This is a genomic window from Pseudaminobacter soli (ex Zhang et al. 2022) (assembly GCF_014595955.1).
In the GTDB taxonomy this organism is placed as follows: domain Bacteria; phylum Pseudomonadota; class Alphaproteobacteria; order Rhizobiales; family Rhizobiaceae; genus Kumtagia; species Kumtagia pseudosoli.
Genome location: NZ_JABVCF010000004.1, coordinates 1 through 112,291 on the forward strand (window position 1 = coordinate 1; position 112,291 = coordinate 112,291).

General features: G+C 63.9%; 108 protein-coding genes, 1 tRNA gene and 1 pseudogene (1 of these 110 cut by a window edge). 42 read left to right on the forward strand and 68 right to left on the reverse strand.

Translation table 11 applies throughout. The features are described 5' to 3' along the window. Positions 1–354: 354 nt before the first annotated feature. The 6 genes from HUI96_RS08260 (at position 355) to HUI96_RS08285 (ending at position 6,618) form a co-directional block, all read left to right on the forward strand. Complete coding sequence (locus HUI96_RS08260; protein ID WP_188254193.1) at positions 355–804, forward strand: RrF2 family transcriptional regulator; 450 nt, start codon at positions 355–357, stop codon at positions 802–804. 98 nt (positions 805–902) lie between these two features. Then, complete coding sequence (locus HUI96_RS08265) at positions 903–1,937, forward strand: sulfate ABC transporter substrate-binding protein (protein WP_188254194.1); 1,035 nt, start codon at positions 903–905, stop codon at positions 1,935–1,937. A gap of 8 nt (positions 1,938–1,945) precedes the next feature. Continuing rightward, positions 1,946–2,803, forward strand: a complete 858-nt coding sequence (cysT, locus tag HUI96_RS08270; protein ID WP_425299209.1) for a sulfate ABC transporter permease subunit CysT — start codon at positions 1,946–1,948, stop codon at positions 2,801–2,803. Further along, positions 2,793–3,701, forward strand: a complete 909-nt coding sequence (gene cysW / locus HUI96_RS08275) for a sulfate ABC transporter permease subunit CysW (RefSeq protein WP_188254196.1) — start codon at positions 2,793–2,795, stop codon at positions 3,699–3,701. Before cysT ends, cysW begins: the two co-directional genes overlap by 11 nt. 12 nt (positions 3,702–3,713) lie before the next feature. Next, positions 3,714–4,766: a sulfate/molybdate ABC transporter ATP-binding protein gene (locus tag HUI96_RS08280; protein WP_188254197.1), complete on the forward strand. Its 1,053-nt coding sequence runs from the start codon at positions 3,714–3,716 to the stop codon at positions 4,764–4,766. 136 nt (positions 4,767–4,902) lie between these two features. After that, complete coding sequence (locus HUI96_RS08285; RefSeq protein ID WP_188254198.1) at positions 4,903–6,618, forward strand: SLC13 family permease; 1,716 nt, start codon at positions 4,903–4,905, stop codon at positions 6,616–6,618. 76 nt (positions 6,619–6,694) lie between these two features. On the opposite strand, the gene HUI96_RS08290 is transcribed toward HUI96_RS08285, so the two are convergent. Continuing rightward, complete coding sequence (locus HUI96_RS08290) at positions 6,695–7,639, reverse strand: nucleoside hydrolase (RefSeq protein WP_188254199.1); 945 nt, start codon at positions 7,637–7,639, stop codon at positions 6,695–6,697. A gap of 149 nt (positions 7,640–7,788) precedes the next feature. Here HUI96_RS08290 and HUI96_RS08295 point away from each other — a divergent pair, with 149 nt between their 5' ends. Together HUI96_RS08295 and HUI96_RS08300 are read left to right on the forward strand one after the other, a co-directional pair. Next, positions 7,789–8,214: an Hsp20 family protein gene (locus HUI96_RS08295; protein WP_188254200.1), complete on the forward strand. Its 426-nt coding sequence runs from the start codon at positions 7,789–7,791 to the stop codon at positions 8,212–8,214. A 73-nt stretch (positions 8,215–8,287) separates the two neighbouring features. Then, a complete protein-coding gene (locus HUI96_RS08300; RefSeq protein ID WP_188254201.1) occupies positions 8,288–8,545 on the forward strand; it encodes a DUF1150 family protein in 258 nt (85 codons plus the stop codon). Between the two features lie 59 nt (positions 8,546–8,604). Here the strand turns inward: HUI96_RS08300 and ptsN are convergent, their stop codons facing one another. The 7 genes from ptsN to def form a co-directional block, all read right to left on the reverse strand. After that, complete coding sequence (gene ptsN, locus HUI96_RS08305) at positions 8,605–9,069, reverse strand: PTS IIA-like nitrogen regulatory protein PtsN (RefSeq protein WP_188254202.1); 465 nt, start codon at positions 9,067–9,069, stop codon at positions 8,605–8,607. A 59-nt stretch (positions 9,070–9,128) separates the two neighbouring features. Beyond that, positions 9,129–9,713: a ribosome hibernation-promoting factor, HPF/YfiA family gene (hpf, locus tag HUI96_RS08310; protein ID WP_188254203.1), complete on the reverse strand. Its 585-nt coding sequence runs from the start codon at positions 9,711–9,713 to the stop codon at positions 9,129–9,131. 260 nt (positions 9,714–9,973) lie between these two features. Further along, the gene (rpoN, locus tag HUI96_RS08315) at positions 9,974–11,494 is read right to left on the reverse strand and encodes an RNA polymerase factor sigma-54 (RefSeq protein ID WP_188254204.1); all 1,521 of its coding nucleotides are present in this window, start codon (positions 11,492–11,494) and stop codon (positions 9,974–9,976) included. 177 nt (positions 11,495–11,671) lie between these two features. Beyond that, positions 11,672–12,487 carry an LPS export ABC transporter ATP-binding protein gene (gene lptB / locus HUI96_RS08320; protein ID WP_188254205.1) on the reverse strand — a complete coding sequence of 272 codons (816 nt, stop codon included), beginning with the start codon at positions 12,485–12,487 and terminating at the stop codon, positions 11,672–11,674. Beyond that, complete coding sequence (locus HUI96_RS08325) at positions 12,487–13,053, reverse strand: LptA/OstA family protein (RefSeq protein WP_237684035.1); 567 nt, start codon at positions 13,051–13,053, stop codon at positions 12,487–12,489. Before HUI96_RS08325 ends, lptB begins: the two co-directional genes overlap by 1 nt. 14 nt (positions 13,054–13,067) lie before the next feature. Next, complete coding sequence (lptC, locus tag HUI96_RS08330; protein ID WP_188254207.1) at positions 13,068–13,760, reverse strand: LPS export ABC transporter periplasmic protein LptC; 693 nt, start codon at positions 13,758–13,760, stop codon at positions 13,068–13,070. Between the two features lie 348 nt (positions 13,761–14,108). Further along, positions 14,109–14,639 carry a peptide deformylase gene (def, locus tag HUI96_RS08335; protein ID WP_188254208.1) on the reverse strand — a complete coding sequence of 177 codons (531 nt, stop codon included), beginning with the start codon at positions 14,637–14,639 and terminating at the stop codon, positions 14,109–14,111. 103 nt (positions 14,640–14,742) lie between these two features. On the opposite strand from def, the gene HUI96_RS08340 reads away from it, so the two are divergent. Beyond that, entirely contained in the window at positions 14,743–15,993 is a 1,251-nt protein-coding gene (locus HUI96_RS08340; protein WP_188254585.1) for a DNA recombination protein RmuC, read from the forward strand. Positions 15,994–16,069: 76 nt separating this feature from the next. Continuing rightward, positions 16,070–16,201 carry a hypothetical protein gene (locus HUI96_RS29835; RefSeq protein ID WP_273033164.1) on the forward strand — a complete coding sequence of 44 codons (132 nt, stop codon included), beginning with the start codon at positions 16,070–16,072 and terminating at the stop codon, positions 16,199–16,201. Between the two features lie 78 nt (positions 16,202–16,279). Here HUI96_RS29835 and HUI96_RS08345 read toward each other — a convergent pair whose 3' ends face one another. From HUI96_RS08345 to HUI96_RS08405, 13 genes are all read right to left on the reverse strand, one after another. Beyond that, a complete protein-coding gene (locus HUI96_RS08345) occupies positions 16,280–17,254 on the reverse strand; it encodes a class I SAM-dependent methyltransferase (protein WP_188254209.1) in 975 nt (324 codons plus the stop codon). Positions 17,255–17,275: 21 nt separating this feature from the next. Continuing rightward, complete coding sequence (locus HUI96_RS08350; protein WP_188254210.1) at positions 17,276–18,568, reverse strand: cytochrome P450; 1,293 nt, start codon at positions 18,566–18,568, stop codon at positions 17,276–17,278. 71 nt (positions 18,569–18,639) lie between these two features. Next, the gene (locus tag HUI96_RS08355; protein ID WP_188254211.1) at positions 18,640–19,827 is read right to left on the reverse strand and encodes a glycosyltransferase; all 1,188 of its coding nucleotides are present in this window, start codon (positions 19,825–19,827) and stop codon (positions 18,640–18,642) included. An 84-nt stretch (positions 19,828–19,911) separates the two neighbouring features. Beyond that, positions 19,912–20,916, reverse strand: a complete 1,005-nt coding sequence (locus HUI96_RS08360; protein ID WP_188254212.1) for a type II secretion system F family protein — start codon at positions 20,914–20,916, stop codon at positions 19,912–19,914. Between the two features lie 4 nt (positions 20,917–20,920). Then, complete coding sequence (locus HUI96_RS08365) at positions 20,921–21,934, reverse strand: type II secretion system F family protein (RefSeq protein ID WP_188254213.1); 1,014 nt, start codon at positions 21,932–21,934, stop codon at positions 20,921–20,923. A 14-nt stretch (positions 21,935–21,948) separates the two neighbouring features. Further along, the gene (locus HUI96_RS08370; RefSeq protein WP_188254214.1) at positions 21,949–23,502 is read right to left on the reverse strand and encodes a CpaF family protein; all 1,554 of its coding nucleotides are present in this window, start codon (positions 23,500–23,502) and stop codon (positions 21,949–21,951) included. A 25-nt stretch (positions 23,503–23,527) separates the two neighbouring features. Continuing rightward, complete coding sequence (locus HUI96_RS08375; RefSeq protein ID WP_188254215.1) at positions 23,528–24,817, reverse strand: AAA family ATPase; 1,290 nt, start codon at positions 24,815–24,817, stop codon at positions 23,528–23,530. Between the two features lie 25 nt (positions 24,818–24,842). Next, positions 24,843–25,580, reverse strand: coding sequence for a CpaD family pilus assembly protein (locus HUI96_RS08380; RefSeq protein ID WP_188254216.1), 738 nt, complete (start codon positions 25,578–25,580; stop codon positions 24,843–24,845). A gap of 14 nt (positions 25,581–25,594) precedes the next feature. Then, positions 25,595–27,214 (reverse strand): type II and III secretion system protein family protein, encoded by a 1,620-nt coding sequence (locus HUI96_RS08385; protein WP_237684036.1) that lies wholly within the window; start codon positions 27,212–27,214, stop codon positions 25,595–25,597. Then, complete coding sequence (gene cpaB, locus HUI96_RS08390; RefSeq protein ID WP_188254217.1) at positions 27,211–28,029, reverse strand: Flp pilus assembly protein CpaB; 819 nt, start codon at positions 28,027–28,029, stop codon at positions 27,211–27,213. Before cpaB ends, HUI96_RS08385 begins: the two co-directional genes overlap by 4 nt. Positions 28,030–28,220: 191 nt before the next feature. Beyond that, on the reverse strand, positions 28,221–28,742 hold the full coding sequence (locus tag HUI96_RS08395; RefSeq protein WP_188254218.1) for an A24 family peptidase: 522 nt from the start codon (positions 28,740–28,742) through the stop codon (positions 28,221–28,223). A gap of 153 nt (positions 28,743–28,895) precedes the next feature. Continuing rightward, on the reverse strand, positions 28,896–29,060 hold the full coding sequence (locus HUI96_RS08400; protein ID WP_188254219.1) for a Flp family type IVb pilin: 165 nt from the start codon (positions 29,058–29,060) through the stop codon (positions 28,896–28,898). Between the two features lie 28 nt (positions 29,061–29,088). After that, entirely contained in the window at positions 29,089–29,253 is a 165-nt protein-coding gene (locus HUI96_RS08405; protein WP_188254220.1) for a Flp family type IVb pilin, read from the reverse strand. 322 nt (positions 29,254–29,575) lie between these two features. Between HUI96_RS08405 and HUI96_RS08410 the strand changes: the two genes are divergently transcribed. The 3 genes from HUI96_RS08410 to HUI96_RS08420 all read left to right on the forward strand — a co-directional run bounded on the left by HUI96_RS08410 (position 29,576) and on the right by HUI96_RS08420 (position 31,399). Then, a complete protein-coding gene (locus HUI96_RS08410) occupies positions 29,576–29,998 on the forward strand; it encodes a pilus assembly protein N-terminal domain-containing protein (protein ID WP_188254221.1) in 423 nt (140 codons plus the stop codon). A gap of 157 nt (positions 29,999–30,155) precedes the next feature. Beyond that, complete coding sequence (locus HUI96_RS08415; protein ID WP_237684037.1) at positions 30,156–30,728, forward strand: TadE/TadG family type IV pilus assembly protein; 573 nt, start codon at positions 30,156–30,158, stop codon at positions 30,726–30,728. 44 nt (positions 30,729–30,772) lie between these two features. After that, positions 30,773–31,399, forward strand: coding sequence for a TadE/TadG family type IV pilus assembly protein (locus tag HUI96_RS08420; protein WP_237684038.1), 627 nt, complete (start codon positions 30,773–30,775; stop codon positions 31,397–31,399). A 38-nt stretch (positions 31,400–31,437) separates the two neighbouring features. Here the strand turns inward: HUI96_RS08420 and HUI96_RS08425 are convergent, their stop codons facing one another. The 7 genes from HUI96_RS08425 to HUI96_RS08455 all read right to left on the reverse strand — a co-directional run bounded on the left by HUI96_RS08425 (position 31,438) and on the right by HUI96_RS08455 (position 41,293). After that, positions 31,438–32,379, reverse strand: coding sequence for a 2-hydroxyacid dehydrogenase (locus HUI96_RS08425; protein ID WP_188254222.1), 942 nt, complete (start codon positions 32,377–32,379; stop codon positions 31,438–31,440). An 80-nt stretch (positions 32,380–32,459) separates the two neighbouring features. Next, positions 32,460–34,085, reverse strand: coding sequence for an ABC transporter ATP-binding protein (locus HUI96_RS08430; RefSeq protein ID WP_188254223.1), 1,626 nt, complete (start codon positions 34,083–34,085; stop codon positions 32,460–32,462). A gap of 106 nt (positions 34,086–34,191) precedes the next feature. Further along, a complete protein-coding gene (locus tag HUI96_RS08435; RefSeq protein WP_188254224.1) occupies positions 34,192–35,343 on the reverse strand; it encodes an ABC transporter permease in 1,152 nt (383 codons plus the stop codon). Further along, on the reverse strand, positions 35,343–36,449 hold the full coding sequence (locus HUI96_RS08440; protein ID WP_188254225.1) for a microcin C ABC transporter permease YejB: 1,107 nt from the start codon (positions 36,447–36,449) through the stop codon (positions 35,343–35,345). Before HUI96_RS08440 ends, HUI96_RS08435 begins: the two co-directional genes overlap by 1 nt. Positions 36,450–36,542: 93 nt before the next feature. Then, positions 36,543–38,408, reverse strand: a complete 1,866-nt coding sequence (locus tag HUI96_RS08445) for an extracellular solute-binding protein (RefSeq protein ID WP_188254226.1) — start codon at positions 38,406–38,408, stop codon at positions 36,543–36,545. Then, the gene (locus HUI96_RS08450) at positions 38,408–40,282 is read right to left on the reverse strand and encodes an extracellular solute-binding protein (protein WP_188254227.1); all 1,875 of its coding nucleotides are present in this window, start codon (positions 40,280–40,282) and stop codon (positions 38,408–38,410) included. The genes HUI96_RS08445 and HUI96_RS08450 overlap by 1 nt, the downstream gene beginning before the upstream one ends. A gap of 144 nt (positions 40,283–40,426) precedes the next feature. Then, positions 40,427–41,293, reverse strand: coding sequence for a c-type cytochrome (locus HUI96_RS08455; RefSeq protein ID WP_188254228.1), 867 nt, complete (start codon positions 41,291–41,293; stop codon positions 40,427–40,429). A 198-nt stretch (positions 41,294–41,491) separates the two neighbouring features. On the opposite strand from HUI96_RS08455, the gene HUI96_RS08460 reads away from it, so the two are divergent. Beyond that, on the forward strand, positions 41,492–42,226 hold the full coding sequence (locus tag HUI96_RS08460) for a 3-deoxy-manno-octulosonate cytidylyltransferase (protein ID WP_188254229.1): 735 nt from the start codon (positions 41,492–41,494) through the stop codon (positions 42,224–42,226). Between the two features lie 2 nt (positions 42,227–42,228). Next, positions 42,229–43,092: a prephenate dehydratase gene (locus HUI96_RS08465; protein ID WP_188254230.1), complete on the forward strand. Its 864-nt coding sequence runs from the start codon at positions 42,229–42,231 to the stop codon at positions 43,090–43,092. 25 nt (positions 43,093–43,117) lie between these two features. On the opposite strand, the gene HUI96_RS08470 is transcribed toward HUI96_RS08465, so the two are convergent. From HUI96_RS08470 to HUI96_RS08485, 4 genes are all read right to left on the reverse strand, one after another. Continuing rightward, positions 43,118–44,773 (reverse strand): phosphoethanolamine transferase, encoded by a 1,656-nt coding sequence (locus tag HUI96_RS08470; protein WP_188254231.1) that lies wholly within the window; start codon positions 44,771–44,773, stop codon positions 43,118–43,120. A gap of 173 nt (positions 44,774–44,946) precedes the next feature. Then, positions 44,947–45,885: an NAD(+) diphosphatase gene (gene nudC, locus HUI96_RS08475; protein ID WP_188254232.1), complete on the reverse strand. Its 939-nt coding sequence runs from the start codon at positions 45,883–45,885 to the stop codon at positions 44,947–44,949. A 33-nt stretch (positions 45,886–45,918) separates the two neighbouring features. Then, positions 45,919–46,338: an HIT domain-containing protein gene (locus tag HUI96_RS08480; RefSeq protein ID WP_188254233.1), complete on the reverse strand. Its 420-nt coding sequence runs from the start codon at positions 46,336–46,338 to the stop codon at positions 45,919–45,921. 314 nt (positions 46,339–46,652) lie between these two features. After that, a complete protein-coding gene (locus tag HUI96_RS08485; protein WP_188254234.1) occupies positions 46,653–46,967 on the reverse strand; it encodes a GYD domain-containing protein in 315 nt (104 codons plus the stop codon). A 229-nt stretch (positions 46,968–47,196) separates the two neighbouring features. Here HUI96_RS08485 and HUI96_RS08490 point away from each other — a divergent pair, with 229 nt between their 5' ends. Both HUI96_RS08490 and HUI96_RS08495 read left to right on the forward strand, forming a co-directional pair. Beyond that, complete coding sequence (locus tag HUI96_RS08490; protein ID WP_210320106.1) at positions 47,197–47,934, forward strand: calcium-binding protein; 738 nt, start codon at positions 47,197–47,199, stop codon at positions 47,932–47,934. Beyond that, the gene (locus HUI96_RS08495) at positions 47,931–48,563 is read left to right on the forward strand and encodes a calcium-binding protein (RefSeq protein WP_425299210.1); all 633 of its coding nucleotides are present in this window, start codon (positions 47,931–47,933) and stop codon (positions 48,561–48,563) included. The genes HUI96_RS08490 and HUI96_RS08495 overlap by 4 nt, the downstream gene beginning before the upstream one ends. 179 nt (positions 48,564–48,742) lie before the next feature. On the opposite strand, the gene HUI96_RS08500 is transcribed toward HUI96_RS08495, so the two are convergent. After that, entirely contained in the window at positions 48,743–48,919 is a 177-nt protein-coding gene (locus HUI96_RS08500) for a hypothetical protein (protein WP_188254236.1), read from the reverse strand. A 182-nt stretch (positions 48,920–49,101) separates the two neighbouring features. Between HUI96_RS08500 and HUI96_RS08505 the strand changes: the two genes are divergently transcribed. Together HUI96_RS08505 and HUI96_RS08510 are read left to right on the forward strand one after the other, a co-directional pair. Then, entirely contained in the window at positions 49,102–51,507 is a 2,406-nt protein-coding gene (locus tag HUI96_RS08505) for a transglycosylase domain-containing protein (protein WP_188254237.1), read from the forward strand. 67 nt (positions 51,508–51,574) lie between these two features. Further along, entirely contained in the window at positions 51,575–53,491 is a 1,917-nt protein-coding gene (locus HUI96_RS08510) for an adenylate/guanylate cyclase domain-containing protein (RefSeq protein WP_337918171.1), read from the forward strand. 705 nt (positions 53,492–54,196) lie between these two features. Here HUI96_RS08510 and HUI96_RS08515 read toward each other — a convergent pair. From HUI96_RS08515 to HUI96_RS30035, 3 genes and pseudogenes are all read right to left on the reverse strand, one after another. After that, complete coding sequence (locus tag HUI96_RS08515) at positions 54,197–55,618, reverse strand: argonaute/piwi family protein (protein WP_188254239.1); 1,422 nt, start codon at positions 55,616–55,618, stop codon at positions 54,197–54,199. 130 nt (positions 55,619–55,748) lie between these two features. Next, positions 55,749–57,350 carry an SIR2 family protein gene (locus HUI96_RS08520; protein WP_237684039.1) on the reverse strand — a complete coding sequence of 534 codons (1,602 nt, stop codon included), beginning with the start codon at positions 57,348–57,350 and terminating at the stop codon, positions 55,749–55,751. A 267-nt stretch (positions 57,351–57,617) separates the two neighbouring features. After that, positions 57,618–57,884, reverse strand: a pseudogene (locus tag HUI96_RS30035) (phosphate acyltransferase); the annotation flags it as partial. A gap of 219 nt (positions 57,885–58,103) precedes the next feature. Here HUI96_RS30035 and mutS point away from each other — a divergent pair. The 3 genes from mutS (at position 58,104) to HUI96_RS08540 (ending at position 62,703) form a co-directional block, all read left to right on the forward strand. Then, the gene (gene mutS, locus HUI96_RS08530; RefSeq protein WP_188254590.1) at positions 58,104–60,755 is read left to right on the forward strand and encodes a DNA mismatch repair protein MutS; all 2,652 of its coding nucleotides are present in this window, start codon (positions 58,104–58,106) and stop codon (positions 60,753–60,755) included. 163 nt (positions 60,756–60,918) lie between these two features. Then, a complete protein-coding gene (gene dapE, locus HUI96_RS08535) occupies positions 60,919–62,106 on the forward strand; it encodes a succinyl-diaminopimelate desuccinylase (protein ID WP_188254240.1) in 1,188 nt (395 codons plus the stop codon). 6 nt (positions 62,107–62,112) lie between these two features. Further along, positions 62,113–62,703 (forward strand): transporter, encoded by a 591-nt coding sequence (locus HUI96_RS08540; RefSeq protein WP_188254241.1) that lies wholly within the window; start codon positions 62,113–62,115, stop codon positions 62,701–62,703. Here the strand turns inward: HUI96_RS08540 and truA are convergent. The 5 genes from truA to HUI96_RS08565 form a co-directional block, all read right to left on the reverse strand. Beyond that, positions 62,673–63,440 carry a tRNA pseudouridine(38-40) synthase TruA gene (gene truA, locus HUI96_RS08545; protein WP_188254242.1) on the reverse strand — a complete coding sequence of 256 codons (768 nt, stop codon included), beginning with the start codon at positions 63,438–63,440 and terminating at the stop codon, positions 62,673–62,675. The genes HUI96_RS08540 and truA overlap by 31 nt on opposite strands. Before the next feature lie 3 nt (positions 63,441–63,443). Beyond that, a complete protein-coding gene (locus tag HUI96_RS08550) occupies positions 63,444–63,944 on the reverse strand; it encodes a GNAT family N-acetyltransferase (protein WP_188254243.1) in 501 nt (166 codons plus the stop codon). Beyond that, the gene (gene fmt / locus HUI96_RS08555; RefSeq protein WP_188254244.1) at positions 63,941–64,873 is read right to left on the reverse strand and encodes a methionyl-tRNA formyltransferase; all 933 of its coding nucleotides are present in this window, start codon (positions 64,871–64,873) and stop codon (positions 63,941–63,943) included. The genes HUI96_RS08550 and fmt overlap by 4 nt, the downstream gene beginning before the upstream one ends. A 63-nt stretch (positions 64,874–64,936) precedes the next feature. Then, entirely contained in the window at positions 64,937–65,359 is a 423-nt protein-coding gene (locus HUI96_RS08560; RefSeq protein ID WP_188254245.1) for a type II toxin-antitoxin system VapC family toxin, read from the reverse strand. 18 nt (positions 65,360–65,377) lie between these two features. Beyond that, the gene (locus tag HUI96_RS08565; RefSeq protein ID WP_237684041.1) at positions 65,378–65,629 is read right to left on the reverse strand and encodes a FitA-like ribbon-helix-helix domain-containing protein; all 252 of its coding nucleotides are present in this window, start codon (positions 65,627–65,629) and stop codon (positions 65,378–65,380) included. 174 nt (positions 65,630–65,803) lie between these two features. Here HUI96_RS08565 and sugE point away from each other — a divergent pair, with 174 nt between their 5' ends. From sugE to HUI96_RS08580, 3 genes are all read left to right on the forward strand, one after another. Then, positions 65,804–66,118, forward strand: a complete 315-nt coding sequence (gene sugE / locus HUI96_RS08570; RefSeq protein ID WP_188254247.1) for a quaternary ammonium compound efflux SMR transporter SugE — start codon at positions 65,804–65,806, stop codon at positions 66,116–66,118. A 24-nt stretch (positions 66,119–66,142) separates the two neighbouring features. Next, a complete protein-coding gene (locus tag HUI96_RS08575; protein ID WP_337918173.1) occupies positions 66,143–66,694 on the forward strand; it encodes a GNAT family N-acetyltransferase in 552 nt (183 codons plus the stop codon). A 250-nt stretch (positions 66,695–66,944) separates the two neighbouring features. After that, the gene (locus HUI96_RS08580; RefSeq protein WP_188254248.1) at positions 66,945–68,723 is read left to right on the forward strand and encodes a DUF2793 domain-containing protein; all 1,779 of its coding nucleotides are present in this window, start codon (positions 66,945–66,947) and stop codon (positions 68,721–68,723) included. Between the two features lie 11 nt (positions 68,724–68,734). Here the strand turns inward: HUI96_RS08580 and HUI96_RS08585 are convergent, their stop codons facing one another. The 3 genes from HUI96_RS08585 to HUI96_RS08595 all read right to left on the reverse strand — a co-directional run bounded on the left by HUI96_RS08585 (position 68,735) and on the right by HUI96_RS08595 (position 71,124). Then, positions 68,735–69,487: a methyltransferase domain-containing protein gene (locus tag HUI96_RS08585; RefSeq protein WP_188254249.1), complete on the reverse strand. Its 753-nt coding sequence runs from the start codon at positions 69,485–69,487 to the stop codon at positions 68,735–68,737. 176 nt (positions 69,488–69,663) lie between these two features. Continuing rightward, complete coding sequence (locus tag HUI96_RS08590; protein ID WP_188254250.1) at positions 69,664–70,281, reverse strand: ribonuclease D; 618 nt, start codon at positions 70,279–70,281, stop codon at positions 69,664–69,666. A 288-nt stretch (positions 70,282–70,569) separates the two neighbouring features. Continuing rightward, a complete protein-coding gene (locus HUI96_RS08595; RefSeq protein WP_188254251.1) occupies positions 70,570–71,124 on the reverse strand; it encodes a hypothetical protein in 555 nt (184 codons plus the stop codon). Positions 71,125–71,567: 443 nt separating this feature from the next. On the opposite strand from HUI96_RS08595, the gene HUI96_RS08600 reads away from it, so the two are divergent. After that, positions 71,568–72,113 (forward strand): hypothetical protein, encoded by a 546-nt coding sequence (locus tag HUI96_RS08600; RefSeq protein ID WP_188254252.1) that lies wholly within the window; start codon positions 71,568–71,570, stop codon positions 72,111–72,113. A 236-nt stretch (positions 72,114–72,349) separates the two neighbouring features. Continuing rightward, positions 72,350–72,787 (forward strand): alternative ribosome rescue aminoacyl-tRNA hydrolase ArfB, encoded by a 438-nt coding sequence (gene arfB / locus HUI96_RS08605; RefSeq protein ID WP_188254253.1) that lies wholly within the window; start codon positions 72,350–72,352, stop codon positions 72,785–72,787. Positions 72,788–72,821: 34 nt separating this feature from the next. Here arfB and HUI96_RS08610 read toward each other — a convergent pair whose 3' ends face one another. Together HUI96_RS08610 and polA are read right to left on the reverse strand one after the other, a co-directional pair. Further along, entirely contained in the window at positions 72,822–73,448 is a 627-nt protein-coding gene (locus tag HUI96_RS08610) for a LysE family translocator (protein ID WP_273033165.1), read from the reverse strand. 1 nt (position 73,449) lies between these two features. Continuing rightward, positions 73,450–76,374: a DNA polymerase I gene (gene polA, locus HUI96_RS08615; protein ID WP_188254255.1), complete on the reverse strand. Its 2,925-nt coding sequence runs from the start codon at positions 76,372–76,374 to the stop codon at positions 73,450–73,452. A gap of 479 nt (positions 76,375–76,853) precedes the next feature. Here polA and HUI96_RS08620 point away from each other — a divergent pair, with 479 nt between their 5' ends. Further along, positions 76,854–78,239, forward strand: coding sequence for a M20/M25/M40 family metallo-hydrolase (locus HUI96_RS08620; protein WP_188254256.1), 1,386 nt, complete (start codon positions 76,854–76,856; stop codon positions 78,237–78,239). 24 nt (positions 78,240–78,263) lie between these two features. On the opposite strand, the gene HUI96_RS08625 is transcribed toward HUI96_RS08620, so the two are convergent. Continuing rightward, complete coding sequence (locus tag HUI96_RS08625) at positions 78,264–79,874, reverse strand: phosphoenolpyruvate carboxykinase (RefSeq protein WP_188254257.1); 1,611 nt, start codon at positions 79,872–79,874, stop codon at positions 78,264–78,266. Positions 79,875–80,240: 366 nt separating this feature from the next. On the opposite strand from HUI96_RS08625, the gene HUI96_RS08630 reads away from it, so the two are divergent. From HUI96_RS08630 to HUI96_RS08695, 14 genes are all read left to right on the forward strand, one after another. Next, the gene (locus tag HUI96_RS08630) at positions 80,241–80,942 is read left to right on the forward strand and encodes a response regulator transcription factor (RefSeq protein ID WP_188254258.1); all 702 of its coding nucleotides are present in this window, start codon (positions 80,241–80,243) and stop codon (positions 80,940–80,942) included. Between the two features lie 22 nt (positions 80,943–80,964). After that, entirely contained in the window at positions 80,965–82,746 is a 1,782-nt protein-coding gene (locus HUI96_RS08635; protein WP_188254259.1) for a sensor histidine kinase, read from the forward strand. Positions 82,747–82,781: 35 nt separating this feature from the next. Beyond that, on the forward strand, positions 82,782–83,246 hold the full coding sequence (locus HUI96_RS08640) for an HPr kinase/phosphorylase (RefSeq protein WP_188254260.1): 465 nt from the start codon (positions 82,782–82,784) through the stop codon (positions 83,244–83,246). Positions 83,247–83,397: 151 nt separating this feature from the next. Continuing rightward, on the forward strand, positions 83,398–83,799 hold the full coding sequence (locus HUI96_RS08645; protein WP_188254261.1) for a PTS sugar transporter subunit IIA: 402 nt from the start codon (positions 83,398–83,400) through the stop codon (positions 83,797–83,799). Then, a complete protein-coding gene (locus tag HUI96_RS08650; protein ID WP_188254262.1) occupies positions 83,796–84,092 on the forward strand; it encodes an HPr family phosphocarrier protein in 297 nt (98 codons plus the stop codon). Before HUI96_RS08645 ends, HUI96_RS08650 begins: the two co-directional genes overlap by 4 nt. A gap of 132 nt (positions 84,093–84,224) precedes the next feature. Continuing rightward, positions 84,225–85,625, forward strand: a complete 1,401-nt coding sequence (gene ahcY, locus HUI96_RS08655) for an adenosylhomocysteinase (RefSeq protein ID WP_188254263.1) — start codon at positions 84,225–84,227, stop codon at positions 85,623–85,625. A gap of 196 nt (positions 85,626–85,821) precedes the next feature. After that, a complete protein-coding gene (locus HUI96_RS08660; RefSeq protein WP_188254264.1) occupies positions 85,822–88,362 on the forward strand; it encodes a sensor histidine kinase in 2,541 nt (846 codons plus the stop codon). Positions 88,363–88,406: 44 nt separating this feature from the next. After that, positions 88,407–89,915, forward strand: a complete 1,509-nt coding sequence (tsaE, locus tag HUI96_RS08665; RefSeq protein ID WP_188254265.1) for a tRNA (adenosine(37)-N6)-threonylcarbamoyltransferase complex ATPase subunit type 1 TsaE — start codon at positions 88,407–88,409, stop codon at positions 89,913–89,915. A 23-nt stretch (positions 89,916–89,938) separates the two neighbouring features. After that, entirely contained in the window at positions 89,939–90,643 is a 705-nt protein-coding gene (locus tag HUI96_RS08670; RefSeq protein WP_188254592.1) for a nucleotidyltransferase family protein, read from the forward strand. 8 nt (positions 90,644–90,651) lie between these two features. Then, complete coding sequence (addB, locus tag HUI96_RS08675) at positions 90,652–93,759, forward strand: double-strand break repair protein AddB (protein ID WP_237684042.1); 3,108 nt, start codon at positions 90,652–90,654, stop codon at positions 93,757–93,759. Positions 93,760–94,021: 262 nt separating this feature from the next. Beyond that, positions 94,022–97,537 (forward strand): double-strand break repair helicase AddA, encoded by a 3,516-nt coding sequence (addA, locus tag HUI96_RS08680; RefSeq protein WP_188254266.1) that lies wholly within the window; start codon positions 94,022–94,024, stop codon positions 97,535–97,537. 72 nt (positions 97,538–97,609) lie between these two features. Further along, on the forward strand, positions 97,610–97,933 hold the full coding sequence (gene trxA, locus HUI96_RS08685; protein WP_188254267.1) for a thioredoxin: 324 nt from the start codon (positions 97,610–97,612) through the stop codon (positions 97,931–97,933). Between the two features lie 229 nt (positions 97,934–98,162). Beyond that, positions 98,163–98,239 (forward strand) — tRNA-Arg (locus HUI96_RS08690). Positions 98,240–98,357: 118 nt separating this feature from the next. Continuing rightward, the gene (locus HUI96_RS08695) at positions 98,358–99,629 is read left to right on the forward strand and encodes a tyrosine-type recombinase/integrase (RefSeq protein ID WP_188254268.1); all 1,272 of its coding nucleotides are present in this window, start codon (positions 98,358–98,360) and stop codon (positions 99,627–99,629) included. A gap of 36 nt (positions 99,630–99,665) precedes the next feature. Here the strand turns inward: HUI96_RS08695 and HUI96_RS08700 are convergent, their stop codons facing one another. The 21 genes from HUI96_RS08700 to HUI96_RS08800 all read right to left on the reverse strand — a co-directional run. Further along, on the reverse strand, positions 99,666–99,920 hold the full coding sequence (locus HUI96_RS08700; protein ID WP_188254269.1) for a hypothetical protein: 255 nt from the start codon (positions 99,918–99,920) through the stop codon (positions 99,666–99,668). Next, entirely contained in the window at positions 99,914–100,249 is a 336-nt protein-coding gene (locus HUI96_RS08705; RefSeq protein ID WP_188254270.1) for a hypothetical protein, read from the reverse strand. Before HUI96_RS08705 ends, HUI96_RS08700 begins: the two co-directional genes overlap by 7 nt. Then, the gene (locus tag HUI96_RS08710; protein ID WP_188254271.1) at positions 100,246–100,482 is read right to left on the reverse strand and encodes a hypothetical protein; all 237 of its coding nucleotides are present in this window, start codon (positions 100,480–100,482) and stop codon (positions 100,246–100,248) included. Before HUI96_RS08710 ends, HUI96_RS08705 begins: the two co-directional genes overlap by 4 nt. Positions 100,483–100,522: 40 nt before the next feature. Next, positions 100,523–100,879 carry a hypothetical protein gene (locus HUI96_RS08715; protein WP_188254272.1) on the reverse strand — a complete coding sequence of 119 codons (357 nt, stop codon included), beginning with the start codon at positions 100,877–100,879 and terminating at the stop codon, positions 100,523–100,525. Then, a complete protein-coding gene (locus tag HUI96_RS08720; RefSeq protein WP_188254273.1) occupies positions 100,879–101,052 on the reverse strand; it encodes a hypothetical protein in 174 nt (57 codons plus the stop codon). Before HUI96_RS08720 ends, HUI96_RS08715 begins: the two co-directional genes overlap by 1 nt. Continuing rightward, positions 101,039–101,341 (reverse strand): hypothetical protein, encoded by a 303-nt coding sequence (locus HUI96_RS08725; protein WP_188254274.1) that lies wholly within the window; start codon positions 101,339–101,341, stop codon positions 101,039–101,041. The genes HUI96_RS08720 and HUI96_RS08725 overlap by 14 nt, the downstream gene beginning before the upstream one ends. Beyond that, positions 101,338–101,760 (reverse strand): hypothetical protein, encoded by a 423-nt coding sequence (locus HUI96_RS08730; RefSeq protein WP_188254275.1) that lies wholly within the window; start codon positions 101,758–101,760, stop codon positions 101,338–101,340. Before HUI96_RS08730 ends, HUI96_RS08725 begins: the two co-directional genes overlap by 4 nt. After that, positions 101,757–102,515 (reverse strand): hypothetical protein, encoded by a 759-nt coding sequence (locus HUI96_RS08735; protein ID WP_188254276.1) that lies wholly within the window; start codon positions 102,513–102,515, stop codon positions 101,757–101,759. The genes HUI96_RS08730 and HUI96_RS08735 overlap by 4 nt, the downstream gene beginning before the upstream one ends. After that, the gene (locus HUI96_RS08740) at positions 102,502–102,843 is read right to left on the reverse strand and encodes a MarR family transcriptional regulator (protein WP_188254277.1); all 342 of its coding nucleotides are present in this window, start codon (positions 102,841–102,843) and stop codon (positions 102,502–102,504) included. Before HUI96_RS08740 ends, HUI96_RS08735 begins: the two co-directional genes overlap by 14 nt. A 1-nt stretch (position 102,844) precedes the next feature. Further along, positions 102,845–103,282, reverse strand: coding sequence for a dUTP diphosphatase (dut, locus tag HUI96_RS08745; RefSeq protein ID WP_188254278.1), 438 nt, complete (start codon positions 103,280–103,282; stop codon positions 102,845–102,847). Then, the gene (locus tag HUI96_RS08750) at positions 103,275–104,435 is read right to left on the reverse strand and encodes a hypothetical protein (protein WP_188254279.1); all 1,161 of its coding nucleotides are present in this window, start codon (positions 104,433–104,435) and stop codon (positions 103,275–103,277) included. Before HUI96_RS08750 ends, dut begins: the two co-directional genes overlap by 8 nt. Positions 104,436–104,488: 53 nt before the next feature. Continuing rightward, the gene (gene nrdJ, locus HUI96_RS08755; RefSeq protein WP_188254280.1) at positions 104,489–106,729 is read right to left on the reverse strand and encodes a ribonucleoside-triphosphate reductase, adenosylcobalamin-dependent; all 2,241 of its coding nucleotides are present in this window, start codon (positions 106,727–106,729) and stop codon (positions 104,489–104,491) included. 175 nt (positions 106,730–106,904) lie between these two features. Then, positions 106,905–107,201, reverse strand: a complete 297-nt coding sequence (locus tag HUI96_RS08760) for a hypothetical protein (RefSeq protein WP_188254281.1) — start codon at positions 107,199–107,201, stop codon at positions 106,905–106,907. 34 nt (positions 107,202–107,235) lie between these two features. Then, positions 107,236–107,523, reverse strand: coding sequence for a hypothetical protein (locus HUI96_RS08765; RefSeq protein ID WP_188254282.1), 288 nt, complete (start codon positions 107,521–107,523; stop codon positions 107,236–107,238). A 75-nt stretch (positions 107,524–107,598) separates the two neighbouring features. Then, on the reverse strand, positions 107,599–108,519 hold the full coding sequence (locus tag HUI96_RS08770) for an FAD-dependent thymidylate synthase (protein ID WP_188254283.1): 921 nt from the start codon (positions 108,517–108,519) through the stop codon (positions 107,599–107,601). Then, the gene (locus HUI96_RS08775) at positions 108,519–109,082 is read right to left on the reverse strand and encodes a hypothetical protein (RefSeq protein WP_188254284.1); all 564 of its coding nucleotides are present in this window, start codon (positions 109,080–109,082) and stop codon (positions 108,519–108,521) included. Before HUI96_RS08775 ends, HUI96_RS08770 begins: the two co-directional genes overlap by 1 nt. Before the next feature lie 12 nt (positions 109,083–109,094). Continuing rightward, positions 109,095–109,460, reverse strand: a complete 366-nt coding sequence (locus HUI96_RS08780) for a hypothetical protein (protein ID WP_188254285.1) — start codon at positions 109,458–109,460, stop codon at positions 109,095–109,097. Positions 109,461–109,467: 7 nt separating this feature from the next. After that, on the reverse strand, positions 109,468–110,865 hold the full coding sequence (locus HUI96_RS08785) for an AAA family ATPase (RefSeq protein ID WP_188254286.1): 1,398 nt from the start codon (positions 110,863–110,865) through the stop codon (positions 109,468–109,470). Further along, positions 110,849–111,106, reverse strand: a complete 258-nt coding sequence (locus HUI96_RS08790; protein ID WP_188254287.1) for a hypothetical protein — start codon at positions 111,104–111,106, stop codon at positions 110,849–110,851. Before HUI96_RS08790 ends, HUI96_RS08785 begins: the two co-directional genes overlap by 17 nt. Further along, on the reverse strand, positions 111,103–111,375 hold the full coding sequence (locus tag HUI96_RS08795; protein WP_188254288.1) for a winged helix-turn-helix domain-containing protein: 273 nt from the start codon (positions 111,373–111,375) through the stop codon (positions 111,103–111,105). The genes HUI96_RS08790 and HUI96_RS08795 overlap by 4 nt, the downstream gene beginning before the upstream one ends. A 2-nt stretch (positions 111,376–111,377) precedes the next feature. Next, a protein-coding gene (locus tag HUI96_RS08800; protein ID WP_188254289.1) for a hypothetical protein crosses the window boundary here: on the reverse strand, positions 111,378–112,291 show its 3' portion. 235 nt of this gene lie beyond the right edge of the window; 914 of the gene's 1,149 nt are visible here — the last part of the coding sequence; its start codon lies off the right edge, out of view; its stop codon occupies positions 111,378–111,380.

Sequence of the window (112,291 nt, forward strand, 5' to 3'; positions counted from 1 at the left end):
TCCGTCGGACTGAATTCCGGCAATGACCTCCCGGGTGAGCCGATCGCCCAGTTCCGAGGCCTCGTTTGCTCCAAACCAACGCCTCCTGAAAGGTCTGCAGCGGCCGTTGCGGCGCTGTAGGCAGGTTTTCCCGGTAGCGAATGGCATTTTCGGCCGCTTGGCGTAGATGGTCATATTGGCTCATGCTTCCGCCCTCTTACGGTAGCCCTCATACTGTTAGCACAGATGCAATCACACACGAATTCCGTCTTTCATCCTCTCCGGCGCGCTCCCACATCGTTCGGACTTCCGGCTTCACAATCCCAACCGAGCTGGTAGTGTTTAGCCCATCACTGCCATCAGGTATTTTCTCGAATGATCTCACAGAAGGCGAGGTATGCGCTTCGCGCCCTCGTGGCGCTGGCAAAATCGGCGGAGCCGGACCGCGCGGTGTTCATCTCGGACATCGCCAGCAGCGAACGCATTCCGCGCAAATTCCTCGAGCAGATCCTGCTCGACCTGAAGCATCACGGCATCGTCGAGAGCAGGCGCGGCAAGGCCGGCGGCTACCTGCTGCTCAAGGCGCCCGAGGAGATCACCTTCGGCGAGGTGCTGCGCATCGTCGACGGGCCGATCGCTCCCCTGCCCTGCCTCAGCAAGACCGCCTACCGGCGCTGCGAGGACTGCCGCAGCGAAGAGAGCTGCGAAGTGCGAAAAGTGTTCGCGCGCGTCGCCGACGTCACCCGCAACGTGCTCGACCGTACGAGCATAGCAGACTGCCTTTCGACGGATTCTGGAAAGGTAAACCTCCTGATCGCCGGATAAGGGAAAATTTGTTTCGGAACAGATTGCGCTTTGGCATGTTCCGCGTTCTAATACCCTACTAAACCGATAGAGTTAAGTGGTTCACCTCGGAGGCAATCATGACGCTCAATCGAAAGTCGTTCCTCTTCGCAGCCGCTCTCGCAGCATCGGCGCAATTCGGCGGATTCGGCTTTGCTTTTGCCGACACCACGCTCCTCAACGTCTCCTACGACCCCACCCGCGAACTCTATAAGGACTACAACGCCGCATTTGCCGAGTACTGGAAGGGCAAGACCGGGGAGGCGGTGACGATCCGCACCTCGCACGGTGGCTCCGGCAAGCAGGCCCGGGCGGTGATCGACGGCCTTGATGCAGACGTGGTCACCCTTGCGCTGGAAGGCGACATCGACGCCATCGCCAAGAATTCGGGCAAGATCCCGGCGGACTGGCGTGGCCGGCTCCCCCACAACTCCTCCCCTTACACCTCGACCATCGTATTCCTCGTCAGGAAGGGTAATCCCAAGGGCATCAAGGATTGGGCGGACCTCGTGAAGGGCGACGTCCAGATCGTGACCCCGAACCCCAAGACTTCGGGCGGCGCCCGGTGGAACTATCTGGCGGCCTGGGCCTGGGCGCACAAGCAGTTCGGCGGCGACGAAACCAAGATCAAGGCCTATATCGCCGATCTCTACAAGCGTGCGCCGGTGCTGGACAGCGGCGCCCGCGGGGCGCTGACCACCTTCGCGCAGCGCGGTATCGGCGACGTGCTGCTTGCCTGGGAGAACGAGGCATTCCTGGCCGGCGCCGAATTCGGCGAGGACCAGTTCGATATCGTCGTGCCGCCATCCTCGATCCTGGCGGAGCCCCCCGTTGCCCTGGTCGACGGCAATGTCGACGCCAAGGGAACCCGCGAAGTGGCGCAGGCCTATCTCGAATACCTCTACTCGGACGCCGGCCAGCAGATCGCTGCAAAGCATTTCTATCGCCCGTCCAATCCTGAGGTGGTGCCCGCCGAGGCGCTGCAAAGGCTGCCGAAACTCGACCTGGTCTCGATCGACGACCCGATCTTCGGCGGCTGGGCGAAGGCGCAGCCCTATCACTTCGGTGACGGCGGCATCTTCGACCAGATCTACAAGCCGGGTTCGTCGAACTGAGCGCCATGATGAGCCTCGCCGCCAAGGCAGGGTGGCGACTGCGGACGCCGAGCGTCATACCCGGTTTCGGGCTGACGCTCGGTTTTGCGGTCACCTACCTGACGCTGATCATCCTCATTCCGTTGGCCGGGGTCTTCTGGCGCACGAGCGAACTCGGCTGGAGCGAGTTCGTGGCGCTGGTCTCGGACCCGCGCACGAAGAGCGCCTTGCAGCTCTCCTTCGGCGCATCGCTGATCGCAGCGGCCGTGAATGTCGTCTTCGGGACGATCGTCGCCTGGGTTCTGGTGCGCTACAGTTTTCCTGGCAGGCGGATCGTCGACGCCGTGGTGGACCTTCCCTTCGCTCTGCCCACGGCAGTGGCGGGCATCTCGCTCGCAGCCATCTACGCCCCCAACGGATGGGTCGGGCAGTTGCTGGCGCCGCTCGGCATCAAGGCCGCCTTCACGCCGCTGGGCATTGTGATCGCGCTAATCTTCATCGGCCTGCCCTTCGTGGTGCGCACCGTGCAGCCGGTGATGCTCGAAATCGACCGTGAGGTCGAGGAGGCGGCGGCGACGCTTGGGGCCAACCGCTTCCAGACGATCGCCCGGGTCATCCTGCCGGCATTGGCGCCGGCGCTGCTGACCGGGTTTGCCTTGGCCTTCGCCCGTGCCGTCGGCGAATACGGCTCGGTCATCTTCATCGCCGGCAACATCCCGTATTTTTCGGAGATCGCCCCGCTGCTCATCGTCATCAGGCTCGAGGAATTCAACTATGCCGGGGCAACCGCCGTCGCAACGATCATGCTGGTCATCTCGTTTCTGATGCTGCTCCTTATCAATCTCATCCAGGCCTGGAGCCGACGGAGATTTGGTTATGGCGCTTGATATCGTCAGGGAGGAGACCGTGCTCGGCCCTGCGCGCCTGTCCACGGCGAAACGGCCGTTCAAGCGACCCACCACCGAGGGGCCGGTGGCGAAGGCCGTGCTGATGACGCTGGCGCTCGGCTTCCTGGGCTTCTTCCTCGTCCTACCGCTGGCGGCGGTGTTCATCGAGGCCTTCCGCAAGGGTCTTGGCGAGTTCATGCTGGCGCTCGGGGATCCCGATACGATATCGGCCATCAAGCTGACCCTGACGGTTGCGGCGATCGCGGTTCCGCTCAATCTCGTCTTCGGCGTCGCCGCTGCCTGGGCGATCGCCAAATTCGAGTTCAAGGGCAAGACGTTCCTCATCACGCTGATCGACTTGCCCTTCTCGGTCTCGCCGGTGATCTCCGGACTGATCTATGTGCTTCTGTTCGGGGCCAACAGCATGCTCGGTCCGTGGCTGAAGAGCCACGGCATAGAAGTACTGTTCGCCGTGCCCGGCATCGTGCTGGCGACCATTTTCGTGACGTTCCCGTTCGTCGCGCGCGAACTGATCCCGCTCATGCAGGATCAGGGCACGGGCGACGAGGAGGCGGCGATCTCGCTCGGCGCGTCCGGCTGGCAGACCTTCTGGTACGTGACGCTGCCCAACATCAAATGGGGCCTGCTCTACGGCGTACTGCTGTGCAACGCCCGCGCCATGGGCGAGTTCGGGGCCGTGTCGGTCGTCTCGGGCCACATAAGGGGTCTGACCAACACCATGCCGCTGCAGGTCGAGATCCTCTACAACGAATACAACTTCGTCGCGGCCTTCGCGGTCTCCACCCTGCTGGCTGGCTTGGCCCTGGTGACCCTCGTTCTCAAATCATTCCTCGAATACCGGTACGGCGACGAGATCGCCGGCTCGGCAAAGCATTAAGGGCGCATAGCGATGGATGTCTCGATCCGCCACGTCTGCAAGGATTTCGAGCGCTTTCCGGCCCTCAAGGACGTCTCCCTCGACATCCGCTCCGGCGAATTGATCGCCCTGCTCGGGCCGTCGGGTTCGGGCAAGACGACCTTGCTCAGGCTGATCGCCGGGCTTGAGCCGCCGACCCGCGGCGCCATCTTCTTCGGGGACGAGGACGCCTCGTTCAAGAGCGTCCAGGAGCGCAATGTCGGCTTCGTCTTCCAGCACTACGCCCTGTTCCGGCACATGACCGTCGCCGAGAACATCGGTTTCGGCCTGAAGGTCCGGCCGTCATCGTCGCGTCCGGCGAAGAGCGAGATCCGGCGCCGCGCGCATGAGCTTCTGGACCTGGTGCAGCTCAGCGGGCTGGCGGATCGCTACCCGAACCAGCTGTCCGGCGGCCAGAGGCAGCGTGTCGCGCTTGCGCGCGCGCTCGCCATCGAGCCGCGGGTGCTTCTGCTCGACGAGCCCTTCGGCGCGCTTGACGCCCAGGTTCGCCGCGAACTGCGCCGCTGGCTTCGCGAGATCCACGATGCGACGAACCATACGACGGTGTTCGTCACCCATGATCAGGAAGAAGCACTCGAACTCGCCGACCGGGTCGTGGTGATGAGCCAGGGCCGCATAGAGCAGGTCGGCGGCGCCGACGACGTTTACGACCGGCCGAACTCGCCGTTCGTGTACGGCTTCATCGGGGATTCCAGCGTCCTGCCCGTGAAGGTGGACGACGGGCAGCTGTGGCTGCATGACCGGACGATCGGCCTCGCAGCACCCGAACTGCCGAGCGGCCAGGCGACACTCTATTTCCGGCCGCATGAGATCGAGTTGCTCGACGGCTGCAGTGGCTGCATCAGCGGTGTGGTCGCCGCAAGCCGCCGCGTGGGAGGCTCGCGCCGGGTCGAACTCGAGGTCGGAGGGGCGCGCGATCGCGTAGAAATCGAGCTTCCGACCGATCATCCGGCGACCCAGAAGAGCCGCATTGCCTTCCGGCCGCTGAGATGGCGGGCATTTCCGGCGGTCTCCGCCGCGGCATAGCAGCGGTAACGGCAACCTGCGGCGGCGTTCTGGTCAAGGCGGGCAACCGTGCCAAGCCCACGCACGGTGGTGCGCCCCCTTCGCGACGTGCTATCGGTCGCCCGAACGCGTTGAATGAGCCGGGGAGCCCGTTGCGATGACTTTCGAGCAAGCGGCGATCCTCGTGCTGCTCGCCGCAATGCTGGTCCTCTTCGCGCTCGATCGCATTCGCATGGAAGTGGTCGCGCTGGGAGGACTGGCGCTGGGCTACCATCTCGGCCTGGTGCCCGTGAACTCCCTCTTCTCCGGCTTCTCCCATTCCGCGGTCATAACCGTGGTCGAGATCCTGCTGATCGTCCAGGTGCTGTCGAGGTCGGCCGTCCTGGACCTGCTCGCAGACCGGATTACCGCCATCGCCCCGGGCCGGCTGTCGACAATCGCCGCGCTGTGCGGGCTTTCGGCCTTCGTATCCGCGATCATGAACAACATCGGCGCCCTGGCGCTGATGCTGCCGATCGTCTTCAGCGTGTGCCATGGCAGAGGTATCGACCCCAAGGCCGTGCTGATGCCGGTTTCCTTCGCCGCGCTGCTCGGGGGCACGTGCTCGATAATCGGCACCCCTGCCAACCTGGTCGTCAGCCAGCAGCTTGCGACCGTCACCGGGCACGGTTTTGCGTTCTTCGACTACGCCTATGCCGGCGTACCGGGAGCGATCGCCGGGATCATCGCGATCGTGGCCTGGGTGCCGCGACTATTTGCCATTGAGCCGAGCAAGATCAGCCTCCAGGGCGAAGTGGGCCTCCGGCGCAAGGTCGCAGAGCTCGCAGTGCCCGCCGCGTCGCCCCTTGTCGGCACTTCGCTGGCCGACTTCCCGCTCACTCTCTATGGCGTCCAGCGGAACGAACAGCAGTTGTTCCTGGCACGCAACGATCAGCAGCTTGCTGCGGGCGATCGGCTTCTCGTCGAGGGCAGCGAAGCGGAGCTGTCGCGGCTCGTCGCAACGGGCGCGCTCGCATATACCCACCACGCCATCGATGATGAAACGGTCCAGGCCGTTGTCATGCCGGAGAGCACCGTCGTAGGCTCGCGAATAGGCAATGTCGGCGCGTTTGCGGCAGGCGGAGTGACGGTGCTTTCCGTCTCGCCTCAGACTCACAGGATCGAAGGAAGTTTCTCCGATATCCAGCTGTCGATCGGCGATGTCCTGGTCCTGGCGGGCAACCGCGACGCGATCAGGGAGGCAATTTCCGAAACAGAGTTGCTGGAGGTGTCCGGGGCGTCGAGAAGCGACGTGGGCAGCCCCTTGCCGCTGGCCATCTTCGCTGCCGGCATCGTGCTAGCGGCCTTCGGGGTCGCGCCGGATCTCGCCTTCGGTGCCGTCGTGCTGGTGCTGGCGGCCCTAGGCAACCTCAATCTGCGCACGGCCCTCGCTGACCTAAACTGGCCTATCCTGCTGATGCTGGCGGCGATGATCCCGCTGGGCGCAGCCGTCGGGACGACCGGGGCCGCGGACGTCCTTTCAGGCTGGCTGCTCCATATCGTGCCGACACATCAATCGCTGGCGCTCTCAGCCGCCATGCTGCTTCTGGCCGTGCTGATCACGCCCTTCGTCAACAACGCGACCACCGCGATCGTGCTCGGGCCGGTGGCGATTTCGGCGGCGCAGGCGGCGGGCGTCGCACCCGAGCCGGTGCTCATCGCAGTGGCTCTCGGAGCGTCCATCGATTTCCTCACCCCCTTCGGCCATCACAACAACACGGTGGTGATGGGGATCGCCGGCTACCGCTTCACCGATTTCGCAAAGGCCGGATGGCCGGCAACCCTCGCTGCCGGCGTTGTCGCGCTGGTGATGATCGCCCTGGTCTGGGTCTGAGAGTTCGGCTTACGCAGCTGCGCCGCCCGAACGCAGGGCATTTCAACACTCCCTGCGCTCAATCATGCCTTTCCGCTTACGGAAGCCGCGCAAATCGCTCCGTCAGCAGCGCGAAGAAACCGTCGTGGTCGACCTCGCGCATATAGGTGACGTTCTTCTCGCCGTCGGTCACGCCCCACCAGTCGGCCACGGTCATCCCCATCGTCAGTTCCGACGAGGTCTCCACCGCGACGTTGATGAAGCGCCCCTTGAACAGTTCCGGCTTCAGTAGGTAAGCGATAACACACGGATCATGCAGCGGCCCGCCATCGGTGCCGTACTTCTCCTCGTCGAAGCGCTCGAAGAACTCCAGCATCTCCGCAGTCGCAATGCCGCACCGATTACCAAGGTTGCGGAAGGCTGCGATACGCTTCGAGGTGGTCAGCGCCTTGTGGGTGACGTCGAGCGGCATCATCACGATGGGCGCGCCGCACTTCAGCACAAGGTCGGCCGCGTGCGGATCGACATAGATGTTGAACTCGCCGGTCGGCGTGACATTGCCGCCCTCGAAGAAGCCGCCGCCCATCAGCACGATTTCCTTGATGCGCGGCACAATCCGCGGCTCTCGCGCAATCGCCAGGCCCAGATTGGTGAGCGGCCCGAGCGCGCAGAGCGTGACGGTGCCAGGCTCCTCGCGCATCAGCGTCTCGATGATGAAGTCGGCCGCGTGCTGCGGCTGCGATCTCATCCGGGGCTCCGGCAGTTCCGGTCCATTCAGACCGGTCTTGCCGTGTACGTGCTCAGCCGTGACCAGATGGCGAATCAGCGGCCGCACCGCACCGGCATACACTTTCGTGTCCTCGCGGCCGGCCAGTTCGCAGATCTTCAGCGCGTTCTTCTCGGTCAGGTGGAGCGGTACGTTGCCGGCGACGACGGTTAATCCCAGCACGTCCAGTTCCGGGCTGGCGAGCGCCAGCAGGATGGCCACCGCGTCATCCTGGCCGGGATCAGTATCGATGATGATCTTGCGCTTTTCGGGCATTTCGGGTCCCTATTGGAATGCTTCTGGAAAGCTATGGCGAGTGGCTGGGAGGCTTGAAGTCGGCAGCGGCGCCAACCATATCCCAGAACGACGGGAGAAATGCCATCTGGATTTTTCCCGCAAATGTCGCTCGATGAGGACAACGTAACATGAGCCGGATTCCGCCTTTCTCGAGCCCACTGCTGCTCGGGTTCGACGCGATGGAAAAGACGATCGAACGTCTTGCGAAATCCGGGGACGGATATCCTCCCTACAATATCGAGCGGATCGGTAGCGCCAACGGCGGGCCCGATCGACTGCGCATCACCCTGGCGGTCGCCGGCTTCTGCGAGGAAGACCTCGATGTAAGCGTGGAAGAAAGCCAGCTAGTGGTCCGCGGGCGGCAGCGGGACGACACGGAGCGCGACTACATCCATCGCGGCATAGCAGCACGGCAGTTCCAGCGCACCTTCGTGCTGGCGGACGGAATGCGGGTGCTTTCGGCGGAGCTCAAGAACGGGCTGCTTTCGATCGACCTCGACCGCCCACAGCCGGAGCGGCTGGTACGGAAAATCAACATTTCGGTGAAAGACTGATCGCCGGCACGCCGGAACCGAAAGCTCTTACGCGGGTTGGTCACAAAGATGCCCCGCGATAAAGGAGGCTAGTATGACTGAAACTGAAGCAAGACCGGTTGTCACTCAGGCAGACCTCGCCCATCTCGGCGAAGGCACTGTGGCCTATCTGCGCGAAATGGGTTCGGAGGAGCTCAAGGGGAAGTTCCCGGGCCTACCCGACATTCAGCCGGGCCTCAGACTGTGGGCGCTTTTCGCGGCTGACGGCCGGCCGATCCTGCTGTCCGACGCTCGCGAGCGCGCCATCGCGGGGGCACTCGAGAACGACCTGGTACCGGTCGCCCTCCACTGATCCATTCCCTGGGCGGCGATCCCGCCGCCAGTTGAAACCTTCAAACCGAGCGGAGACGGTCACGCGGCGTGCGATGCAGGCGCGGTAGCAAGCAGCGTGTGAATTGCGGCCGCGTCCCGGGCTCCGCGGATCTTGGCGACAGTATCGGCGTCGCGCAGGACGCGTGCGATTCGCGATAGCGCCTTCAGGTGGTCGGCGCCGGCCCCTTCCGGGGCCAGCAGAAGGAACACGAGATCGACCGGCTGGTCGTCCAGGGCCTCGAAATCGACCGGGTTTTCCAGACGCGCGAAAACCCCGGTGATCTGCTTCACACCGGGAAGCTTGCCGTGAGGGATGGCAATTCCATTGCCGACCCCGGTCGAGCCCAGCCGCTCACGCTGCAGGATGGTGTCGAAGACTTCACGCTCCGGGATTCCCGTGATCGCGGCGGCCCGCTCGGCCAGCAGCTGCAGCACCTGCTTCTTCGAATTCGCCTTCAAGGCCGGCAAAACAGCCGGCGCCTGGACGAGATCGCTGAGATCCATTCCAAATCCCCTTGTGGCCGGGCGAAGCACCTGGAGCTTCACGCCCGGCATTTCCCGCGTCAACCCTGAGCGGACCTGGCCGTCGAAGGATCGATCCAGCCGATGTTTCCATCAGGCCTGCGGTAAACGATGTTGACGGCGTCGTTGCCGGCATTGCGGAACACGAAAACGGGGCTTTCCTTGGTGTCGAGTTCGATCACCGCGGAGGCGACCGTCATGGTCTTCAACGCCATGGTGGATTCAGCAACGATCGCCGGAGCGTAGTCCTCCGGTATTTCCTCCTCGTTCTCTTCAGGGATGCCCGCCATGACAGTGTAGGAAATGTCGATGGCACCCCCGTTCCCCCCGAAGCTGCGCGACTTCAGCCGGCGCTTGTAGCGCCTCATGCGCTTCTCGAGCCGCTCGGCGGCTCCCTCGAACGCCTGGATCGGGTCGAGGGCATCGGCGGTCGCCTGAATCGCCGCTCCGCTGTCGAGGTGAATCATGCAATCGGCAGCAAAGCGCGAACCCGATTTGATGACGGTTACATGCCCGCCAAAGCCCCCGTCGAAATATTTTCCGATGGTTTCGCCGACACGCGCTTCGATTCGTCCCCGAAACGCATCGCCGATGTCCATATGCTTCCCTGAAATGCGCAGGCTCATGCTCATGAGATCGTGGGCCCCTTCCTGTCAGATCCAAGCGGATTGAGTTTATACCCGTTCTGGGAGCGCACAAGCTGACGGTGCGTAAGCGACGGCGGCATTCCGTGGTTGTTGTCGGTCAATTGCCGTCTCCTGAGCGGCGCCGTCCTGGCATCGCCCGACCTATGGGCGCGGGCTTCTAGTGAGTTAACCGGGCGTTGTCAATTCGAGCCCGCGCCGAGCTCCCGACAGCTATGTAGGGCACCTTTCGGCGATGGCCATCAGCGCGCGACGGCGACCAGCGCGCGCTTTTCCCGCCTCCGCTGGACGGACGAGGCTATGTTCATGCCCTCCCTGTACTTCGCGACCGTGCGCCGGGCGATGTCCACGCCCTCGTTCTTGAGCAGGTCGACGATGGCATCGTCGGACAGGACGTCGTCGGCCCTCTCCTGCTCGATCATCTCGCGAATGCGGTCGCGGACGGCCTCCGAGGAGTGGGCATCGCCGCCGCCGGCCGCGGGAATCGAGGCGGTGAAGAAGAATTTGAGCTCGAACACGCCGCGCGGCGTCAGCATGTATTTGTTGCTGGTAACCCGGCTCACGGTCGATTCGTGCATGCCGATCGCCTCCGCAACGGTGCGCAGGTTCAGCGGCCGCAGATGCCTGATGCCGTTGAGCAGGAAGGCATCCTGCTGACGCACGATTTCGGACGCGACCTTGAGAATGGTCTTGGCGCGCTGGTCGAGGCTGCGCGTCAGCCAATTGGCGTTCTGCATGCACTCGGCCAGGAACTCGCGCTCTCCGGGGGCCTTGGCCTTCCTCGACACTTCGGCGAAGTAGATCTGGTCGACCAGGACGCGCGGCAGGGTGTCCGGATTGAGCTCGACCGTCCAACTGCCGTCGCTGGCCGCCCGGACCTCCACGTCCGCCACGATGGTGTCCGCGGTTCCGGTCGAAAAGGCGAGGCCGGGCTTAGGATCGAGCGCCCTGATCTCAGCCAGCATGTCCAGGAGGTCTTCCTGGTCGACGCGGCACAAGCGCTTCAGCGACTGGAAATCGCGGCGCGCGAGAAGCTCCAGATTGTCGACAAGCGCCCGCATTGCCGGGTCGAAGCGGTCATTGCGCTGAAGCTGTAGCGCCAGGCATTCCTTGAGGTCGCGTGCGAAAAGCCCCGGCGGATCGAACGACCGGCACTTTTGCAGCACCTCTTCTACTTCGGGGGGACAGGTGCCGAGGCGTTCGGCAATCTCTTCGACTTCCCCGCGAAAATAGCCCGCCTCGTCCAAACAGTCCGCCAATTCATGGGCCATGAGCCGGGCCGCCGGATCAACAAACGCAAATGCGATTTGCTCTCCGACGTGGTCGCGCAGGCCGGGCTTCGACGCCGCGATGTCATCTGGATCGAAGCCCTCCCCATCGCCTCCCGATGATCCGGCCGGTGCGGATTTCCACTGTGCGGCTAGATCGGGACCGACGCGCTGCACCGCACCGGGATCGTCGGGAAATACATTCTCGAGCGTCGTGTCGAGTTGGTCCGCCATCGATTGCGAACTCGCCGGCAAGGCGGCCTCGTACCAGTCCTCTCCGGCCGCATCGCCGTCCCGCTCCTTCTGGAGTTGGTCGGTCGCGGCATCTTCCTGCGGCTCGACGCGCTCCAGCAGCGGATTGCGCTCGATCTCCTCCTCGACGAAACGCTCGAGCTCCAAATGGGTGAACTGAAGCAGCTTGATCGACTGCATCAGCTGCGGGGTCATGACGAGCGACTGGGACTGCCGAAGCTGCAATTTTGCCGACAGTGCCATACCGGTTTTTCTACCTGCCGCTGAAAAACGCCTGGATCGCCTCAATGACGATCCAGGCGCATTCAAACTGGCCCGGCTTTTGCTTGTCAATCCCCGAGCGAGCGGAGGCTTACCGCCGGGTTAGCGCCAGACGGCAGAATGATGGAAATAATTGCAAGAAAAGCCCGTGCCGCTGTCCTACAGCGTGAAGCTCTCGCCGAGATAAAGGCGCCTGACATTGGGGTCGGCGATGATGTCGTCGGCAGTGCCGTGTTTCAAGATCTCGCCGTTGTGGATGATGTAGGCGCGGTCGATAAGCTTCAGCGTCTCGCGCACATTGTGGTCGGTCACCAGCACGCCGATGCCGCGCGTCGTGAGGTGCCGAACCAGTTGCTGGATGTCGGCGACGGCGATCGGATCGATGCCGGCGAAGGGCTCGTCGAGGAGCATGTAGTGCGGCCGGCTGGCCAGCGCGCGCGCAATCTCCAGACGCCGCCGCTCGCCACCGGAAAGCGCCATTGCAGGCGATTTCCTGAGGTGTGCGATGTGGAACTCCTCGAGAAGTTCGTCCAGCGTGCGCTCGCGTTCGGCCCGGTCCTTCTCGACCATCTCGAGCACCGCGCGGATATTGTTCTCGACGCTGAGGCCGCGGAAGATCGATGCCTCCTGCGGCAGGTATCCGATGCCGAGCCGCGCTCGCCTGTACATCGGCAGCATGGTGATGTCGTAGCCGTCGATCTCGATCCTGCCGCGATCGACGGGCACAAGGCCGGTGACCATGTAGAAGCAGGTGGTCTTTCCGGCGCCGTTGGGCCCCAGCAGCCCTACGGCTTCTCCGGCGCGCACGCCCAGCGAGACGCCGTTGACCACCTGCCGACCCTTGTAGCTCTTCGCCAGGCCGGAGGCGATCAGCGTGCCCTTCAGGTCGGCTGCGCGCGGGCTGAGCGCGGGCTGCGGAGATGCCAAGCCCAATCGTCCCGGCAAGCGGGACCAAAACGATCCTGCGGCACTCATCAACGATTCTGCGATCCGGGCGAAATCGACATCATGACCCGGCCGCTGCCATTGCCGCCGTTCTTGCAGCCGTCGACCTGGGCACGCCCCGATTTCATGTTCACGGTGAGCATGCAGCCGACCAGCACGTTCTTACCCTCGGAAAGCACCACCTCCTTGCCGGAGAGCGTGAGCACCTGGCTTGCCATGTCGAAGGTCCCGCGGTCGCCGGTCGCGACCTGCTGTTCGGATTTGATGTAGACCTTGTCCTCGACCTCCATGCGGTCGATCTTGCCCGAGCCGGTCGCCGCCGATCCGGTGCCGCCCGCCGCGTAGTAGACGGTCATCTTGCCGGCCTTCATGAGGGTCGGGCCCTGGCTGACATTGACGTTGCCGACGAACACCGCCTTGTTCTCGCCGTCGATGACTTCCAGCTTGTCGCTTTCGATCTGGATGGGCAGATTGCTCGAAAGGCTAAGCCCTTGAAGCCGGCCGGTAGCGCTCTCCTGCGCCAGGGTTGCGCCGGTTGGAGCCACCAGCACGGCGAGCGCGGCACAAGCGGCCAGTTTGAACCCGTTCCCGAACATTGCGGCTGTTCCCCTCATTGGCTGGCCGTCTCGGATTGCGGCAGCACTATATGCACGCGAACACGTTTCTCGAAAACTACCCGCTTTCCATTCTCCTCGACCGACATGCCGTCCGCGGTGATGGTCGCCCCATTCGCGTGGATTTCCACCGGCCTGTCAGTGGTCATTCGCCCGGCGGCGAGGTCGACCCTGGCGGAGCCGAGACGCGCCGATGCGCCATCCGTGGTGCTGATGGTGATGGCATTGTCGATGACGAGTGTGTTCATCATGCGGTCGAATTCACCCCGCTCCGTATCGATCCGGGCCGAGGCTTTTTCGCTGATCGGCAAAGTGGCGGATATGCCCTGAAGATCGATTACGGCTTCGTTGGTGATGTCCTGCACGGCGCGTTGGGCGCTGACGGAATAAGGCCGGTCGTCCGAGGTGTAACCTTGGAGCTTCGGATTGGCCATCACCAGCTTGCCCTCCGCGACAGCGGAATCCTGGGCAATGATCTCGGCAGGCGCCGGAGTCGAGAAGAAGGACTGGTACAGGAAGAGTACGGCCATCGTCGCACCAAGGACCGGCAAGGCGATCTTCAGGGCGCGTACCTTCTGCGAGTGCCGGGCGGCGTTGTCGAACACGGCCGAACGTTCGATAGGCGCGCGGCTGGGCAGCGGGCCGAGCCGCGGTGAAGCATCGGGCGTGTCCGTCGGTCGTGCCAACATCGGGTACCTGTTGCAGGGCGCGGGACCGAGCCTGCGCCGCCATGCTACTATAAATTGAACGCGATCAACGTGCCGAAAGCCACGAAATTATGGCCAAGGGCCTGATGATGCTTCGATCTTCCCCCGCCTAAGCGGAATGGAGCGCATTTGGTTGCGAACCGATCGAACTCACGCCCCCGCCTGCGTCCGACCCTGCTCGGCGCAAATCACCTGCGCCAGCAACCGCCAATATGATGATCTTTGCGAAGATTGTCAGCCCCTTGCATCAAGCGCCGGTTCTTCACTGTCAGCATTGGTGGATTTGTTGAACCTGATCCGCGCTCCAGCAGACAGCCGGTCACGAGCCGCTTAAGCCAATGCGCCGCTCTGCGGTTTGTCCTTTGCAAGCTTCTTGAACTTGCGGACGACAATGTCGCGCTTCAGCCGCGAGATATGATCGATGAACAGCACGCCATCGAGATGATCGATCTCGTGCTGCAGGCAGGTGGCGAGGAGGCCGGATGCTTCGACCTCATGCTGCTGGCCCTCGAGATCCCGATACTTCACACGTACGACGGCCGGCCGTTCCACCTCGGCATAATAATCCGGAATGGAAAGGCATCCCTCCTCGTAGACGGATTTCTCTTCCGATTTCGAGACGATCTCCGGATTGATGAAGACCTGTGGCGCCTTCGGCTCCTTCTCCTTGGCGAGATCGATCACCAGCAGGCGCAGCGGTTCGCCGACCTGAATCGCCGCGAGTCCTATCCCCGGAGCATCGTACATGGTGTCCAGCATGTCGGCGGCGAACTTCTTCAGACGCTCGTCGACCTGCTCGACCGGCCTGGACACCTGGCGCAACAAGGGATCGGGAAGGATAATCAGCGGTTTGATCGACATGGGCCTGAGGTAATGGCTCGCACCGACAGCGTCAACGGGGATAGATCGGGCGTTGTTCCCGTTTTGATCTTCCTTGAAGACGCGAATCATCTATCCTTCGCGGATGGGCGAGGTCACCGACATCCTTCTGCAGCCGATCGCGCAATTCGGCACAACCGCCGTGACGTTTGGTCAGGCGCTCGCGGGCGCTGCAGCACTTTTCCTGCTGCTCGTCCTGACGTTCGCGGCTGCGCTTTGGCGGTCGGGGCGGGCGCGGGCCGAAGCCGCCGAAGAGGCGGCCGAGATGGCGCGCGAGATGGAGGCCCGCATGGCCGGAATCCTGCAGGCCCAGGCCGAGATGCAGGGACGCATGAGCGCGGTGGCCGAAACCCTCGGCGCACGGCAGGCCGAACTCAACCAGAGCATCAGCCAGCGGCTGGACGCAATGACCGGACGGATCGGCCAGACCATGGCCGAACAGACGAAGTCGACTCATGAAAACCTGGCGAAACTGCAGGAGCGCCTCGCAGTCATCGACACGGCCCAGAACAACATCCAGTCGTTGGCCGGCCAAGTCGTGCAACTGCAGGCGATCCTCTCCAACAAGCAGACGCGCGGCGCGTTCGGTCAGTCGCGCATGGAGGCCATCGTCGCCGACGGCCTGCCGCACGGCGCCTTCACCTTTCAGGACACGCTCTCGAATGGCAGCAGGCCCGACTGCACGGTGCGGATGCCGAACGGCTCGCCGCCGCTCGTCATCGATGCGAAATTTCCGCTGGAGGCGTGGAACGCGATCCGCGCCGCAGCGGAGTTGGATTCCAGCGGCGAAGCGCTGCGGGCCGCGCAGCAGGCGTTCCGGCGCGACATCGAGGTGCACATCAAGGCCATCGCCGACAAATACCTCATTCCCGGCGAGACCCACGACACCGCCTTCATGTTCGTGCCGTCCGAATCGATCTTCGCCGAAATCCACGAGAAGTTCGAAGCGGTGGTGCAGCGTGCACACCGTGTGCGGATCGTGATCGTCTCGCCCTCGCTGCTGATGCTGTCGATCCAGGTGATCCAGTCGATCCTGAAGGACGCCTCGATGCGCGAGCAGGCGCATCTCATCCAGACCGAGGTCGTCCGGCTCATGGAGGATCTCGGCCGCCTCGACGATCGAGTCCGCAAGCTGCAGACTCATTTTGGTCAGGCTTCGAAAGACATCGACGACATATTGGTCTCGGCTTCCAAGGTCGCCAAGCGCGGGCAGAAGATCGAGGCGCTGGAGTTCAAGGAACCGGGGCCGGACGAGCAGATCGAGGTGCAGCGCCCGCGCGGCGCCGAGAGCAAGACCGGCCAGTTGCGCCTGCGCGTGGTGGAAGAGCAGGAGTAGGCTGCGAACGCGCTTGCATCTTGCGCCCGGCGCCGACTCCTGTTCCATTCCGCCAAATATTGAGGAGGATTTGGCAATGGCAAAAGGTGCGATGCGACCGGGCAAGGAAGCCCGCAAACCCAAGAAGGACGCCAAGAAACCGCCGGCCGCGCCGGTGCTTCAGGCGCCGGCGGTGCCTGCCATGAAGCTTAAGGAAAAGAAGAAGTAGGCTCGGCTCCGCCGCTTGCGGGCGGCGCCAATACTCCGCTGTCGGGCGCGGCAATGCCCGTCCGACACGCCTAGGAGTTCACGGCTTGCGGGCAACCAGGAAGGCGTCAACCGGGCGTGCACCCGGGGGAAGCGGTTTGATCCTGGTTGCAAGCCTCGCCAGATAGTACGCGACGACGATGCTGGCGTGCCACGTCCAGTTGTGACCGATGTAGCGCTCGTTCGGCGGACCTTTCGTCCTGCGCGCCAGGAAGCGGTGCAGCCAATAGATCAGGCCCTGGTGCAGCGAGGGCGGTAGCGTGCCGGCCTCGACGACTTCCAGCCCGAGACGCGCCGACAGCGCCTTATAGGCCTCGGGGTTCCACCAGGTTACGTGGTGCGGCGGGATGTTGATCGGCAGGTTCGGGATCTCGGTCAGAGGCGAGGGATGCAGCGGGGCGGCAAGGATCAGCAGGCCGCCCGGCTTCAACAGCTTGACCATCTGCTCGGCGTGGCGCAGCGGGTCCGGCACATGCTCGATGACGTGGAAGGCGGTCGCCACGTCATAGAACTCCGGCCGCTTGCGGGCATGCTCCTCCAGCGTCTCGCGGATGACGACGTCGTCCACGTCGGGTCCGGCATAAGGATCGAGGCCGGTGTAGCGCGCGTGCGGCAGGTGGGTCCGGAACACGCCCGGGCCACAGCCGACGTCCACCACATGCGCGCCTGCAGGTATAAACTCAGCGGCGCGGCTATAGTCGACGCGGGATTCCTTAAAACGGGTGAGCCCCTCGTGGACGTCCCATTTCTGGTAATAACCCTCGTAGAACTTGCCGTCGCCGACGATCCGCGGCTCGAAGAAGACCAGCCCGGTGGGCGATTCATAGAGCGTCACCCGGTCGACGCCCTTGAACAGGTGCGAGACGTCAACGCCCTGGCCAAGCCGCCAGACATCCTCGATCAGGCGAGCCGAGACGCCATGAATGCGTCGCAGCGCCGGCTTTCCGGTGATCGGGCACGGAGGCAGCGGCTCCGGGTTCGAGCCGCGTGTCGCCATTGATGCGCTTTCAGCCATTGCCGCTCCCCTCGCTCCGGCCTATCCATCCGCCCGCCTGCGTTCGGAAATCCCCAAGACGATTTCGCGATCCGGGCGCGACGTGAGATTGCCGAGCGGCTTCGCCCGCTTTCCCGGTGAGAGCGTTAGACGAGCACGGGGCAGAAGTCCACGCAGGATGGTTTCCATCTCGACGGCCGCAAAACGAGCGCCGGGACAGATCCGCGCCCCCAGCCCGAAGGGCATGTAGCTCGTTCTTGCAGGGGCCGGGGAGCCGTCCAGCCAGCGCATGGGCGCAAACTCGTCCGGCCGCGACCACAGGCTCCTGTGGCGGTGAAGGGTCCACGGCGCGATCACGAAGAAGCTCTTCGCCGGCACCTGCTTCCCGCGGAAGACCGCTTCTTCCCTGGTCTCGCGAAGAAAAAAACCGATCGGCGGATAAAGCCTGAGCGCCTCCTTCGCGAGCGCGTCGGCCACGGCTTCCGGCGACGCCTCCCTCCAGTATCCGCCCGGTGCCGACTTGCCGGAAAGGGCCATTGCGGCGGTGTCCTGCAGGTCGGACCTGCCGGCGAGTTCGGAGGCAAGCCAGGAGAGCGTCGAAGCCGTCGTCTCGTGGCCGGCAAGAAGCATCACTGCGATCTCGTCCAGCAGCGCCTGCTCGCCCTCGGCCCCCTCACTCATCCGCCCGGACTGGGCGAGCGCCAATGCAAACGGCGCGCTCTCCAGCGGCCGGGCTCCCGTCAGGATGGGTTTTACGAAACGGCGCAGCATGAGCTCACGCATCTCGGCGCCGATCGGCGAAAGCCCCATCTCACGGATGATGCGCGCGCGTGTCGTAACGTCGTCATGCGCGATCATGAGCAGAAGCGCGGCGGCTTTCTTGTGATACTCGAAGAAGAGCCGCGTGAACCGGATCGATTCCTCTTCCGAAAAGCGGTCGCCGAGCGTCACTTCTGAAACGACGTCGACGGTGAGTCGGGAGAACTCCTCGGAGATGCCCACCCTCCCACCGGGACTGCGAAGCCAGCGATCCACATACTCGCGTGTGAGCCTTTCCGTTACCGCGCGCATGACCTCGTCCGGGATCGTCGCCAGGGAGCGCGAGAAGATGCGCCGCGTCTCCTTGACACGCGTGCCGCCCGGCTGGCCGAATACCCCCTCCCCGATCAGAGGCACCAGGAGATCGTGCACCACGTCGCTCTTGGGAAAGACCCCGCCGCGGTCGAGCATGACCGTCTCAACGACCTTGGGATCGTTGGAGAGCGCCAGCTTGCGCCTCGGCAGATCGGCCACGATCAGCCAGCGCTCAAGCAGCTTGCCGCTCACATAGCGCATGGGGTCGGCAAAGAACGCGCCTGCCGCCCTGGCGGCGAAGGGAACGCGGCCCAGTGACCAGGACAGAAGGTTCAGGAGGCGGGAAATGGCAGGCGCTCCTCGACCTTGATGGAATGCGGCCCCGCTATCCTGTAGACGACGTGGCCCCACTGGATCCGGCGCGTCGTGGCGGCCGCGACGATGACGCTGGCATGGAAGATGTCGACCAGCGGCTGCAAGAGGCCCAACCCCAACTGGACTAGGCGCACTGGCAGCGGATCCGGCATATCGACGCGCCGCGCGACCTCGCCGACAAGCGCCTGCTTGATCACTGCCAGCGCCGCGAGGGAAGCGGCAGCCCAGAGATAGGCGCCGGAGGTCAGGACCTGATGCAGGACGACCACCCAGCCCAGGAGGCGCAGGTTGATCGTGACGAAGGCCAGCCACCACAGCCAGGGCCGATATATGTGGCCGATCCTGTACTGGCGCACCGCGAAGCGCCAAGCCTCAGCCAGCCGCAGGCTGGTGGGGGACGGGATCAGAAGCGCCCCGCGCGTAAGCACCACAAGACCTGCCGCAGCCGCCTCATCGGCCAGCGACAGATCGTCGGAAAGTGTCCGATCGAGGGCTTCGGATAAGTTCATCTTCCGGGCTGCCGCAGGGGAGATGGCGACGCTGCCGCCCCACACCACGCTTGTGATGGCCCAGGCCTTCCGCGGCATCAGGGTCACCGCCCGATCGATCGTCGCGACCAGATGTGCCCCCAGACGGTGCTGCGCCACACGTTGCCAGCGATGACCGGTCACGAGATCGGCGTTCCCATCCATCAGAGGCGAGACAAGGGCGCTCAGCCACCATTTCTGCGGGGCGATGTCCCCGTCCATCAGGACGATCGCCTCGTCGCGCTCGTCGATCAGCTTGAGCGCGGCCTGCTGGTTGCGGCATTTCTGCGCCTGGTCGGATGCGGGGCCGGCGACCACCACCTCGATGGAAAATCCGGCGAACGACCTGACCTCAAGCGCCCGTCCGTAGGCGGGATCGCTCTGCGATTCGACGGTGATGATGAGCCGCCTCGGAGGCAGGGTCTGCGTATCCAGGGCTGCGACAAGCTTTTCGAGGCCGGGGCAGCGACCGGTGAGCGGGAGGATGATGGTGGCCACAGCATTGTGGGCCACACGCGGTTTCTGAAGGCGCCCCATGCGCAGCAGGACACCGGCGATCGACAGCGCGTTGATGGCCAGCGCCAGCGCCGCCAGCACGAAAACCCATGAAACCGACATTCACCCTCTTTGCCCGAAGCAGCGCGGACGATAGCCGGACGGCCTTGAGCCCTCAATAGGCGGCGAGGTGCATCCTCAGCCGCATCACTGGCTGGATTCGCCCCAGAGGCCGCGCTCGCTGACCGTGATGCCCGCCGGGCCGAGAATGATGGCGAAGAGAACCGGGAGGAAGAACAGGATCATCGGCACGGTGAGCTTGGGCGGCAGCGCGGCTGCCTTCTTCTCCGCCTCGTTCATGCGCATGTCGCGGCTTTCGCTGGCGAGCACCCGCAGCGCGTGAGCCACGGGCGTACCGTAGCGCTCGGCCTGAATGAGCGCCTGCGAGACCGACTTGACCGATTCCAGCCCGGTGCGGCTGGCGAGGTTCTCGAAAGCCTGGCGCCGCTCCTGCAGGTAGGACAGCTCGGCATTGGTGAGGATCAGTTCCTCCGCAAGGTCGACCGACTGGTTTCCGATCTCTTCGGAAACTCGCCGCATGGCGGCCTCGATCGACATGCCGGATTCCACGCAGATGAGCAGAAGGTCGAGCGCATCCGGCCAGGCCCGCTGGATCGCCTGCTTGCGCTTGGACGCGCGGTTGCTGACGTAGAGGACAGGCGCATAGAAACCGGCATAGGCGAAGACCACGGCAACGAAGATCTTGACGAACATCGGCTGCTCGGGCAGCCCGCCGAGGAGGAAAAGATAGACGATCGCCAGGGCGAAGAAGACGAAGGGCAGGAGGAAGCGGAAGAACAGGAACTTGGTCAGGGGGTTCTGTCCGCGGAATCCTGCCACGCGCAGCTTGGTGAGCGTGTTCTCGTCGACGAGGGCGCGCCTGAGGTCGAGCCGCTCGACGAAGTTGCGCATCCCGACAGACTGGTGCTCGCGAAGCCCCCTGCGGCGGCGCTCCGCCTCCTCGGCCAACCGGGCGCGCTGCTTGGCGCGGAGCTCTTCGCGCTCGAGCGCCACGCTCTTCATGCGCGCCTTGAGCGGGTTGCCCCCCAAAGCCGGCATGATCGTATAGATCGTCGCGAACACGGCTATGGCGACCAGGATCGCCATCAGGAACGACGGGTCGGTTAGGATCCGGGCGGTTTGATCGCTCATCGCCTTACACCTCGAAGTTCATCATCTGGCGCATCACGAAGATGCCGACCATCATCCACAGGCCGGAAACGCCGAGGATGATGTTGCCGGTCGTGGTGACGAAGAGCGGCATGATGTAGTTGGGGCTGGACAGGTAGACGAGGAAGGCGACAATGAACGGGAGCGCGCCGATGATGGCCGCCGATGCCTTGGCTTCCATCGACAGCGCCTGGACCTTCGCCTTCATCTTCTTGCGGTCGCGCAGCACGCGCGACAGGTTGCCGAGCGCCTCGGAGAGATTGCCGCCCGCCTGGCTCTGGATTTGGATGACGATGCCGAAAAAACCTGCCTCTGGGCAGGGCATGCTCTCCGGCATGCGCATGGCGGCTTCGGGTATCGTCATGCCGAGTTGCTGGGCCTCGACGATCCTGCGGAATTCGCTCTTCACCGGCTCCGACGATTCGTTGGCGATCAGGCGTATGCCGTCATTGAGCGGCAGGCCGGATTTCACCGCGCGGACGATGACGTCAAGCGCGTTCGGGAACTCATTGAGGAACGCGGCCACGCGCCGTTTCCTGCGGAAGGCGACGAACCAGCGCGGCAGCCCGAATATGCCGACGAGCAGCACACCGGGCAGTGCGATCAGCGGTACGCCGGCGACGAAGGCCAGTCCCGTCAGGATCAAACCGCACAGCACAGCGTAGACATAGAAGCGCTCGATCGAGACCGTCATCCCGGCCTGCCTAAGCTGGATTCTCAGGGGCGGCCGCTTAATGCTCGCGTCGCGGAGCTTCTGCTTCTGGTCGAGTTCCTTGAGAGACTCCTGGACGTTCTTCCGGCGCCTGGCCACCTCGGCCGCGCGGTCGCGTGTCGCCCTGACGAGGTTCTTGTCGGTATCGGCCTGCTTCACCGATTCCAGGCGTCGTTCCGCTTTCTCCTCGTTCTCGATGCGCCTGAAGAGGAAGGCATAGGCTACCGCGCCCGCGCTGACGCCCGCGAGCGCAATGAAGAGAAGCGTGGTCAGGTCCAAGCCGAACATAGCACTCCTAAGGGCTAGGCGGAGCCCTTCTCCATGGCCTCGAGCGCATTCGCCAGCCGCTGCTCCTCGCCGTAGTAGCGGGCGCGCTCCCAGAAATGCGGCCGGCCTATGCCGGTCGAGGCGTGATGACCGAGCAGCCGCCCCTGCGCGTCCTCGCCGGTGACATCGTAGGTGACCAGATCCTGGGTGATGATCACGTCGCCCTCCATGCCGATCACCTCGGTGATATGGGTAATGCGGCGCGAACCGTCGCGCAGGCGAGCCGCCTGGATGATCACGTCGACCGAGCCGACAATGATCTCGCGCACCGTTTTCTGCGGCAGCGAATAGCCGCCCATGGCGATCATCGACTCCATGCGGTTGAGGCATTCGCGCGGGCTGTTGGAGTGGATCGTGCCCATAGAGCCGTCGTGGCCGGTGTTCATCGCCTGCAACAGGTCGAAAACCTCCGGTCCGCGCACCTCGCCGACGATGATGCGCTCGGGACGCATGCGCAGGCAGTTCTTCACCAGGTCGCGCATCGTCACCTCGCCCTCGCCTTCAAGGTTCGGCGGACGCGTTTCGAGGCGCACAACATGGGGCTGCTGCAGTTGCAGTTCGGCGGAGTCCTCGCACGTGATGATGCGCTCCTCGCGGTCGATGTAGTTGGTGAGGCAGTTCAGCAGGGTCGTCTTGCCGGAGCCGGTGCCGCCGGAGATGACGATGTTGCAGCGGACGCGCCCGATGATCTTGAGAACCTCGGCGCCATGCGGCGAGATCGCTCCGAACTTGACCAACTGATCGAGCGTCAGCTTGTCCTTCTTGAACTTGCGGATGGTGAGCGCGGTGCCGTCGATCGCGAGCGGTGGCGCAATCACGTTGACGCGCGAACCGTCGGGCAGGCGCGCGTCGCAGATCGGGCTGGACTCGTCGACGCGCCGGCCGACCTGGCTGACGATGCGCTGGCAGATATTGAGCAGTTGCTGGTTGTCGCGGAAGCGGACGTTCGTCTGCTCGACCTTGCCGTTGACCTCGATGTAGACGTTCTTCGAGCCGTTCACCATGATGTCGGCGATGTCGTCGCGGGCAAGCAGCGGCTCGAGCGGGCCATAGCCCAGCACGTCGTTGCAGATGTCCTCGAGCAGTTCCTCTTGCTCGGCGATCGACATCGCGAAGTTCTTGATCGCGATGATGTCGTTGACGATGTCGCGGATTTCCTCGCGCGCGCTCTGGGCGTCGAGCTTTGCGAGCTGCGACAGGTCGATCGTGTCGATCAGCGCCGAGAACACCTGCGATTTGGTATCGTAGTAGGATTCGCTCTTCTCGCGCGTAGCGCGCCGCGGTGGCTCGACCGGGGGCGCCTCCATGCGCCTTGCGGCTGCGACGGGCTGCTCGGCACGCATGGGCGGACCGGCGAGCGGCGGCGGCGAGGCAGCCGGGGGTCCCGGTACCGCAGGCATGGAAGGCTGCAATTCGGGTTGCCGCGGAAGGGGGGCGGAATCGATGCCCCCCGGCGGCTGCATGGGCGCCGGTGGCCGAAACTCCGGTCTCGGCCGAGCCGTCTCTTCAGTGCCTCTTCTGCCAAACATACCGGTGCTACCGCTCTGAAGGATGTCAGCTCTTCTTGGATGCCAGCTTCAGCTTGCCGATCAGGCTCGATAGACCTACCCTCGGCTTGGCCTTGATCTCGCTGCGTCCGGTGACGACGTGGGCGATCTCGTTGATGGCGTGGACGATCGGGCTCTTCGGGTCCATCTCGCCGAGCATGCGGCCGTTGTTTGCCGCATTGCCGAACAGCAGCGGATCGAACGGGATGACCGCCATCGGCGTGATCCCGAGCGGCTCGACGAAGTCGTTGATCGAGATCTCCGCGCGCTTGGGAACACCTGACTGGTTGATCACCAGCTTCGGTGGAGCGTCGTTGGGGCGCAGCTTCTTGAGTGTGTCCACCAGATTCTTGGTGTTGCGCAGGTTGGCAAGGTCGGGAACGGCGGTGATGACCACCTCGTCCGCCTGGGCCAGGGTCTGTTTGCTCCATCCCGTCCATAGGTGCGGAATGTCGAGGACCACGAGCGGAGCCGTGCGCTGCGCGGTGTCGATGATGTGCGAAAACGCCTCGGCATCGAAATCATATACGCGATCGAGGGTAGATGGGGCGGCCAGGAGGGACAGGCGCTCCGAGCACTGGGCGAGAAGCCGATCAAGATAGACCTCGTCGATCCGCTCCGGGGAGAATACCGCCTCTGCGATGCCCTGCGCCGGATCCTGGTCGAAGTCGATATTGGCCGTGCCGAAGGCGAGATCCATATCGGCCACGATCACGTCGGACTTGAAGAGGTTCGTCATCGCCCAGGAAACGTTGTGGGCGATCGTCGACGATCCGACGCCACCCTTCGCGCCAACAAACGCAAGCGAGCGGCCGATCGGCTCGGCTTCGGGGTCCACGAATATGGTGGAGATGACACCGATGATGTCGGCCAGCGAGATCGGTGCCACCATGTATTCGGAGACGCCGGACTTCATCAGGTCGCGATAGAGCGCGACGTCGTTGTAATGGCCGATCACGACGACCTTTGTGGTCGGGTCGCAGTATTCGGCCAGCCGGTTCAGGCTTTCCAGCAGTTGGCGCGGTTCCGAACGGGACTCGACGATGATCAGGTTCGGCGTGGGGGCGGTCTGGTAGAAATCGATGGCCGTCTCGATCCCGCCCATGTGGATCTTCATATGCGCCCTGGCCATGCGCCGGTCCTCGCCGGCACGCTCCAGCGGAACGGCTATCCCGTCGGTCTCGCAGAATGCCTGGATCGATATGCGCGGCACCGGACGCAGCGCATACATGTCCGAGGTTTCACGCTCCGACACGCTGCCCGTATCGAACTCGGTGTCGTAGGCAAGATTGCTCATGTGATCACCCCACGGCCCCTACGGATCAGTAATCGATTTCGCGAACCGGCGGGTCGATCCAGGTCGGCGCTTCGCGATAGTCGTCGATGACGATGCCGCGGCGCTCCGCATCCGGCGGCGTCATCTTGCGCGGTCCCAGCAGGTCTGCCGGATCGGCCACCTGCGCGGCCAGGTTGTTCTGATACGAGCAGCCGAAGTTGAAGTATTGCTTGTTGTCGGTCGTTTCGGCGATATCGGCAGGCCAGCGCCCGCATCTATCGGTCTGCGCCTTCATGGCCGAGTACATCACCCTGACCGGCGCAGAGACTTCGATGGACCCCGCCTGGTAGGACGAGATCAGGACGCGGCTCGCCGGCACGCCGTGCTTCTTCGCGAAGTGGGCGAAATCGCGTGCCGCATGCGATGCAGCCAGTTCGTTGCGGGATCCGACAGGCACGAGGATGGCGAGCACCGGGGCAGCGCTGCGGTCATAGTCGCTGAGGAACCCACCGAGCGCGGTGCGCTGCATTCTGGTCATGCCGCGGTCGCTGGCGCCGACCGGCAGGTCGATGACCTGCTCCTTCTCGGCGATCACGATCGGATGCCTGGTGCGATAGTCGTCCGGAACCGACCCAACGATCACGCTGTCGGGAGGCGTGACGCATCCCGACAGCAGCCCGGTCGCAAGCGCCACGACCATCGAGAGAACCGGCCTGGACGCGGTGCGGATCGCGAACGGGACGGGAGCGCCGCTCGGCCTGGTCTTGGAGATCATGTCGATCATTGCCCGTGCCCCGCTCACTTGTAGATGAAGCCGACCACGCCGTGGTAGCGGCCGTTCGGAAGATCCGTCTTCATGGTCCCGTAGACGCGGTTGACCCGGCCCAGGAACATGCCCGCACCATCGCTGGCGGGAGTGAAATTGTCGTCCGGCTTGGCAAGCGCGGCGCGCGCCACAGGCTTGGACAGGTAGGGGGTCACGATGATGACCAGCTCGGTTTCGTTGCGCACGAAGTCGCGGCTCCGGAACAGCGTCCCGAGCACCGGCACATTCGCCAATCCCGGCACGCCTTGGATCGCCTGGCGGACATCGTCGCGCACCAGACCCGCGATCATCATCGATCCGCCCGACGGAAGCTCGATGGTGGTGTCCGCAAGCCTCTTGCGGATCGATAGGATGTTCATGCCGGGCGCGTTGCGGCGCGGCTCGAAGATGCCGCCGATCAGGCCCGGGCTTTTGATCGGAGGACCGGCCCCGAAGATCGCCGAGCCCTCTGTCGTCGGTTCGGACACCGAGGTGCGCATCTTCAGGCTGATGCGGCCAGGCGAAAGCACGACGGGCTGGAATTCGAGCCCGATGCCGTACTCGACCTTTTGGACATCGTAAGTGGTCTGGCCTGTCTGGTTATCATCCGACACAGCGCTGCTGCGGCCGTTGACGAGATTGAACTCGCCACCCACCTTGAACGTCGCCTTCTCGCCCGACACGGCAGTGAGCGTGGGCTCGGCAAGCGTCTTCATCACGCCGGCCTGCTCCATGGCATTGACATAAGCATCGAGCGTCGAGGTTCCAATCGCCAGACCGGTCGCAGAAAGCGGCTTGCCGAGCCCGAAGGAATTCTCGGCGATAGCGCCCCAGCTAATGCCATTCGTATCACCGCCGCCGATGAGGTTCACACCGAGCTGCTTCATGACGGTGCGACTGACCTCGGCCACGGTCACCTTCAGCGTGACCTGGTCCTCGCCGATGATGTTCAGCATGTTGACGATGCGGCTGGTCTGACGCTGCGCGTCCGGATTGTCGATGGCGACCCCGCCGTCGCTCGACCCGCCTGCCGCCGTCTGTGAATATTGGCCGGTGGTCGCCTCGCCTCCAGTGACGAAGATGGTTGCGAGATCCGCGGCACGCTTGGCATCCAGCGGCGTTTCGACGGTCCCGGAGAGCACGACGTTGTCGTTGATCAGCTCGACGTCGATGTCTGAGTTCGGCAGGAAGCGCTTCAGATATTCCTCCAGGCCGGCGACATCGCGCTCGATCTGCAGGTCGAGATTGGCGATCTGCTCGCCATTGGGACCGAAGACGAAGACGTTGGTCTGGCCGACCTGCTTGCCGAAAAGGTAGATGCGGCGCGCGGTCCGTGTCACCGCATCGGCGACTGCCGGATTGGCCACCAGGATGTCGTAGGCATCGGTGGGAAGATCGATGACGATCGACTTGTTGAGGCCAAGTTTCAGCGGGTGATTGCTTCGTGCCGACGGCGCGACGCTGATGCCGTCGGGCGCTGCCTGCGCTGTCGTCACCGCGGCCGGGGCTATCGTGGACATCATGACCGCACAGGCCGCCATCAGTGAGGTGGCGCTCCTCAGCACCCGAATGGGACGCCCGGCAGCACGTGCCGGAGAGGCATGCGACTTCATTTTCTGGCTCCCACTTCGGAGACTTCGCCGGACTTGATCACGCGAATGGTGCCGCGCCTGCCGTTTCCAGAGACGAGATAGTCCGCCTGGTTCACAGGCGGCTTCTGCGCGTCGGCTACCGAGCGCAGGGCAAGCGTCAGTCGATCCGCCATCTGCTGGGCGACCGTTATGATCTCCGACTGCTGGGGGGTCAGTTCGAGCGTCGCAGTCTCGCCGACCTTGACCTTCTTGCCGTCCTCGTCCTCCTGGATTGTCTGGTCGATCGCCAAGACCTTGACGTTTTCCAGGATGGTCTCGGTAACGAAGCCGGTCGACGAACCGTTCTCGGCGCGGCGTGTCATGATCACGTCCACAAAATCGTTCGGCAGAATGAAGCCGCCGGCGGAGGTATCCGCCGAAATCTGAACCGCCACCGCGCGATATCCGGACGGCAGGATCGACGACATCAGGCTTTCGCCTTCGCCGACGAGCTTGTTACGCCGCAGCGGCTCGCCGGCGTAGATCGCCACGCGCGCGATCGCGGTCTTCAGTTCCTCGAGCGCATTCGGGGCGGCCTCGCGCGTGATGAAGTTGGCATTCACCCCGGCCGAGGGCCATTCCTGCCATGTCAATTGCTCGCCGACATTGCCGCCCATGGGGACATCGCCGGAAACGACGAGAACCTCGCTCAAGGGGACAGGTGCGGGTGCGGGCTGGTCCGAGTCCTTTTCCACGACCACCTCGGAAGGCGGCGCAGTCATGTTTTTCGCGACGTATCCGGCACCGCCGGCGGCGGCGACCGCCACGCCCAGAATGATCAGTCGCGATGCAGCCATCTGCACAACTCCGTACCTGGCGCCCCATCAGCCAGGTCGGACAATGCCGGGGCAATCGTCAAATTACGGTTAACGCAATGCGAATGATTGTGCTTAATTTTAAGTTTCTAAGAGAAAGCGTTAAGAAACATGACTGCCATTCACGGTTCTCCGCAGCAATTCGCAGTTGCCATCCTGATTGAAGATCGACCTCAGTTACCGGAAAGACGACCCAGCGCCCATAGCATCAGGGGTGACTGGGGATAGGTGATCAGCCCGCCAACTCCCAGCGCAATCCCGTAGGGTATGCCGGCTTTGGCGTCCGTCAGGTTCCTCAGAAACAGATTGTGTCCCACAAAAACCGACAGCGGCGACTTGCGGAAGACGAGGATCGCGATGGTGAGAAGGCCGCCAAGAAAGGCCGACACGACCAGGTACTGAACAAGCTGGATATCCATTCCCATGTAGAGGGCGGTTGCGGCCAGGAGCTTGGCGTCTCCGCCGCCCATTCCCCCCAGGGCGAACAGGGCAAAGGTTACCGCGAGCACTGCCGCGCCTGCTGCGAAGTGCATGCCGAAGGTCGCCCAATCCATGCCGGTCAGCGGCGCGACCACGGCGAAAGTGACCACGAGGATCACGGCGACGCGGTTGGCGATGGTCATGGAAAGCAGATCCGACACGGCCGCGAAGACCATGCAGAACGGAAAGACGACGAAGATGAGAGCTTCGAGCATTTCGGCACGCTCCAGCGGAGCTTCAGACTGGCGGCTTCGGCGTTAACGCCGGGTGAACCGATCAGGACACTGGCAAAAAAGATAAGGCCGCCCCTGCGGAACGGCCCTCAATCTGCTTAAGAGGTGGGGCGCTGCCCACCTGACTCGCCAAGCTTACTTGAGCTTGTCAGCGATAGCGTTGAACTTGTTGCTCAGGTTGTTGCCGAGCGCACCGGCGCCGACAACGATGGCGAGGGCGATTAGGGCAGCGATGAGGCCATACTCGATGGCGGTTGCGCCGGACTCGTCCTTCACAAAGCGTGCGAAAAGCTTCGACATTTCTAGAGACTCCTTTCCTTCGCCAAGCCTACTTGAGCTCGTCAGCGATTTTGTTGAACTTGTTGCTCAGGTTGTTGCCGAGCGCGCCGGCGCCGACAACGATGGCGAGGGCGATCAGGGCAGCGATGAGGCCATATTCGATGGCGGTTGCGCCGGACTCGTCCTTCACAAAGCGTGCGAAAAGCTTCGACATATCAGAGATCCTTCACTCCACGTGTTACAGCAACTTCCGTCAACTTTTTTTCCGTGGTTGATCGGATGTTCGGGAGTTGTATGCCGAAGCTCTTTCATTGCACTTAACAGACAGGGTTACCAACGCGTTAATCGACCAGTAAGCCCAAGTTGGTTAAGTGCCAGCTAAAGATAAAATATATCTAAAAGCTTATTCAATTCAGGTCAGCCACCGGCGGCTGGTTTCCTTTTGCAGCCGGCCATCGATTACCCGCCGGTTTGCTTAACCGGCCATTCACCATTCTCGTTCATGTTCGGGGAGGCATTGTCTCTCGGGGGCGCAGATGGCCGCACTGGCAAATGGCATCAAGTTGACAGGCATTGCAGCAGCGCTGCTCGCCGCGTGCCTGTCCGCGCATGCGGAAACGGGCATCGAAGTCGTCATGAACCAGGCCAAGATCGTGAAGCTCGCCCGCCCCGCCGACACGATCGTGGTCGGTAACCCCGCAATTGCCGACGCTTCGGTTCAGGATGCCACGACGATTGTGCTCACCGCCAAGGGTTTTGGGGTAACGAATCTCGTGGTCCTTGATCAGGAGGGCAATCCGATCGTCGACGAGCAGGTCGTCGTCTCGAGGTCGAGCGCCTCCTCGCTGCGCGTATATAGGCGCGCGGCAGTACAGACGCTGTCCTGCACACCCTATTGCGAGAGTTCTTACAAGTCGGAAGCCGAGCGTACGTCCGAAGCCGAAATGGGCGCCCAGTAACCGCAACGCCGCTTAAAGCTTTCCGGCCCTCCAAAGCTCCCGCCGAGTTCGTTACGCGGCCATGAACATTCCCTCTGACATTTTAATGAACCGCAAAACCGGGCTTCAACGGGTTTGCGGTAGCATTCGCTGAATGTTACGCGAACGGATCGAGACCATGAGCCCTGCCAGAGCAGGCATGCCGCCGATGAATAGGCCGCGTCGACTGGCCCTCGCCCGCTTTGTCCGGAACCGGGGGGGCGCTACCTCCATCGAATTCGCGATGCTGGCGCTGCCATTCTCGCTGATGCTCTTCGCAATCCTGGAAAGCTGCATTTCTTTCGCCGGCCAGCAGATGCTGGCCAACGCCACTGACTATGTCGCGCGCCAACTGCGGACCGGCCAAGTGAAAGCGGCCGAGATGTCCAAGCCAAAGCTCGAGCAGATGATCTGCGACCAGATCAACATACTGATTGACAACAATTGCCCCGGCCTCATCGTGGATCTCAGGGAGTTCCCGAGCTTCCAGGCCGCAGCGCAAGTGAAGATCAAGTTCACCAACGATCGTGACATCGACACCACCGGCTTCGACGTCAAGCCAGGACCCTCCATGTCGAAGAACATGCTCCGCGTCTTCTACAAATGGCCGGTCATGACGGATCTGATGCGGCTGGCAATGTCCAACCTGAAGGGCGGATACACGCTGCATTTCGCGACCGCGACGTGGCAAAACGAGCCGTTCAACGACTGATGGGAGCCGGCGGCAAGGAGACAGCCGGCGCGGGGGACAGAACAATGGCTGCGTTGAAGGAAGTTCTGGCATTAGGCGCCGCCCGGATCCGCAGGTCCTGCAGGGCTCTGATGGGCGACAGCCGCGGGGTCGCGGCAGTGGAGTTCGCCCTTGTCGCGCCGCTGATGTTCGCCATGTATTTCGTCACGGTCGAGCTTGCGCTGGGCATCGACAGTAACAAGAGGGTCGGGCGCATCGGCAGCATGGTGGCGGACCTTGTCACGCAGCAGCAGACGATGAGCATATCCGAACTCGAGGCGATCATGAGGATCGGCGAGTCGCTGATCCAGCCCTACAACCGAACCAAACCTACGATCACCATCACGGCCATCGAGGTCACTACGGACGCAACCCCTAAGGTGCAGGTCGTCTGGTCGCGCAGGATGGCCAACGAGGCCTTCACCACCCCTCATGCCAAGGGCACAGCGACGACCTTGCCCGCGGCCATCAGGACGCCGGGGACCTTCGTCATCCGGGTCGAAAGCGAACTCGCTTACAAGCCGATTATCACCTGGGCCGCGAGCCAGAAGGACGCGCTCGGTCTTGCGTCGGCCTTCGATGGGATCTCGATGCATGAGATCTATTATCTACGCCCACGCATGAGTTCGGACATCCCCTGCACAAGCTGCTGACGGCCGGCGCTCCCGCTCGGGTGCACCGGCCTGGGTCCTCAGTAGCCCGCCGCCCGGTCCACGAGGTCGCGTAGCGGTTCGCCGCGCTCGTGCGCGTCCATCTGCTCCAGCATCGGCCCGACGAGATGGTTCGGATCGGAGGTTGCGGCAGCATGCGGGGTCACGAAGACCCGCGGGTGCCCCCAGAGCGGACTGGTTTTCGGCAGCGGCTCGACCTCGAACACATCCAGGCTCGCCTCCTTCAGGGTGCCGTCTTCCAATGCTCGGATGATGTCGTCGTCCTTCTGCAAGCGTCCGCGGCCGGCATTGATCAGCACCGCCCCACCGAGCGCATTGTCCCGCCTCAATTGCCGAAGCAGTGCATGATCAATGATGCCCTTGGTGTCCGGCGTGAGCGGCAGCAGGACGACCAGGATGTCGGTCGCATTGAGGAAGGGCTTCAGCCCATCCTTGCCGGAAAAAGAGGTGACGCCCTCCATCGCGCGCAGCGTGCAACTCCAGCCGTTGATCCGGAATCCAAGGGAGAGCAGTGCGCGTGCTGCGGAGCGCCCGAGCGCGCCGAAGCCCATGATCCCGACGGTGACCTCGTTTGCGGTCCTCTGCGGTGGCTCATGCCAGATCTTCCGCTTCTGCTGCGTGCGATACAGCAGGCCGAAGCGATGATGGTCCATGACCCGCCACACGACATATTCGGTCATATGCTGCGCGAGATTGTCAGCCACCACCCGTACGATCGGCACGTCGGGCACTGTCGGATCGGCGAGGATGTGGTCCACCCCCGCTCCGATCGAAAAGAGCGCCTTCAGATTGGGAAGCCCTGCCAGGACACCCTGCGGCTGCTTCCAGATCACCGCGTATTCGATGGATGGGTCGTGAGGGCCGTCCGGTTCCAGCACGACCTCGCGACTGGCAGACAGCAGTTCGTACCAGCGCCGCGGGTTGAGACCCGTGACCGATAGCAGAACCTTTCCTTTACGCATTCCAAGTCTCCTTCGCCGCGCCCACTAGAGACGCAGCGGCGACGCGCATCAAGTCGCAATGGGGTCTGGCCCCACCATTCCTATTCGCTGACGACCCCGACGGGCGCGGTTTCCATATTGAACGCCGCGGCGATGAGGGCGCGAGTATAATCCGTCTGCGGACGCTCGAAGATCTGGGCGGCCGGGCCATGTTCCACGATCCTGCCGTTGCGCATCACGATCACCTCGTTGGCAAGCGCGCGGATCACCTTCAGGTCGTGGCTGATGAAGAGATAAGCCAGATCGTGCCTGGTCTGCAGCGTTCGCAGGAGGTCTACGACCTGTGCTTGAACGCTCATGTCCAGGGCCGAGGTTGGCTCGTCCAGCATCACGAAGCGCGGGTTGAGCACCATGGCGCGCGCAATGGCGATGCGCTGGCGCTGGCCGCCTGAGAACTCGTGCGGATAGCGGAAGCGCGTCTCCGGATCGAGGCCGACTTCCTTCAGCACGTCGACGACACGCTGGTCGCGCGCTTCGGCCGAGAGGCGCGGCTCGTGGATGCCGAGCCCCTCCGCGACGATCTCCGCCACCGACATGCGCGGGCTGAGCGATCCGTAGGGATCCTGGAAGACGATCTGCAGTTCGCTTCTCAGCGGCCGCATATCCGTAAAGGACCGCTGGTCGATGTCGCGCCCGCGGAACTCGATGCGCCCCTGCGAGGAAATCATCCGGCAAAGAGCAAGCCCGAGCGTCGTCTTTCCAGAACCGGATTCACCAACAATCCCCACGGTCTGGCCGGCTCGCACCGTGATGTCGACGCCGTCTACCGCCTTTACATGGTCGACCGTGCGGCGGAAGAAACCCTGCTTGATCGGGAACCAGACCTTCACGTCCGAACCCTTCATGACGGTCTCGGCTTGAGCATCGGCCGCCGGCGGACGTCCCTTCGGCTCTGCTGCCAGGAGGTGGCGTGTGTATTGGTGCTGCGGGTTGTCGAAGATCGTGCGGGTCGGGCCGGCCTCGACGATGCGGCCCTGGGTCATGACGCAGACACGGTCGGCGATCTTGCGGACGATGCCGAGGTCGTGGGTGATGAACAGCACGGACATGCCGTTCCTCTCCTTGAGCTCAGCCAAAAGCTTCAGGATCTGCGCCTGCACGGTGACGTCGAGTGCAGTCGTCGGCTCGTCGGCTATTAGGAGTTCCGGCTCGTTGGCGAGCGCCATCGCGATCATGACGCGCTGGCGCTGGCCGCCCGACAGTTGGTGCGGATAGGCGCCGAGGCGCTTCTCGGGGTCGCGGATGCCAACCTCTTCCAGCAATTGCAGCGTGCGCTTCCTGCCCTGCTTCGCGCCCATTCCCTGGTGCAGCGACAGCACCTCGACGATCTGCTGCTCGATCGTGTGCAGCGGGTTGAGCGAGGTCATTGGCTCCTGGAAGATCATGGCGATCTTGTTGCCGCGCACCTTCCGCAGGTCCTGCTCTCGCTTTGCCAGCAGGTCTTCGCCCTTGAACAGGATCTTACCTGAGGGATGGCTGGCGGGCGGATAGGGAAGGAGTTTTAGCACCGACAGCGCCGACACCGACTTGCCCGAGCCGGACTCGCCGACGAGCGCGACCGTCTCGCCCTTGGCGATATCGAAGGAGATGCGGTCGACCGCGGTCGTCGTGCGTCCGCCTTGGGTGAAGGCGACGGAGAGATCGCGGACGGATAGGAGGGGATTCATGCCAGGCCCTTGAAGACGTCATCGAGGGTGGAAGGGTCAATGGAGGGCAACTTCAGACCATCCGGCATCTTCACGCGCCTGTCATCTGTCACGAAGAACGCACCCCTCACCTGAAAGTCTTCCGCGGATCGAACGCATCGCGCGTAGCCTCGCCGACGAAGATCAGCAGCGAAAGCATGAGCGAGATCACCACGAAACCCGAGATGCCCAGCCAGGGCGCGTTGAGGTTGCGCTGGCCCTGCCGCAGCAACTCGCCGAGCGAGGCCGAGCCTGGCGGCAGGCCGAAGCCGAGGAAGTCGAGCGAAGTCAGCGTCGTGATCGAGCCGTTGAGGATGAACGGCAGGAAAGTGAGCGTCGCCACCATCGCATTCGGCAGGAGGTGACGGACCATGATCGTCCGGTTGGGTACACCGAGCGCGCGGGCCGCATTCACATATTCGAAGTTGCGGGCGCGCAGGAACTCGGCGCGAACCACCCCGACGAAGCTGACCCAGGAAAAGAGCAGCATCAGGCCGAGCAGGATGAAGAAGCCGGGCGGCAGCACGGCGGCCACGATCATCAGCAGGTAGAGGACTGGTATCGACGACCATATCTCGATGAACCGCTGGAAGATCAAATCGGTCCATCCGCCGAAATAGCCCTGCACGGCACCGGCCGAGACTCCGACGACCGCCGAGCCCAGGGTCAGGACGAGGCCGAAAAGGACGGAAATGCGGAAACCATAGATCACCCGCGCCATCACATCGCGGGCCTGGTCGTCGGTCCCCAGCCAGTTCCAGTTGCCGATCGTGCAGTTCGGATCGTCCACGCCGAGCGGATAGCGGCTGCAGCGCTGCTCCTCGGAATAGAGCCAGGACGGTTTTGCCGGTGCCGCCTCCGGGATTTCGTTGTTGACGGTGCTGTAGGAGTAGCGGATCGGCGGCCAGATTAGCCAGCCATTCGCCTCGATCTCGTCGCTGATCACCGGGTCGCGGTAGTCCGTGACCGCATAAAAACCGCCGAACTTCTCCTCCGGATAATCGACGAGCACCGGAACCAAGAGCTCGCCCTTGTAGAAGGCGAGGATCGGCCGGTCGTTGGCGATGAACTCGGCACCGAGCGTCAGCACGAACAGGATAAGGAATATCCACAGCGACCAGTATCCGCGCCGGTTCGCCTTGAAGTTCTGCCAGCGCCGCTTGTTGAGCGGCGACAGCCCGGGGCGCGCGGCCTGCTCGCGGACGGTCTCGACTTTAGCCTTGTAGAGGACGTCCGACATCAGACCTCCCTGCGCTCGAAATCGATGCGCGGATCGATCCAGGTGTAGATCAGGTCCGACAGCAGGCCGACCAGCAGCCCGATCAGCGAGAAGATGTAGAGGTTGGCGAACACCACCGGATAGTCGCGGTCGAGCACCGACTTGTAGCCGAGCAGGCCAAGGCCATCGAGCGAGAAGATGTTCTCGATCAGCAGCGAGCCCGTGAAGAAGGCGGAGATGAAGGCGCCGGGGAAGCCGGCGATCACGATCAGCATGGCGTTGCGGAACACATGCCCGTAGAGCACCCGCCGCTCCGACAGGCCCTTGGCGCGGGCGGTGACGACATACTGTTTTCGGATCTCGTCCAGGAAGGAATTCTTCGTGAGCAGCGTGGTTGTGGCGAAGGCCGACAGCACCATGGCCGTTAAGGGAAGGGTGAGGTGCCAGAAGTAGTCGAGGATCCGCTCCGGCCAGGACAGTTCGTGCCAGTTGTCGGAGACGAGATGCGCGAGCGGGAACCAGTCGAAGAAGGAGCCGCCGGCGAAAAGCACCATCAGCAGGATGGCGAACAGGAAGCCCGGGATCGCGTAGCCGACGATGACCACCGCGCTGGTCCAGATGTCGAAGGCCGAGCCGTCCTTCACCGCCTTTCGGATGCCGAGCGGGATCGAGATCGCGTAGGACAGCAGCGTGATCCAGAGACCGAGCGAGATCGACACCGGCATCTTCTCGATGATGAGATCCAGGACCGAGATTTTTCTGAAATAGCTCTCGCCGAAGTCGAAGCGCAGATAGTTCCACAGCATCTGGCCGAAGCGCTCGAGCGGCGGCTTGTCGAAGCCGAACTGTTTCTCCAGCCTCTTGATGAATTCGGGGTCGAGACCTTGCGCGCCGCGGTATTTCGACGAAACGTCGCCGCCGGCATCGAGCATCTGGCCGCCGCTCAGGTCGGCGCCGCCGCCACCGGAAATCCGATCGGTGGAATCGCCGCCCTGGCCGGTGAGTTTTGCAATGACCTGCTCGACCGGCCCGCCCGGCGCGAACTGGATGACGGCGAAGGAGATCGCCATGATCCCGAACAGGGTCGGGATCATCAGAAGGATGCGGCGCAGGATATAGGCGGCCATCAGGTTTTCCCGGTGAATCTTTGGGAGCGACGTCGCTCTACGTTGCGCGAAGGGGCGCCGCCGAGGCCATCCATCATAACCTGTACGATTGCGTTACCCCTTGCCAATCTTCGCCGCCTTGTCCTTGTCGAACCACCACAGCGTCTCGACCGGAAAGCCGTAGTCGGGCTTGGGCTCCTTGAACCCGAACATGTCCCAATAGGCGGCCCGATGACTAGCCGAGTACCAGCACGGCATCCAGTCCTGCCGCGCGCGCAAGACCCGATCAAGCGCCCGCATGGCGACAATAAGGCCTTGCCGGTCTTTGGTCTGGCCAACGGCCTCGATGAGGGCGTCGACAGCCGGATCGGCGGTGCCTGGAAGGTTGCGCGAACTCGGCACATTGGCGGAGCGCGAGTGGAAAAGCGTCTCCAGCCCTTCCCGCGTCGGGGTCGCGTCCCAGGACAAGGCCATCATGACCACATCGAAGTCGAAGTCTGACTGCCGCGCCTGCATCTGCGCGGCGTCGATCAGGCGCACCGAAGCATCAATGCCGACGGCCCGCATGTTGTCGACCCAGGGCGCGAAGACGCGCAGGATGCTGTCGTCTTCGTCGAGCAGTTCCACCGTGAGACGCTCACCCTTGTCATCGACGAGGGTGCCGCCGGACCGCTTCCACCCGGCTTCCGCCAGCAGCTTCGACGCCGCGCCGAGGAGCTTGCGGTCGCGGCCAGAGCCGTTGGAGACCGGCTGCATCACCGCCTCGCCGAACACCTCGGGCGGAAGCTTGTCGCGCAGCGGATCGAGCAGGGCGAGTTCCTCGACCGAGGGCTGCCCCTCGGCCTTGTAGTCGGAGCGCTCGAACGTGGATTGGGAGCGCAGGTAGGCGTCGTAGAACAGGTTACGGTTCGCCCATTCGAAGTCGAAGCACATGGTGAGCCCGCGTCTCACCCGCACATCCTTGAAGCGATCCCGGCGAAGGTTGAAGGCCACGGCCTGCATCGAAGGCCGCTTCTCGTCCGGGAATTCGCGCTTGACCACCCGCCCATCCACGACGGCCGGGAAATCGTAGGCGGTCGCCCACAGCCGCGACGTGAACTCCTGGCGGAAGGATATATCGCCCTTCTTGAAGGCCTCGAAGGCGGCCTGCCGCTCGCGATAGAAGTCGATCCTGATCCGGTCGAAATGGTACTGACCGCGGTTCACGGGCAGGTCGCGGCCCCAATAGGCCTCGACCCGCTCATATTCGATCGACTGGCCCGGGCGCACACGCCCCACTCGATACGGCCCCGAGCCGAGCGGGGGTTTCAGGTCGCTGCTCTCGAAGGGATTGGCGGTGTAATAGGCTTTCGACAGAACCGGAAAGAGCACCGAATCGAGGATCGTGCGCTGCGAGTGACGCCCGGAAAAGGTCAGTCGCAGCCGGTGCTCATCCAGGGCTGCGGCGTCCGTGAGCTCGGTCAGCGTCAGCATCAGGTTGGGGTGGCCCTGCTCCTTGAGGAGCTTGAAGCTGAAGGCGACGTCGTCTGCGGTCACCGGCGTGCCGTCGTGGAAGCGGGCTTCGGGCCGCAGTTGGAATTCAAAACTGTTGCCGTCCGGAGAGATCGTCACGGTCTCGGCAAGAAGGCCGTAGACGGCGTCCGGCTCGTCGATCGCGCGCGCCATCAGGGCGTCGAAGCAGAGCTCCATGCGGGGCGGGGCATCGCCGCGCGGCGCAAAACTGTTCAGCGTGTTAAAGGTCTGCGTGTTCTGATTGAAGACCCAGTTGGGCGGCGCGAAATTGAACGTCCCGCCCTTCGGGGCGTCCGGGTTGGCATAGTCGAACGCCTTGAAGTCGGCCGGATATTTGAGGTCGCCAAAGGCGGAAAGCCCATGCAGCGGCGTGTTCGCGGGCACGGCGGCGAAGATGCGCCTCGGCAGAAGCGGAGCGGCAAGGGCTGCTCCAGACCCAGCGAGGAAACGGCGGCGGGATGGGTGCATCAATCGACGTTCTGGTATTTGGCCGCTAGCGCCTTCTCCTTCTCCGGGTCGATCCACCAGGAGTCGATGTCGGCGCCGACATAGGACGGCTGTTTCTCGGGGATGCCGAACTTGTTCCAATAGGCGAGCCAGAGCACCGGCCTATGGTATTGCGGCACGACGTAGAAGTTCCACAAAAGCACGCGGTCGAGCGCATGCGTGGCGGCCAGCAGATCTTCGCGGTCGGTCGCATAGATGACGCGCTCCACGAGAGCGTCCACGACAGGGTTCTTGATGCCCATCAGGTTGCGTGAACCGGCGATGTCGGCCGCCTTGGAACTCCAGTAGTCGCGCTGCTCGTTGCCGGGCGACTCCGACTGCGGAATGCGCGAGGTCAGCATGTCGAAGTCGAAATTATTCAGCCGGTTTATGTACTGGCTGGGATCGACGATGCGGATGCGCGCATCGACGCCGACCTTCTTCAGCATGTTGACATAGGGTGTGGCGATCACCTCGTCGGTCGAGTTGTCGCCAAGGATCTCGATCGTGAACGGCTCGCCGGTCTTCTCATTGGTCATTCGGCCGTTCTTGATCTTCCATCCAGCCTCGCCGAACCATTTCACGACTTCCCGGAGGTATTGCCGCTCGGATTGCGGCGCATCGTACACCGGCAGCTTGTACTCCTGCGTGAAGACCTCGGGCGGCAGTTGGTCGCGATAGGGCTCAAGGATCTCCAATTCCTTGCCCTGCGGCAGGCCGCTGGACGCCAATTCGCTCCCTTCGAAGAAGCTGTCGGTGCGCGTGTTGAAGCCGAAGAAGATCGTCCGGTTCATGTCCTCGAAATTGAACGCCCAGGTCAGCGCCTGGCGCACGCGCGGGTCCTGGAAGTTCGGACGGCGCAGGTTCATGACGAAGCCCTGCATGCCCTCGCCCCTGGACGTTTCATAGACCTTCTGGATCACGTTACCGTTCTTCACGGCCGGGAAAGTGTAGAAGGTCGCCCAGCGGCGCGAGCTATTCTCGCCGTGAATGTCCTCGTAGCCGCCCTTGGTGAAGGCCTGCCAGGCGGCGTTGTCGTCCTGGAAATAGGTGTAGCGGCGCCGGTCGAAGTTCTCGCGGCCGACCTTCACCGGCAGTTGCTGGCCCCAATAGTCCTTCACGCGCTCCCAGATGATCTCGGCGCCCGGCCGGAAGCTGGCGATCTTATAGGCGCCCGACCCGAGCGGCGGCTCGAGCGTAGGCTGGGTGATGTCGCGCTTCTTGCCGGAGGCATCTGTACCCTCCCACCAGTGTTTCGGCAGCACGACCAGATCGCCCATGATCTTGGGGAGCTCCCGGTTGCCCTTCTGGTCGAAGCGGAACTCCACTTCATGCTCGCCGACGGCAACTGCGTCGGTCACATTGGCGTAGTAGCGGCCATATTGCGGGCTGTTCTCTTTCAGCGTCTTCAGCGACCAGATCACGTCTTCCACGGTGATCGGCTTGCCGTCATGCCAGCGCGCGTTCGGATTGAGCCGGTAGGTCGCGGACGAAAAATCCTCGGGAAACTTGTAGGCCTCGGCGACCAGCGCGTGTCCGACCCCGGGCTCGTCGACCGACTGCTCCATCAGCGTGTCATAGAGCAGCCCACCACCGAAACCGGAGAGGCCGGCGGCCGGCGCGCCGCGCACGATGTAGGGATTGAAGCTGTCGAAGGTACCGTTCGCCACCGAGTTCAGGATGCCGCCCTTCGGCGCATCCGGATTGACGTGCTCGTATCGCTGGAAATTGCTGCCGTACTTGCTGTCACCCATGAGCGTGGAAGACGTCTGCCATTCCTGCGCGTGACCTAGCTCTGCCTGGGCGACGAGCCCAAGCGCTAGAGTCAGCCCACCTGCAAGTGACAGAAACTTCATCGGCGACCTCCGAAACCGTACCGCTGCGGAACCTAGACCAATCGTGGCGGAATGGAACCGCCGCAGGCACACAACAGGCCTGAACCAAAACAAAAAAGCCGGGGCGAACCCGGCTTTTTCGTGAAGGTCGAGATTACAATTCCGTCATTGAGCCGGAGCAGGCTGCGCCGGGGCGGTCCCCTCGGCCGGGGCCGGAGCGGTGCCTTCGGCGGGAGCAGGCGCCGCACCTTCGGCCGGAGCCGGAGCGGCCGCGCCGTCCGCAGGTGCGGGCGTTGCACCCTCAGCAGGGGCAGGAGCAGCGTTTTCGGCGGGAGCGGGTGCTGCCGGAGCAGTTCCTTCAGCCGGAGCCGCACCTTCGGCCGGTGCCGCAGGAGCCGCACCTTCGGCAGGCGCCGCGGCGCCTTCGGCCGGGGCGGCACCCTCGGCCGGGGCTGCTGCGTTCTCAGCCGCAGGCGCCGCAGCCTCAGGCAGCGGTGCCGGCGAATCGGCCTTGGAACGGAGATAGGCGATCACCGCAGCCCGCTCTTCAGGCTTCTTGATGCCCGCAAAACCCATCGCAGTGCCCTTTATCAGGCCCTTCGGCGACAGCAGGAAATGGTCGAGATGCTCATAGTCCCAGACGACCGTGCCGCCCTGCGAGAACTCCTTCATCGCCGCCGAATAGGCGAAGCCCTCATGGCCGGCGATCGGGCGGTTCACCACGCCCCAGAGGTTCGGGCCGACCTTGTTGGCGCCGCTCTGATCGTCCGTGTGGCAGGCAGCGCACTTCTTGAAGGCGGCCTCGCCCGCAGCCAGATCGGCGGAGGCGATCAAGGGAACGGCGACGTTGGCGGCCGCAGTCTCGGCGCCGCCGGCGCCACCCTGCGTCTCTTCGACAGCCTCGATGTGATAGCCGGGCTTTTCCGGGACGGGTTGGGCAAAGATCGCATCCGAGATGAGCGAGATCGAGAAAACCACGAAGACCGCGCCCAGCAGTCCCCCGATCAGCTTATTGTATTCGAAAGAGTCCATGCGCTCCTGGCTCCTGGTCGATACGCCCTCTCTCCGCGTGGATCCCCGCACGCGGATACCACCCCGCAGCCATGGGCCGCCGGTAAGGTGGCGCGGAAACTAGGTCTTTTGCTTGGTGCACGCAACTCCTATAAGAGCCCCCACCGTGAGACGTTTTGACACCTTTCAACGCATATTGCCGCACCCGCCAAGTACCTCATGAGCAACCTGATTCTGATCCCGGCCCGGATGGCCTCCACCCGCTTGCCTGGCAAGCCGCTCGCCGACATAGCGGGCAAACCTATGATCGTGCATGTCGCTGAGCGCGCCGCCGAAAGTGGCCTCGGACGCGTGGTCGTCGCGACCGACACGGTCGAAGTGGCGGATGCGGTGAGGGCCCACGGCTTCGAGGCGGTAATGACGCGGGTGAGCCACGAATCGGGCTCCGACCGCATCTTCGAAGCCCTTTCGGCCGTCGATCCTCGCGCAGAGGTCGAGTTCGTCATCAATGTACAGGGCGATCTGCCCACGGTCGAGCCGGCGACGATCGCCGCTTCCGTCTCGCTGCTGGACGACCCCTCCGTCGACATCGGCACGCTCGGCGTCGAGATCGATCGCGACGAGGAACGCACCAATCCGAACGTGGTGAAGATCGTCGGCTCGCCGCTCACGCCGTCGCGGCTGCGCGCCCTCTACTTCACGCGGGCCACGGCGCCCTGGGGCGAAGGTCCGCACTATCATCACATCGGGCTCTATGCCTATCGCCGCGCCGCACTCGCGCGTTTCGTAGCGCTGCAGCCTTCGGCGCTCGAGAAGCGCGAACGGCTGGAACAGTTGCGGGCGCTCGAGGCAGGAATGCGAATCGACGTCAGCCTCGTCGATTCGGTGCCGCTCGGCGTCGATACGCCCGAGGATCTGGAGCGCGCGCGCGAAATGCTTGCCGGGAAGGCCTGATCATGTCGGAGAAGACCAACCGCATCGCCTTCCAGGGCGAGCCTGGCGCCAATTCCGATACGGCCTGCCGCAACATGTTCCCGGACATGGTGCCCCTGCCCTGCGCCACCTTCGAGGACGCCTTCAATGCCGTCGAAACCGGCAAGGCCGACCTGGCGATGATCCCGATCGAGAACACGATCGCCGGCCGCGTCGCCGACATCCATCATCTGCTGCCGGAATCGAAGCTCCACATCATCGGCGAATATTTTCTGCCGATCCATTTCCAGCTGATGGTGTTGCCGGGCGTCTCCCGAAAGGAAGTTAAGACGATTCACAGCCACATCCATGCGCTCGGCCAGTGCCGCAAATACATCCGCAAGAACGGGTGGAAGCCGATGGTCGCCGGCGACACGGCAGGTGCGGCCAAGCTCGTGGCCGAGACCGGCGACAGGACGATGGCGGCGCTCGCGCCGCGCCTCGCCGCCGACCTCTATGGCCTCGACATCATTGATGAGAACGTCGAGGACACCGATACAAACGTCACCCGCTTCGTCGTGCTGACGAAGAGCAAGCAATGGGCTGAACGCCCGACACCCGACGCCAGGATGATGACGACCTTCATCTTCCATGTGCGCAACGTCCCGGCCGCGCTCTACAAGGCGATGGGCGGCTTCGCCACCAACGGCGTCAACATGACCAAGCTGGAGAGCTATCAGCTCGGCGCGTTTACCGCGACGCTGTTCTATGCCGACATCGAAGGCCATCCGGACGATACGCCGGTCAGCAACGCGCTGGAGGAACTTCGCTTCTTCTCGCGCGAGGTGCGCATCCTCGGCGTCTATCCGCGCAGCGACTCGCGCGAGGAATGGAAGCTCGCCGACTGATCCTCAGTCGACGCCAGTATCGATATCAGCCGTGGTGGTGCAGGCTCCTGCCTGCCCCGGTCGCGACGTGATGCGCCTTGCAAGCCTCGAAGATGTCCCGCGACCGCACATGGACCGATGTCCTGACGTCCATCAGCCCCAGCACCGAGTGGAACAGATTATCCTGAGAGACCGGCTCGCTGCTCTTGTCGCGAAGGCATTCGGTGTCGATCGTCATCGCAGCCGCGAAGTCGTCGGAGAGCCAGGTCAGGAAGGGTATGTGCTTCTGAGCCTCGGGCGCGATGAGATAGGGCGCGCCGTGCAGGTAAAGTCCATCCTCCCCAAGCGATTCGCCATGGTCGGATAGATAGATCATGGAGGTCGAGAGGCGGTCCTGGCGCTGCTTGAGCAGGCCGATCACCTGCCCGAGGAAGTGGTCGGTATAAGCGATCGTGTTGTCGTAGGCATTCACCAACTGCTCATTGCTGCACTCGCTGAGATGAGGCGAATGGCAGTCCGGCTTGAACAGAGCGAACTCCCTGGGATAGCGCAGGAAGTAGGAAGGTCCGTGGCTGCCCAGCATGTGCAGCACGATGACCGTGTTCCTCTGCACATTATCGAGCAGAGGACCGAGCCGGTCGACCAGGATCTGATCGAGGCATTCCTTACCGTGGCAAAGGGCCGGAGTTTCTTCGGGTGAGCTGTGAAAATAGGCAACCCGGTCCGCGACGCCCTTGCTGCCGGTATTGTTGTCCAGCCAGTTGATGTCGACGCCGGCATGCTGCAGCACGTCGAGGAGATTTTCCGTCGAGCGGGCCTTCTTCTCGCCGAAGTCGGACTTGCCAAAGACCGAAAACATGCAGGGAACGGACACTGCCGTGAGCGTGCCGCAGCTCGTCGCATTCGGATAGTTGACGACGTCGGCGGCACTCAGTTCGGGATTGGTGTCGCGGGGGTAGCCGTTCAGGCTGAAGTGATCCGCGCGCGCGGTTTCGCCGACGACCAGAACCGTCACCAGCGGCTTTTCGGCGACTCGCGCCAACGGCCCCTGGATTGCATCGGTTCCGAGCGGCTGCAGGACGACATTCCGGTCGCGCAGCTCCATCTTGGCGTACTTGATCGCCGCGACCAGGGGCGCCCCGGGCGTCGACGTCTCCATCATCTCGCCGTGCTCGCGCAGGGTCGAGGCGATGCCCTCGAAGCTGGCCATGACGGCGATGCCGCAGACCAGCGCCCATGCCGTGCCGGCCAGCGCGTTCCTGGCGAACTGCCGCAAGAAGGAGGGGTGCCGCAGCCGCACCCAGGCAATCAGCACGCTCGGGATCGCGCCGTAGAGCAGCATGTGCAGCAAGAGCGCAGCGGTCACGTACTCTCCGGCTTCGCCTGACGTTGTATCGAACACGTCCCGGATGATGTTCCGGTCGATGATCGCGCCATAGTGGTCGACGAAGTAGGACACCAAAGCCGACACGACCACCGCAAGGATGAAGGCCGGCTTGGCGATGTAGCGGTATGAAAAGACGGCAGCGCCGGCGAACATGAGCGCAACGTAGCCGATGGCGAAGCTTGCCCATTCCAGCGGAGCACCGGCAAAATATTCCGCCGCCTTGCTCCACAAAGTGTTGTTGAGGACGATCAGCACATAGCCGGCCACAAGCAAGCCAAGCGTCAGCGGCCCGATGGTCGGCCTGTGGATCCGCATCGCCATTCCTCTCCGAATAGTTGTGGTATTTTATGTGATGTTGATGATCGTCGCCATTCCACGAATGTGGCTTTTTCCTGTCTGACCGGGGAAAGCTTGTTCCCAATGCTGTGATCGCGACTGTTTGCGCGGGCTCCCAACCCCGCCGGAAATCCCAGCGATGACCGTGAAAATCAGCCTTCGGCCCAGTGTCGGATAAGATGATGGGCGATTGCGCCTGGAGGCGGGACGAATATGCCGTCCGGATGGTCCTTCGCCAGCGCGGCAAGAACTTCCTCGCGGGAAAACCAGCGGCAATCCTCGAGTTCAGCCTCGTCGCGCCTGATCTCCTCGCTCAGCGCCTCGCCGAAACAGCCGATCATCAAGGAATAGGGGAACGGCCAGGGCTGGCTGGCGTGATAGACGACGCGGCCGAGCCGGATGCCTGATTCCTCGAGGACCTCCCGCCGGACCGCCGCCTCGATCGTCTCGCCGGGCTCGATGAAGCCGGCGAGAGCGGAATACATGCCGGGCGCGAAATGGGCACCGCGGCCGAGCAGGCATTTGTCCCGCGTCACCGCCAGCATGATGGCGACGGGGTCGGTGCGGGGGAACAGTTCCAGGCCGCAGGAGGGACATTGCCGCTTGTAGCCGCCGATCCGCATCTCGGTCTCACTCCCGCAGCGGCCACAGAAGCGGTGATTGGCGTGCCAGGCGAGAAGGGCCGCGCCTTGCGCCAGCGCGCCCAGCGCAGGCGGCTCCAGCAGTCCCTGCATGTAGACCGAGCGGTAGTCGATCGCCTTGATCGTTTCAGGCAACTGCTCGGGCTCCACGCCCGCGACAACGGCCAGAACCGGTCCGGTCTCGTCATGGCCGAGGAGCACCGCTTCGGGGAGAAGCGTGCCGAGCCTCTCCGCTTCGGAAGGGTTGTAAAAGGCGTCAAGACCCGCGCCGTTCTGCCTGAGGTAGACCCGACCGCCGCGCAAAAGCAGCAGGCGCGCCATCGAGTGCTGCAGCGCCAGCTTGGCCGCGTCGTCGCTGCGTTTTTCGGCCTGTCTATCCAGGAGATTGCCGGCGAAGGCCACAAACTGGCTCGGTTCGCGCTCCGGGGCGTCGAAAAGGCTGAAGGGCATGGCTGGCCGGCGGATGGAAGTTGGGTGGCGACCCTACAGCGCCTTTCTCACCTTGTCGATCAGTCCGTGCATGGCGTCGGGCTGGTAGGGCACGCGCGAGCCATATCCCCAGACCGGCCCCGGCCAGCCCGGATCGCCTTCCGAACGGGCGATGACATGCACATGCAACTGACGCACGATATTGCCCAAGGCGCCGGAATTGATCTTGGTGCAGCCGGTCACGCGCTTGAGCGCATCCGCGACCATGTTGGTCTCGAAGGTGAGCATCGCCTGGTCGAGCGGGGTCAGGTCGTGCACCTCCTCGACCCCCGGACGCTGCGGGACCAGCAGCAGCCAAGGCCATCGGCAGTCGTTCATCAGCCTGAGCTCGCACAGCCCAAGCCACATCAGCGACACGCTGTCGGTATCCAGCCGCGCATCCAGTTCAAAACCGCCCTTCAGGTCAGGCAGCATCCGCGTCTCCCACAAATCTCGGGAAAGCTAGAGAGGCATGTGGGACCCGGCAAGGCATCGATGTAATCGATCCCGAACTTTTCGCGCCGCTGTTGCACGGCATCGTGGACGGCCACCAGGCCTGTCTCGATGTGCCGCGCAGCAGCCCCGCCCAGCCTGACATGGTCTGAACCTTACTCAGCATGCATCGGCTCGGGCAGGCACGCCACCCTGCGGCAGGCTCCGGCGCCGGCTGTGTCGGGTAGATCCGTCGATGGCCCAAGGGCAGCGGAAACGAGCCGCCGCGGCAACTTCGTTCGTGTCTAGGCCGGAGCCTAGGGTTTTGGCGCGGACGGGATCGAGCGGGCCAACTCGACAAACCTGTCCCACTCCAGAGCCGTCCAGATCTCCGTATCAGCATGACCGAACATGCGGATGATCGTGGCGACCTTCATCGCGGTCTCCACGTCCGGCGCGCTGAAGATGTCGAGGTAATCTGCGGGGCCGAGAATCGTGTAGTTCGCGTCCCACTCTACCCCGGGGCACTCGGTCTTGATGCGGCGCGTGACCTCGTGGCTGAGATCGACCAGCGAATTCGGCTGTTTCAGCGCTTCATGGTTCAAGCGGGTGAGCATGACGAAGCTTGGCATGGCGCAAACTCCTCATCTGCAACGACCGCAGAGTGAAGCCCGGGCAATGTTGCCGCGCATTGACGGTGATCAAAGGCGGGCGCCTTGTCGCGAAGAGCAGTCCAGATCGCTCTTTAGAGTCAGTAATCGGCTCAACTGAGGCCGCTGGTCCAGCGCACTTGCAGCCTTGACACTGGACGGGAATTACTCCACGCCAAACCGACTAAGGCGATCTTTTTAGGGGGAAAATTTGGCAAAGATTACCGGTTATTACGCAATCAATTTTGACGATCTAGATCTGAACTGGTACGCACGCAATCTTTACGGCGCGTCCTTCTACGACAACCAGAACATCGTCTACAACGGAGCGACCTACAGCGACGTGTATCTGGTCAACGGCTATGACGGCTGGGCCGATCTCGGGCTCGCCTTCGGTGGCAGCGGCATAACGGTCAATCCGTCCACCGGCGCGATCACGGGCGGGACAGTCACCGGCCTAGTCGAAATGTTTTGGGACGGCAATCCGATCTGGATGGCGCAGGGCATCAGCATTTCGGCCAAGGCGATCTATGACGCCGCACTGACGCCTGGCACCGCAGACGAGCGGAACCTCATCGTGAAGGCACTGGCCGGCGCCGACACGTTCAACCTCTCAAACGGCAACGACGTGGTCGACGGGTTCGGTGGGGACGACACGCTGAATGGCCAAGGCGGCAACGATGTGCTGCGCGGAGGCACGGGCAACGATACGCTCAACGGCGGTGCCGGCAACGATACGCTCAACGGCGGCTCTGGCAAGGACAAGATGTCTGGCGGGACGGGCAACGACATCTATTACGTCGATTCCACGGGAGACCAAACGATAGAGGCGGCCGGTGCCGGAACCGATACGGTGCGAGCCTACATCAGTTGGACTCTGGCGAGCAATCTTGAGCGCCTGGAGCTTCAGGGCTCCGGAAACCTGAACGGGACTGGCAATGCGTCCTGAACGGCGGCGCGGGCAACGACACTATGTCGGGCGGCGCGGGCAACGACACCTACATCGTTGGTTCGATTGGCGACCAGACTATCGAATCGGCTGGTGGCGGCACCGATACTGTCAAATCCTCCATCAGTTGGACGCTGGCGAGCTATATCGAGCGACTCGAACTCCAGGGTTCCGGCAACCTGAACGGAACGGGCAATGCGCTCGCGAATACAATCCGCGGTAATTCCGGCGACAACACCCTGAAGGGCGGTGCCGGCAACGACTTCCTTGCAGGCGCGCTTGGCAAGGACACGCTCGTCGGCGGCGCGGGGGCGGATACCTTCTTCTTCGATACTGCTCTCGGTGCGGGCAACGTCGACACCATCACCGACTTCGACGTGCCGAGCGACACAATCCGTCTGGAGAACTCGGTGTTCAAGGCGATCGTCGGCACCGGAATCTTGACGGCGGCACAGTTCGTCAAGAACGCCAGCGGCAAGGCCATGGATGCGAATGATCGCATCATCTATGAGACCGACACCGGCCGCTTGATCTATGACAGCAATGGCAGCGCCAGTGGCGGCGCGGTTGAGTTCGCCGTGCTCAAACCAGGTCTGGCGCTCACCGCGGCTGACTTCGTCATCGTCTAGGAAAGCGAAAGGTGCGCCTGCTTGCTCCTCTGCTGAAGGGCAGCTTGGTGAGCAGTTCGCCTTCGGCCGGATCGCATTCTTCCGCCAGTCCGCCTTTGCGCGGACACGCGATCTGCGCGCTCGGCGGTAACCAAGGCCGGGCCGCGGGTGCGGCGCGGCCCCTGGGAGGATTGCGGACCCTAACCTTCCGCCTTCATCGTCTTTGCGATCTCGAGCAGCTTCGCACGATCGGCACCGTGTTCTTGCACAAGCTCCTTCGCCTGGAGCGGCGAGAGGTCGGTGTTCTCGACGAGATAGCGGATCGCGTCCTCGCGCTCACTGTGGTGATCGAGCCATTCGTTCTTGTCCTCGGCCATCGCAACCTCCTGTCCTTGCTTCCGAAACAGACCTCGACCATCGAAGTTCCCAAGCAGCAGTTCGATCGAACTAAGTCACTGAACGAAAACGGCTTCCACAACCGCGGCATTAACAGCCCCTTAAATCGCCGCATTTACGCTACAACCCCTGCCCTTGGGCAACGGGGAAGACGATTCAGCTAATGGCTAGACGCAGCGGCACGCGCATCGAACCGACCTTCGACGCCCCGTCGCGCGGCAGGGACTCCGACGATTTCTCGTTGGATGAAGACGATCGCGTCATACCGAGCGCGCCCAGGCGCTCCCGAGGCAGCCGCAAGCAGCCTTCGAATCGGAAAGCACCGAAGGAAAGGCGAAGCAGAAAGGCGCGCCGTGGCTTCGGCCTTGGCCGCCTGATCTACTGGTGTCTCGTCCTGGCGCTGTGGGCCGGCATCGGACTTGCCGGGCTGGTCGCCTGGTATGGGGCGCAGTTGCCCAGCGTGGCCAACTGGACCGTCCCGGAACGTCCGCCGAACGTGAAAATCGTGGCCGTCGACGGCGTGCAGATTGCCAACCGCGGCATGACCGGCGGCGAGGCCGTCGGCCTCCACGAGATGTCGCCCTATATTCCGCAGGCGGTCATGGCCATTGAGGACCGCCGCTTCTACTCGCATTTCGGCGTGGATCCGATCGGACTCGCGCGGGCGTTCGCGCACAACCTGATCCAGGGCGGCTTCAGTCAGGGCGGCTCGACGCTGACGCAGCAGCTCGCCAAGAACCTTTTCCTGAAGCCGGACCGCACGCTCGAACGCAAGGTGCAGGAGGTGATGCTCGCGCTCTGGCTCGAGCACAAATACGACAAGGACCAGATCCTCGAAATGTACCTCAACCGGGTCTATTTCGGATCGGGCGCCTATGGCGTCGACGCTGCCGCGCGCCGCTATTTCGGCAAATCCGCGCGCGACGTGACGCTCTCGGAGGCAGCCCTGTTGGCGGGCCTGCTCAAGGCGCCGTCGCGGCTTTCCCCGGCACGCGACCCCAAGGCGGCGGATGCCCGTGCCCGGCTCGTGCTCGCCGCCATGCGCGACGAAGACATGATCGGCGAGGCGGAACTGGCGGACGCGGCCAACGCGCCGGCGACGCGAGCCGTGTCCTTCTGGACGGGCTCCGAGAACTATGTGGCCGACCGCGTGATGGGCGAGTTGCCAACGCTCATCGGCGACGTACGCTCCGACATCGTGGTCGAGACAACGATCGACCTGACGCTCCAGCAGCTTGCCGAAAAATCCATCCGCCGCCTGGTCGACGAGAACGGCAAGAAGCTCAACGTCAGCCAGGGGGCGCTGGTATCGATCGACAACACCGGGGCGGTGCGGGCGATGGTCGGCGGCTACGACTATGCCGATAGCCAATTCGACCGCGCCTCGGAAGCCCGCCGGCAGCCCGGGTCGGCCTTCAAGCCCTTCGTGTTCCTGGCCGCGCTGGAGCAGGGCGCACGGCCGGACAGCATTCGCAACGACGCGCCGATCAAGATCGGCAAATGGTCGCCGGTGAACTACAACGGCAAGTACTACGGCGATGTCACGCTGGCGACGGCGCTGGCGAAATCGCTGAACTCGGTGGCCGCGCAGTTGGTCGTGGAAGTCGGCGCGGGCTCCGTGGTCGAGGCGGCGCAGCGCGTGGGCATCGATTCGGAGCTCCAGGCCAACAACGCCATCGCGCTCGGCACTTCGGAGGTGACGCCGCTCGAACTCACCGCGGCCTACGTTCCCTTCGCCAATGGCGGCTTCCGGCCGGAAGTACATTTCGTGAAGCGCGTGACCACGCCGCAGGGCGAGGTGCTGTACGAAGACAAGTCCGCCCAGATGCCGCGCGTGATCAGCCCCGAGATCGTCGGCATGATGAACGTCATGATGTCGGAGACGCTGTCGGACGGCACCGCCACCAAAGCCCGCTTCCACTGGCCGGCGGCGGGCAAGACCGGCACGAGCCAAAAATCGCGCGACGCCTGGTTCGTCGGCTATACGGCCAACCTCACCACCGGCGTGTGGTTCGGTAATGACGACGGCTCGCCGATGAAGAAGGTCACCGGCGGGGCGCTGCCGGCGCTCGCCTGGCATGAATTCATGACCGCCGCGCACGAGGGCGTCCCGGTGGCGCCGCTGCCCGGAAAATGGCAGCCCTCCACGCCCGACCTTTTCGACGAGGGTGTTCCTGACGCGGCAATGGCCGAACAGGTTTGGCCGGAACCCGAAGCCGGGGAGGGGAGGACCGGAACGCCCATCGCCGACGCAGTGGCCGAATGGCTCAGTCCCGAGGACGGCTCTCCGGACGTCGAGCCGGTGCCCGCTAAGCGCGAGACGATCGAGGCTCCGCCCATGCCGACGGCCCGGCCACGCGAAGTGCGCCCGGCCCAGGTCGAGACGTCCAGACGGGCAGCCGAACGCCCCGCCCGTGCGGTGGCGCCGCAAGGGAGCCGGCCCGAAATGGTCGACGCCGACGATTCGACCGCCTCGCTCCGTCGCCCGGTGCCGCGCGCCGAGGTCGGCGGCCCGCCGACGCGCCGCGAGACGTCGATCCTCGACGTCATATTCGGCAATGGCGGCTGAGGGGAACAGCAGGCCGCCTACAGAGCCCGGTCCGGGCGTCCCCGCACGCGCAGATGGTTCACAGCCTGTGTCCCAAGCCGCCGCCGCGCGCCGGACCCATCCGCTGCAGACGCTGCTGGCGCTCACCACGGTCACGCTCATCCTGGTCGTTTCGGCGGCGCTGATCGGATTGGGGTTCTACCGAGCGCGAAACGCGATCATCGCGGACGCCAACCAGGACATGCGCGTCTTTTCGGAGCGGCTGGTCGAGCGGCTGAACGCGCTGTCGACCCAGACGGTCGCCGCCGTCGGCATCATATCCTCGATCCCCAATGCCTTCCTGGTGCCGCCGCCGGGGCGCGATCGGGACAAGGCGATCTTCCTGCGCGAGATCCTGAAGCAGGTCCCGCAGCTCGACGGCGTCTATGCCGGCTATCCCGACGGTTCGTTCTTCCATGCGGTGAGGCTGGGCGGCGGCTGGACGGAAGCGCTCGATGCGCCCGCAAACGCGGTGGTCGCCTACCGCACGATCACCCAGCAGGCCGGCGGCGGAATGCTGGACGTCGCCTTCGAGGACGCGGCCGGCAATGTGATCCGGGAGGACCATGGCCTGCCGACGTCGTTCGATCCAAGGACGCGGCCTTGGTACAAGGCGGCGGCGGGCCTGCCGGAGACCGTCACCATCGGCCCCTACGCCATGGCGACCACCCACAATCTCGGCATCGCCATCGCCCAGTCGCATAGTGCAAACCGCCAGATCGTGATCGCCGCCGACATCGTGCTCGACACCATCACCGACTTCCTCGCATCGGAGAAGATGACGCCCGGCTCGGAGGCTTTTATCGTCGACACGTCCGGCAATCCGGTGATCCACTCGGACAGCGCCTTCATGGACCGGCTGATGGCGACTCAGTTGCCGGGAGGGACGGGGTCGCTGCCGCCCGACCCGATCGTCGACAGCATCCGCTCGAACGACAGCTGGACCGACGCGCCGCGGCTGATCGAGGCCGCCGGCCGCACCTATCTGGTGCTGGTCACGCCGATCCGGTCACGGCTGCTGCTGCCCTACCATCGGGTGGTTGTTACAGCGCCCATGGACGAGTTGATCGCGCCGGCGCGCCGCGCGCTCCTGCACGGGGGGGCGATCGCGCTGCTCGTCGTGGTCGCCGCCGTGCTGGCGGCGCTGCTGATCGCCCGGCTGATCACGCAATCGCTGCAGCGCCTCACCCAGAGCGCACAGCGGCTGCAGAACCTCGACTTCGTCACGCCGGTCGAGGTGCGCTCGCGGGTGAGCGAGATCTCCTCGCTCAGCCGGGCGATGAACCGGGCGCGCGACGCCATCCACACCTTCATGCTCTACGTGCCCAAGGAGTTCGTGCGCCGGGGTTTTCTGGCCGGCCATTTCACCGGCCGCGCCGGCGCGCGCCAGGAGGTGACGGCGCTCTTCACCGACATCTACGACTTTACCAAGATCAGCGAGGAGCACGGGCCCGAGCAGGTGGTGGCGATGCTGTCGGACTATTTCGACATTCTGGACGAAACGGTCGAGGCGCATCACGGCTCGATCATCCAGTTCCTCGGCGATTCGATCTTCGCCATGTGGAACGCCCCGGAGGCCGACCCCGACCATGCCGAGCACGCCTGCCGGGCGGCACTCGACGCCTGCGCCCGGCTGGAAACCTTCAACGAGAGCCAGGCGGCAAAGGGCCTGCCGGCCTTCCGCACCCGTTTCGGCATCCATACCGGCCAGGCGGTGGTGGGCAGCGTCGGCGCGCGCGAGCGGCTGCAGTACACGGCGATGGGCGACACCATCAACGTCGCCTCGCGGCTGGAGGGCATGAACAAGGAGACGGGCACCGCCATCCTCGCCAGCCGCGCGGTGCGCGACGCCTGCCTGGGAAAAATCGAGTTTCGCCCGCTCGGCCGGGCGCAGGCGCGGGGGCGCGGCGAGGCGATCGAGATTTTTGAGGTGGTGGGGGTGCGGGAGGGGCCGGCTCGCCCTTGAGGCCGAGTGCCGCGTTCCCCCTCCCCCTCGAGGGGAGGGTGCCGAGCGAAGCGAGGCGGGAGGGGTCATGTCGGCCGTGCTCAACCTTCCATTTGCGCCGCGCGCGGCCTCTGCCGACCCCCTCTGGCCGCTTCGCGGCCATCTCCCCCTCAAGGGGGGAGAGGCGTGCCGGCGCCTCGCCACGCCCTGCCAAAGCAGTCTGGCCATTGTTCGGGAAGACGGGCGGCCGCGAGGTCGCGCAGCTTCTTTTATGTGCGACCTCGCGGCCGCCCATCCGGCGATTTTGGGCCTCGTCCCGTTCCGCTTCACCTTGCTCCGGCTCCGGCTTGCGCCTCGGCTGGCCCGGCTTAGAGCACTCGTCCAGTGCGCCCCGCACCTAGTTGCGGGGGAGGAACCTTCGGACGCGGCCTCCCCGGGCGCGGGCTACGTCTTCCCGCACCGGAGGCGCCGGCCCCTCCCCACAGACCACCGTCATGATCGGCGTTCCCGCAGGAGGGACTGCGCAGGATTATGAGGAAGCGGCAAAGGGAGGGGATGGAAGGCGGAGGCCTTTTGCGGGCCGGGCGGGACGGGAGCGAAAAAGATCAGGAGGTTGGGCGGGGCGGAGACCGGGAATTCGCATCGGCGGGGATATTTTTGTCCCCCCTCTCCGCCTCGCTAAGCACCCCTCCCCCTGAAGATAAGAGCCTGTATAAGACGGCTGCGTCACATGAAAAATCGAAACTGGTATGGACTGGTCCCTAGGTTGCTCATCCGCTTGATCACGCGGGCCAGAACTTGCGCGTAGCTCATGGTCACGGGAAGCGGGTCGTACAAGTTGTCATTATTCCAGTTCATTTTCGAAAGCGCGAGCGCCGAGACCGCCGTCTCGTGCCATGAGCCATGTCCTGCGTGACGCACTAGGCGGATCGGTCGTGGCGTGCTGCGGCCCCCCTGGAAATATGATCCACGATCGCTGATGCCGCGCACATCCCCGTGCATCCATAGCAGGCATTCGCGTTCGCTCAGGCCCACGAGACTCCCACGCGCGACCGGATAGCCAGCGGGCTGGCCTTTGGCTCCCTGCTTAGGCCGGTCGATCCTAATCCCGCGCCAAGCTGCGTCTGCCACAACCTGTACAAGATCGACTGCCTCGCAGAGGTGGAGTGCCTCCATGCATCCGGCGATCTCTTCACCCTTAAATTCGGTAGACTTGTGCACGATGACGCGGCGTGGCGACTGCCCGGCATGCCTGCGCCGGTACAAATCGACCGAGCGCGACATTACTCTGAACATCTCCGCGCGCGAGAGGAAAGGATTGTCCCGCTGAACTTCGACCTCGTTCGCATCGTAGGCGACAAATTCAAGGCCGGCTCCATCCGCGTCGAAAACCTGGCTGCAGCAGGTTACAAACCGGGCCCTCTCCGAACTTGTCGGCCGAACCGCATAAGATATCCCGATATGCGCCGTCTCACGGTCTGTTTCCGCCAGCTTCCACGGGACACCGCCCGCTTTGGCGTACAAGGCAAGCCCGATTCGCCACATGACGCTCGCTCTGTGAGGGTAGGAAAGCGCCCTATCTTCGCGCACCAACTGTATGGGAACACGGCGCGCGGCCGCGAAGGCTTTCAGATGGTCGTGGAGATCGAAATCCTCTTCTTGGGCTCCGACATAGCCCGCTGCCCATCGTGAAGGAACGTAGATAAATATGACATCGAATGCATCGCGTCGCGCTTCAAGCTGTTGGACTGCACGGATCAGTGCATCGGCCAGCACAATGTGCGGCGTCGACGAAATTTCGAACATCCTTTCGAGCTCAGCCGGCAGTTCCAGATGACAGGACTTTTCCGCGCCCGTCATCTTAACCTGGAACACCTGACTGAAGCCCGGCCATGGCTGAAGATAGTCTGCGCGTTCGGTCACGCTATGCGGGTCGTTCAATTCCCGCATGAAGGCGTAGAGTTTTTGCCCGTCACCAGCGGGCGCAATTGTGGCGACGCGGATCGGACCCGGCACCAAATTCGAGGAGTAAGGCCCGTAGCGCAACAAACCGCGCAGCGGGTGCAACTCGGTGTCACCGGTGCGTTCCGGGTGGAAGAGAAGCTTCGGCTCCGGCAACCAGCTATGCGGCGCGATCTGGCTCGTCATATGATCCGCCTCGAAAAAGCGTTCTCGTGGTGGAGTTGGAAAGATGCGTCTACACCAATCGCAACGTTAAGCGCCCGGATGTCAGCACCATTATTTGCGAGCAGTGATGACCAGAACGCGACAAGGTCATTCAGTTGCCGATTATATCGGCGAACACTGCGCTCTCTGGCAAAGTCTGTCGTCGCGGCCTTGGTTCCTGGGTGCTCCCTTCAAATATGGTTCTGGGTTCTATCAGTAGCCAGAGCTGATCATTTGCCCAATCCAAGCGAACGCTGATTCCCTCCCTCCAGGTAATTTCCGGGTGACCTGAAAGGGTTCCACGAAGGCTACCAACGAGCTTCTTGAGCGGTTGCCATTTTGGATCGTCAGGTTCAGCCGGGGCCAACTGATCAGCACTGCGCCGTTTCGAAAGCAGCAGTTCGTGTTGGCGGGCCAGCCCTCGTGACAAGGCGTCACGCAGCAAGCCGCGTTCCGCGGAGTCGTACCTCAGCCGCTTGCTCTCAAAAGTGTGGAGATCGAAATTTGTGATGCCGAAAGGATCGAACGCGGCTTTGACATCGGAATCGGCGCCGAAGGCTAGCACCCCGGCTCTTGACCGTGCGACCAGCACATCGACCCCGGCATTCTCAACAGCCTGCTTTGCATTGGCCGCGCCCCCGATGTTGCACTCCACCTTACGACAGACAGTGGGAAGCGAGCTAAGCGGGACGGCATTAAATCGAATGACCGGAAACCCTTTGTTCCCCGAAATTTGCGGGGCGGGCGTCCAGATCTTTCGTGATGCCGTAAATGCTTCGAGAGCAGCATGATCCAATCCGTCGATAAGGCGAACAAGGTCGCGAAGCGTTTCGTCGAAATTGTCGATTCGCACGATGGCCGCTTCCACATTGGCGGCCTGTGCGCGCTCGATTAGGTCGGAGACCGCCGGCAGCGGGGAGCCGTCGCCCCGGTGAAGCCAGAACAAACCATTTGGGTACGGGGTCGGCTCTTTCAGCGCATCCGAAAAGCTGGCCATCACAGAGTTGTCCCGCCCACTATAGCCCGCGACCACCAAGCCAAAGCGTGCGCAGCAGCTAATCAACGACTGCCGTAGACGCGCATCCTGTGAGCGCAGTTCCTCCGTGGTGTTCTTCAAACGCCGCGATCGAAAGTCGCCATGCAGTTTGATCTCGGCAGGCCAGCGCTCAGATGCAATCACCTGGCTTGCAAGGTCCGGCGCATCGAGCGCAATTGTCGAGAGTTTGCCGGTGCCGTCATAAACCTTGGCACATGCATCTGCGACCAGCGCATCGAAGTTTGTCGTCCACACAAGTTTCGTAACGCCCGCCTTCATCATCGTCGCCAACGCGAGATGGCCGTATGAGGGTTTGCCTCCGTCGATCTTGCCGTCGAGATAGGCTCTCCGGTCGTTCTCATTTGGATAGGCCGCTTCGAAAAGGCCTGCGTACTCTTCTGGCGAGTCTGGAAGAGGAAACTGGTCGTTCTCACTGATGAAGGCTTTGAGCTGCTCACGGATGACAGGATTGGCCAAGTCGCTGACGAGCTTTGGAGACACTTTGCGCCGGCTTACATAAAGCTGTTGCTTGAACTCCCAAATCATGTCCCAGGCAGTCGGAACTCCGGCAGCCGCTGAGGCGCCGGCACCCAGAAACCACATCAGCTTCCCGCGTCGCATGGAAAAGCGCCGCGCGAAATCATCGACTGTTATCTCAGAGCCCGAATCGATTCGCATCTTCCAATAATGTCACAAGGAGAGCCGCAGTTGGGATATTCGAGCTTGTGCGCGACCTCTAGGAGACTACCCGGGCTTACGCTTAATCGAATTCTCGCGAAGTCTTTCGTGTTTCATGCCGTTGAGGAGCGGCAGCCTTCAAAAAACTTTCCGCAATCGCTGGATGGCCGAAATGAGGGCGCAAAGCCGACATTCGCGGCGCTGCAGGCAAATAGGCAGCTTCGGGCAAGCCCTCGCCATAGAATCCTGCCGCGCTTCGCTCCCCCCTCATCCCCCCGCGCTATACGCCGCGATTGCCGCCATATTGCGATGTCGGAGTCCTTGGTGTTGAGGCTCACGATCTGAACCGGCTTGTTCAAGCCCACCAGCACCGGGCCGATGACGGTGGAGCCGCCGAGTTCCTGCAGCATCTTTGTCGAGATCGCGGCGGAGTGGAAGGCCGGCATGACCAGCACATTGGCCGGGGCGGCAGAACGGGTATTGCTGGCGCATCAGGCGAAAATCGAGCGCGACGTCGGCCGCCATCTCGCCGCGAAATCGACCCGGCGCCTGTCGCGAATTCCTGCCGCCCCGCGCTTTTCCTTCCCCGCCTGCACGCTGCTTTTTGTGGACCGCTTTGGATTGAGGCTACACTCCGGGCGAGGAAAGCGCCAAGCAGGAGGGGTGATGGAGAGTGCCGAGATAAAAACCCCCACCCCCGACCCCTCCTGCCAAGCGGGTGGGACGCCTGCCCCCGTCGGCGCGGTCACGCCGATGATGGAACAGTATATGGAGATCAAGGCGGCGAACCCGGATTCGCTGCTGTTCTACCGCATGGGGGATTTTTATGAGCTGTTCTTCGACGATGCGGAGATAGCGAGCCGCGCGCTCGGCATCGTGCTCACCAAGCGCGGCAAGCACGCCGGCGCCGACATCCCGATGTGCGGCGTGCCGATCCATGCCGCCGACGACTATCTGCAAAAACTGATCGGGCTCGGCCACCGGGTGGCGGTGTGCGAGCAGATCGAGGACCCGGCCGAGGCGAAGAAGCGCGGCTCGAAATCGGTGGTGCGGCGCGACGTGGTGCGGCTGGTCACCCCCGGCACCATCACCGAGGACAAGCTTCTGTCGCCCGGCGAGGCGAATTTCCTGATGGCGCTGGGGCGGGTGAAGGCCGGCGGCGACGGCGCGCTGGCGCTCGCCTGGCTGGAGCTGTCGACCGGGCTGTTCAAGGTGGCGGAGACGGCCGCCGATCGGCTGCTCGCCGACGTGCTCAGGATCGATCCGCGCGAGCTGATCGTCGCCGAGCCGGTGTTCTACGATCCGGAGCTAAAACCGGTCTTCGACGTGCTCGGCCGCACCGCCAGCCCGCAGCCGGCCGCGCTGTTCGATTCGGCCGCGGCCGCCGACCGCATCGCCCGCTTCTACCAGGTGGCGACGCCCGACGGCTTCGCCTCCTTCTCGCGGGCCGAACTGTCGGCGATCTCCGGCATCATCGCCTTCATCGAGAAGACGCAAAAGGCCGAGCGCCCGCCGCTCGGCATCCCGGAGCGCGAGACGGCCGGTTCGACGCTGTTCATCGACGCGCCGACGCGCGCCAATCTGGAGCTGGTGAAGACGCTGTCGGGCGCGCGTGACGGCTCGCTGCTCTCGGCCATCGACCGCACCGTCACCGGCGCCGGCGCGCGGCTTCTCTGCGAGCGGCTGACCGCGCCGCTGACCGACGCCGGCAGGGTCAACGCGCGGCTGGATTCGGTCTCCTGGCTGGGGCAAGAGACTGCGCTGCGCGAAGGCCTGCGCGCCCTGCTCAAGGGGCTGGCCGACATGCCGCGCGCCCTGACCAGGCTGGCGCTCAATCGCGGCGGCCCGCGCGACCTCGGTACCATCGCGGCCGGGCTCGGCGTGGCCGAGCAGGTGGCCGAGTTGCTCGGCCGCAGCGAATTGCCCACCGAGATGGCTGCCGCCCTCGAGGTGCTAAAAGCCCTGCCGCACGAATTCGGCAGCCGGCTGACGCGGGCGCTCGCCGACGAGCTGCCGCTGCTGAAGCGCGACGGCGGCTTCGTGCGCGAAAACTGGGACGCCGAGCTCGACGAGATGCGGGCGCTGCGCGACCAGTCGCGGCAGGTGGTCGCCGCGATGGAGCGGGCGCTCGCCGAGGAGACCGGGGTGCGGTCGCTGAAAATCCGGCACAACAACGTGCTCGGCTATTATGTCGAGGTGACCGCCAACCACCAGGCGGCGCTGACCGGCACCGACGCGCTGCGCGCCCGCTTCATCCACCGCCAGACGATGGCGAGCGCCATGCGCTTCACCACCACCGAACTCGCCGATCTCGAGACGAAGATCGTCAACGCCGCCGACCGGGCGCTGACGATCGAGCTTGCCGTGTTCGACCAGCTGGTGGCTGAGACAATTCGACTGGCGGAGGATATCCGAAGGGGCGCGGCGGCGCTGGCGGTGCTCGACGTCTCGGCCGCGCTGGCGACGATCGCCGCCGACGAGGACTGGACGCGGCCGCTGGTCGACGACAGCCTCGCCTTCGAAATTTTTGGCGGGCGGCATCCGGTGGTCGAGCAGTCGCTGCGCAGGACCTCCGGCCAGCCCTTCATCGCCAATGACTGCCACCTCTCGCCTGCCCCGGACGGAAAGTTCGGTGCGATCTGGCTGCTTACCGGGCCGAACATGGGCGGCAAGTCGACCTTCCTGCGCCAGAACGCGCTGATCGCCATCCTCGCGCAGGCCGGCTGCTTCGTGCCGGCCGCCCGCGCCCATATCGGCGTGGTCGACCGGCTGTTCTCCCGCGTCGGCGCCTCGGACGACCTGGCGCGCGGGCGGTCGACCTTCATGGTCGAGATGGTCGAGACGGCGGCGATCCTCAACCAGGCCGGCGAGCGCGCGCTGGTCATCCTCGACGAGATCGGCCGCGGCACCGCCACCTTCGACGGCCTCTCCATCGCCTGGGCGGCGGTCGAGTACCTGCACGAGAAGAACCGCTGCCGCTCGATCTTCGCCACGCATTTCCACGAGATGACGGCGTTGGCCGAAAAGCTGCCGCGGCTGCACAACGTCACTATGCGGGTGAAGGAGTGGGAAGGCGAGGTGATCTTCCTGCATGAAGTGGGCAAGGGCGCGGCCGACCGCTCCTACGGCATCCAGGTGGCGCGGCTGGCGGGCCTGCCCGCCCCGGTGGTGGAAGGGGCGCGGGCGGTGCTGCACCAGTTGGAGAGCGGCGAGACTTCGGGAAAGGCCGACCGGCTGGTCGACGACCTGCCGCTGTTTTCGGTGGCGGCGCGGCGAGAGGCGCCAAAACCGCAGGAGCCGGAGCCCGACCGGCTGCGCGAAACGCTCGCCGCACTCGCGCCCGACGAGATGACGCCGCGCGAGGCGCTGGAGGCAATCTACAGGCTGAAGGGGATAGTGAATTAGGGCGACCCCGGCGCACATCGGGTTTGCTGAAGCTTTCTACCTAACAGACCCTTGAGGGGAGGGTTCGTGCACTCAAGATCCTCGGTCTCTGGCGCGTTGACTTGGCCACGGCAAAGCCGCACTTGAGTCTTCACCTGTTCAGTCCAACGCTCTGTCGGTCCGCATGTCGCTTCCCGTCGATCCCGCCCAAAACCTCGCTGCCCTGATCCGCTGCCAGTCGGTGACGCCGGCGGAAGGAGGCGCGCTGACGGCGCTGGCGGCGATGCTCGAGCCTCTTGGCTTCGCGATCGAGCGGCCGGTGTTTTCGGAGGCCGGCACGCCCGACGTGGAGAACCTTTATGCCAGGCTGTCCGGCAACGGGCCGCATCTGATGTTCGCCGGGCACACGGATGTGGTGCCGGTCGGCGACGTCGCCGCCTGGACGCATCCGCCCTTCAAAGCGGAGGCCCGCGACGGCTTCATGTATGGGCGCGGCGCCGTCGACATGAAGGGCGGGATCGCCTGCTTCGTCGCTGCGCTGGCGCGGGTGGTGGAGCGGGGCGGAAAGCCTCGCGGATCGGTGTCGCTGCTCATCACCGGCGACGAGGAAGGCCCGGCGATCAACGGCACGGTGAAGCTGCTGGACTGGGCGGCGAAGCGCGGCGAGACCTGGGATGCGGCGCTCGTCGGCGAGCCGACGAATCCGCAAGCGCTCGGGGACATGATCAAGATCGGCCGCCGCGGCTCGCTCTCGGGCACCGTCACCGTGAATGGCAGGCAGGGCCACGTCGCCTATCCGCACCTTGCCGACAATCCGGTGCGCGGCCTGCTGACCCTGCTCGACGCGCTGCTCCTGCCGCATCTCGACAGCGGCACTCAGGACTTCCAGCCGACCAATCTCGAGATCACCTCCGTCGACGTCGGCAATCCGGCGACGAACGTCATCCCGGCCCGTGCGAGCGCAACCTTCAACATACGCTTCAACGACAGCTGGACGGTAGAGTCGCTGCAGGCGGAGATCCACAATCGGCTCGACCGCGCAGCCGAGGACACGCGCTACCGCGCCGGACGCAGCGAGCCCATCGAGTTCGAGCTTGCCTGGCGCGATCCGCCGAGCGAGGTGTTTCTCACCCGCAACGACCGGCTGATCGGGGCGCTCTCGGCTTCCGTCGAGGCGGTCACGGGCAAGCGGCCGTCGCTCTCCACCTCGGGCGGCACTTCGGACGCGCGCTTCATAAAGAACTACTGCCCGGTGGTTGAATTCGGCCTCGTCGGACAGACAATGCACATGGTGGACGAGCGCGTGGCGTTGGCGGATCTCGAGACGCTGACGCAAATCTATGAGCGATTCATTCGGGACTGGTTCGCATAAAGGGCGATGCCGAGCGGCGCAGAAATCCAGAAGAACCTCACAGGCGCGTGGGGCATGATGATGGGCAAGGCGGACGGCCTGCGGCTGCTCGATCTTTCCGCCGACGGGTTCTGGAATTCCTTCTTCGCCATCGTCGTTGCGCTGCCGGCGCTCGCCCTCAGTTGGATCTCGGTTGCGGATGACCTGACGCTGAACCTGGTCGGGGTGACGAAGTTCAGCGTGATCGCGCGGCTCGCCGTCGTCGACGTCGGAACCTGGGTCCTGCCGCTGGTCGGCCTGGCCCTGGCCGCTCGCCCGGCCGGCATCGCCGACCGCTTCGTGCATTATGTGGTCGCCTCGAACTGGGGATCGGCCATTCTGCTGTGGCTCATGCTGCCGGCAGCGCTGGTGCGGCTGCTGGCGCCCTCGGCCCATCAACTCGCGGCCTTGGTGACGCTGCTATCCTATGGCCTTACGCTGGTGCTTGCCTGGCGGCTCACAAACGTTGCGATCGGGCGCGGCGCGGCATTAGCGACGTCAGTCTTCGGCGGCATGTTCGTCGCCTCGCTGCTCGTCCTCTACCTGCTTCAGCACTTGGTCGGGCTGTCGCCGTCGTAGCTGACACCGACGAGATAAAGGCCATCGGGGGGTGCCACCTGGCCGCAGGCGGCGCGGTCGCGCGCTTCGAGCGCGGCGGCGAGATCGTCGGCCGTCCAGGCGCCCTCGCCGACCCGCTTCAGCGAGCCGACCATGGAGCGGACCTGATTGTGCAGGAAGGAGCGCGCTTCGGCGCGGATCTCGATCTCGTCATCGGTGCGGGTGACATCAAGCCGCTCGAGCGTGCGCAGCGGGCTGTTCGCCTGGCATTGGGCGGAGCGGAAGGTGGTGAAGTCGTGCCGGCCGATCAGCCGCTGAGCGGCCAGATGCATCGCTTCCGCGTCGAGCCGCTTCGGCACCCACCAGACGCGCCCCTTCTCCAGCGCAGGCGGAGAGCGGCGGTTGAGGATACGGTAGAGATAGCGCCGTCCAGTGGCGGAGAACCGGGCATCGAAGTCCGGCTCAACGACCGAGGACGACAGGATCGAGATCAGGTCCCCCGCCATCTGCAGGTGCGCATTCAGCGCGTCGCGCACCGTGTCGGCCCGCCAATCCTTAGCCAGATCGACATGGGCCACCTGCGCGGTGGCATGCACGCCGGCGTCGGTGCGGCCGGCCGCGCGAAGGCTGACGGTCTCGCCGCAGAAGCTCTTGATCGCCTGTTCCAGCGCCTCCTGGACGGAGCGCGGGCCGTCCTGCCGCTGCCAGCCGGCATAGGGGCCGCCGTGATATTCGATGTCGAGGCGGTAGCGGGGCATGGATCAGAGCGCCGCGAAGGGAGCGGCGTAGACCAGCCGCCCGGTGGAGGGCGCCTCTCCCCAGGCAAGCGCCTGCAGCGCTTCACCCTGATAGTCGGACAAGAACTGCTCGGCGCGGTCGTGGCTGTAGCCGAAGCGGTTATAGTATTCCGGATCCCCGAGGACGACCGAAAGGGTCTCGCCGACCTTTTCCAGCCTGCGATGGCCATCCTCGACGAGAGCCGTGCCCACACCTCTGCCCTGAAAGTCCGGGGCGATCGCCAGCGGCGCGAGCGCGACGGCGAGGTAGGGGCCACCATCGGACTCGATCGTAAGGCGCGAGAAGACCACATGACCGGCGATCCTTCCGTCGATCTCGGCCACGAGTTCCAGGACCACGGCGCCATCCGAAACAAGGCGCTCCACCAGGTCGGCTTCCGTCCGCCCGCCGAACGCCCGCTCCTCGACCGTTCGGATCGCCTCACGATCCTTGGCTTCAGCGGGTCTCACCGAAACAGCAGTCATAGGAATCGGTCTCCCGGCTTGAGCTGGGCTCCGCGCAAGAACTCCTCGGCCGGGACCGCTCGACCGCCGGCGCGCTGTACCTCGAGGAGGCGGATCGCGCCGTCGCCGCAGGCGACCGTCAGACCATTGTCGAGCAACTCGCCTGGGCCACCGGAGCCCTCCGCACGCGTCGAACGCAGCAGCTTCAGCCGTTCCCGCCGGCCCGATGCCTCGAATTCGCACCAGGCGCCCGGGAACGGCGAGAGCCCGCGGATGCGGTCGTGTACGTCTCTAGCCGGCTGGGACCAGTCGATGCGGGTCTCGGCCTTTTCGATCTTCTTCGCGTAAGTGACCCCGGTCTCGGCCTGGGGCGTGAGCGCCAGCCGGCCCTGCTCCAACTGGCTCATCGCCTCGACCATCAGCGGGGCGCCGATGCTGCTCAGTCGGTCGTGCAGTTCACCCGCGGTCATGTCGGGTCCGATCGGCACGCTCGCTTGCAGCGCTACCGGGCCGGTGTCCAGCCCCTCGTCCATCTTCATCACCATCATGCCGGTCTCGGCATCGCCGGCCATGAGCGCACGCTGGATCGGGGCGGCGCCGCGCCAGCGCGGCAGCAGCGAGGCGTGGCCGTTGAAGCAGCCGAGGCGCGGCGCCTCCAGTACCGCCCGCGGCAGTAGCAGCCCATAGGCGACGACGACGGCCACTTCCGCCTCGAGGGCTGCAAACGCCTGCTGCTCATCGGCCGACTTCAGCGAGAGCGGGGTGCAGACTGGGATGCTCAGGCGCTCAGCCTCCCGCTGCACGGGCGAGGGAGTGAGTTCCAGTCCCCGCCGCCCGGCGGGGCGCGGCGGCTGCGTGTAGACCGCCGCGATCTCGTGGCCGGCCTCGGCCAGCGCCGTCAGCGTCGGCACCGAAAAATCCGGCGTGCCCATGAAGATGATGCGGAGCATTTTCTCTCCCGCTCGGCCGGCTTCGGACAAGATCCAATCGGATGCCAGGATTGCCCGGCTCGATCAGGCTGCCGCTTCAAACGGGTTTACAAGCTTGAGGTCAAGCCCCTCGAAATCGCGAACGTTGCGGGTGGCGAGCGTCGCGTCGTAGGCAAGGCAGATCGCGGCGATCATGGCGTCCTTCGTCTCGATCGGCCTGCCCGCGAGGCGACGGCGTGCCGTGATCATACCATACCGTTCGGCAACCCCTTCACTGAAGGAAAGTACCCTTCCGGAAAATTCTTGATGCACGCGTCCGATCCTGGCCAGGAGATTCTGCCGCCGTACCGTGTCGACGGCGAGAAAGGCGCCGAAGTACAATTCAGCAAGTACGATCGAAGTCATGAACAGACGTTCGGGTGCCTCTGCATTGAGCCACCCCAGGACGGCCCGACTGGGACGGGGGGCGAAGAAGTCGGAGACGACATTGGTATCCAGCACGATCATCTGGCGATGCTGCTCCGATCAGGCAAAGCTGGGAGGCTCCCGGTCAGGTTCGGCCCGCGAGGCGGCGATCGCGTCGAGTTCCTCATCAGTGAAGTGCACATCACCGATGATTGCCCGGAGCCGGTCGCCCAACCTCGCAGCTCCCTTTTGATCAACGAGAATGCCCCGGCGGATGAGGTCTATTGCCTCTTCGGACAGGCTGCGCCGGTTCCTGCGCGATCTTTCTTCGATCTGCCGCTTCAATTCCGGGTCCAGGTCTCGGATCAGCATGTCGCCCATCCGTGCAACTCCGCTTCAGGCAAATTGTTGATATCTTTGATATCATAGCGACGACGGAGTGGCAAGTCGGCTTCGCTTCAGGAGAAATGGCACCCGAGCGTGGCGCGCGGACTTGGGCCGCAAAGTGAATTGCGGCAGCGAACTAACAAGAGAGGAATTCCAAAATTGGCCTGGTTCATGCTGTTCGTCGCCGGTCTATTCGAAACCGGCTGGGCCATTGGCCTGAAATACACAGACGGCTTCACCCGGCCAGTCCCCACGCTACTCACCGCTGCAAGCATGATCGTCAGCCTCGTCCTGCTCGGGCTGGCACTGAAGACGCTGCCCGTCGGCACGGCCTATGCGGTGTGGACGGGCATCGGCACGATCGGCACGGCGCTGCTCGGCATCTGGCTGCTCGGCGAGCCGGCCGCGGCGATGCGGCTGGCCTGCATCGGCCTCATCGTGGCCGGTATCGTCGGCCTGAAGGTCGTCTCGTAACAGGCACAAGAGCCGGAGATACGCGTGAAGGGCACCGACACCACAATCGTGATCCCGACGCTCGAGACCGAGCGTACCCTCCTGCGCGCGCATCGCCCTGACGATTTCGAGGACTATGCCCGCATGTGGGCCGAGCCGGAGGTCGTCCGCTTCATCGGCGGAAATGCGAGGACGCGGGCGGAAAGCTGGATCCGCATCCTGCGCCATGCCGGCATGTGGCACATGCTCGGCTTCGGCTTCTGGGCGATCGAGGAGAAGGCGAGCGGCCGCTTCATCGGCGAGGCCGGCTTCCATGATGTGAAGCGCGAGATGACGCCCTCCATCGACGGGCTGCCGGAGGCAGGCTGGTCGCTTGTGCCCGATATGCATGGCCGCGGCCTCGCGACCGAGGTTGTCACGGCGGTGCTGGCCTGGGGCGACCGGGCGCTGCCTGGCCGTCGGCAGGTGTGCGTCATCGAACCCGCGCACCAGGCGTCGATCCGGGTAGCGCGGAAGTGCGGGTTCGACGACCCGGTCGAGGCGCAATTCGAGGGTAAGACCCTGCTGCTGTTCGAGCGACCGACTGTCGCTCCATGAAAACCAGCCGGTGCGCCTCCCGGTGGTGAGCGGCGCCGTTGCAGAAAGGGGATAGAAATTCTGTCTCCGCCGAGCCCTCGGCGTTCGCAACTTGCGCCAGTCGCTACAATCCAATTGATTCTACGTGATCTTTCCGCATCCGGCCGGCTGCGCTCCCGGTGCGCAATCAAGACGCAGCGATGATCGCGCTCGAATCCATCCCCTCCCGCCGAGCCGCCCGTAGGCTTGTCCGCACCGAAAGGAAGCGGACATGGACACTTCGGATAATATCGGCCTTCCCTACATCATGCCGTCGCAGGCGCAGAAGCATGTCACGCACAACGAGGCGATCGGCATGCTGGACGCGCTGGTCCTGCTCGCGGTGGCCGACCGTGATCTGACGGCACCACCCGGTTCGCCGTCGGCTGGGGCCCGGTACATCGTGGCGGCAGGGGGAACCGGCTCCTGGGACGGCGAGGACAGTAGAATCGCACACTGGCTGGACGGCGCCTGGTCATTCTATGCGCCCAAAACCGGGTGGCTCGCCTTCGTCATTGACGAGGCTGCACTCGTCTATTGGACGGGTTCGTCCTGGGCCGACTATTCTGGGTCGATCGCCGTGCTGCAGAATCTTGAGCGGCTGGGACTCGGCACGACGGCCGATGCAGCCAACCCGTTCTCGGCCAAGCTGAACAAGGCGCTGTGGACAGCCAGGACCACCGCCGAGGGCGGCGATGGCGACCTCCGCTACACCATGAACAAGGAGACGGCGGCCAACGTGCTGTCGCTGCTCCTGCAGAACGGCTATTCCGGCCGGGCCGAACTGGGCCTGATCGGCGACGATAACTTCACACTCAAGGTCTCGGCGGACGGGAGTTCCTGGAACACGGCGCTGACGATCGACAAGAACTCCGGGGCCGTTCACGCGCCTGCCAAAATGGCGCTCGGCGCTTCCGCCACCAATCTTGTCTACAACACGGTCGGCAGCGATCTGCAGATCGTGGAGAGCGGGCTCAACAACCTCATCTCGCTGTTCAGCCTGCACGCCAGCGGCGCCGGCCCCAACATCAACCAGCTCAAGTCGCGCAGCGGCACGCTCGGCAGCTACACGGCCGTGCAGTCCGGCGATACGCTGGGCAAGTACACCGCCTGGGGTGACGACGGCTCCGGCTTCATCCGTGCCGGCTACATGGAGTTTTCTGTCGACTCAGCGGTATCGGCCGGACGCGTCCCGGGTCGATTCGACCTCCATCTGCGCGACAGCACCGGCACCGAGCAGAATATCCTGCATGTCCGGCCCAATCGCGTCGGCATCAACACTGCCAGCCCGAACACCAACACGAAGCTGCACATTCTCACAAGCGCGTTCGGGGGAACGCAGACCACGCTCTCGACGCAGATGGTGATTGAGAGCGCCAGCAGCCCATCGATGGTGTTCCAGTCGGCGAACACGTCAGTCGCGTCGATCTATTTCCGCGATAGCGACAACGCCGCCGCTGCAGTCTCAGGCATCATCCGTTACGACCATGCCAATGACCTGATGTCGTTCTGGGCGGCTGGGTCTGAACGCATGCGGGCCGACGCCAACGGCTTCAGTGTGGGGGGCGCCAATGTCGTTGTCGACGCCAACCGGCACTTTCGTCTTCGCTCCTACACAATAGCCACGCTTCCAGCGGCCAATGCGGCCGCAGGCCAGATGATCTACTGTTCGGATCTCGGCGGCGGGGGCGGCGAGTTGGTTTCGGACGGAACAAGCTGGCGTCGCGCCTCGGGAGCCGGTCACCAGACGATCGCGACCGACGCGAACTTGACGCTGACCCCGCTGACCAGCGCCGAGCAGCAGCGCCACACCGGCGCGCTGACCGCCGACCGGTTCATCACGCTGTCGACCACCAACGCCTATGCCGGCGCGCGCTTCCGTGTCACCCGCACGGGCGGCGGGGTGTTCAACCTGTCGGTCGGCGGCCTGAAAAACCTCGCCACCAACACCTGGGCGGAGGTCGTCTATGACGGATCAGCCTGGTATTTGGCAGCGTATGGGGCGCTGTGAGCCAAAGCTCCTCAGTGTTTACCGTGATCGAGGGGCTTGCGTGCCCAAATCCCCATGTTTTCGGCGGGGCTGGTAAAAGGTGCCCGGTTGCGGACAGCGCTGCCCAGCGCCCGGGCCTCTGCGTCATTCGTGACATAGACACCCTCGTGCAAGGATTTTGGCGTCTGAGCAGGAATGAACTCAGTGACCTCCATGCCTAGCGTCGAGAGGATGTCGGCTACCAGTGGCGCGCTGACGTAGACAACGCTTTGGGACACGAACTCGGCATGTTGCGGCAGACCCAAACCCTCCAGATAAGCGGCCGCGAATTCCCGGGGCAGATACGGCGGCCAGGGGGCTTGCGCATGTCCATCCCAGGCGTTTCGCACGTCTTCGGCATGGATGCAGAGTGTCCCACCCGGCCTCAGAACACGGACGATCTCCCGTAAGCTGGTCTGCGGATCGGTGACGTGTTCGAACACGAACCACGAATAGCAAGCGTCGAAATGGTTCGTAGGATATGGCATCAGCCGGCCTGGGTATCGCGTGAAGCGTTTTTTGGCGCGCGGCTCGTACTCGTCCGAATTCTTGTTGCACTGTCGCAGCCGCGTCTCATCGACTTCGATGCCGTACACGTCGACCCCGTCGCGAAGAGCTGCAATAACGAATCCGCCGGCTCCGCACCCGAAATCCAGTAATCGTCCCTTGATCGGCGCGCCGAATTTCTTCGCGTGCTCGTTTTTGAAGATCCTATATCGATGCGCGCCTTTTTCGATCACCGACACGAGACCCCTCCCCCTACTGAAGCCGTCTCTTCCCGCTTAGCTTTTCCGTCAGCATAAGGACAATTACTTTCCAGGACTTCGCAGAAGCGACTCTTTTCATAAGTTGACTAACGCCGCAAGCCTTGGCGGCAACGAATACCGGATGCGACGGCGGTCGCCAGCAGAGTCCTGTCCGCTCAGCTATGCGCGAAAATATCCTGCTCGTCCCAGCCCATCAGGTCGAGGCGGGCGCGGTCGGGCAGGAAGCGGAAGCAGGCCTGCGCCACCGCCGTGCGGCCTTCTCGCGCCAGCCGGCCGGCGAGAACGTCGCGCAGGCGGTGAAGATAGAGCACGTCGGATGCGGCGTATTCGAGTTGCTCGGGGCTGAGCGTCTCGGCGGCCCAGTCAGACGACTGCTGCTGCTTGGAGAGGTTCACGCCGAGGAGTTCGGCGCAGATATCCTTCAGCCCGTGCCGGTCCGTGTAGGTGCGCGTCAGTCTGGACGCGATCTTGGTGCAGAAGACCGGCTCCGGCATGACGCCGAAGGCATGGCTGAGAACGGCGAGATCGAAGCGGCCAAAATGGAAAAGCTTGGTGATGGCCGGATCTTTCAGAAGCGCCACCAGATTGGGGGCTTCCTTCTGGCTAGGCGCAATCTGAATGACGTCCGCGCTGCCGTCGCCGGGCGAGATCTGCACGACGCAGAGCCGGTCGCGGTGCGGATTGAGGCCGAGCGTCTCGGTGTCGATGGCAACTGCGTCCACCTGATAGTGCGAAAGGTCGGGCAGGTCGTTCTTGTGGAAGCGGATGGTCATCGTCATCTCCGGGCAGGGCGCATCCGCATCTCCTTGACCCGTGAAGGCGAAAAATCAATAGCTTCTCAGAATCAGATGGCTTCGCCGGTTGCGGAACAGGCGCGCCAATGGACCGCGCCTGGCCCCGGCAGTCGTCCCTCGCGGCTGGCCTGCGCAGCCAGCCGCTTCGGCCTCTTCCATCTCGTTATCAATCTTTTTCGAGCCCCATGGCGCAGTATCGACGCGTGAAGACGCCGGAGTTCAAACATCCCGGCGGGCCGTCACACGGCCAGCCGGTCGAAAATGCAGTCACTTGATCTCCCACGTCGTGTTGTGCGGGATGTCCATCGCGAAGTAGCCTCCAGCGGCCGCCAAAGTGGGCATGGGCTGGCAGGCAAAAGGCTCCTTTCCTGTGATGCCCTTGTACTTGCCGGTGCCGCCCGTGATGATGTGCGTGCCGCAGTTCATGTCCGCCTGGGCCTTGTCGATGTCGCGGGTGTCGAAGGTCGAGAAGATCTTGTCGCCGTCCTTATCGGCCAGCACGCAGGCGCCGTCGATGTACTTCTTCGGTCCTGAAGCGACGTTCAGCGCCGTGCAATGGGCCGACATCTTGTCGAACATTGGCTCGCCCTTCAGGTTCTGCGTCGTGCCGACGGCCTCCAGCGCGGTGGCGGTACCGAGATCGCCGAGGTCCATGGCCATTACGGGCCGGAAGATGAAGTGCGTCACGTAGGGCGTGGTCCCGCTCTTGGGAACCTGCTCGGCTGCAAACGCTCCGGGAACGAGAGCCAGGAGCGCACCAGAAACAAGCGCCGTCTTGGCAATTGCGCTGGCAGTGCCGGAAGTCCATGTCGAGAGTTTCATTAGTATCCTCCATGCGTGGAGGCGGCGGCGCGAGGCCGATGCTCGGCCGCCGCGTGGGAGGCAGATCTGCCTGCGCTTGGGACATTCGATCAGGCCGGGTGCCGCATCGTTGGCCAGCGTCGATCGCCGCAGGAAAAGCGCTCGGCTTTCAAAGCGGCTGGAACAGGACTCGAACTTCGCTGGTGAAAAGCGGCACGTCAACGCTCCAGCGTAATCGACGCATGAGCAACTGCCTACCTCGGTACTATACCAGAATCGGCGGACCGGGCCACGCTTAACAGTGCTTTGTAGGCGTTTACACCGGCGCCTTCCCAGTGGTGCGGGGTCGGTTTCGTTGATCGATCGCGGCGCGAGTGGTACGGTTCCCCAATGGCACGTGCGGATGGAAACGCGCCGCTGGCCAACATCATGCACGAAGACGAACTCGAACCGGGAGACATGCCATGACAAGGCTTCTAACGGTCGCTGCCCTATTGGCGGCGAGCAGTCTGGTTGCAATCGAGCGCGCGGCCGCCGTCGATGACGCCGCGTTGATCAAGAGCGCCGAATCCGCAGCACCGACCGCGGTTTCGAAGGGCGCGACCATCTACGCCGCGGATGAGAAAGGCAACATGCGGACCCTGCGGCAAGGCACCAACGGCTTCTGGTGCATGCCGGACAATCCCGCCTCGCCCGGCCCCGACCCGATGTGCGGCGACGCCAATGCGATGGAGTGGGCGCAGGCCTGGATGGGCAAGAAGGAGCCGCCCAAGGGCAAGGTCGGTTTCATGTACATGCTCGCCGGCGGCACCGACGCCAGCAACACCGACCCCTATGCGACCAAGCCGGACGCATCGAACAATTGGGTCGAGACCGGCCCCCACGTCATGATCGTTAATGCCATGGACATGATGCAGGGCTATCCGGCGAACCCCAAGCCGGATACCTCCGCGCCCTATGTGATGTGGGCCGGCACGCCCTATGCCCATCTCATGATCCCGGTGAAGTAACGGCGGGCGGTCTCTGTCGGAAGGAGCCCGGCGGGGCGCCGAACTCGGGTTGATAGCCAGCCCATGACCAAACGGGCACTGGATTTCGGGAAATGTGCTCAATCAAATGCCCCCTCTCCGTCTCGGGCTTCGCCCACGACGGAGATGGGGCGACCGACGCGCTGACTTAGGCTCGTTGCCTTGGCGGTTCTCGGCCGCCCCTTTTCTTTTCATCTTCTTCGCGTCATGTCTGGCATATGAACCCAGACGGAACCATCGAGATCGCGGAGGGGGTGTTCATTCACCCCGACGACCTGGAGGAAAGTTTTATCCGCGCCTCCGGCCCTGGCGGGCAGAACGTCAACAAGGTGGCGACCGCCGTCCAACTGCGTTTCGACGCTGCCAAGGCACGCGGACTTCCCGAACGGGTGCGCGAGCGCGTCATCGCGCTTGCCGGGCAGCGTGCGACGAAGGATGGCGTCATCCTCATCGAGGCCGACCGTTTCCGCACCCAGGAACGCAATCGCGCCGATGCACGCGAGCGGCTTGCGGCACTGGTCGCCAAGGCGGCCGAGCCGCCGCCCCCGCCGCGCAAGCGCACCAGGCCATCGAAAGGAGCGATCGAGCGCCGGCTGAAGACGAAGGCCGGTCGCTCCACCGTGAAGCGGCTGCGCGGCAAGGTGGACGCGGATTGACGTTTGGGCGCTGCGCTCCCCGGTTCTGTCCGGGTCAGCTTGCCGTCGACCACGCGAACCACACGGCCACTAGGCCGAGCAGCACCGAAAAGAGCCTTCGCGCCGTCCGTTCGCGCTTGGGATCGTTCAGGAAATTCTCTAACGTACCCGCGAGGCCTACGATGCCGGCGTGCACTGCCGTCGCGATCGTCACGGAGACAGCGCTCAGGACCAGCATCTGCGGCAAGGCCGGGCTGGCCCCGTCCAGGAACGTTGGCAGCACGGCGATATAGAAAACGGCTGCCTTCGGGTTGAGCAGGTTCGTCACCAAGCCGCGCCGGAAATAGCGTCCCTCCTCGGCTCCGGCCATTGAGACCTCGTTACTCGAGCGCCAGCCTTCCCAGGCAAGATAGAGTAGGAAGGCCACGCCGGCCCAGCGTAGTCCTTCATAGAGTAATGGGGACGCCTGCACGATCTCGGCCACCCCGAGCGCCGCCACGAAGCCGACGATCCCGAGCCCCAGCGCCACTCCAGCGACCGTGGCGAAGCCGGCGCGCCGGCCCTCGCTCGCCGCCACGATTGCGAGGTAGGACATGTTCGGGCCGGGCGTCAGTTCGATCAGGAGCGATGCGGTGGCGAAGGACAGAAGGGTCGGCAACCCGACCGGAAACCAGCCATCCAAGCTAATGCGCCTCGTCCCAGTTGTCCGCGGCCCGGGCATCCACCCTCAGCGGCACGGCCAGCGAGACCGCCGGCATCGCCGCGTTCTCCATCACTTCGCGGATGACCGGTAGCGTCGCCTCGACCTCTGCCTCCGCCGTCTCGAACACAAGCTCGTCGTGCACCTGCAGGAGCATGCGCGCCGAAAGCCCCGCCTTGGCGAGGGCGCCGTCCATGCGGATCATGGCGCGGCGGATGATGTCGGCCGCCGAGCCCTGGATCGGCGCGTTGATCGAGGCTCGCTCGTTGAAGGCGCGGATCGACGGGTTCGACGCCCGGATCTCCGGATAGTGGATGCGCCGCCCGAAGATCGTCTCGACATAGCCCCTGTCGCGCGCCATCTGCTTGCGGCTCTCCATGTAGTCGCGGATGCCGGGGAAGCGTTCGAAATAGCGCTTGATGTAGTCGCCGGCCTCCGAGCGCTCGATCGACAGCTGGTTGGCGAGGCCGAAGGCCGAAATGCCGTAGATGATGCCGAAGTTGATTGCCTTGGCCCGCCGCCGCACCTCCGACGGCATGCCCTCGACTGGTACGCCGAACATCTCGGAGGCGGTCATCGCATGGATGTCGACGCCGTCGGCGAAGGCCTGCCTGAGTTGCGGGATGTCGGCGATGTGGGCCAGAACGCGCAGCTCGATCTGGCTGTAGTCGGCCGAGATCAGCTTGTTGCCCTTCTCGGCGATGAAGGCGGTGCGGATGCGCCGGCCCTCCGCCGTGCGGATCGGGATGTTCTGCAGGTTGGGCTCGGAGGAGGAGATGCGACCCGTCGGCGTCGAGGCGAGCGCGTAGGAGGTGTGCAGCCGCCTGGTGTCGGGGTTGATGTATTCCGGAAGCGCGTCGGTATAGGTCGACTTCAGCTTGGTGATCTGGCGCCAGTCGACGATGCGGCGCGGCAGCTCGTGCCCCTCCGCCGCAAGTTCCTCCAGCAGCTGCGCTGTCGTTGACCACTGTCCGGACTTGGTCTTGCTGCCGCCCGGCAATCCCATCTTGCCGAACAGGATGTCGCCCAGTTGCTTCGGCGAGCCGATGGTGAAGCGCTCGCCGGCGGCCTGGTAGACATCCTCCTCGAGTGCGGCGGCGCGCTGCGCGAACTCGCCTGACAGGCGCGACAGCATCTGCCGGTCGACCGAGATGCCGCGCTCTTCCATCCTGGCCAGCACCGGCACCAGCGGCCGCTCGAGCCGCTCGTAGACGGAGACCAACCCGTTGGTGGCAAGCCGCGGCTTCAGCACCTGCCAGACCCGCATCGCGATGTCGGCGCCTTCGGTGGCGTAGGTCGTCGCCCGCTCGACATCGACGAGATCGAAGGTCACCAGGTTCCTGCCCGAGCCGACGATATCCTTGAACGGGATCATGAAGTGGCCGAACCAGCGCTCCGCCAGCGCCTCTAGTGTATGCGCCCCGGTGTTAGCGCCGAGCACGTAGGAAATCAGCATTGTGTCATCGATCGGCGCGACATCGATGCCGTGGCGGCTGAGCAGCAACCAGTCATATTTGAAGTCGTGCCCGACCTTGAGCACGGAGGGATCGGTGAGCAGCGGTTTCAGCGCGGCCAGCGCGTCCTCCAGCGCCACCTGGTTGTCGACGCGGCCGGCGCCGAGCAGGTCGTCAGCGCTGGAGCGGTGGCCGAGCGGTACGTAGGCGGCGCGGCCGGGGCGTAGCGCAAGGGCCACGCCGACCAACTCGGCCCGCATCGGATCGAGCGAGGTCGACTCCGTGCGGAACGACATGAACCCGGTCTCCCGCGCCTCGGCGATCCATTCGTTGAGGGTCGCGAGGTCGCGGATGCAGTCGTACTTGCGGTCGTCGATGCGGACCGTGGAGGCCGCCTCGGCGCGCGCCTGGGCGAGTGTGGCCGGTGAAGGGCCGGTTTCGCCCGGCTTGGCGTAGTGGGCCTCTGCGGCGGGGCCCGATGGCGCGGCGGGCTCCAAGTCCGGTCCATGCGCCTCCGCCCCATGCTGGACGCGGATCGACGCGGCCCCGATCGCGCTTGCATCCGCCCCGGTCGCTTCGGCGACGCGGCGTGTCAGCGAGTTGAATTCCATGCCCTTCAGGAATGAGATCAGCCGCGGACCGTCCGGCGGCTGCAGGACGAGGTCATCGAAACCTTCGGTGACCGGCACGTCGTTCTTCAGGCGCACGAGGTCGCGGGAGATGCGCGCCTTCTCGGCATTGTCGATGATCGACTGTCGCCGCTTCTCTTGCTTGATCTCTGCAGCCCGTTCCAAAAGAGTGTCGAGATCGCCGAACTGCTCCAGCAATTGCGCGGCCGTCTTCGGCCCGATGCCGGGCACGCCGGGCACGTTGTCGATGGAGTCGCCGGTCAGCGCCTGCAGGTCGATCATCTTCTCGGGCGGTACGCCCCACTTCTCGATCACCTCGGGGATGCCGATCTGCCGGTCCTTCATCGGGTCGTACATCGACACCGTCGGGCCGACGAGTTGCATCAGGTCCTTGTCGGAGGAGATGATGGTGGTGTCCCCGCCAGCCTCGCAGGCTAGCCGGCAATAGGTGGCGATCAGGTCGTCCGCCTCGAAACCCTCCATCTCCAGGCAGGGCAGGTGGAAGGCGCGTGTCGCCTCGCGGATCAGCCCGAATTGCGGGATGAGGTCGTCGGGCGGCGCCGAGCGGTTCGCCTTGTATTCGGCGTAGAGCTCATTGCGGAAGGTTTTTGACGAATAGTCGAAGATGACCGCGAAATGCGTCGGCGTGATGCCTACATCCGTGTCGCGGGCGTCGCGCATCAGCTTCCAGAGCATGTTGCAGAAGCCCGACACCGCTCCGACCGGCAGCCCGTCCGACTTGCGGGTCAGCGGCGGCAGCGCGTGATAGGCGCGGAAGATGTAGCCGGAGCCGTCGACGAGGAAGAGATGATCGCCCTTTTTCATGGGCCAAGCCGTAGCGCGCGGGCTCACGCCTGACAATGGTGAAGCGCCTCGTCTTCAGCCACACCCTGACAGCTCATACATCTCACGCGTTTGTTACAAAGATGTAATATTCGTGCCCTTGAATCCCCCCATTTCTGGGACCAAATTCTGGGCATCGGCAGTTTTTGCCGGGTCCGGCTGAAGGCCCGTCCCCCGCCTAACCGGACCGTGCGGCAGCCCCTCCCCCTCTCCGGGCTGCCGCATATTTCAGAAAGGCCGCCGTGGTTCCCCTCCACCACGGCGGCATTTTTGTGACTGGGAATCTCCGTCACATTCTCCCCTGCCCGTATTTCTTTCGAACGGCTTCGTTCTGCAGAGGCTCGTCCCTACCTAGCATTTGGGGCGACAAGGGCGTGTCAAGTTGAGCCGCAACAAACCGCCTTCCCGTTCTTGGATTCAACCATTAGGGTCGCGCGCGCAGAATCGAAAGGCCGCCAAAAATGTCCGCGCTTGCTCCCGTCCTCGCCCGTCTCGATGCCGATCTCGGTGCCAGCCTGGAGCGGCTTTTCTCGCTGATCCGCATCAAGTCGATCTCGACCGATCCGGCCTATGCGGACGAATGCCGCCGCGCCGCCGAGTGGCTGGTGGCCGACCTCAAGTCCATCGGTTTCGACGCCAGCGTCCGCGACACGCCCGGCCACCCGATGGTGGTGGCGCATCACGACGGGCCGGCCGGCGCCCCGCATCTTCTCTTCTACGGCCACTACGACGTGCAGCCGGTCGACCCGGTGGAGTTGTGGCATGACGATCCCTTCGCCGCGTCGGTCAAGGAGATCGAGCCCGGCCGAAAGGTGATCACCGGGCGCGGCTCGGCGGACGACAAGGGCCAGCTAATGACCTTCGTCGAGACTTGCCGCGCCTGGAAGGCGGTGCACGGCTCGCTGCCCTGCCGGGTCACCATCCTCTTCGAGGGCGAGGAGGAATCCGGCTCGGCCTCGCTGAAGCCTTTCCTGACTGCCAATGCCGAAGAGCTCAAGGCCGATTTCGCGCTGGTTTGCGACACAGGCATGTGGAACCGCGAGACGCCGGCCATCTGCGTCGGCCTGCGCGGTCTGGTCGGCGAGGAGATCGTCGTCAAGGCGGCCAATCGCGACCTGCATTCGGGCGAGTTCGGCGGCGCGGCCGCCAATCCGGTCCGCATCCTGGCAAAGGTGCTCGCCGACATCCACGATGCGAACGGCCGGGTCACCATTCCCGGCTTCTATGACGGAGTCGAGGAGACGCCTTCACAGGTCCTCCAATCCTGGGAGACGCTCGGCGAGACGGCCGAGAGTTTTCTGGGGCCGATCGGCCTCTCGCAGCCGGTCGGAGAGAGGGGGAGGACCGTGCTGGAGATGGTCTGGGCACGGCCGACCGCCGAGTTCAATGGAATCTCCGGCGGCTATACCGGCAAGGGTTTCAAGACCGTGATCGCGGCCGAGGCCTCCGCAAAGGTGTCGTTCCGCCTCGTCCACAGCCAAGACCCGGCAAAAATCCGCGAAGCGTTCCGGGCGTTCGTGCGCGAGCGCATCCCGGCCGATTGCTCGGTCGAATTCCATCCGCACGGCGGCTCGCCGGCGATCCAACTCTCCTACGACGCGCCGTTCCTGGCCAAGGCCAAGCAGGCGCTCTCCGACGAGTGGCCGAAGGAGGCGGTCCTGCTTGCGATGGGCGGCTCGATCCCGATCGTCGGCAACTTCCAGCACATGCTCGGCATGAAGTCGCTGCTGGTCGGCTTCGGGCTCTCCGACGACCGCATCCATTCGCCGAACGAGAAGTACGACCTTGCCTCATTCCACAAGGGCCAGCGCTCCTGGGCCCGCATCCTCGACGCGCTGACGCAATAGGGCGGTGGGCTGGGGCTGCGGATCCTACTCCGCCGCCTCGCGCCAGCGGGGTGCCGCGTCGACAACGCTGGCGTCGACATGGTCGCGGAACTTCGCGAAATTGTCGACGAACATGGCGACCAGGCGCTTTGCCTGCTCGTCGTAGGCGGCCGGATCGCTCCAGGTCTGCCGCGGGTCGAGGATCGCCGTATCGACGCCCGGAACGCCAAGCGGGACGGCGAAGCCGAAGTTCGCGTCCGTCCGGAACTCGGCGCCGTTGAGGCTGCCGTCGAGCGCGGACGCCAACAGCCTGCGCGTCGCGCCGATCGGCATGCGGCTGCCCACCCCATAGGCGCCGCCGGTCCAGCCGGTGTTGACCAGCCAGCAGTCGACGCCGTGCTCCGCGATGAGTGCCTTCAGCAGGTTGCCGTACTCGCATGGATGGCGCGGCATGAACGGCGCGCCGAAGCAGGTGGAGAAGGTCGCCTCCGGCTCCTTCACGCCCTTCTCCGTGCCGGCGACCTTGGCGGTATAGCCGGAGAGGAAATGGTACATCGCCTGCTCGGGCGTGAGCTTGGCGATCGGCGGCAGCACCCCGAAGGCGTCCGCCGTCAGCATGATGATGTTGGCCGGGTGCCCAGCCCGCCCGCTCTCAGAGGCGTTCGGGATGAAGTGCAGCGGATAGGCGCAGCGCGTGTTCTCGGTAAGCGAGCCGTCGTGGAAATCCGGCTCGCCGTGCTCGTCGAGGACCACGTTCTCCAGCACGGTGCCGAAGCGCCGGGTGGTCTCGTAGATCTCGGGCTCGGCCTCCGCCGAAAGCCGGATGGTCTTGGCGTAGCAGCCGCCCTCGAAGTTGAAGACCCCGTGTGGTCCCCAGCCGTGCTCGTCGTCGCCGATGAGCGTGCGGGCGGCGTCCGCCGAGAGTGTCGTCTTGCCGGTGCCGGACAGGCCGAAAAACACAGCTGTGTCGCCATTGGGCCCCTGGTTGGCGGAGCAGTGCATCGGCATGACGCCCTGAGCGGGAAGCAGATGGTTCAACGCCGTGAACACCGACTTCTTGATCTCGCCGGCGTAGGATGTGCCGCCGATCAGCACGATCATGCGCGTGAGGTCGACTGCGATCACCGTTTCGGTTCGGGCGCCGTGGCGCGCGGGATCGGCCTTGAACGATGGCAGGTCGATGATGGTCATGCGCGGAACGAAGTTCGCGAGGCGCTCGGCATCGGGGCGGATCAGCAGGTTGCGGATGAATAGCGAGTGCCAAGCGAATTCCGTGATGATGCGCGTCGGCAGGCTGAGGCTCTCGTCCGCGCCGCCGATCAGGTCCTGCACGAACAGGTCCTTGTCCGCCGCATGCGCGCGGAAGTCGGCGAGCAGCGCATCGAAATGGGCCGGCGACATCGCGGCATTGTTGGCCCACCAGACGGTCGGATCGGTCGCATCGTCGCGGACGATGAACTTGTCCTTGGCGGAACGTCCGGTGTGCTGGCCGGTATAGGCGACGAGCGCGCCGGAGGCCGAGAGGACGGCTTCGCCGCGCCTTATCGCTTCCTGATAGAGGCGTGCCTGGCCGAGATTGTAATGGACCGTGCCGGTGGTGCTCAGCCCGCTCGTCTCGATGCCGTTCTGCGGGTTGCGCCTGCCGATCTCACCCATTTTCTACCCTCTTCTTCGGTGTGTCGTTTGACCGCGCGAATACTTTTCCCAAACGGCACCGCGCTTCCGGCGCATTCAGCCGATCTCGGCCAAAAGGGAAACGGGAACGATAATTAAATCAAGTGATTAATCGATTTAGGGATTTTGAAATCGTTTAAATCGGTTCCAATTGAAATGGGTGGATGAACAACTTAGGTGGTTGACATGCGCGCCTCTTTTGCGGAGGTGCGGCCGAATCGACGGTTGCGCCGAAGCGCTCATCGTGAGATTGGAGGAAATCAACGCCACATTTTGTACTCAATTTGTACGCCATTAGCCTGACCTCTTTGCAGGAAGGGACGCCGGCACATGAGGGAGCCACCTGATATGGCAACGATCGCCCTAGTTGATGACGACCGTAATATCCTGACGTCTGTTTCGATTGCTTTGGAGTCGGAGGGTTATCGGGTCGAGACCTACACCGATGGTGCATCGGCCCTGGAAGGATTTGCGTCGCGGCCACCAAATCTTGCCATCCTCGACATCAAGATGCCACGCATGGACGGGATGGAACTGCTGCGCCGGCTGCGCCAGAAAACCGACCTGCCCGTCATCTTCCTGACCTCCAAGGATGACGAGATCGACGAGCTCTTCGGCCTGAAGATGGGCGCCGACGATTTCATCCGCAAACCGTTCTCGCAGCGGCTGCTCGTCGAACGGGTGCGCGCGGTGCTTCGCCGCGCCAGCGCTCGCGAAGCGGCCGCCAAGGCTCCCACCCAGCAGTCCAAGTCGCTGGAGCGCGGTCAGTTGGTGATGGACCAGGAGCGTCATACCTGCACCTGGAAGGGCGAGCCGGTAACGCTTACGGTCACCGAGTTCCTCATCCTCCATTCGCTCGCGCAGCGTCCGGGCGTCGTCAAGAGCCGTGACGCGCTCATGGATTCCGCTTATGATGAGCAGGTCTACGTCGACGACCGGACGATCGACAGCCACATCAAGCGGCTGCGCAAGAAGTTCAAGGCGGTCGACGAAGAGTTCGAGATGATCGAGACTCTCTATGGGGTTGGGTACCGTTTCCGCGAGGCCTGAGCCCGACAAGGGCCCAAACTGAATGGCCGTCGAAGCGCAATTCGATAAGCCGGCGGTCGCCGTGAAGCGGCCGCGCGCCTGGCTGTCCGGCCAGCTGGCATTGGTGACGGTACCGCTCCGGCGCTTTCTCGGCCACCACATCTTTTCCAGCCTGACCCGGCGGATCCTGTTCCTGAACCTTGCCGGCCTTGCTGTGCTGGTCGCCGGCATCCTTTACCTCAATACGTTCCGCGACGGGTTGATCGACGCCCGCGTCGAGAGCCTGATGACACAGGGCGAGATTATCGCCGGCGCCATCGCCTCCTCCGCGACGGTGGAGACCGACTCCATCATGATCGACCCCGAGAAGTTGCTGGAGCTTCAGGCGGGGGAGAGCATCGGCCCCGGCACCGACCAACTCGACAGCCTCGATTTCCCGATCAATCCGGAGCGGGTGGCACCCCTCCTGAAGCGGCTGATCTCGCCGACACGCACGCGCGCCCGCATCTACGACCGCGACGCCAATCTGCTGCTCGATTCCCGCCACCTCTATTCGCGCGGGCAGATCCTCCGATACGACCTGCCGTCCGTGGAAGAGGAGAAGCCAGGTTTCTGGGAGCGGATCGAAAGGTCCCTGTTCGATCTCTTCGGAAGCTCCGTTCCGATCTATCGCGAGCAGCCGGGCGGCAACGGCGCCGCCTTTCCCGAGGTCATGACCGCGCTCACCGGCAGCCCCTCGACGGTGGTGCGGGTGAGTGAGAACGGCGATGGCATCGTCTCGGTCGCCGTCCCGATCCAGCGCTTCCGTGCCGTGCTCGGCGTGCTGCTGCTTTCGACCCAGGGCGGCGACATCGACAAGATCGTGGCGGCCGAACGCAAGGCCATCCTGCGAGTGTTCGGCATTGCCGCGCTAGTGATGGCTATCCTATCGATGCTGATGGCCTCGACCATCGCCAATCCGCTGCGGCGGCTTTCGGCGGCGGCGGTGCGGGTACGTCGCGGCGTGAAGAGCCGCGAGGAAATCCCGGATTTCTCCGACCGGCAGGATGAGATCGGCAATCTTTCCGTCGCGGTGCGCGGCATGACCAATGCGCTTTATGCCCGCATCGAGGCGATCGAGAGCTTTGCCGCGGATGTCGCGCATGAACTCAAGAACCCGCTGACCTCGCTGCGCAGCGCGGTCGAGACCCTGCCGATCGCCAAGAGCGAGGCCTCGCGCGAGCGGCTCCTGGAGATCATCCAGCACGACGTGCGACGCCTCGACCGGCTGATTTCCGACATATCCGATGCTTCCCGCCTGGATGCCGAACTCGCGCGCGAGGATGCCGGGCGGGTGGATCTCAAGAAGCTGATCGCGGATCTCGTTTCGCTGACGCAGGAGACCAGCCGCCACAAGCGCAAGGCAACGATCGAGTTCAAGCCGGAGAAGCTGCCCGCCGGCATGAAGGGCTATCATGTGATGGGCCACGATCTCAGGCTCGGCCAGGTCGTCACCAATCTCGTCGAGAATGCCCGCTCCTTCGTGCCGGAGGATCACGGCCATATCACCGTTACGCTCTTGCGCTCGGGAAAGTTCATCCTGGTCAGCGTGGAGGACAACGGTCCTGGCATCCGGCCGGATGCGGTCGACCGCATCTTCGAGCGCTTCTACACGGACCGTCCCTCCTCGGAGGCGTTCGGCCAGAATTCGGGCCTTGGGCTTTCGATCAGCAGGCAGATCGCCGAGGCGCATGGCGGCCGGCTCACCGCCGAGAACATCCCGGGGATCAAGCCTGGCGAGGTCCGCGGCGCCCGTTTCACCATGACGTTGCCGGCCGAGGGATAGGCCGGGGCCGCCGGTCGCCGCTGCGGATTTCAGAAATGCCGAACGGATCCGGGCCAGCCAATCTCCACGCGACCGCGATCGTCCTCGGTGATCGAGGGTTGCTGATCCGAGGTGAATCCGGCTCCGGCAAGACCACTCTCGCGCTGACGCTGATCGCGGTCTGTCGGTCCGCGGGTTGGTTCGCCTCGCTCGTAAGCGACGATCAGGTCCTGGTCTCTGCCGGGACCGGCCGCCTGGTCTGCCGCGCGCCCGAGCCGATCAAGGGCCTCGTCGAGACCCGCGGGCGCACGCCTCAGCCGATAGGCAACGAGCAGGCAGCGGTGATCAATCTCGTCGTCCGGCTCGTCGAGGAGGATGCCGCGCCGCGCTATGCCGAAGACCAGTTCGAAGAAATAGAGGGCTGCCGCCTGCCCCTGCTGGTCCTGCCTGCCCGCAATGTGGAGGGTGCTTTGCCGGCCCTCTGTTCCTGGCTTTCTCTGCCACCATTCGATCGAAAGTGAGGCTTTGTGATCGCAGTGTGCGACAAAACGGCCATCGATTGGGCGAATTTGGGCTTGTCAACGTTCATTGTCTGGAGAAGATGACGCTCCGCTCGCGGCACGCGAATGTATGGGGTCCATGTAAAAAGCCGATGACGGGAGCCTTCACCAGATGATCGGGCTCGTGCTCGTGACGCACGGCCGGCTTGCGGAAGAGTTCCGCAACGCGGTCGAACATGTCGTCGGCGCCCAGGAAAACTTCGAGACCGTGTCGATCGGCGCCGACGACGACATGGAGAAGCGTCGGCGCGATATCGTCGACGCAGTTGCCCGCACCGATACCGGCCACGGCGTCATTCTGCTCACCGACATGTTCGGGGGCACGCCCTCCAACCTCGCCATTTCCGTGATGGTCCCCGGCCGCGTCGAGGTGATCGCGGGCGTGAACCTGCCCATGCTGATCAAGCTGAGCAGCGCCCGCAAGGGAGACGATATGGCCAAGGCGCTCGAGATGGCCCAGGTCGCAGGACGCAAATACATCAATGTCGCCAGCCAGGTCCTGAGCGGCAAATGAGTGGCGCGTCATCGTCTGCCGATGCGGTCAGCCGCGAACTCCTGATCGTCAACCAGCGCGGACTGCATGCCCGCGCTTCGGCCAAGTTCGTCCAACTCGCTGCAGGGTTTCAGGCCGCGATCGAGGTCGAGCGGGAGGGCGTCGCCGTCGGCGGAACCTCCATCATGGGGCTGATGATGCTGGCAGCAGGGCTTGGCTCCACCATCCGTGTGACGGCTCGCGGCGAACAAGCCGAACAGGCCGTCGAGGCGCTCGCGCAACTCGTCGCCTCCCGCTTCGGAGAGGAATGTTGACCACTTCCTCCGAAGGACATGCAGGCATAAAGATTTCTTTATATCCCATTGCCGCTCCGGTGCCGTTCTGCTAGTCAGGCGGCCATGAGGGCCGCTCACCTTGCCGAGCCCTTGTTTTCATGGAGCGATGACATGGCCGATAGGCAGGACTACAAGGTCGCCGACCTTGCTCTCGCGGACTGGGGCCGCAAGGAAATCGAGATCGCCGAGACCGAGATGCCGGGCCTGATGGCCTGCCGCGAGGAGTTCGGCGAAAAGAAGCCGCTGAAGGGCGCGCGCATCACCGGCTCGCTCCACATGACCATCCAGACGGCTGTTCTCATCGAGACGCTGAAGGCGCTCGGCGCCGAGATCCGCTGGGCCTCGTGCAACATCTTTTCCACCCAGGACCATGCGGCTGCCGCCATCGCGGCGTCCGGCGTCCCGGTCTTCGCCGTCAAGGGTGAGACGCTCGAGGAGTACTGGGAGTACACCGACAGGATCTTCCAGTGGGCCGATGGCGGCCTCTCCAACATGATCCTGGACGACGGTGGCGATGCCACCATGTACATCCTGCTTGGCGCCCGCGCCGAAGCCGGCGAGGACGTGCTCTCCAATCCGGGCAGCGAGGAAGAGGAGATCCTGTTCGCCCAGATCAAGAAGCGCATGGCGGCGACGCCCGGCTTCTTCACCAAGCAGCGCGAGGCGATCCGCGGCGTCACCGAGGAGACCACCACCGGCGTCAACCGTCTCTACCAGCTCCAGAAGCGCGGGCTGCTGCCGTTCCCGGCGATCAATGTCAATGACAGCGTCACCAAGTCGAAGTTCGACAACAAGTACGGCTGCAAGGAGTCGCTCGTCGACGGCATTCGCCGCGGCACCGACGTGATGATGGCCGGCAAGGTCGCCGTGGTCTGCGGCTACGGCGACGTGGGCAAGGGATCGGCCGCATCGCTCCAGGGTGCCGGCGCGCGCGTAAAGGTCACCGAGGTCGACCCGATCTGCGCGCTTCAGGCCGCGATGGACGGCTTTGAGGTCGTCACCCTCGACGAGGCCGCGCCGACCGCTGACATCGTGATCACCACGACCGGCAACAAGGACGTCGTGACTCTCGACCACATGCGCAAGGTAAAGGACATGTGCATCGTCGGCAACATCGGCCACTTCGACAACGAGATCCAGGTGGCGGCTCTGCGCAACCTGAAGTGGACGAACGTCAAACCGCAGGTCGACCTCATCACCTTCCCAGACGGCAAGCGGATGATTCTGCTCTCCGAGGGGCGGCTGCTCAACCTCGGCAACGCCACCGGCCATCCGAGCTTCGTCATGTCGGCCTCGTTCACCAACCAGGTGCTGGCGCAGATGGAGCTGTGGACCAAGCCCGGCCAGTACGAGAACAAGGTCTATGTGCTGCCCAAGCATCTGGACGAGAAGGTCGCGAAACTGCATCTCGACAAGCTTGGAGCGCGTCTGACCGAGCTCAGCGATGAGCAGGCGAGCTATATCGGGGTGACGAAGCAGGGCCCCTTCAAGCCGGAACATTACCGCTACTGACCAAGGCAGCGGGAAATACGTGGAAAAGCCAGCCGGGCGGGACAATCCCGCCCGGTTTTGTTTGCTAGCCGAGGCTTCTTCACGGCGAATCCGCGAACCTGTATGTTCCGTTTGATTCGGGATCGATCTCGTCGCTCTTCGTTCTTCCGCGACGGCTCAGACGATCCCGCGGCAGGGCGGCCGAGAGGAAGAAGGAATGCAGGGGCGATTCCCGCCGAGGGCGGGGCGGGCCGGACTTGGCCGGCAGACCTTTTTGGCATCTGCGAGGGCTGGGGCTCGATGTTCGTTCTTTGCCCGGATCGCTCGCGCGCTCCTGGGCGGCACCGCGCTTTCTGTCGCCCTCCCCTTCATGCCAGCGCTTGCGCAGGCCGATCCGGCGTCGCTCGCCGTCAATACGGTTGATGTCATTCAGCTGGCCGTGTTCACAGGCGCCATGGGCGCAGCGCTGATCTCGGCGATCGTGCTGATCCGCGAGCGCGCCAGGACCGCTTCCGAAAACGTGCAGCTGAGGGCCCGCGTCGCCGACCTCACTGCATCGCTGCAACGCTCCGAGGCCCTGCTCAACCTGCGCGACCAGCGGCTGATCGTCTGGAGCAGCGACCGGCAGAAGGCGGAGGTAGTCGGAGCCCTGCCGGCAGAGGCGGGTTCTCCGGACGACCGCGCCGCCTTCATAGCCTTCGGCCGCTGGCTGATGCCGCGATCCGCGGCGTCACTGGATCAGGCCATCACCGCGCTTAGGGAGCGCGGCGTTCCGTTCGAGCTGACGGTCGAGACGAATACGGGCATTCCGATCGAGGTGCAGGGCCGCAAGACGCCGTTCCATACGATCGTGCGCTTCACCAGCCTCTCCGAGAACCTTCTCGTCCAGGCGCGGCTCAAGCTGGAGAACCAGCGGCTTGCCGCCGACTATGAGACCATGGTCGGCCTTATCGAGGCGCTGAAAATGCCGTTCTGGCTGCGTGGCGCCGACGGGCGGCTGCGATGGGTCAACAAGGCCTATGCCGATGCGGTTGAGGCGCAGAGCGCCGATGATGCGGTCCGCGACGGAGTTGAATTCCTCGGAACGATCGCGCGGGAATCGATAGCCACCCACCACCAGAAGAACCGGGTTTTCGAGCAGAGCCTGTCCACGGTCGTCTCCGGCGACCGCCGGATGTTCGCCGTCACCGACTACGAGAGCAGCGAGGGTGCGGCCGGACTTGCCTGCGACATCAGCGCCGTCCAGACGATCCACGACGAGTTCGAGCGGGCGCTGCGTAGCCATGCCGACACGCTAGACCACCTCACCACCGCGATCGCCATCTTCGATGCCAAGGAGAAGCTTCGCTTCTTCAATCAGGCTTTCCAGAAGCTCTGGGGCCTTGATGTCGGCTTCCTGGAGAGTGCGCCGGACAACGCGCTGCTGCTTGATCGCCTGCGCAGCGAAGGCAAGATCGCCGAGCAGCCGGAGTGGCGGCGTTGGAAGGAAAACCTTCTGTCCGCCTACCGCGCCGTCGATTCGCAGGAGCATTGGTGGCACCTGCCCGACGGCCGCACGGTGCGCGTCGTGGCGAACCCTCAGTCGAACGGCGGCGTCACCTGGATCTTCGAGAATCTCACCGAGCGCATGAACCTGGAAAGCCGCTACAACACGGCTGTCCGCGTCCAGGGCGAGACGCTGGACAATCTTGCCGAAGGGGTGGCGGTGTTCGGCCCGGACGGCCGCATCAGGCTCGCCAATCCGGCGTTCACGTCGCTCTGGCAACTGCCCGCCGACATCGTCTCCCAGAAGGTGCACATTACGGCCATTCAGGCCAAGTGCGAGGGCTTGGCGGTCACCAGCCCCTGGCGCGAATTCGCCGCCGCAGTGACCGGCTTCGACGAGCGCCGCAACAGCCAGGGCCAGACCGAGCTGAAGAACGGCACGGTCTTGCGTCACGCGGTCATTCATCTGCCAAATGGCCAGGTCATGATGACCTTCGTGGACATCACCGACAGCGTCAACGTGGAGCGGGCGCTCCTGGACAAGAACGATGCGCTCCAGAAGGCCGATCAACTGAAGAACGATTTCGTCCAGCACGTCTCCTACGAGTTGCGCTCTCCTCTCACCAACATCATCGGGTTCACGGAGCTCCTGTCACTGCCGGCGACCGGCACACTTTCCCAGCGCCAGCGCGAATATGTCGACCACATCGGCTCGTCCTCGGCAGTGCTGCTCACCATCGTCAACGACATCCTCGATCTGGCGACCGTCGACGCGGGCATCATGGAACTGGAGATCTCCGAGGTGGAGATCGAAAAAACCGTCAGGGCGGCAGCCGAGTTGGTCGCAGACCGGCTGGAAGAGCATTCGATCAGGCTTGCGGTCGATGCCTCGAACGCGCCGAAAAGCCTGCACGGAGACGAGACGCGCATCCGGCAGGTGCTCTACAATCTGCTCTCGAATGCCGCGAACTATGCCCCGGAAGGGAGCATAATCACGCTGGCCTGCCGCCGCACGGAAGCCGGCGTCGAGTTCTCGGTGCACGACAATGGCCCGGGCATGGCTCCCGAAATCCTCGACACGGTGTTCCGCAGGTTCGAATCGCGTATCAATGGCGGGCGGCGCCGCGGCGCCGGGCTGGGACTTTCGGTGGTGAAAAGCTTCGTGGAACTGCATGGCGGCAATGTGCGGATCGCGACAGGCGCGCGAACGGGCACGACCGTGACCTGTTTCTTCCCGTTCGTGCCCTCGCGCATTCGTGACGCCGCCGAATGACGCCGGCTTTTTCCGGGCAGCGGGCAAGCCGCACTGTCGAGCCTATGAGCGAACCTTCGATAGAGCTCTTCCTGCCGGACGAACCGGCCACCCAGAGGCTCGGCCAGGATCTGGCCATGGCGCTTCGGCCCGGCGACGTGCTGGCCCTCGAAGGAGACCTCGGCGCCGGCAAGACGACGCTCGCCCGCGCGCTTATCCGCACCAATGCCGGGGATCGCGAGCTGGAAGTGCCGAGCCCCACCTTCACGCTGGTGCAGACCTACGAAGGCAGGGTGCCGCTCAGCCATTTCGACCTCTACCGCCTCGGCTCGGCGTCGGAGCTGGAAGAGCTCGGCTTCGACGAAGCGCTGTCCGGTGGCGCTGCGATCATCGAATGGCCGGAACGGGCCGCCTCCCGCCTGCCGAAATCGACCGTCACCGTCTCGCTGCTGCACGAGGGAAGCGGCCGGCGCGCCGTGGTTTCGGGCTCGGGCGCTGCCTTCGACCGCGTCTCGCGCTCCTTCGCGATCCGAGCCTTTCTGGCGGATGCCGGGCTAGCGGACGCCGAGCGTGCGCCGTTCTTCACCGACGCTTCGGCCCGCTTCTACGAGATCGTCGCGGTACAGGGCCGGCCTCCGCTCGTCCTCATGAATTCGCCGAGGCTGGTGCTCGGGCCGGTGGTGCGCAACGGCAAAGCCTATGCCGAGATCGCCCATACGGCGCAGACGGTCGCGGCCTTCGTCGCCGTCGACCGTGCGCTGCGCGAGCGCGGCATCTGCGCGCCGGAAATCTTCCATGCAGACCTCGATCAGGGATTTCTCCTGCTCGAGCACCTGGGAACCGGCGGCTTCCTGGATAATGAGGGCCGGCCCGTCGCCGAACGCTACGCCGCGGCGGCCGAACTGCTCGCCCAGATCCACTTGCAATCCTGGCCGGATGAGCTTGAGGCCGCACCGGACGTAATCCACCATGTGCCGCCCTTCGATCGGGACGCGCTGACGGTCGAAGTCGACCTGCTGCTCGACTGGTACGTGCCGTGGCGCACCGGCCGGCCGGCGGACGCCTCGTTGCGCGCCGGATTTGCCGAAGCCTGGAACGCAGTGTTCGACCGGCTGGACCGCGCCGAGAAAAGCCTGGTGCTGCGCGACTGGCACTCGCCGAACATCATCTGGAGGCCGGATCGCGAGGGGTCTGCCTGCCTCGGTATCCTCGACTTCCAGGACGCGCTCATTGGACCGGCGGCCTACGACGTCGCCTCGCTTGCCATGGACGCGCGGGTTACCGTGCCGGAGGAAATCGAGCGCGCGACGGTCGACGCCTATGTCGCGGCGCGGCGGGAGAGCGGCGACTTCGAAGAGGCAAAATTCCGCGAGGCCTATGCCATTTGCGCCGCGCAGCGGAACACGAAGATCCTGGGCATCTTCGTGCGGCTGAAGGAACGGGACGGCAAGCCGGGCTACATCAGGCACCTGCCGCGCATCCGCACCTATCTGCGGCGCGCGCTCAAGCATCCCGCGCTGGCGCCGGTCGCCGCGCTCTACGAAAGCCACGGCCTGCTCGCGGAGGATGCGTGATCGCCAAGACTCCCAGGAACGCGATGGTGCTCGCCGCCGGCCTCGGCAAGCGGATGCGGCCGATCACCGACACCATGCCGAAGCCGCTGGTGAGGGTCGCAGGCAAGGCGCTGCTCGACTGGGGGCTGGATAGCCTCGCCGAAGCGGGCGTCGAGAAGGCGGTCGTCAACATCCACTATCTCGGCGGCCAGGTCGTCGACCATGTCGCGAAGCGCCAGCAGCCTCGCGTGGTGATCTCCGACGAGCGCGACCGGTTGCTCGACTCGGGCGGCGGTATCGTCAACGCGCTCGACGAGATCGGCCCGGATCCCTTCTATATCCTCAACTCGGATACCTTCTGGATAGATGGGGACGAATCGAACCTCAGGCGCCTCGCGCTTGAATGGGATCCGGCGCGCATGGATATTCTTCTCATGCTCTCGGACCTCGAATCAGCGACCGGGCATACGGGCGGGGTGGATTTCCTGCTGGGCAGGGACGGACGTCTTCGGCGCGCCAAGGGCGCCCCCTCCGGCTTCATCTATGCGGGCGCGGCGATCGCTCATCCACGCATCTTCGCCGGGGCTAACGCCGAGCCGCATTCGCTCAATCGCTATTTCGATGCCGCGATCGCGGAGGGGCGGCTGTTCGGGCTGCCGATGCGCGGGACCTGGATCACGGTCGGCACCCCCGACGCGATCGGACCCGCGGAGCGGGCCGTCGCCGAGGCGTCGGCGGTGAAGGTCTAGGCGGGGCGTTGCGCGTCCTCTCCATTCCGTCCGGCGTGCCCTTCCTTCCGGCGCTCGCTGACACCCTGCTGGATGGACGCCTCGTACCCGGCTTCAAGGCCGACGGCGATCCGCTGGCGCTCGCGAGCGCAACGATCTACGTGCCGACCCGCCGCGCCGCGCGTGAACTGCGCACCGTCTTTGTGGAGAAGGCAGGCGGAATGTCTGCCATCCTCCCGACCATCCGGCCGCTCGGCGAGTTCGACGAGGACGGCGCCGTCTTCCTCGAGGATGGCGCCGGCGCGCTCGACCTTCTCCCCCCAATTCCGGCCATCGACCGCCTGCTGTTGCTCAGCCCCCTGGTGCGCGCCTGGAAGCAGCGGCTGCCTGCCCACATCGCGGCCAAGTTCGAGGAAGAAGTGGTGATTCCGGCCTCGGCCGCCGACTCGATATGGCTCGCCCGCGATCTCGCCGGCCTGATCGACGAGGTCGAGACCGAGGATGCGGGCTGGGGCAGGCTGGGCGACCTCGTCGGCGGCGACCTCGCCGGCTGGTGGCAGGTGACGCTCGACTTCCTGGCCATCGTCACGGAGCATTGGCCCGCCGTCCTGGAAGCGCGCCAGCGCTCCAACCCCGCGGCGCACCGCAACGCGCTGATCCGGGCGGAGGCCACACGCCTGAAGGCGGTGCCCCCAGCCGGTCCGGTGATCGCGGCGGGCTCGACCGGCTCGATCCCTGCTACAGCGGAACTGCTCGCAGCGATCGCCCGCCTGCCGAACGGCGCACTGGTCCTGCCGGGGCTCGACCGTGACATGGACGCGGAATCCTGGAAAGTACTCGGCGATATCGCGCCGGAGCCGGCCCTGCTCGGCCACCCGCAATACGGGCTGGCAAAACTGCTTCGGCGCATCGGCGTCGCCCGCCAGGAGGTGGAGGACCTAGTCCAGGCCTCCGGCGCCATGGCGCGACGGTCGCGGATCGTGGGGGAGGCGTTCCGGCCGGCGCCGACCACGAATGCCTGGGCCGCCGAGCGCGCCGGCTTCGAGGAAGAGGAAATTGCCGCCGCGTTCGGGCACGTGTCGCTCATCGAGGCGGCCAACGAGCGCGACGAGGCTGCGGCCATAGCAATCGCACTGCGAACTGCGGTGGAGGAGCCCGGCCGCACCGCTGCGCTGGTGACCGGCGACCGCGATCTCGCCAGGCGCGTCTCGGCCGAGCTTCTGCGCTTCGGCATCCGCGCCGACGATTCCGGCGGCACGCCGCTTTCGACCACGCCGCCGGCCTCGCTGCTGCGGCTGATGCTGCGTGCCGTCTTCCAGCCGGGCGATCCCGTGCCGGTCCTGGCAGTGCTGAAGCATCCGCTGCTGCAGCTGGGCCTGGAGCGGCGAACCGTGCGCCGCGCCGCCGAGGTGATCGAGCTGGTGGCGCTGCGCGGCGGCTATGGCCGGCCCGACCTGTCGAATCTCGCGGCGCTCTTCGAGGAGCGGCGGAAAGGAATCGACGGACAGTCTCGCCAGCCGTTCTGGATGCGCCGGCTGACCGCTGGTGACCTCGACTGCGCCCGGCAGGTGCTCGAGGCACTGAAAATTGCGCTGTCGCCGCTGGCCGACATCACCGATGGCAAGGAGGTTCTTCTCTCGGAAGCGATCCGCGCTTCGGTGATCGCGCTCGAAAGCCTCGCGCGTGGCGCGGATGGAAGCCTGGACGAGCTCTACGCGGGCGATGCCGGCGAGAAGCTGGCCGATTCCCTGAGAGGGCTGGTCGCCGCCGAGGCGGACTTCGCCTTCGGTCCCGGCGAATGGCCGGATGTGCTCGATGCGCTGATGGCATCTGAGGTTGTGAAGCCGGCACAGGGCTCGGACGGTCGGGTGTTCATCTGGGGCGCGCTCGAAGCGCGACTTCTCTCGCCTCATACACTCGTGGTCGGCGGCCTCAACGAAGGCGTGTGGCCGCGCAAGGCGGTGTCGGACCGCTTCATGTCGCGGATGATGAAGGCCGGCCTTGACCTCGACCCGCCGGAGCGGCGCATCGGCCAGTCGGCGCTGGACTTCCAGATGGCGACGGGCGTGGAGAACCTGATCCTGACGCGGGCGGAGCGCTCCGGCGAATCTCCGGCCGTGGCGTCGCGTTGGCTGCTGCGCCTCACGACCTTCCTCGGAGAGAAGCAGACGGAGCGCCTCAAGGCGCACGGCGCGAACTATCTTGCCTGGGCGCGCGAACTCGACACGCGCGGCGACGACAAGCTCGCCAGGCGGCCCAATCCGAAGCCGCCCATCGACGTTCGTCCGCGGCATTTTTCGGTCACCGAGGTCGAGACGCTCCGCCGCGATCCCTATGCGATCTACGCGAAGAAGATCCTCGACCTCGCCGCCCTCGACCCGCTGGTGCGCGACCCCGGCGCCGCGGAGCGCGGCACGCTGTTCCACGAGATTTTGCATCGATTCACCGAAACCGGCGTGGATCCGGCGGCACCGGAAGCGCTCTCAACACTGCTTGAGACCGGACGGGACTGCTTTGCCGAGTTCGCCCTACCCGAGGATGTGCACGCCGTCTGGTGGCCGCGCTTCGAACAACTGGCGAAGAATTTTTTGGAGTGGGAGAAAGCGCGCGGCAACGCCGTTGTCGAGCGGGTGGCGGAAGCGCGCGCCGGAAAGACCGAGGTCGGGCGCACGGAGGTTACGCTCTCGGGCAATGCCGATCGCGTCGATCTTCTGCCGAGCGGACTTGCCGACATCCTCGACTACAAGACCGGCTCCTCGCCCTCCAAAAGGCAGGCCCACATGCTGGTTTCGCCGCAGCTTGCGCTTGAAGCCGCGCTGCTGCGCCGCGGCGCCTTCGAGGGGATGGGCCGCCGCGAGCCGGCGGAACTCGCCTATGTCCGGCTGAAGGCCAACGGCGACGTGCTTCACGAGTCGATCCTTTCGATCAAGGACAGCCGGCGCTCCGCCGCCGATCTCGCCGAAGATGCATGGGAGCGGCTGGAGCGCTTGCTTGGCCACTATGCCTCGCCGTCGACCGGCTATCTCTCCCGCGCCCTGCCGTTCCGTGAAGGCGATATGGACGGCGACTACGACCACCTCGCCCGCGTGCTCGAATGGTCCGCCGGCGGGGATGATGCGGGGGAGGGCGGGGAATGAAGAGCGTGGGTGGCGCAGTGAGTCGGCGACAAGGTCTCCTCGGCCGTGCCTTGAACACCCCCCTCTGTCCTGCCGGACATCTCCCCCTCAAGGGGGGAGATTGGCAGTTGCGCTCTCCGCGCCCTTCCTTCGACGCTGGAGATTGGCGAAAGGCGACCGGCTGTCCGATCTCCCCCCTTGAGGGGGAGATGTCCGGCAGGACAGAGGGGGGTGCGAAGGGGCACCCTCAAATCGGGAAACCGACCAAGGGCGCGACTTTGCCATGAAGCCCCGCTACGCCATCCCCGAGGAAACCAGGCGCAACCAGGCGACCGCCTCTGATCCAAAACTGTCGGCCTGGGTGTCGGCCAATGCCGGCTCGGGAAAGACCCACGTGCTAGCGCAGCGCGTGATCCGCCTGTTGCTGGAAGACACCGACCCGTCGCGCATCCTCTGCCTGACCTATACGCGCGCCGCCGCGGCCAACATGTCGAAGCGCGTGTTCTCGACCTTGTCCGAATGGGCCATGCTGCCCGATGAGGCGCTTGCGAAGCGGATCACAGAGGTCGAGGGACAGGCGCCGAGCCACTCAAAGCTTGCCCGCGCGCGCCAGCTCTTTGCCCGGGCGTTGGAGACGCCGGGCGGCTTAAAAATCCAGACCATCCACGCCTTCTGCGAGGCGGTGCTGCACCAGTTCCCGCTGGAGGCCAACATCGCCGCGCATTTTCAGATGCTCGACGGCCTCATGGAGGAGGCGCTATACGCCGCCGCCCGTCGCGAGCTTCTGACCGGGGCGGCCGGCGCCGACAAGCCGCAGCTTGCGGAGGCCTTCGCTTCCGTGCTGGAGCGCGGCGGCGAGGCCGGGCTCGACGCCTTGCTCGGCGAGATCCTCTCCTGCCGTAATGGGCTCAGAAGCTTCATCGACGAAGTCGCGATCGACGATCCGCCCTACGCCGGCCTCTATGCCGAGTTCGGCTTTTCGCCCGACGACACGCCGGCCAGCGCGGCCGATTCGGTGTGGCCGCTGCCCGGCTTCGAGCCGCGCTTCTACCGCGAGTTCGAGCAGACCGCGCAGGCGTATGGTGCGACTCGCGTTCTCGACCGCATCCTTCCCGCGATGAACGCGGCCATTGCCGAAGGCGATCCGGAACGGCGGCTGACGCACCTGACCGGTTTCCTCAGCGCCAAGGGCGAGCCCTGCAAGCCGGACTGGCTGTTCGGTAAAAAGTTGCTCACGGCATTCCCTGACCTTGCGGACCGCTATCTCGCCGCCTGCGAGGCCATCCTCGCCGCCTCCGACCGCATCTGGCATCTGAGAGCGCTCCACAATACGCGAGCGGCGCTCACCATCGCCGACTGGCTGATCGCCCGCTACGAGCAGTTGAAGACCGGCCGCGGCTTCCTCGACTTCAACGACCTGATCACCCGCACCGCGCGGCTGCTCTCCCGCCCCGATGCCGGCCCCTGGGTGCTCTACAAGCTCGACAAGGGGATCGACCACATCCTCATCGACGAGGCGCAGGACACCAGCCCCGAGCAATGGAGCGTGGTGCGACGGCTGGCGGAGGAATTCTTCTCCGGCCAAAGCGCCCGCGACAACGTGCAGCGCACCATCTTCGCCGTGGGCGACGAGAAGCAGTCGATCTACTCCTTCCAGGGTGCTGCGCCGGAAGCTTTTGCAGAGAGCGGCCATGCTTTTTCCGCCAAGGTCCGCGGCGCAGAGGGCGCGTTCGAGCACGTAAGGCTCAACCTCTCCTTCCGCTCCACGGAAGATGTGCTCGGCGCGGTCGATCGCGTGTTCTCCCGCGAGGAGGCGCGGCGCGGACTCACCTTCGAAGGCGACCCGATCTCCCACGCTGCCATCCGTGCCGGCGCGCCGGGCTATGTCGAGCTCTGGCCCTCGCTCGGCGCCGATTTGATCGAGGAGCCGGACGACTGGACGGTGCCGATCGACCACGCCACCGCCCCGGCGGTGCGCCTTGCCGAGAACATCGCCAGGACGGTTCAGGGCTGGCTGAAGGACGGCGAGATCATCGAAGGCCAGGGCCGGCGCGTCACCGCCGGCGACATCCTAGTCCTGGTGCGAAAACGCGGCAGCTTCGTCAACGCGCTGACGAAGAGCCTGAAGGAGAGGCACATTCCCGTCGCCGGCGCGGATCGGCTGCGGCTGCCCTCGCACATCGCGGTAAAGGACATGATCGCGCTCGGCCGCGCCGTGCTCCAGCCCGAGGACGATCTTTCGCTTGGCGCCCTGCTGAAGAGCCCGGTCTTCGGCTTTGGCGAGGACGATCTTTTTGCGATGGCCGCCGGCAGGCAAAAGGGCGTTTCGCTGATGAAATCGCTCGCCGCCCGGGCGGATTCCGATCTCGCCTGCGCCGGCGCTGCGAAGCAGTTGGAGCGCTGGGCGAACGAGGCCGCCTTCCGCCGGCCGTTCGAGTTTTATTCGGGCGTACTCGGCCGCGACGGCGTGCGCGCGAAGATGATCGCGCGGCTCGGCCATGAAGCCGGCGACATCCTTGACGAATTCCTCGCCTTCGCACTCGCGCAGGAAAAGACCGGCCTGCCTGGGCTGGAGACTTTTCTCGCCACTCTGGAGACGGCCGCACCCGAGATCCGCCGCGAGATGGACCAGACCCGCGACGAGGTGCGCGTCATGACCGTCCATGCGGCGAAGGGCCTGGAGGCCCCGATCGTCTTCCTTGTGGACGGCGGCGCGCAGCCCTTCAGCCCACAGCACCTGCCGCGGCTGGTGCCATTCTCGCCAAAGGGCGAACTCGTCGGCACGACCGGCTATCTCTGGCGCGCGCCCGGCGAGACGCCCTGCGGCTTCCTGCGTGGCCTGGAGAGCGGCATCAGCGAGCGCGCCGACGACGAATACCGCCGCCTGCTCTATGTCGGCATGACCCGCGCCGAGGACCGGCTGATCGTCTGCGGCTTCCATGGCCGCAATCCGCCCAAGCCGACCACATGGCATTCGCTGGTCAGTTCGGCGCTCGGCGGAGCCGCCGAATGCGTGGAGATCGATCATCCGGTGGTCGGCAAAACCGTCCGCTTCAAGATCACCGGTCACGGCAAGGTGGAAGAGCCGCCGCGCAGCGAAGCTGCCGAGGCAAAGCCCGTTCCGCCGCTTCCGGAAAGCCTGCTCTCCCCGCTGCCGCCGTCGCGCGTGCTGCCGAGGCCGCTGGCGCCGTCGGGCGCGTCGTCGCTGCTCGTCGAGACGGAGCAGGCTGTCGTCACCGGCCGCTCGCCCGTGCTGGACCCCGAAGCCGAGCCAGCTTTCGCGATCGAGCGGGGCATCGTGCTCCACAAGCTTTTGCAGATGCTGCCCGACATCGCGGAGGCGGAACGCGAGCCCGCAGCGCGGCGGTATCTCGCCCGCGCGGCCTCAGGATGGGAGATCAAGGAACAGGAGAAGGCGTTGCATCCCGTCCTCGCCATACTCAGCGACAGCGCCTTCGCCCCGATCTTCTCGCCCGGCTCGCGCGCCGAGGTCGGCATCATGGGCCACCTCGAGGTCCGCGGCGAGCGGCGGGCGATCTCCGGCAAGATCGACCGTCTCGCGGTGACCGAGAGCGAAGTGCTGATCATCGACTACAAGACCAATCGTCCGCCGCCCGCCGATCTCGCAGCCGTTCCGCCCGCCTATGTCGCCCAGCTTGCGCTTTACCGCGCGCTGCTCCAGCCTATCTATCCGGGCCGTCGCGTGGCGGCGGCACTGCTCTTCACCGAGGCGCCCAGGCTGATCGAGCTGCCGGTCGCCGCGATGGACGAGGCGCTTGCCCGACTCAACCCGCCGTGAAACAAGGCTTGTTGAACGAGCGGCGTTCCCACACTACATCTTGTATCGAATTCGAAACCGAGAGGATTTCCGATGGCCACCGTCAAGGTCGACAACAGCAACTTCCAGTCCGACGTGATTGAGGCCGATGCCCCGGTCGTGGTGGATTTCTGGGCCGAGTGGTGCGGTCCGTGCAAGATGATCGGCCCGTCGCTCGAGGAGATCTCGACCGAGCTGGAAGGCAGGGTGAAGATCGCCAAACTGAACATCGACGAGAACCCGGAACTCGCGGCGCGCTATGGCGTGCGCTCGATCCCCACCCTGCTCCTGTTCAAGGGCGGCGAAGTGGCCGACATGAAGGTGGGTGCCGCGCCGAAAACCGCGCTTTCGCACTGGATCAAGGACGCCGTCGCCTAAGCAGAGCTTTCCAGCCACCCGGCTCGGGCGGGCTGATGTGATAAAAACCCCGTCCGATCTGGGCGGGGTTTTTATTTGTGAGGCCGCCGTCTGTTTCTCCACAGGCCCGCTCAGCAAGCCGCCGTCCACGACGGTCCGCGTAATCGATCCGCACTTTTCCTCTGACAGAAATGGCGCGACGGTATAGAAGGCTCGTGCCGGCCGCGCTCGTTTCGCGCTCCCCCGGCCTGCGCTCGTAGCTCAATCGGATAGAGCACCGGACTTCGAATCCGTAGGTTGCAGGTTCAAGTCCTGCCGAGCGCGCCAAAAAATGAAGCAAGATCAATCACTTACCGCACCGCCGAAGAGACGGTTTTGCATGGATTGACCGCCATGCAAAAATATGCAAAGCGATGCAAAACCGGTTTTGCATAGGGAACTCCGAATGAGGTTCACCGGCCCGTATCCGTACCCCGTCAAGAATGGGCAGAAGTGGCGCGTCACCTGCTATCCGGACGAGGGTAAATCCTTCAGCCGAAGCTTCGCCACCAAGGCCCTCGGCGAGAAATTCATGCGCGACAGTCTCGTCGTGACTGGTATTCAGGCCGTGGCCGAGAGGACCGATCGACCACTCGATGACGTGATCGACATGGCGGTCGAGCAGGGCTCATTCGCCAGCCGCGCGCCGATCGATCGCGTCCTCGACAAACTCCACTCGAATCGGACGCTGCCGCTACCCAAGCTGGTCGAGATGTTCATCGAGGCCAAGGAGAAGGGCCATGACGGAAAGACCCCTCGGCGCGAGACCACGGTGGCCCGCTATAGTGAGCGCCTGAAGGTGTTCACGGACTTCTTTGAGGGCCGGTCATTGGCGTCGATCACGAAAGACGACATGCGCGCCTTCCGCACCCATCTGCTCTCAACCCGCAAGACGCGCAATGCCGCGCGCAATCACCTGCGCATGGTCTCGATCTTCTACAACCACCTGATCGACGAACTTGACATGCGCATCGCCAATCCGTGCAAGAAGATCACGATCGAGCTTTCCAAGGACAAGGACCCGGCCGAGGTCTCCGAGGAGGAAATCTACACCGACGACGAGATCGAGAAGCTGGTCAAGGTGCTGGAGACCCGCATAGAGCGGACGAACTCCCTCTACTTCAATACCGGTGGCGGCATCAAAGGCCGGGCGGCGCTGCGCGATGCTCTTCTGATCTCAACCCTGATCTATGCCGGCCTACGCATCGGCGAGGCTCTGGCGCTCGAATGGGATGACATCGACATGGAGCGGCGGGTGATCAATGTCACCAAGACGCTGACACGCTTCATGAAGGTGCAACCGGTGAAGACCAAGGCCGGCCGGCGCGTCGTCGTGATCCCGCTGCCTGTCCTCGATCTACTGAAGCGGTGGCGCATGCGGACCAATCATCCGGTCGTCTTCACCACGGTCGAGGGAAACTACATCGAGCACACCAACGCCCTGAAGATGTGGAAGCTGGTCGTGAAAGAGGCCGGTGTGCCCTATCATAATCCACACAAAGCGCGGCACTGGTTCGCGTCGAAACTCATCGACAAGGGCTATGACGATCACCGGTTGACAGACATGATCGGCCACGAGGACATCTCGTTCACGCGGCGCGTCTATGGTCACCTGCTCAACAAGCGTACACGCATCGAGAAGGACGTGAAGGACATCGACAAGGTGTTTCCGGGTTGAGTGCAGAAAGGCCCGGAGTATGTCCGGGCCTTTTCGCTAGTCGTTCCATTTCAGCCAAGTGCTGAGGGAGTCGTAGAAGACCTCGGAGTCTCGCTCCATGTGGAAGTCCGGCTTGAAGGCGTCCGGCCACCAGTCGACGCCGTGCGTGTCCCGGCTGTACTCCCGGTAGGCGGCGTAGGCGTCGTTCTCGGAGAGATCGAAGCCGTCCTTGTGCGCCATGGCGACGATGCGCTGCACGTCGGCCTGACGCTCATCCGGCACCGGCAACTCGAAATACATTGGTGTCAGCATAGGCCTTGGTCCATCTTGGAGATCGCCTGCTTCATCCGCACACACTCGCGGAAGCGTTTCATGAACAGGCGACTCAGGTTGTCGTCGGATCGGTAGATCGACCAGTCCGACTCGTACATTGAACCCTCGGAGATGATCATGCAGTCCGGCCCTTGGTGTTCGACCCAGAATATGCCGACACCGAAGATGAAATTCCAGACTCCATGTGCCCACGAGGTCGTGGCTTCGTAGGAGAGGTAGACCCTCTCCTTGAACACGACCCACGTGGCCGTCTCGTGCTCCAATAGGTCCAACGCGTCTTCGAGAGGCGTCGGCTCCACGTAGCTCATTCGAGCACGTCACCGCCAAACTGCTCGATGAAGGTCTGCATGTCGCCGGCCGAGCGGAAGCTGTAGAGGGTCAGGCGCTCGTCGGTGATGGGGCTCATCTGGATATCCATGTCGATCGACGACGGCCGGGCCTGCGCGATCGGCCGCGTGCAGTGGAAGCGATAACCCTGCCCGTCGAGGGCGCGGGCTCGGGTTTTCGTGAGACCAACGGTCCGGATGTGAGGGCTAGACATTTTCGTCTCCTGTTAAGAATTTCTGGACAGTACGGCCGAACTAAAACCCGAGTTCCTTGGCGGCGCTGTCGATCGCGGTGAAGAGGTCACCTTCCACATAGATAGTGGTGTTACGCTCGTCGGCCCAGTTACCGCAGGCGAGTTCGACGATCAGGCCAGCGAGTTTACCGGCTGCTGCCTTGTTCTCGATCTGGTCGACGATCGTCTCGTCATCGGTGTTGCTGTCGACGCCGATCTCCATGTCGCTCACGATCTGGTCATCCGACTCGATGCTGGAGATGAACTCCCCATAAGCTCTGTTGAATTGTCCCTCGATCGCGGCGAGGCCGGGGATGAAGATGTTGTCGACGCGGACGCCGCGTTCGCGTAGTGCGATGATCTGTTCGTGTGTGAGCATCAGAGTACCTTTTCCGCGAGCGTCCGTACCAGCACCCGCAATTCGTAGAAGTTTCTGGCCTCGTCGATGGCCATCAGAATCCGTTGCTTCTCGACCCGGCGCTTGGCCTCGAAGATGCTGATCCCTTCCCGCGCGCGCAGGTCCTTGACCTGCTGCACGTCAATCTGCGACACGAGAGCCGACATCCTGCGGCTCCGCCCCGATGCTCTTCAGATTGGCCCAGCACGTTGGCCCGACGTAGAAGGTGCCGCTGACCGGGTCCCGGACGTAGCCGGCATCTGGGACGACTACGAACGGGATGCCGGTGATGTCCGGCATCCTCATGTCTGTACCGAGGATGCAGGGACCACCAACACCGGGCAATTCGATCTCGTTGGCCACCAGTTCATCAGGAACGCCATAGCGCACGCCGCGCAGCGGGCTCTCGCGAGGCGGAGGAAGGTCCCTGCAAGGATTCTTCATGCTGCTTCCTTCTCCGTGACCCGCGACCGAACCCACGCGTGGAAGTCCATGCGCCTGATGCGCACACAATCGTCCGGCCGGTAGACCTCGTGTGAGTAGCCGCGCTCTGGAAAGTGGAAGCGGGCGTAACGCTCGACCGACACTTTCAAGAGTTCGTAGTTCATGTTGATCAACTGGACGCAGTCCTTGACGCTGAACCAGTTGCATAGACCTTCGAGGGAATCGGTGACGCTGAGCCATCGGCTCTTGAACGCACGGAAATAGGGATGTGGTCCCATCGGCAAGTCGGCAGCCTTCGCACCATCTAGTGTGTAGATGGTGTTCACTGGCCTCGCTTCACCGTCATACCAGAGGCCGCGCCAGTCCTCACGACGGCCGACGCGATAGAGCTTGGCCGGAGCCTCGATCAGTTCAATCATATTGTCTCACTCTCCCCTGTATCGACAAGCTTCTCGAACTCGGTGACCTGCTCCAGAGCACTCTTCAGCGAGTAGGAGAGGTAAGAAATTCTTGACACGATGTCGTCGACTTTCTGGCCCAAGGCAAACTGCTTCTTGGCCGTGGTGTCGTCGTAGACCGTGTTCAGGTCGATGCCGGCCTTCTCCAGCGTGCGAACCTTCTCCAGCACCTTCTCGGCCTCGCGAGCGCGAAACGTGACAGCGCGCTCGACCCGAGCCTCGTATTGCTTCTCAAGCTCGGCCGTCTTCAGCCGCACCGCCGCTTCGACCTCGCCGGCATCGACCTCGCTGGCGCGCCGCAGCATCGCCGCCACGAAGTTCCGGTTGAGCGGCGTGACCGTGTCCAGATTCTTCTTCGGTGCCGGCTTCTTCACCCGCAACGACCCGTTCGGCAGGACCTCCATATGACCCCAAAGCGCCGGAAGCTCGTGTGCCTGTACGATGTTCTCGGGCGAAACGATCCACCACTTGTCGCAATACTGGGCGACCGCCTCGGCCTTCTCAGGCAAGGACAGTTCGCGCCGCCAGTCCGACCGGGAGACCTTGATCTCGAACCCCTCGATCAGGAGCCCGCGTGACGGCCACAGGTTCATGACGACAGCATCCGCATGCCGGCGCGCGTTCGCTCCGGTCCCGTTACTGACCTCGAACATGAGTGCGTATTCACGCGGGTTGAAATAGCGGCGCAGTGCCGCCTTCACGTCACCGGTTCGCATCGATCGCCTTCATGGCAAGGGTGACAAGATGCGGCAGCGGCGTCGTGACAGGAGCGATTGCAAGCGGCGGACGCGGATTCTCGGTCTTCCCGGAGATGATGATCGGAGGAAGCTCTTTCGAGGCTACGCAATACTTGACGACGCGCTTGTTCTTTGCTTCACGCCGGACCAGATTGAGTCCCACGAGTTTCCGCAGCGGACGCATCACCGAGGATGCCGCGACCTCATAATCGAAGCCCATATCCTGACCGATGTCGCTCGGACTCATCGGTCCCTTATCGCGCAGCCTATACAGGACGCGCGCCTGAAATTCATTGAGGATGATCATGTCAGCGCCCCGTCGAACCGAAGCCGCCCTCTCCACGCTGGGATTCCGGCAAGTCGGCGGTTTCCTCGAACTCGGCATCGGCGTAACTCTCGAAGATCGCCTGCGCGATCTTATCACCGTGCTTGATCGTGAGCGGGACGGTGCCCGTGTTGAGGAGGATTACGCCGATATCACCCCGGTAGCTCGGGTCGACGACGCCGGCCAGAACGTCGATGCCGCTCTTGTAGGCAAGGCCGCTGCGTGGTGCGATGCGCATGTACCAGCCCGGCTCGAACGCCATGGACAGGCCGGTTGGAAACAGCTTGCGCGTGCCCGGATATAGCGTGACCTCGCCACCGAGGCCAAGGTCGGCACAGATGTCATATCCGGCCGCGTCGGGCTCGCTCTTCTTCGGAAGGATTGCAGTCGGGGAATTTCGCCGAACCAGAACTCTAAGCATGGATACGTTGACCTTTCACAATGTGCCGGGGGGCGGTCTTCATGATATCGGTGGGATCGCTTGGGTCGGTCATCATCACCGGGTGTGCAGCCAGTTCGACAAGAGCCTGATTGGGCTCGAAGACGCTGTCGAAAACGAACCCGTTGGCGGCGAGCGGGAAGGGAATATCCGTCCGCTCACCAGTCACGATGACTGCTGGCGACCTTGTCTCGATGCTGATGATACGGGCGATCTTTTCGGGGCGGAAAGGTCCGGGGACGCTTCCCTCCGAACGGTAGTCCCTAAGTAAACCGATTCTTGCGGCTATGGTTAGGGCTTCGTTAGTAAACGCGAGGACATGTCCTCTGACCCGATCTTTCGGAGCTTTATCCGAGGCTACCTCCATGTTGGTTGTGATTCCGAAACGGAGTTCCAGCATCTCAGCGATTCGCTGGACGGTATCGAGAGACCGGTGTCTGATGATAGCGTTTCTGTCGTCGATCATGGCTCCGTTGATGAGCCCGAACGCAAACGCCCACGAGGCCTCTCGTGAGAGAGACATCAGATCAACTCGGAGTTGCTGGGTTTTCGGCTCGATCAACCAACTTGCTGCTCTTGTCAACGTTCGCGACTTCACGAAAACGAGAGCAGTTGATTCGGTTTTGGTTCGCCGGATGGTAGGACGATAGGCGCGGCCGACACTTCCGTGGCCTTCCTGATCCGCGACAGTAAGTAGGAAATTTGCGACATCGTCGGCGACACTGCCCTCGACCAGAGTCATGTTGCTCGGCCGCTGCCGGTCGGTCGAATGCGTCCCGGAGGCGCAGATCATTCCAGTGAGTGCAAAACGCCGGATGTCCTCCTTGATCTGACCCGCCAGAGGCGCGGCCCAATCCAGCAGCGGGGGATTCGCTGCGAAGGCGTCATCGATCGGAACGTATCGGATCAGGCGACCATCCGGCGTCTTGCGGAGAGCGAAGACCGACTCTGGGGTGAGAGTCAATCGTGCGCCGCTCTCCGTCTCGATGGTGAAAAGCGGCTGCTTCGTCGCCATCGCTTGGATGCGAACCCCACCTTCCAGCAGCCCCGGCTCGGTGCCGCTGCGGTAGCTCAGAGAGCCGTCCGCAGCTTGGTCGAGGAAGCGAGTCTCGCTATGGAAGATGGGGTTCAACATGTCCGCATGCCTAGAGGTTCTGGACCTCTGTGTCAAGCGTTTCTTAACGAAGATTAACGGACCGGGCAAGCTCCCGTGGCGCAATCCTCGATCGCGACGCCGTCGTAGGAGTTGTCGTCGTCAAGGATCAAAGGCTTGAGATTCTTGACATAGGCGTCATAGGTCGACTGCGCCACGACCTCCTGCGGCAGGTACGGGTGGCCCAACTGCTCGGCCGTCTTGGTCACGTCCGGACGTTCCAAGAACGACACTCCGATGAAGTGGTCCCACCAGTCGTCCAACCACTCGACGATCTCGGAAACTTCGTGTGGCTCGAAGGCGACCGTAATCGAGCAATTGTGCTGGACGTAGTGATCCATCAGCGTCCTGTACCGTTCAAGCTGAACGACGGCCGGCTCGGCGTCGACGAAGATCGTCTCCTTGACCCCGTTGACCACGCGCTCGACGGGCGTGAGTCCCTTTTGATCGTACTTCACAGGGAAGCGGATCAGCTTTTCCGTGACCTGCTGGTCCTTACCGACCGGCTTGTCGAAGACGTAGTAGCCGGCGTCGAGCGCCTTCTTCACCAACGGATCGTGGATCGAGACGGCGACGTTGTTGAAGATGTGCTCGGCCTTCGGCTGATGCGCACCTTCCTTGATCTCGTCTCCGTCCTCGCCCATGGCCTTGGAGCCGGTGCCATTCGGCTGAACCTGTGTCACCAACGCCGGGCGCGGCGTGCCGAGTTCGTCAGCCATGGAGTTCGCAGCCCAGACGGCGACCTTCTTGAACCCGTCCAGCATTTCGGCGTTGTCCGCGTACTCCCAATCGACATAGCCGGTCGGGCTGACGCCGCAGAGGCGCAACAGCTTGTTGTTGTCGTCCCACGCCGTCTGGAGGACGCCGTCGCGCATCGACACGCAGGTCTGCCGGTAGTTGGCGCGCGCCAGAATGTAGGCGGCACGGTGCAGCGCAGGGAGATCACCATTGAAGCGATGCATGACGATCTGCACGAGGTTGCAGAAGCCCTTGGACGGCAAAATGATCTCCGCACACGGGTTGCAACCATCGGCCCACGGCGCGCGCTTCTTAGCATGTGCCATGTTGTAGAAGCCGGGCTCGCCCGAAAGCTGGATCGAGACGAACATCCGCACAAGCTCTTCGATCGTCGGCTTGCGCATGAACGTGAGCGAGTTGTTCGACTGGCCGCGCCAGTAGCGATCCGGGTAGTAGTTGTCCTTTGCCTTGGCGAAGCGCTCGGCGTCCGGGTGATCGGCATCAAGAAGCGCGATCTGGGCGGAGCGGCGCGACGACAGGACGGTGCCGAGGGCGTTGACGATGTCGAGGATGTCGATCGCGTCCAGCGCGCGGCCGGCCGCGTTGTTCATCACGTCGATGATGATCTTGAGGCCGTCGCGCAGCGGCTCCCAGCCAGAGGAAATCCAACCATAGCCGCGCAGGCGCTGACCGGCCGGGCGAAGCTGGCTGAAGTCGAGCACGAGCTTCTTGGCGCGGTACTTCTTGGCCATGAGCGTGCCGGCGAGCTTCGCCCACGCCTTGGCACTGTCGCCGACGACGATCCGCCACTCACCCGTCTCCGGGTTGAAGGTGTTGGTGTTCTTCTCCTGACCGCCGCGCCCGGCACGCGTCGACGCAACGAACTCCACCTTCTCGATCCGCTGGCCGAAGCCAGACAGGAGACCGGGCTGCGGACGAAAGCCCACGCCACAGCCTTGCAACAAAAGCCAAAATGCGTCGACGATGTCGGCCGGAATGCGGATGTCGGTGAAGGAGCAGTTGAACGCCGCGCTCGGCCGCTCACGGATCACGTCGGTGCCGGCCATCCACTTGACGCGGCCGGACAGCGAGCCCTTACGCGTGCGGATGATCTCGCGAAGCTCGGCAAGCTCGGCCTCTTCTTCGGCCGTCAGTTGCCAGAGACGATCATACGCGACAACGATGGCGTCGCGCTTGTGCTTTAGGCGCTCTAGCTCGGACTCCACCGCAGGAATCTTGGCGAGATCGTCAGCGACATCCTCCAGCCCTTCCATACCGAGGCCGGCAAACTGTCGAGACAGGGACTCAATTTCGAGAATCTTGGACCAGAGCGCTTCGATGTCGGTCTGAACCTCTTCGAAGGCGTCCTTCATGTAGCTGTATTTCGCCTTCTTCGCTTCCTCCCAGAGGTAGCGCTGATGGCCGATCTGCCGGTCGAGAGAGGCGGCTTTGGTTTCGAGACGGGCTCCACCGTCGACGGCTGGACGAAGATATGTACGGTGCTCTACGAAGGCGGCACGCGCGGACTGATTGGCCATCTAATGTTTCCTATGCACGCAGAAAGCCAAACCGGACGCGCTTTCACGCGCCCGGCTGGCGCTTGGTTTGGCTCTTGGAGAGAGAATCCGAATGATAGATATTCTTGACACGCCGGTCAAAGAAATCTGGTCAGTGGCTCACGATTTAGCGCCACCAGCATCCGGACCCGACTATCTATGGTACGTCTGGAACTTGAAGGCCTGCCGCCCTTACCAACACGTCTACCCGGACAACCCTGCCGTCCAGTAGATATCCTCGATAGTCACGGCTCATCCTCTTGCCGAGGATCAGCCGGGCCTTTTCAATCAGGGTAAGGCCATCGTCGTCGGCGACGCGCGGACGCATCACCGGCCTCGGGGCGGTATTGGTCCCCTTGGTCTTGTGGGACGCGGGAACTCCCAGTTCCGCGATCCACCGTTTCACTCTCGCGAGGGAAACCCCATAGTAGGCGGCGATCTCCTCGCGGTTCATCCCGTTTTCCCGCAACTTCCGAAGTTCCTCCCGGCTAGGTGTGACCGGGGATGTACCCATTCGCATTCTCCAATTTCATTTCCACTGTGCCCGGAATAATTCCGAACATCTGGTTCATACGCTCCAGCACGGTCCCATCCGTGTAGAGCGAGAACATCGCAGCAACCACGGCCATGGAGGTCGTGATCTGTTCACTCTGGTCCTTGGCCACACCTTGCCCGTCGAGAAACACTTCAAGGCGAATCTTGTCGTCCTGTCGGTACTCCTCCACGACGATCCGGTTCTCTTCGACGAAGACCTTCTCTTTTACCTGTTCGTCCACTACGCAAACTCCTGTTAGGAATGTTATCCTAAACCGATCAACCTATACGTGTCGAGAACGAATTAGGAACGCCGGTCAGCGATCCCAAATCGTGTCGTCGGCGACGAGCGCGCGGAACTGGACCCACGACCGAAAATTCCGGGTCATAAGGTGCTTGCCGGATTGCTCGGACGGCGTGGCCTGATGCTCGGTCGGCGAGGCATGAACCGGCGCGGAAATAGCCAGCCGGTTGAACAGCTTGCCGTCCTCCTTGAAATCGGTGGGCTTGCCTTCGTGCGTGCGATAGCTCACGCGAGCGCAGCGCGCCGCCGAGACAATGCACTTGACGGCATCGAGTGTCGTGTCGAAGTAGGCCGAGCGCGAGTTGTGGCCGATTCCGACTGCACTCAACCCTTCCGCAGCCCAGTCAGTCTCACAGGTGCGCAGTCGCATATTATCCTCGTCGAGGATGTAGGGTGTGTGCCAATCGTAAAGGTTCAAAACCTTCGGGGTCGAGTGCAGACGCGCCTCGATAACAGCCTGCGCCAGATCGCGGATTTCCGGCTGGGCGTCCTTGTGGTTCCGCAGACCCTCCCAGTTCGCCCAGTCGGTCGCAGTCAGGACCGTGCGCGTCGACAGGAACGGCTCGATCACCCGGTTGACGATCTGCTTGGCGAAGCCGAGCGAGTGGAGCTTGAGAGCATGGCGGATTGCATCCGACCGCGCCTCATTCCAGATGCGCCGTCCTTCCGCCTCAAGCTGGTCGTCGGCGTGGGTGAAGGCCTGCATACCGGACTGGTCAAGGCCCCATTCCAGCGGCTCCACCATCTCGCGCAAGCAGTTTGCAACCAACTTCTCGGTCGGGATCGCCCGGCTTGACGCACCGTTGCGCGAGAACGCCCGATGCGTGTTGAACTCGGGCAGCACGTAGCGGTGGTAGTGAAGCTCCAGCGACGTGATGCGGGTGTCGTCGATCGCCGAGACGGAGTCGGCGAGAATCTTCGCGGAAATCTCCATCAGATGAGACCCCGCATTCTGGTCGCGGCTTGCAGCAGACGGAAGGCAGCTTCGTCCAACTGATCCATCGAACCGTGGTTGTAGATCGTGAAGTCGACCTCGATCTGATCCATCAGGACTTCGGACGGATGCGGATCGGTGCTGGTCGTGCCCGGCCGGACGACGCGAACCTTGACGCCGCCGTGATCGTCAACGAACGTTGCCTCGTGCGGGAAGCGCATGTCCGTGATGATGACGCCTTCGGTGCTTTGGACCTTGGCCTTGACGATATCGGTCCAGAGGTCCTTGCCGATAGTGTCGCGCCACTCCGTGCCGAGCGTCTGCATTGCGTGCCGCGTGGACTTATCCTGCAACACAACCAGCGGCTCTTCCTTCTCAGCCTCGGAGCCGTTGACGCGGCGCTCGGCCTCCTCTGCACTCATCCCCGAAGACATGAGCAGGAACTTGATCATCCCCTTGAGCGTGCCGGCGAAGGCAATCCGCTCGTATCCGGTCTCTTCGGCAATCATGGAGGCGACGGTGTCCTTACCGCTCCTCTTCTTGCCGGTCATCGCAATCAGCATGGTCTCTCCTTGTTAAGAATTACTGGACACGGCGGGCGAAACTTCGCCGGGGTCGTCGAAAGCGCTCGTGTAGGCTGGCTGCAACTCCATCGGGTGATACGCCTTGCTCAAGTCGATCGCGGGCAATGCGTCGCCGGGGAAGTCGAGTGGCCGGAACAGCGGGCGAGTCCAATCCCGCTCTTCCTCCACGGTAGTGATCCCGCGCTCGATCAGCACGCCTTGAATGTAGCCGAGCCAGCGGTTGGCCTTCTCGATCGGCATGCCGGCGCGGCAGCCCTCGATAAGCTCCTCCCGAAGCTTGTGCAGTTTCGAGTCCGAGGGGTTCCAGTTCTCGTAACGCAGTGCGACTAGAATGATGGCTTGATGGTAAGGCGTCATCGGGTCCTCAGATTACGAGCGTCAGCCGTTCCGCTGCGCGGGTCACGGCGGTGTAGAGCCAGCGACTGGCGTCGGCCCGGAACACATTGGACTGGTCGTGCACCACGACCTCATCCCACTGCGAGCCCTGCGCCTTGTGGCAGGTGATCGCGTAGGCGTAGTCGACCTCGTGCACGTTCGGCGTCTGCCGGGCGCGGAACACGTCACGCTTCGGCGCGCTCGGGTTGTTCTTGCCTCGGTAGTGTTCCTCCGGCACGGCCTGAAGGCACTTCAGTTCGTAGTCGCGACCGTCCTCGGCCGTGATCGCCATATTGAAAGTGATCGAGCCTTCATTCAGATAGCCGACATCGTCCTTGACGAAGGCCATCGTCCCGTTGACCAGCGCCGGGTGCTGCTGACTGTTCTTGGTGACGATCATCATCTCGCCGGCACAGGGACCGAGGCCGTGCATGCCGGACAGCTTCCGCAGTTTGCGGGTGATCTGCCACCGCTTCTCATGCGTGCCGACGATGATCTGCGCATCGAGATCGAGGTCGAACGTCTTGTCGTCCTGATGTGGCTCGATAACGCGCAACAGACCGTCACCATGCGAGCCATAAGGCACGTCGTCACCCTCGCGGATGCGCATGGATGCCCAGATAATCGGGTTGTCCGCTGCCTGCCGGTGGATTTCGGTCAGGGCTGCGTCAGCGACGCGGTTGCAGAAGCCGGGTCCGGATGGATCGACCGGAGGCAACTGGCCGGGATCGCCGATCGCGAGAATTGGGACACCGAAGCCTCGCAGGTCGTCGGCCATGTTGGCGTCGACCATCGAACATTCGTCGACGACGATCAGATGCGCGCCACGAACGGACGGCGAATCCGGGTTCAACTGGAAGCGCGGACTGTTCTCGTCATAGGCGCGCTCAAGGTCACGTTCCCACTGCTTCACACGGCGTGCAGCTTCGCGGATGAGTGCAGAGTTGCCGGAGGACTGGATGTCCTTGAACTCGGCCTGCGCGCGGAAAAGTTCCTGCTCAATCTGGTAGGCCTTCATCGCCTTGGGCTGATAAATGGCCTTGTGGATCGTGGTCGCCGTGGCAGTCATCTTCTCGGCGTGCAGCTTCTTCGTCATGACCTTCGCGGCCTTGCCGGTCGGGCTGCAAAAGACGATCTGGTTCGGGGCGAGGCCGGTCGCCTCAACCAGAAACGGAAGCACGGTCGACTTGCCAGTGCCGGCAAAGCCGTTCAGGAGAAAGAACGGAGCCTTGTCGAGGCCGCGATCGACCACGGTCTCGGCATACTGCTCGCCGGTCTGGGCGTCGTACATGTGCCGGAGCGATTCCTGCGCGGCCGGCAGTTCTTTGTACCAGTCCCGCCAAGTCAGGATCGCCTTGTCCTGTTGCGGGCTAAGTGTGATGCTCACTTTTGGCCTCACTGAACGACATTTCGTCGATGATGGTGATTGGAGCTTCGGTCTCGATCCACGCCTTCGCGCCGCATTTCAGGCCGGTCGGATCGTAGACGGCGATGGACGGGCCGTGGATATCGACTCCACGGCCGTACCTCGTCTTCCCGCCGATCTTGATCGTGTAGACCGGGCGGTTGCCACCATCGCGCTTGTTGAACGCGATGAACTGGCGGTTGACGTGGATGATCGCCTTCATGCCAGCCAGATGATCCCGGTCTTTCCGGACCTGAGCTTCTTGCGCTCGCCGGAGTCCACCACGATGCCGGCGTTGCGAAGCTCGGTGATGCGCGGCCGGACCGACAGCGGCGAAAGCTTCAGCGCCTCCGCGACCTCGTCACAGGTCATCGGCTCCTCCCGCAGGAGTTCGAGGACGCGCTGGCGCATTGATTTCGCGTTCGCGGTGGAAGGCATCGCCGCAAACGACGTGTCGGTGTTCTGGTGTCCGATTCCGTTGACGTACGACATGGTCAGTCCTTCCTCCCGCCCGGATGAAAATCGATGGCGACCGGCGCACGCAACTTGCCGTCAGGCGTGCGCTGCTTCATGTACCGGACGGTCACCGGGTGGCCGACGTAGTGCTCGGCATTCACGAGCAGCGCGGCGCAGAACTCGAAGCTTCCACGGATGCCGGCTTCATTGGTGCGGCCGTCCTCAAGCTCGACGACCACACGCTTGGCTTTGCCGGCCCAGTTGCCGTTGCCTTCCTCGATCGCGAGAAGCTTGAACTCCTTGGCCTCGAAGTCCTTGCGCTTGAGCAGGTGCTTGGAGCGGGTGTGCTCGTAGGGTGCGCGCATGGTGCGCACCATCTGACCCTCGTAGCCTTCCTCCAGCCACTGTTCGAGCAACTGGTCGAGGCCGGCCTGATCCTCAACCTCGAAGGTCGGAACGAGCACGATGTTCGGGCAGTCGAACTCGTGGCGGAACATCCTATCCAGTTCGTCCACGCGATCCGTCGTCGGACCAAAGGCGGCCTCGGCAATGTCGTAGACGTGGTACTGGATGAGGTCGCGCTGCTGCTTGGCGAACTCGGCGCGCTGCTGCTCCTCCGTGACGCCGGCCTTCAGCGCCTTCTTGTCCACCTTGAAACCCTTCCGGATGACGGAGGTCAGGGTGTTGAAGTCGTCCTTGTAGGCGTGGTTGTAGAGTTCCCCGTCGAGTACGAGTTCAGGGTATTCATCGAACGCCGGCCGCAACTGCTCAAGGATGTGGTCGACCGTCGTGATCGGCTGACCCTGACGGGTGGTCGCACCATCGACGGTGATGATGGCGCGGATGCCGTCGAGCTTCGGCTGCGCGAACACCGGGAACGCCAGAGGCCCCTTGAGCTTGTCGTAGTCGCGGGCGAGCATCGGCTGGATGAACACGTCATCCCAGTTGGCGT

What these genes read in the sequence shown, in the direction of transcription:
- HUI96_RS08260 (WP_188254193.1), top strand. Translation starts at nt 355, where the DNA reads ATGATCTCACAGAAGGCGAGGTATGCGCTTCGCGCCCTCGTGGCGCTG.
- HUI96_RS08265 (WP_188254194.1), top strand. Translation starts at nt 903, where the DNA reads ATGACGCTCAATCGAAAGTCGTTCCTCTTCGCAGCCGCTCTCGCAGCA.
- cysT (WP_425299209.1), top strand. Translation starts at nt 1,946, where the DNA reads ATGAGCCTCGCCGCCAAGGCAGGGTGGCGACTGCGGACGCCGAGCGTC.
- cysW (WP_188254196.1), top strand. Translation starts at nt 2,793, where the DNA reads ATGGCGCTTGATATCGTCAGGGAGGAGACCGTGCTCGGCCCTGCGCGC.
- HUI96_RS08280 (WP_188254197.1), top strand. Translation starts at nt 3,714, where the DNA reads ATGGATGTCTCGATCCGCCACGTCTGCAAGGATTTCGAGCGCTTTCCG.
- HUI96_RS08285 (WP_188254198.1), top strand. Translation starts at nt 4,903, where the DNA reads ATGACTTTCGAGCAAGCGGCGATCCTCGTGCTGCTCGCCGCAATGCTG.
- HUI96_RS08290 (WP_188254199.1), bottom strand. Translation starts at nt 7,639, where the DNA reads ATGCCCGAAAAGCGCAAGATCATCATCGATACTGATCCCGGCCAGGAT.
- HUI96_RS08295 (WP_188254200.1), top strand. Translation starts at nt 7,789, where the DNA reads ATGAGCCGGATTCCGCCTTTCTCGAGCCCACTGCTGCTCGGGTTCGAC.
- HUI96_RS08300 (WP_188254201.1), top strand. Translation starts at nt 8,288, where the DNA reads ATGACTGAAACTGAAGCAAGACCGGTTGTCACTCAGGCAGACCTCGCC.
- ptsN (WP_188254202.1), bottom strand. Translation starts at nt 9,069, where the DNA reads ATGGATCTCAGCGATCTCGTCCAGGCGCCGGCTGTTTTGCCGGCCTTG.
- hpf (WP_188254203.1), bottom strand. Translation starts at nt 9,713, where the DNA reads ATGAGCCTGCGCATTTCAGGGAAGCATATGGACATCGGCGATGCGTTT.
- rpoN (WP_188254204.1), bottom strand. Translation starts at nt 11,494, where the DNA reads ATGGCACTGTCGGCAAAATTGCAGCTTCGGCAGTCCCAGTCGCTCGTC.
- lptB (WP_188254205.1), bottom strand. Translation starts at nt 12,487, where the DNA reads ATGAGTGCCGCAGGATCGTTTTGGTCCCGCTTGCCGGGACGATTGGGC.
- HUI96_RS08325 (WP_237684035.1), bottom strand. Translation starts at nt 13,053, where the DNA reads ATGTTCGGGAACGGGTTCAAACTGGCCGCTTGTGCCGCGCTCGCCGTG.
- lptC (WP_188254207.1), bottom strand. Translation starts at nt 13,760, where the DNA reads ATGTTGGCACGACCGACGGACACGCCCGATGCTTCACCGCGGCTCGGC.
- def (WP_188254208.1), bottom strand. Translation starts at nt 14,639, where the DNA reads ATGTCGATCAAACCGCTGATTATCCTTCCCGATCCCTTGTTGCGCCAG.
- HUI96_RS08340 (WP_188254585.1), top strand. Translation starts at nt 14,743, where the DNA reads ATGGGCGAGGTCACCGACATCCTTCTGCAGCCGATCGCGCAATTCGGC.
- HUI96_RS29835 (WP_273033164.1), top strand. Translation starts at nt 16,070, where the DNA reads ATGGCAAAAGGTGCGATGCGACCGGGCAAGGAAGCCCGCAAACCCAAG.
- HUI96_RS08345 (WP_188254209.1), bottom strand. Translation starts at nt 17,254, where the DNA reads ATGGCTGAAAGCGCATCAATGGCGACACGCGGCTCGAACCCGGAGCCG.
- HUI96_RS08350 (WP_188254210.1), bottom strand. Translation starts at nt 18,568, where the DNA reads ATGCGCTATGTGAGCGGCAAGCTGCTTGAGCGCTGGCTGATCGTGGCC.
- HUI96_RS08355 (WP_188254211.1), bottom strand. Translation starts at nt 19,827, where the DNA reads ATGTCGGTTTCATGGGTTTTCGTGCTGGCGGCGCTGGCGCTGGCCATC.
- HUI96_RS08360 (WP_188254212.1), bottom strand. Translation starts at nt 20,916, where the DNA reads ATGAGCGATCAAACCGCCCGGATCCTAACCGACCCGTCGTTCCTGATG.
- HUI96_RS08365 (WP_188254213.1), bottom strand. Translation starts at nt 21,934, where the DNA reads ATGTTCGGCTTGGACCTGACCACGCTTCTCTTCATTGCGCTCGCGGGC.
- HUI96_RS08370 (WP_188254214.1), bottom strand. Translation starts at nt 23,502, where the DNA reads ATGTTTGGCAGAAGAGGCACTGAAGAGACGGCTCGGCCGAGACCGGAG.
- HUI96_RS08375 (WP_188254215.1), bottom strand. Translation starts at nt 24,817, where the DNA reads ATGAGCAATCTTGCCTACGACACCGAGTTCGATACGGGCAGCGTGTCG.
- HUI96_RS08380 (WP_188254216.1), bottom strand. Translation starts at nt 25,580, where the DNA reads ATGATCGACATGATCTCCAAGACCAGGCCGAGCGGCGCTCCCGTCCCG.
- HUI96_RS08385 (WP_237684036.1), bottom strand. Translation starts at nt 27,214, where the DNA reads ATGAAGTCGCATGCCTCTCCGGCACGTGCTGCCGGGCGTCCCATTCGG.
- cpaB (WP_188254217.1), bottom strand. Translation starts at nt 28,029, where the DNA reads ATGGCTGCATCGCGACTGATCATTCTGGGCGTGGCGGTCGCCGCCGCC.
- HUI96_RS08395 (WP_188254218.1), bottom strand. Translation starts at nt 28,742, where the DNA reads ATGCTCGAAGCTCTCATCTTCGTCGTCTTTCCGTTCTGCATGGTCTTC.
- HUI96_RS08400 (WP_188254219.1), bottom strand. Translation starts at nt 29,060, where the DNA reads ATGTCGAAGCTTTTCGCACGCTTTGTGAAGGACGAGTCCGGCGCAACC.
- HUI96_RS08405 (WP_188254220.1), bottom strand. Translation starts at nt 29,253, where the DNA reads ATGTCGAAGCTTTTCGCACGCTTTGTGAAGGACGAGTCCGGCGCAACC.
- HUI96_RS08410 (WP_188254221.1), top strand. Translation starts at nt 29,576, where the DNA reads ATGGCCGCACTGGCAAATGGCATCAAGTTGACAGGCATTGCAGCAGCG.
- HUI96_RS08415 (WP_237684037.1), top strand. Translation starts at nt 30,156, where the DNA reads ATGAGCCCTGCCAGAGCAGGCATGCCGCCGATGAATAGGCCGCGTCGA.
- HUI96_RS08420 (WP_237684038.1), top strand. Translation starts at nt 30,773, where the DNA reads ATGGCTGCGTTGAAGGAAGTTCTGGCATTAGGCGCCGCCCGGATCCGC.
- HUI96_RS08425 (WP_188254222.1), bottom strand. Translation starts at nt 32,379, where the DNA reads ATGCGTAAAGGAAAGGTTCTGCTATCGGTCACGGGTCTCAACCCGCGG.
- HUI96_RS08430 (WP_188254223.1), bottom strand. Translation starts at nt 34,085, where the DNA reads ATGAATCCCCTCCTATCCGTCCGCGATCTCTCCGTCGCCTTCACCCAA.
- HUI96_RS08435 (WP_188254224.1), bottom strand. Translation starts at nt 35,343, where the DNA reads ATGTCGGACGTCCTCTACAAGGCTAAAGTCGAGACCGTCCGCGAGCAG.
- HUI96_RS08440 (WP_188254225.1), bottom strand. Translation starts at nt 36,449, where the DNA reads ATGGCCGCCTATATCCTGCGCCGCATCCTTCTGATGATCCCGACCCTG.
- HUI96_RS08445 (WP_188254226.1), bottom strand. Translation starts at nt 38,408, where the DNA reads ATGCACCCATCCCGCCGCCGTTTCCTCGCTGGGTCTGGAGCAGCCCTT.
- HUI96_RS08450 (WP_188254227.1), bottom strand. Translation starts at nt 40,282, where the DNA reads ATGAAGTTTCTGTCACTTGCAGGTGGGCTGACTCTAGCGCTTGGGCTC.
- HUI96_RS08455 (WP_188254228.1), bottom strand. Translation starts at nt 41,293, where the DNA reads ATGGACTCTTTCGAATACAATAAGCTGATCGGGGGACTGCTGGGCGCG.
- HUI96_RS08460 (WP_188254229.1), top strand. Translation starts at nt 41,492, where the DNA reads ATGAGCAACCTGATTCTGATCCCGGCCCGGATGGCCTCCACCCGCTTG.
- HUI96_RS08465 (WP_188254230.1), top strand. Translation starts at nt 42,229, where the DNA reads ATGTCGGAGAAGACCAACCGCATCGCCTTCCAGGGCGAGCCTGGCGCC.
- HUI96_RS08470 (WP_188254231.1), bottom strand. Translation starts at nt 44,773, where the DNA reads ATGCGGATCCACAGGCCGACCATCGGGCCGCTGACGCTTGGCTTGCTT.
- nudC (WP_188254232.1), bottom strand. Translation starts at nt 45,885, where the DNA reads ATGCCCTTCAGCCTTTTCGACGCCCCGGAGCGCGAACCGAGCCAGTTT.
- HUI96_RS08480 (WP_188254233.1), bottom strand. Translation starts at nt 46,338, where the DNA reads ATGCTGCCTGACCTGAAGGGCGGTTTTGAACTGGATGCGCGGCTGGAT.
- HUI96_RS08485 (WP_188254234.1), bottom strand. Translation starts at nt 46,967, where the DNA reads ATGCCAAGCTTCGTCATGCTCACCCGCTTGAACCATGAAGCGCTGAAA.
- HUI96_RS08500 (WP_188254236.1), bottom strand. Translation starts at nt 48,919, where the DNA reads ATGGCCGAGGACAAGAACGAATGGCTCGATCACCACAGTGAGCGCGAG.
- HUI96_RS08505 (WP_188254237.1), top strand. Translation starts at nt 49,102, where the DNA reads ATGGCTAGACGCAGCGGCACGCGCATCGAACCGACCTTCGACGCCCCG.
- HUI96_RS08515 (WP_188254239.1), bottom strand. Translation starts at nt 55,618, where the DNA reads ATGACGAGCCAGATCGCGCCGCATAGCTGGTTGCCGGAGCCGAAGCTT.
- HUI96_RS08520 (WP_237684039.1), bottom strand. Translation starts at nt 57,350, where the DNA reads ATGCGAATCGATTCGGGCTCTGAGATAACAGTCGATGATTTCGCGCGG.
- mutS (WP_188254590.1), top strand. Translation starts at nt 58,104, where the DNA reads ATGATGGAACAGTATATGGAGATCAAGGCGGCGAACCCGGATTCGCTG.
- dapE (WP_188254240.1), top strand. Translation starts at nt 60,919, where the DNA reads ATGTCGCTTCCCGTCGATCCCGCCCAAAACCTCGCTGCCCTGATCCGC.
- HUI96_RS08540 (WP_188254241.1), top strand. Translation starts at nt 62,113, where the DNA reads ATGCCGAGCGGCGCAGAAATCCAGAAGAACCTCACAGGCGCGTGGGGC.
- truA (WP_188254242.1), bottom strand. Translation starts at nt 63,440, where the DNA reads ATGCCCCGCTACCGCCTCGACATCGAATATCACGGCGGCCCCTATGCC.
- HUI96_RS08550 (WP_188254243.1), bottom strand. Translation starts at nt 63,944, where the DNA reads ATGACTGCTGTTTCGGTGAGACCCGCTGAAGCCAAGGATCGTGAGGCG.
- fmt (WP_188254244.1), bottom strand. Translation starts at nt 64,873, where the DNA reads ATGCTCCGCATCATCTTCATGGGCACGCCGGATTTTTCGGTGCCGACG.
- HUI96_RS08560 (WP_188254245.1), bottom strand. Translation starts at nt 65,359, where the DNA reads ATGATCGTGCTGGATACCAATGTCGTCTCCGACTTCTTCGCCCCCCGT.
- HUI96_RS08565 (WP_237684041.1), bottom strand. Translation starts at nt 65,629, where the DNA reads ATGCTGATCCGAGACCTGGACCCGGAATTGAAGCGGCAGATCGAAGAA.
- HUI96_RS08580 (WP_188254248.1), top strand. Translation starts at nt 66,945, where the DNA reads ATGGACACTTCGGATAATATCGGCCTTCCCTACATCATGCCGTCGCAG.
- HUI96_RS08590 (WP_188254250.1), bottom strand. Translation starts at nt 70,281, where the DNA reads ATGACCATCCGCTTCCACAAGAACGACCTGCCCGACCTTTCGCACTAT.
- HUI96_RS08595 (WP_188254251.1), bottom strand. Translation starts at nt 71,124, where the DNA reads ATGAAACTCTCGACATGGACTTCCGGCACTGCCAGCGCAATTGCCAAG.
- HUI96_RS08600 (WP_188254252.1), top strand. Translation starts at nt 71,568, where the DNA reads ATGACAAGGCTTCTAACGGTCGCTGCCCTATTGGCGGCGAGCAGTCTG.
- arfB (WP_188254253.1), top strand. Translation starts at nt 72,350, where the DNA reads ATGAACCCAGACGGAACCATCGAGATCGCGGAGGGGGTGTTCATTCAC.
- polA (WP_188254255.1), bottom strand. Translation starts at nt 76,374, where the DNA reads ATGAAAAAGGGCGATCATCTCTTCCTCGTCGACGGCTCCGGCTACATC.
- HUI96_RS08620 (WP_188254256.1), top strand. Translation starts at nt 76,854, where the DNA reads ATGTCCGCGCTTGCTCCCGTCCTCGCCCGTCTCGATGCCGATCTCGGT.
- HUI96_RS08625 (WP_188254257.1), bottom strand. Translation starts at nt 79,874, where the DNA reads ATGGGTGAGATCGGCAGGCGCAACCCGCAGAACGGCATCGAGACGAGC.
- HUI96_RS08630 (WP_188254258.1), top strand. Translation starts at nt 80,241, where the DNA reads ATGGCAACGATCGCCCTAGTTGATGACGACCGTAATATCCTGACGTCT.
- HUI96_RS08635 (WP_188254259.1), top strand. Translation starts at nt 80,965, where the DNA reads ATGGCCGTCGAAGCGCAATTCGATAAGCCGGCGGTCGCCGTGAAGCGG.
- HUI96_RS08640 (WP_188254260.1), top strand. Translation starts at nt 82,782, where the DNA reads ATGCCGAACGGATCCGGGCCAGCCAATCTCCACGCGACCGCGATCGTC.
- HUI96_RS08645 (WP_188254261.1), top strand. Translation starts at nt 83,398, where the DNA reads ATGATCGGGCTCGTGCTCGTGACGCACGGCCGGCTTGCGGAAGAGTTC.
- HUI96_RS08650 (WP_188254262.1), top strand. Translation starts at nt 83,796, where the DNA reads ATGAGTGGCGCGTCATCGTCTGCCGATGCGGTCAGCCGCGAACTCCTG.
- ahcY (WP_188254263.1), top strand. Translation starts at nt 84,225, where the DNA reads ATGGCCGATAGGCAGGACTACAAGGTCGCCGACCTTGCTCTCGCGGAC.
- HUI96_RS08660 (WP_188254264.1), top strand. Translation starts at nt 85,822, where the DNA reads ATGCAGGGGCGATTCCCGCCGAGGGCGGGGCGGGCCGGACTTGGCCGG.
- tsaE (WP_188254265.1), top strand. Translation starts at nt 88,407, where the DNA reads ATGAGCGAACCTTCGATAGAGCTCTTCCTGCCGGACGAACCGGCCACC.
- HUI96_RS08670 (WP_188254592.1), top strand. Translation starts at nt 89,939, where the DNA reads ATGGTGCTCGCCGCCGGCCTCGGCAAGCGGATGCGGCCGATCACCGAC.
- addA (WP_188254266.1), top strand. Translation starts at nt 94,022, where the DNA reads ATGAAGCCCCGCTACGCCATCCCCGAGGAAACCAGGCGCAACCAGGCG.
- trxA (WP_188254267.1), top strand. Translation starts at nt 97,610, where the DNA reads ATGGCCACCGTCAAGGTCGACAACAGCAACTTCCAGTCCGACGTGATT.
- HUI96_RS08695 (WP_188254268.1), top strand. Translation starts at nt 98,358, where the DNA reads ATGAGGTTCACCGGCCCGTATCCGTACCCCGTCAAGAATGGGCAGAAG.
- HUI96_RS08700 (WP_188254269.1), bottom strand. Translation starts at nt 99,920, where the DNA reads ATGCTGACACCAATGTATTTCGAGTTGCCGGTGCCGGATGAGCGTCAG.
- HUI96_RS08705 (WP_188254270.1), bottom strand. Translation starts at nt 100,249, where the DNA reads ATGAGCTACGTGGAGCCGACGCCTCTCGAAGACGCGTTGGACCTATTG.
- HUI96_RS08710 (WP_188254271.1), bottom strand. Translation starts at nt 100,482, where the DNA reads ATGTCTAGCCCTCACATCCGGACCGTTGGTCTCACGAAAACCCGAGCC.
- HUI96_RS08715 (WP_188254272.1), bottom strand. Translation starts at nt 100,879, where the DNA reads ATGCTCACACACGAACAGATCATCGCACTACGCGAACGCGGCGTCCGC.
- HUI96_RS08725 (WP_188254274.1), bottom strand. Translation starts at nt 101,341, where the DNA reads ATGAAGAATCCTTGCAGGGACCTTCCTCCGCCTCGCGAGAGCCCGCTG.
- HUI96_RS08730 (WP_188254275.1), bottom strand. Translation starts at nt 101,760, where the DNA reads ATGATTGAACTGATCGAGGCTCCGGCCAAGCTCTATCGCGTCGGCCGT.
- HUI96_RS08735 (WP_188254276.1), bottom strand. Translation starts at nt 102,515, where the DNA reads ATGCGAACCGGTGACGTGAAGGCGGCACTGCGCCGCTATTTCAACCCG.
- HUI96_RS08740 (WP_188254277.1), bottom strand. Translation starts at nt 102,843, where the DNA reads ATGATCATCCTCAATGAATTTCAGGCGCGCGTCCTGTATAGGCTGCGC.
- dut (WP_188254278.1), bottom strand. Translation starts at nt 103,282, where the DNA reads ATGCTTAGAGTTCTGGTTCGGCGAAATTCCCCGACTGCAATCCTTCCG.
- HUI96_RS08750 (WP_188254279.1), bottom strand. Translation starts at nt 104,435, where the DNA reads ATGTTGAACCCCATCTTCCATAGCGAGACTCGCTTCCTCGACCAAGCT.
- nrdJ (WP_188254280.1), bottom strand. Translation starts at nt 106,729, where the DNA reads ATGGCCAATCAGTCCGCGCGTGCCGCCTTCGTAGAGCACCGTACATAT.
- HUI96_RS08760 (WP_188254281.1), bottom strand. Translation starts at nt 107,201, where the DNA reads ATGAACCGCGAGGAGATCGCCGCCTACTATGGGGTTTCCCTCGCGAGA.
- HUI96_RS08770 (WP_188254283.1), bottom strand. Translation starts at nt 108,519, where the DNA reads ATGGAGATTTCCGCGAAGATTCTCGCCGACTCCGTCTCGGCGATCGAC.
- HUI96_RS08775 (WP_188254284.1), bottom strand. Translation starts at nt 109,082, where the DNA reads ATGCTGATTGCGATGACCGGCAAGAAGAGGAGCGGTAAGGACACCGTC.
- HUI96_RS08780 (WP_188254285.1), bottom strand. Translation starts at nt 109,460, where the DNA reads ATGACGCCTTACCATCAAGCCATCATTCTAGTCGCACTGCGTTACGAG.
- HUI96_RS08790 (WP_188254287.1), bottom strand. Translation starts at nt 111,106, where the DNA reads ATGAAGGCGATCATCCACGTCAACCGCCAGTTCATCGCGTTCAACAAG.
- HUI96_RS08795 (WP_188254288.1), bottom strand. Translation starts at nt 111,375, where the DNA reads ATGTCGTACGTCAACGGAATCGGACACCAGAACACCGACACGTCGTTT.